Here is a 115,343-nt window from a genome sequence, read left to right on the forward strand (position 1 = left end):
TTGAACTATGTAGGCATCATGATTTGCAACACGATTTGTTATATACATTATGCTTCCGTCTGGTTTAAAGTTTATTCCTCTAACACCAGGTACATCTGTGGATAGTATTTTTTCTTTTTGAAATTCTAAAAAAGCAAAAGCATTAGAATAAAATAATGCTAAAAAGCTAAATACAAAAAATGATGTTTTGAGAATTTTTTTCACCTTAGCAGATTAATGAAATTAGGATAAATACAACCGTGTTGGTGCCCAAATCGAATTAAATTTGTTAGCTATAATATCATTTTAGAGTTTTCTCACATGTCGTGTTGACAACTGATCAAAATGGGTGGAAAAAACAACTTGTAAGACTTTAATAGAAATCATGATTAAAATTACAAATAAAACTAATGAAGAACAAATCTTCAAAATTATTAATGAAAATTTTAGTCAGTTAGCACCCTCATATTATTCGTTGGTAACTCATTGGTTTATTAATGCTTATAAAAATTTTAAAGGTATCGATAAGTATATAATTTTAATTTATCTGATTAATAAAGACTTTATTCACTATAGAAAAAATGGACTAATGGTTGATTATGATACGTTTTATAAGGATAAAACACTAGAAATTCCAAATATTAATATTTCAGATATTGCAAGAGACCTTCTTATACCTAAGGAAAATGTAAGAAGAAAAATATCTGAATTAGAGAAAAAAGGTATTATTAAAAGAGCAGGAAAAAAGATCTTTGTTGAAAGACCTGGCTTTATACAAACAAAAGCTAATATAACTTTAAAAGATTTTAGTAGTTTGGTTTCTACGTTTAGTGAAATTTTAAAAGATAAAAAAATAATTAAAGAACCTTTAAACACAGATCAAATTTCAAATTTAATTAAAGAAAATTTTTCTTTTTGTTGGTATCAATTTTACAAATTTTTATTCATATTTTCTAACCGTTGGAAAACAGATACTAAAACTCAGGATTTAGAAACAATATGTGTGGGATTAATTGTAATGATTAATACTGTTCAAAATAGGGGTTTCAAAGACAAGAATTTAGATAGACAAAAATATTTTAAAGCAGTTCAAAAATCTAATCACATTGGTATTAACGCATTTTCTATAGCTGATATTACGGGAATTCCAAGGGCTACCGTTGTAAGAAAATTACAATTTTTAATCGAAAACAAATTTTTAAATATTAGTGAAAAAAAACTTTATAACTTTGCTATGGGGACACAAACTAAACAATTTAAAGTGCTCACTAAATTACAAGATAAAAATATGAAAGCTTTAGGTAAATTTTTGTATAAGGTTTTTAATCAGATTAAAATAATAAACACTAATTAGATTTTCTTAAAATAAAAACAAAGATTACGGAGGTTGCCATCATTACTAATGCATAGGCAGCTGTGGGTACCATATAAATAATATTATCAAATAATTGAGTAGCAACAAAAACTGCTAGGGTTCCATTTTGCAAACCACATTCTAAAGAGATAGCTCTTTGTTGAGGTGTCCCTGATGCAAAAAATTTAGCAACATAAAATCCTATCACCATCATAGTTACATTTAATATTAAGGCTATTAAACCTGCTCGAGTTAAAAAGCTTACAATTTTATCCCACTCTTCAATATATATTGCAGCAAAAACAAGTAAAAATAATGCAATAGAAAATCTTTGAATAAACTTCAAATTTTTTATGACAAGGTCACCAGTAAAATGCCTGATAGTCATTCCAATTATTACTGGAACCGTAACTACAAAAAACATTTTTAAAGAAATGGATACCATTGTTATTTCTCTCTCAACATAGGTGATATCAAACAGATTAATTGAATTGATCACAATGAATGGCACTGTTACTATACTTAATAAGCTCATAACTGCTGTCAGTGATATTGATAGCGCTACATCACCCTCTGCAAATTTTGTAAGAACATTGGAGGTTACACCCCCTGGAGCAGCTGCAATTATCATTACTCCTAAGGCCATTTCAATCGGCACACCTAAGGTAATGATAAGTAGATAGGCAACGATTGGTAAAACAATTAACTGACAAATAAAACCAATAAAAAAATCTTTAGGGTTTTTTGCAACTCTTAAAAAGTCATCTACTGTTAAAGAAGCTCCTAGTCCAAGCATAATAATAGCTAGAGCGATTGGAGCGATGTTGGTTACTATTTCCATTAATTTAATTTAAAATTTCATGCATAGTTCCACCCATTTTGATCATTTGTCAACCCATTTTGGTCGGTTGTAAACAGGACAAGATAAATCCTAAAAAAAAACTACAAATATTAAAGTTAATTCGATTAAAGAACTAATAAAGATTTATTCTAAATACACTAAGATGCTTAAGAAATTATAAGATTTTTATCTTTTAAAAGATGGTGTTTAAAAAAAGCAAAAACTATCCAATTGATATTAAAGTAAGATCATCACTTAATTTTCCAGATTTAGAGCTGTCAATTATTTTTTTACTAATATCTGATAAGTGTTTCTTCGAATCTTTTGTGTAGTTATCTTCAATTATTTCAATTGAACCTTCAATACCTATTTCTTGTCCTTCAGCATTTAAACTTTCAGACAATCCATCTGTAAAAACATAAAATTTGTTTCCATTTAAAACTTGTTTATTAATTTTATAAATTGATTTATTTTTTTGGTGAATAACCCCCATCGGCGGCGCTTCACTATCAAAATTTTGGTATTTACCATTTTTGTCTCTAATGATAGCTGGTTGATGTCCCGCATTTACCCATGAAACTTCTTTGGTAATTAAATCATATTTTCCAAGAACACATGTCACAAACATGCCTGATGTTTTGGTGAGAAATAAATCGTTATTCATATGAAGCATCATTTCATCTGGATCTACCTGATCTCTTGACATGACTTCAAATAAAGTAGAGGCTTTTGCCATCACCATTCCAGCATGAACTCCCTTACCTGCTACATCTGCAATTATAAAATTAATACTATCATTATGGGGATAAAAACTAAAAAAATCACCTGAAACTTCTCTCGAAGCAATATTAATTCCTTGCACAGGATAATTTTGTAAATCTCTTTTTGGTAAAAAATTTTCTTGAACTTTTACAGCCAAATTTATTTCTTTGGAAATTCTACTTCGCCACTTTTCTTTTTCATTTTCGCTAACCTCAAGCTTGTTCATCAATTTATTATAATAAAGTCCTATTACCCCTCCTGCAGTGAAAGGATCTTGTGGGCCTCTAACAGAGAGATCTCCACTTTCAGACTGTTTTTCAAGGATTGAAATTAAATCATGTTCTACTGAAACTGCATTATGTTCAGCAATATTTAATCCTAATTCCTCTTGTAAAGGAGTTACTCTTAATGGATAAAAATAATTTAAAATTTTTAAAATAATATAAGATCCAAAAAATGCGAAAGCACCAATTGCTAATATTCCTATAACCTGGACTTCAATTTGCTCTAACCTTGTAAGTCCTGTTCCTAATTTTTCTAAATCACTGAACAAACCAACTGAAATAGTTCCCCATACACCTGCTCCTAAATGAACTGGCACTGCACCTACGACATCATCTATCTCATATTTGTTTAACAGTTCATTTATAAAAATTGCTACGATTGCACCAATAATACCAACAAAAATTGCCGTAACTGATGTCATTGAATTACAACCAGCTGTTATAGCAACCAATCCTGCAAGAGGACCTAATATTACATAAAATGGATCTGGTTTTTTAAATAATAAAAATGAAATACCTAGTCCAGTTAACAACCCAAAAGCAGCAGAAAGAAATGTATTTATCAATATTAATGGCACTGTTTCATCCATTGCTCCATTACTTCCGCCATTAAAACCAAACCAACCAAACCATAAAATTAAGGTTCCTAAAACGGCTAACGGAAAACTAGAGCCAGTAAATTTACCTTTATTAGACTCAGAATATTTACCAATTCTTGGCCCTAAAATTAATACAGCAGCAAGTGCAATCCATCCTCCAACAGAATGAACAATAGTGCTACCAGCAAAATCAACAAAACCAAGTTCTGTTAACCATCCAGTATTTTTAATTTCTCCCGTAACAGCCGATAACTGCATTACAGTATCATTCATATTATTTAGATAACTGGATGACCAAGCCCAATGACCAACAATTGGATAAATTATGCCAGTTGCAATTATCGTTATTATTAAATATCCATTAAATTTCATTCTTTCAGCCACAGCTCCAGAAACTATTGTTGCAGCAGTTGCAACAAACATGGCTTGGAACACAAAATATGTCATGTAATCAGCTTTTTCGGTTTTAAAGAAAAAAAGATCTGTTCCAAAAAAACCATTATAACTTGTCCCAAACATTAAGCCGAAACCAAAAATCCAAAAAACTACAACTGATAAACCAAAATCAGCAGCATTCTTAAGAGCAACGTTAATACTATTTTTGTGTCGTGAAAGACCAGTTTCCATACACATGAAACCAGCTTGCATGATGAAAACTAATATCGCACAATCAATAACCCAAAGAGTATCAACAAACGATTTTACAGATTCCAAACTAATACTTTCCATTTTCTATCAATTTATAAATATCATCTTTAAATTTATTTTAAAATTTATCAATTGTTAAAGATGCGATTAATTAGCTAAAATTAATAATAACTCTTAAAATTTCTTATTTACCAATTGCAATAATTGTTAAATCATCATCAAGAATATCATTATCTTTTTTAACGCCATCTTCCACAATTTCTTTTTTTAAACTTTTTAAACGAATTTCTTCTGTCGCACTTGTTAATTCTTTTTGTAATGAAGAGTTTGTGTGTTTTAGGATTAATTCTTTTACACCATCAATTCCTATTTCTTGTTTATTTTCATCCATACATTCTGAAAATCCATCAGTAAAACAGTAAATTCGTCCACCATTTAATTTAAAGCTTTCTAATTGATAAACACTTTCATCTTTATGCTTAATGACTGCCAAAGGCATTGAGCTTGAAGGATATTCTTTAAAATCTTTACCCACTTTTAATAAAGTTGGCTGATGTCCAGCATTTGCAATTTCAACTAAATCTGTTTTCAAATTATATCTTCCAACAATTGAAGTAATAAAGGTACCAACAGGATTAGTTTCTTTCAAATCATTATTCATCTCTAATAAAATTTCGTTAGGCTTAAATTTTTGCTTAGCGAAGATCTTAAATAAAGTAATAGCTTTTGCCATAACCATTCCTGCATTCACCCCTTTTCCTGAAACATCAGATAGGGTGAAATACACCTCATCATCATGAAGGTAAAAATCATAAAAATCTCCCGAGATTTCTCTTGCAGGAATATTTAATCCAAATATTGGATAGTTTTCTATATCTCTTTTTGGCATTAATCGTTGCTGAACATTCATTGCAAGTTTAATTTCTTTAGAAACTCTATTCTTCCATTTGTTTTTTTGCTTTTCACTTTGTTCCAATTTGTTCATTATGACATTATATTGCGTGCCAATAATTCCACTTTCAGTAAAAGGATCTTGTGGTGCGCGGCTTGAATAATTGTCTGATTTTGCTTGATTAGTTAATACCTCAAGTAATTCGTGCGTGTCCGTTGATGCATTGTGTTCTGAAATATTTAAACCAAGTTCTTCATGAATTTTACTTACTCTTAGAGGGAAAAATGAATTAATAGTTTTTAATATTAAATAAGAACCAATGAAACAAAAAGCACCAATTGAACTTATGCCAATTAGTTGAATATATATTTGTTCTAATCTTGTTTTTTCAACACCCATCAATTCAAAATTTGCAAACAAAGCAACTGCAATAGTTCCCCAAATTCCACATGCTAAGTGAACTGGTATTGCACTAACCACATCATCAATTTTAATTTTTTCAAGTAATACAATTGTTGAGCCTGAAATAATTCCACCAATACTTCCTATTATAATTGCATGAGTGGGATCAACATAAGCACAAGAAGCAGTTATTGAAACTAGTCCAGCAAGGGGACCCGTGATCATAAATAATGGCTCTGGTTTTTTTAAAACAATGATACCCATAACACTTGAGAAAATAAGTCCAAAGGATGCTGATAAAAAAGTATTAATTAAAATTAATGGAATTTTTAAATCCATTGCACCATTAGCACCTCCATTAAATCCAAACCAACCAAACCACAAAATTAAAGCACCTAAAGCTGCCATTGGTGTATTACTTCCTTGAAAAGATTTTTTTTTATCATCTTCTCTAAATCTTCCAGTACGGTTACCAACTACCAGTAATACTGATAAAGCAATCCATCCTCCTACAGAGTGTACAACGGATGCACCTGCAAAATCTAAATATCCTAATTGACCTAACCAACCAAATTTTTCAGCAGGATTTTCAAAATTAAATGCCCAAGACCAGTGACCTACAATTGGATAAAAGAGGCCAGAAACTAATAATGTAATAATTATATATGAGAAAAACTTTAATCTTTCTGCAACTGCACCTGAGATAATAGTTGCAGCTGTTGCAACAAACATTGCTTGGAAGACAAAATATGTTTGATAGCCTGCAACCTTAGTGGTGAAGAAAAAAAATTTGGTACCAAACAGTCCTGATACACTGGTTCCATACATTAATGCGAAACCAAACGCCCAAAAAACTACAACAGATATTCCAAAGTCTGAAACATTTTTAAGGGCAACGTTAATACTGTTCTTGTTCCGAGACAAACCAGTCTCTAAACACATAAAGCCTGCCTGCATTAAAAAAACAAGGATTGCACAAATTAAAAGCCAAAAGGTATCTAAATTTGCTTGTAAGATTGCATCTAAGCGAAATTCTAATGCATTTAAAGCTCCCTTATTAGTAAGCTCTAATTGATTTATGTTGGACTGCAGCTTATTGAGCAATATCTGAGTATCAGCTGCAGTCATAATTTTATTTTAATTAATCTACTAATTTTCTAGCTTCACCAGCATCAGTAATAATCTTATCAACACTTACTACTTTAATAACTTCAAAGCCTGTTCCAAGTATTGCTTTTTTATAATCTTCATTAGATAAATCAGATTTATCAGGGTAAGATGATACCGCAACACCTTCTGGCCATGAGACTTTAACAGTAGCAGATGGGCTAGCTGCTTGAAGTGCTTTAGTTACCATTTTTTGGCATTTAATACACATCATTCCATTTACTTGGGCAATTTGAGTTTGAGCTGCAAATAAATTGGTTGAAAATAAAACAAAACCTAAAAATAGTATATATTTTTTGAACATAGTTTTTCCTATTGTTAATTATAAGTCAAAGCTATCACGCATCAATTCATTTTAAAATTCGTCAATCGCCCAAAATGAGCCTTTTTGATTAAGATGAACTCAAATATCTATATTTCTTGAATAATTTATATATTATCTATGAATACTCATTGGATCAAAATAACAATCCATATGATCTATAGTTTCAAAAAAAATTTCATTTAACTCACTAGAATGAACCGTTGGACAAATTTTTTCTACATTTAATTCATTAATATAATCTTTTTTAAATTTTTTCATTGTTGAGGAGCCAGCATAAGATGCTGAAGCTTGTAAAATACTTCCAGAGTTAACTAGAGTTAAGCTTGGCCCAAGTGCTGCAGAATATGGACCGCAATTATTTAATAACGGTATAAGCAAGAATATTAAAATAATTTTTTTCACATCATCAATTTATGCAAGAATATTTAATTTGAAACTGTAAAACTATCCATTATGGGTGGTTAGCTAATTTTTTTAGCAATCATCGCCTCTAGTAAAATTGCCGTTACGACTAAGGATTAATTGGCAAGCTCCATCGATTTCTTTAGCAATTATATTAAAATTTGAAGAACCTATGCTTGCAACACAAATTTCATAACCCATATCTTTACCAATTTGATCTCCTCCACCAAACAAAATTGTTTCAATATCATTTGATGTTGATGAGGTAGGTGTGCAGCTATCATTATCCTGCGTGTAATAATTTCCACTATTTGAATATTCTTCTGTTTGAGCTAGTGATATTTGTAGCATCACATTTTTTGTAGATTTTTCTTTAGTGCCTGAAATATAACCGCTGTAAGTAATAACTCCTACAGAAGCTAAAATACCAATTATTGCTACCACAACTAAAAGCTCAACCAGGGAAAACCCTAGTGAGCTTTTAATTTTTATTTTTTTTGTTTCTTGCAATCGAGATGATTATTCTATTGCAACAGCATTAGTTAGTACGTCAACAGTTGCGTCGTCACCATACTGTGTTGAAACGGTAATAGTTCCAGCATCATCCCCTGTTATTGTTGTAACACCTTTTCCTGATGCTAGACATGTTGTACTACCATCTGAAGCCGTTGGCACAGTACTACCGTCTGTTACTCCTTTACAAACTGGCGTGTATGTGTTTTTAAAATCTGCTAGTGCAGCAACAGCACCACTCATGATTAAAGCTTCTGTTCTGCCTGAACATGTTAAATTTCCACTCATTGCAGTAGACTCAGTACCCATGTTACATTTTTGAATTTCAGCAGCTAAATATTTTGTTACTGCCCCTTGGTTTGATTTAGAAGCATTAATTTTTGCACTCTTAGTGTAACCATTGTAAGCAACAACACCTACCGCAGCTAAAATACCTATAATTGCTACAACAACTAGCAATTCAATAAGTGTAAAACCTTTATTATTTTTCATAATTTCCTCTGTTATTAGTTATTATTATTAAATTTATTATAATTATTGATGATGTAAACTAAAAATCTTATTATATTAAATAATAATCAAAGATAATTGACCATATTGGGTTTACTTGTTTCTTATTTTTGTTAATAGCTATAAATAGTAAATAAAATATGAAATATAAAGTTACAGATAATGAAAATGTAAGCACTGTTTTTCTTACTGGAGAAATAGATATGGATGTTGCAGATGAGGTAAGAGAAATTGTTTTTCCTTTAATTGATGCTGGAAAAGAAGTTCATTTAAATTTAAAAGATGTACCCTACATGGACTCTTCTGGTATATCGATAATTATAGAAAGCAATCAAAGAGCTCGAGAGAAAAATACTAAAGTTGAACTTAAAGAGGTTAGTCAACCTGTTGAAAAAGTTCTAGCAATGGCAAGAAAGTTTTTATGACATACAAAATTACAGAAGAAGACAATATAAGCACCATATTTTTAGATGGTGAAATAGACATGGATAAAACGGATGAAGTTAAGGGAGTTATCTTTCCTGTTATCGACTCTGGTAAAAATGTTGCTTTAAATCTAAGTAATGTTCAATACATGGATTCTTCTGGTATTTCAGTTTTAATAGAAAGTCATCAAAAAGCCCTTGAGAAGGGAACCAAGCTTGTCATTAAAGATGTGAGTAAATCTGTTTTAAAAGTAATCATGATGGCAAAGTTAGAACAAATTTTAAATTTGGAGTAAATAAATTATGAGTTTAGAAAACTTTAGTCATTCAGAAAAAAAAGATTTTTTAGTTAGCTCAGCAAGTTTGAAAGATGTCAGAGCTTTTTCTAGAGATGTTTTTGAAAAATTTAAAATTGATGAAGATTTAAGAGAAGAGTTAGTTTTAGCGATTGCTGAAGCTGCGCAAAATATAGTTAAACATGCATATAAAGATATGCCTGACACTCAAGATAAAATGGTTGTAAGAATATCTTGTAATGATGATGTTCTAGAGATTTCTTTCTTTGATAAAGGCAAACCAGTAGAAAAAAGCAAAGTTAAACATAGAGCGATCGATGATATTAAACCAGGTGGACTAGGAACATTTTTCATTCAACAAATTATGGATTCAATTAATTTTGAACCAGGAAAAGAACCCTGGATTAATAATTTAGTTTTAACTAAAAAATTAAAAAATTAGTTAATTAAAGCACCCACATTAAATATTGGTGAGTACATGGCTATCATTAAACCACCAATCATTACTCCCATGAAAACAATCATGATAGGTTCAATTAAAGCAGACATGTTATCGACTGTAGTATCAAATTCTTCTTCATAATAAGCAGATACTGAATTAAACATTTCATCTAATTGACCTGTTTGTTCTCCAACAGAAATTAATTGACTAAAAGTTGGTGGGAAGAGTGGTTCTTTTAAAAAAAGTTTTGTTAAGGTATCACCAGAGAACACACCTTTTTTTACACTCTCTAGTGCATCCGTTATCACATCATTATTACTAACTGATTTTGCAATTTCTAAACTCTCTAATAAATTTACACCAGCAGCACTTAAATTACCTAAAATCAATGCAATTCTTGCCAGTAGAGATTTTAAGATCATATCTCCAAAAATAGGTAATTTTAAAATTTGTTTATGCCATCTAAAACGAATTGCAGCATTTCTTTTTACAATAAAATTAAACCCGAAATATCCACCTATTCCACCAAACAGAATTACTTTTCCACCTGTACCACTTAAAAAATCACTCATTGCCATGATGGTTGCTGTTGCAGCGGGTAATTCTAAGCCCATTCCATCGTACATTTTTGCAAATACTGGAACTACTTTAATCAACATAAAAGCACTTACAGTAATCGCTACCGTAAACATGATCGCTGGATACATTAAAGCTCCCTTAATTTTTTTCTTAATCTTTTCTTTTTTCTCTAATGAATCTACTATTTTAAGTAAAAATACATCTAGCTTACCACTTGCTTCACCAGCTTTAATCAAGTTGACATAAATATTATCAAAATATTGAGGATATTTTTCAAAACATTTTGATAGGTTCACACCCCCTTCTAAACTTTTTCTAATATCTTCTATAATGTCTTTAAGAGCAGGACTTTCTAATTGGTCCCTTAACATTATTAAAACCTGCAAAATAGGTAAGCCCGCCTTAACCATGGTTGCAAATTGCTTTGAGAATATAAGAATTTCTTCTACTTTAACTTTTTTTTTACCAAAAAGAGATGAGCCACCTGATTTTTTTTTTGCTTCACCTTTTTTTTTCTTAGACTTAATTATGTTGGTGATTATTACTTTTTTTTCTTTTAATAAATGAGAAGCTTCATCAAGGTTGATTGCCTCAATATCTCCTTCTACATATTTACCTTCGGATATTCCTTTATAAGTAAAAGCTTCCATTTTTATTCGCTTGAAAGAATTCTCTCATACTCTCTAAAATTAAGCTCACCAGATGCAATCATTCTTCTACCCATATCTTGCATCGTTCTAAATCCTTCCTTAATAGCTATTTCTCTTAATTCAGGAGTGGTTGCTTGTTTTAAAATAGCTTCTTTAATTGGTTTTGATACCACTAAGATTTCATAAATACCTTGTCGACCTTTGTATCCTGAGTCACTACATTTTGCACAACCTTTACCTTTGATGGCTTTTACTTTTGAAGCGTCTTCATCACTAAACCCCATATCTTTAAGAACCTTAGGATTAACATCATCATCAGGCACTCTACAATCTTTACAATTTTTTCTAGCTAGTCTTTGGGCTACAACAAGTTGGCAGGCAGCACTTATTAAATAATCTGGTGTTCCCATGTTTTGTAATCTAGTAATAGTACTTGGGGCATCATTAGTGTGTAGAGTACTAAATACTAAGTGACCTGTAAGGGCAGCCTTTAATCCGATATCAACTGTTTCTTTATCCCTCATCTCACCAACTAGAATAATTTCAGGGTCTTGTCTTAAAAAAGATCTTAAAGCTTTAGCAAAAGTAAAACCGATATCATCTTTAATTTGTACTTGTCCTACACCATCTAATTCATATTCTACAGGATCTTCAGCTGTTAAAATATTTAAATGGGGCTTACTTACTTCTTTTAAAATACTATATAACGTTGTTGATTTCCCAGATCCTGTTGGTCCAGTTACCAAAATTAATCCCTGACTACCGTGAATTCCTTTTCTTAGACTTTCTAAATCTTGCTTTTCAAAATTTAATTGTTCAAGGGTAATATCTCCTGCATCTTTGTTAAGAATACGCATAACAATTCTCTCATTATTTGCAGTAGGTAAAATTGATAAACGTAAATCAACTACTTTATTGCCAATTTTAAAATTAATGGCTCCATCTTGTGGCAATCTTCTTTCTGCAATATCTAATTTACCCATAATTTTAAATCGAGTAACCACTGCTCCATAGTTGTCATGTAAAAACTGTCTATAGGTTTCTTGTTCTTGAAGCATACCGTCTAATCGGTATCTTACTCTTGAACTAAATCGGTAAGGCTCAATATGAATATCACTGACACCCATTTTAATTGCATCTGCTACCACTGCCGTACTAAATTTTATTACCTCTGACTCATTTTCAATTGCTTCAATATCTTCTTCTGGTTTATTGTCTAAAACTTCCCCTGCATCTCCTAAATCTGTTTCAAAAGTTTTTGTTTTTCTCCTATTCTCATTTCGAATTGACGCAATAGTTACTTCATCTGTTTCACTTGATAATCTTTCAATATATTCAGAAATATCACCTATTTTTGCAGCATGAAGTTCTATGTTTTTTTTTGTAATAGCTTTTAAATTTCGCATCAATCCCAATTTTGAACTATCTGGGATTGCCATGTGTAAAGTTTTTCCATCAATTTTAAATGGTGCTACAAAATTCATCTTAATATAGTTTGATGGTAAAACTGTTTTTACTTCTTCAGTAATTTCAACTGACTTTAGATCAATTATTTCTAGATTTTGTTCTTTAATTAATAAATCAATTATTTTTTTTTCATCAGTAAGCTTTAATTCAAATATTGCATCAATTTGAGATTTATTGTTTTCAGTGCTTACTTTTTTAATATCTATTAAATCTTTTCCAGAAATAATGTCATTATCAATTAAGACATTAACTAAATTAATTTCACTCTCTCTACTTATTTTAAACATTATAAAATTCTTGGAGCGATAAATACCAATAACTCGTTCATTGTATCAGAATTTGATTTTCCACTAAGTACTTTTCCTAGAATTGGTACTTTTGACGTTCCTGGAACACCTTGTCTATTATTCGCTACGTTATTTTTTTTAATACCACCAATTACAACTATATCCCCATCAGCTACTAATAATTTTGTATTTATCTCCATTTTATTTACACCTACTGATGCTGCATTTGCTCTATTTGGAGTATCATTGTTTACTTGAATTGAAAGCATAACGTTTCCATCACCTATGATATTAGGAGTAACTATCAGTTTTAATGATGCATCAACTGGTTTATCTTCCCCTTCTCCACCATCAATATAAATTGTTTCACCCTGATTAATACTTGCTTGTTGATTATCTAATGTAAATAATTTTGGATTAGATACTGTTTTTGATAAGCCTTGAGCTTCTAAAAAATCAAGTTCAAGTTTTAAAACAGCAGAACCTGTTTTTTTCAATATTCCAATTCCACTTGTTGCAGCAGCTGACCCAAAATTTACTAAATTATCTGTTCCAGCACCGCTTGTAAAAGCACCTGTTGAATCAGATAATGCAGCCCCTGAACCAGATGCAGCTCCTACACTACTACCTCCTTGTGTACCACCCATTCTTAAACTTTTTCTTGTATAAGCGGCTCCAAGTCTTTTTCCTAAACTTTGCTCAAATGTTGAAGTAGCTTCAACTATAAAAGCTTCTATTAAAACCTGTTTTGTTCTTTTATCAATTTCTCGAATAACTTTATCAACGATATCTAAATCTTTCTCTTTACCTCTAACAATAATTGATCTTGTGGTTGCTTCTTCCGTTACTTGTATTGGTATAAAATTTCCATTCGTTCCAACAGTTGTAAATAATTCTGTGATTGTGGCTTTAGCTTCTGATGGAGTTATATAATAAAGTCTAAAAATTTCTGAAATAATTGGTTCTACTGAATCTTCTAATTCAACTTTTTTCTTAACTGCTGAAGCTCTCGCTGATTTATAACCTTCTTGTGACGTTAGATTAGCAGGAGTAGAAACTCTAATAATATTACTTGCTACATCTATGTCTGCTGCATAATTTTTTAAATCTAATAATGCATTAAATGCTTTATCCCATGGAACATTATCTAACTCTGCACTTATTGATCCTGCCACATCGTCACCTACTAAAATATTAATTTGACCAACTTCAGACATTAATTTCATTGCTTCTTTAAAATCTAAAGCTTGAAATTTAAAAGAAACATTTTGTTTTAAAGATTTGAAATCTTCCGAAATTAATAAATAATTTCTCTCTTTAACAGATGATATTTGTTTCCTTTTTTTAAGCTTTACGACATCACCTTCAGCAGGAGTTGGTCCCATTTCTACACTTTTTTCAACCTCTAGTTTTCCAGTTTTCTTGATATCAGTTTTTATTAGTGGGGTGTCGTGTTTAAAAGAACCAGTGTTTTTAGCAAATTTTTCAGCACAACCTGTTAAAAAAATAAATAAAAAAGGTAAAATTAAAAATGATATTCTTTTTTTAAATTTCATAATTATTTTGTTCTTTCTGTAATTTTATTATTAAAATTTATCACTAAGAGAGAGTTTTCATTTTTTTCAAAAACTGCTTCTCTATTGTTAAGTCCAACTAATTTTACTCCAGGGCTTAATTCTTCAAACCTAGCTAAAGTAATTATATTTCCACTTGAATTAATTAAAGATACGAACCCATCATCATTTGCAGAGGTCATTATCCCAACTAATTTAAACTTATATAAGCTCATTTCATTTTGTGCCTCTTCTGGATTACTTGATAAAATTGTATTACCACCAGTTAATGAACTATCTCCAGCAAAAGGATCGTTTAATGGAAGAGGCTCTTCATCTTTAATTTCTGATGAAATATTCGATTGTGAATTTGCCTGTTTTTCTTTGATCTTTTTATTTATCTCTTTAGCTTTATCAATAATGTTTTGCTCTTTATCATGACTATCAGCCATGGAAACTTTTGATAGCAACATAAAAAACACTGAAATAATGATTATTTTAAAAAAATTCATTTGGTAACCCCACTATTGTTAACGTACCTTTTACTTTTATCGCTCCAGTTGTATTCCCTTTTACCACCTGAATAGACTCTTTGTCAAAGTTTAACATTTTGTTAGAAAGCGATAGAGCTCTTTTAAATTTTATGTAACCAATAAAATTACCATCAATTTCAAAATCAACAGGGATCAAATAATAGGCAATATTTGCAACATTTTTAACTTGGTTGTTTTTCTTTTTTTTCGTTTTTTTACCGTCTGCTTGGGCTAAGGCTTGTGCTTTTAATACTTCTTGAATTACCTTTTTTTCAATTCTAGTGATTACTAGATCATTTTGTCCGGCATATTCACTTAATGTTTGATAAAGACCCTCTACTTCAGCTTTAGAATGAAACAAGCTAGAGTATTTTTCATAATCAGGCTTAAGTTTTTTAATTCTTGCTCTCATTGAATAAATTTCAGAAGTAAATTTTGCAGTTTCTTGTATTTTCAAATTCATGTCGTCCAATTTAGCTTTTCTAGACTCAACCATTGGATTTAAAATTGCGTAATAAATTATTAAGAAAAAAACAATTGCACCAAAGATTATTCCTATTTTTATAAGAGTTTTTTTATCAGCTAATTTTGTAATCTGATCCTTGATATCAGACATGTTAATATTTTTTAAATCTATATCCATTGCTATATTTTACCTGTTTTAATTTTTACAAACACTCTAAAGCCTTTCATTGTAGCACCACCTGCTGTAGATTTTGGTAATCGCATTGATGATAAAGATGCTTGCTCAACCAATTTTTGATTTCCTAAATTTTCTATAAATTTCAATATATCTTGATCACTTGCAGCTATTCCTTGAATAGTTAATCTTCTAGATCCATTAAATTCAACTTGATCAAATTTTACACGGTTTGGAACACTTGAGGCTACTTGAGCTAAAATTCTATAAGTTAATTCTTTATTTGATTTAAGTGTTCTACTTAATTTTAAAGACGTATTAATTACACTAAGTTCTTTTGAAACTATTTTTTTCTGTTTAATAATTTTAGCATGATCTATTTTTACAGTTTCATATTGTTTTAATTTTTTATTATAGGAAGCAATATTCCAAAAAGATAAACCAAATAATACCACATAAATTGCAACTACAGCAGCAGTAATACCCTTGAATGCAAAACCTGAAATTGCTTTCATCTTCTTTTGCTTCATTACATTTGATCTATCTGGAAGAAGATTTATATTTTTAACTGCAGTAACAAATTTATAATAACCAAAGACATCAAGTTTTCTAAAGGCTAAGCCAACAGAAGTAGATAGATAAGATCTATTTAACTTATTATCTAAAATTTGTTGATACTGACTTGGAATTTTTAATCCTTCAGTAGGATCAAAAGTGTTAAATCCAACATTCATTAAAATTTTTCTAAAACTTCCTAAATATTCGTCTACATTTTTGATATCTGAAACAACTTTTATGTTTCGAATTCTCTTTTCATATTTAGTCTCAAAATCTTGAATTGCTTGCTTAACTTGAGTAACATATCTTCTAACTAATCCTTCTTTTTCTTCAGTATCTTGAGAATCTTGTAAAATTTTTCTATCTTGCCCTCTAATAAAAATATCAGTTATTATTGGGTTATTATTATAGAGGATCATTAAATAATTTTCATCTAATCCAAATTCTAAAACAGCAGTTAAATTGGCATCCTCAGTTTTATTTGTTATTTGATTAACTTGATCAACTGATGACTTTAAAGCAAAACATTTAACATCTATGATTACAGGATTTAAACCTGCATTTTTAATTATTGAAGTATAACTATTTATATCTGTTAATTTTGATGCAACGAATAAAATATCCATTGTATTTTCTTTATCATTTCTATTTATGACTTGATGAAAAATAGAATAATCTTCCAAACTATCTGTTAGTTGAACTAGGTTTTCCCACAATGAATTAGTTTCGATTGCTTTATTTAATTCATCTTCTTTCATTAAAGGTGCGGTGACTACTCTTATGATTGCACTAGTTACCGGAATAGCAATTGCTGCATTTGGTGAAGTTATTTTGTATTTTTGAATTGCTAATACTAATTCTTCTGAAAATTTATCCGCATTATCAATTGGAGTACTATCATCTGTAATGTCGACGGGGTGAATATGTAATTTTTCTAACACCCATTGATTAGCTTTGTTACTAGAAACTTGGACTATTCTTATTTCTTTATTTGCTAACTCAATACCAATTATTTCTTCGCCTTGAACACTAGATTTACCTAATTTGGATTTGAAAAAATTTTGTATTTTTGATTTATAATTTCCAACTTTAGAATTATTAAAAGATGATTTTTTTATATTTTTAGCAAAATCTGGTTTTTTAATTTTAATTTCCTTAATTTTTCCAAAAATATTTGATAATTTACTTTTTACCTGATCTTGGGTAGATATTTCTGAGTTTTCATTTAATGGAACACTTGAAGTTTGTGGTTGTGCTTCATTATTACTTTGATTGGTTGTTGAAATATCAATTTGTGAAGATTCACCCTCTTCTGGCTTAATATTTTCTTCAATTTTTAATTTTTTACTTTCTTCATGAACATCATCAAACCATTTTTCCAAAATTGGTATTGCATCATCTAAATTTGTTGTTCCAGAAGATGAAATTTTTTGTTTACCATCAATATAAAGTCTACCTACCCAGTTTCTTGATTTAAGTTCACCTTTATATTTATCTTGCCTTACATATATATGTAGTCTTCCATCTTTTTTATGAATTACCTCATGCTCTTTTTTTTGTTCCTCATTATTAGTATTTGATGCACTTACATTTTGCTCAACAGATTCATCTTGAGATTGTAAAGTTTCTGAATTTTCAGTTAAATTATCATTTTCATTGGATTTTTCTGATTCATTATTATCAGTTTCTTGAGGATTTAAAGTATCAGTTGAATCGTTTTCAGATTGGTTTTCCTGATCACTCTTTAAAGTCTCTTCATCATTATTAGTATTTGATGCACTTACATTTTGCTCAACAGATTCATCTTGAGATTGTAAAGTTTCTGAATTTTCAGTTAAATTATCATTTTCATTGGATTTTTCTGATTCATTATTATCAGTTTCTTGAGGATTTAAAGTATCAGTTGAATCGTTTTCAGATTGGTTTTCCTGATCACTCTTGAGAGTATCTTCCTCTTTATAATCAAATTTGTCTTTATTATCTTCGTCCATAAAACTTATAAATAAAAATTAATATTTAAATTGTTAATTGATTCTCTAACACAAAATTAATAAAATTCTAACACAAGATTATAATCATTATGTTCAAAATGGGTTGAATTTAATAAGAAACTATAAAATATTCAATTAAATCAACAGTTTATTAAAATCATTGAAAAAAATTAAATTTAAGATATTTTTTTCTAAATAATATTTTCTCTAACACATTTATCATAATTTTATCTTTTTATATTGTGTTAGAAATTTAATATTTTTTTCTATTTTTAAAAAATAAGTAAAATAGCTATTTTTTATTAAAACAACTTTTAATTGTTTTTTGTGTGAGAGAAAATTTTTTTTGTGTGAGAGAAAAATTTATTTGTGTTATAATTTTTTTAATTTTTTTTGTTTAGAATTATTCTAATATATTTTTTTTTCCTACATTAGAAATATTCCAAACTATTTTTTTTCTCTTTAGAAAGATTCTAATATATTTTTATTTTACTTTAGAAAGATTCTAATATATTTTTTGCAAATTTTAGAATTATTCTAATTTATAAAAAAAAAAAATTATTTTTTTTCTCTAACACAAAAATTTTATTCTAACACATTTAAAAAAAAAAAAAATTATTTCATTTTGTGTTAGAAAATTAACATAATATTCTTTTTTAAAAAAGTAAGCAAAATCAACGTTTTTAATATTATGAATATAAAACATAAAATGTGTTAGAGCTATATTTATTTTGTGTTATAATTATTAATATTATCATATTTTTAAAAAAGTCAATAAAATCAACATTTTTTATATTTTCAATAAATTTATTGATTTGTGTTAGAGATAATTTTAATTTTTATCCTATGTGTTAGAAATAATTTATATTTTTTATGCTGTGTGTTAGAGATAAATATGAATATTAACAAAAGCTCAAACAGCCTTACATCACTCATCCCTTTGGGATAATATATATAAATTTTAACATTGATCCATCAATTGTTGATTATTGCGGATGGCAATATTAGATTTTGATACAATTTATATTATGGTTAAAGCCTAAATCTGGGGACTAAACTCAAATTAACTAATTAAATCTGATTTGTGGCAAATTATGAGAGATTTCACTCTAAATTAGAGATTTGACTACCAGTATAGGATTTATAGCAAATTATGAGAGATTTCACTCTAAATTAGAGATTTGACTAGGATTGCAGGATTTATTTCTAATTATCAGATATTTGACCCAAAATTAGAATTATTACATGAAACTGGGGGTAATTACTCTTATTAACTGGAAACTATCCCATAAACATTTTTACTCTATCTTAAAGAGTGTAAATAAAAACATCTATCCATAATTATTAACCATCAACCGTTACAATTGTTAAATCATCCTTTTGTATTCGACCAGATTTAATTATATCCTCGATAATCTTGTTTAATCTTTCATGGTTTGGAATTTGTTGATACTTTTTTATATAATCTTTAAATCCTTCTGCCTCTAACATATTTCCTTTAGCATCTCTTATTTCCGTAATACCATCAGTAAAAATATACATTGAGCTGTTTGAAAAATTAATTTTAGTTTCTTTAAATTTAAACTTAGGAGCAATGCCTAAAGGAGGTCCTGCTTCTTCAAAATTAGAAAAGTTTCCATCTTTAGAATAAATTAACGGAGGTTCATGACCAGCGTTTGATAAAGTTAATTCTTTTTTGTTACTATCGTAAATTCCAACCAGCATTGTTACAAACATTCCTCTTGAAGTAGTTTCACAAATTTCTGTATTTAAAATATCTAAAAGACCTGCTGCAGAAAAATTTGTTTTACTTAAACATCTATAAAGACTAGATGCTTTAGACATTAGTAATGAAGATTTAATTCCTTTACCTGAAACATCTGCAACTCCAAATCCATAAACTCCATTGGATAATTCTGAAAAATTATAAAAGTCTCCAGAAACAACCTTGGCAGGAATATTTATTCCAGCAATAGGAAAATTTTCTTTAATGTTTTGAGATAGTAATGTTTTTTGAATCTCTCCAACAATTTCTATTTCTTTTTCTATTCTATTTTTAACAATCAAATCTTTTGCCATCTTAGCATTTCTAATTGCTAATGCAGCAGGACCAGATAAAGTTTCTAAAAGTTTTCTATCGCTTTCTTCAAAAAGTTTGTTGTCTGTTTTTTTATTTAAACAATGAATAACACCAATACATTCATCTGAAACAATTAATGGTGAACATAAAACAGAATAAGTTGTAAAATTTGTTTTATTATCTAAATCAAAATAAAATTCTGCAATTTCTCTTACATCCTTTCTAACATCTCCAACTCTTATACATTGTTTCATGAGTGCTGCTTTTCCCATGACACCTTGAGTAATTGGAATTTCAAAATCTTCTAGATATGCTTGGTGTTTTGATGCAATACATTGAAAGTTTTGCTTATCATTATCTATTAAAAAAATGTTAGCAGCTTGAGCATTAATTCTTTTAATAATTAGCTCTAATGAAGTTTGTAGTGTTTCTTTTAAATCAAGAGTTTTAGCAAACTCCTGGCTCATTTTTGTAACCAATTCTAAGTCTTTAACGCTCGTATTGTCGACTTTTATTGTTTCTGTTTTTTTAGCACCAAAAAACATGTTATTTATAAATTGATATTCATTAAATTTTTGATAGTTTTGAGACTGATGGAACTCATTATTCATAGTCCTAACTTCTACTTACACCTTACAGACGCAATGATGCTTGTACAATATTGCATTGATGGTTTCATAGAACTGTCCTCCAAAATTAAATTATAAGTTGTGTTATATCTTATAGCATTTATCTTTGGAAGTATATGGGGTAGCTTTAGTAACGTTTGTATCCATAGAATTCCTGACGATATAAGCGTTGTAACAGGAAGATCCCACTGTCCATCCTGTAAAACCCTAATTAAATGGCACGATAACATTCCATTATTTTCATATTTGTTTTTAAAAGCAAAATGCAGAGGTTGTTCGGCTAAAATTAATATTAAATATTTTTTAGTAGAATTAATATCAGCAATAAATTTTGTAGTAATTTTTCATTTCTTTGGAGTTTCATTAACTACTCTTCTTTTTTTTATTTTAAGCATCTGTTTTGTGATTATTTTTTTTATTGATTTAAAACATTTCATAATTCCAAATGAGTTAACATACCCTCTTATGATAATTGGTTTATTAAAATCATTTGATCCAAATTTAAATACCACTCTGTTTCCAAATTTAGTTAACTCTTTAATAGGTGGTTTGTTTGGTTACATAATCATTTGGTTAATAATTTTTATTTATAAAAAATTAAGAAACAAAGAAGGAATGGGTTTGGGTGATGCTAAATTACTTTCTGTAATTGGTTTTTGGTTTGGATGGGCTTCAATTCCTTTTGTAATATTTTTTTCATCTGTCATTGCACTTTTAAGTGTTGTCCCAGATATAATTAAAAATAAAAAAGATCTTTCGTCTCAAATTCCTTTTGGTCCTTATTTAATTATAGGAAACTTAGTTTTTCTTATTTTTAATGAACAGATAAGATTATTTTTGAACTAAGAATATAACCCAGAGTGGTCGATTAACCATTAGAATTATTTTTTAAATTAATATAGATCAGTGCGTATGAAAAAATTTCTTTCCATAATAACCATATTCGCTTTATCTTTTTATATATTGGTTGAATTTATAGGAGACAGATTAATTAAAAATATATTAGAAGATAATATTTCAAGTTCATTAAATAGAGAAGTATCAATTAAAAAATTAAGTATTGATTATTTAAGTGGTGAAGCTCGTGCAAATAACATTAAGATACTTAACAAAAAGTTTGATGGTAATTTAGCAGAAGTAGATTTTGTTAAAGTAAATTTAGATACATTCTCAATTTTTTCTAATGATATATTGATTAACGATGTTCAATTAAACAATATAAATTTAAATTATTATTTTAAATTTTCTGACAGAATTACTTCAGACAATCTAAGAAATCTTCAACAAGATCTTGAATTTAAAAATACCGACTCTCAATCAAGCAAATACTTTAATATCAAAAACCTAGATGCTAAAAATATTAATTTAGCCGTATTATCTTCTGATTTTGATTTTGAAAAAACCTTTTCAATTAATGATATGAATTTTAAAGATATTGGTAATACCAAGGATAGTAAAAACTACAAAGATATTTTAAAAAAAGTATTTAAAGACATGGTGGTTGATGTGCGAGAAAAAATAATGAGTAATAATTTATTAGAAGCTGTTAAAAATTTAGATATCAAACAAATAGAGGATAAAGTAAAAGACAAATTAAAGAACAAGCTGAAAGGTTTGATTAACTAAATGAATACTTTTTTATTTATCAACATTATTATTGCATCATTAAATATATTCATTTTAGTTTATGCATATTCCTTAAATTTTTTTCCAATCAAATGGAGAAAAAAAATAAAACAAGATTCAATTGTTGGTTTGGCAATTATATTTATAACTATGCTTGATATGTTTGTGTGGGTTATATATTCCTATTTTAGGTTGTTTTCAGCTTCTTAGATCCACTTGTGAGAGTGTTATAACTTGAATTAATATCCTGTATCTCTCCAACCACCTGTATTTGACAAGATCTCACCAGGAACAGCTATAACAGAATATAAAGTATCACTGTCTTCACTAGGCCCTGCAACGTTTGCGTAAAGTTTGTCACCAAATATTACTAATTCAGATAAAACCCCTTCTCTAATGAATGTACAGTTGCTTCCGTTAGCTTCTGCGCCTTTAACAAGTTTATGTGAATTATTAGTTCCACATTCATCATCTGCTACACAAATATATGCATTTCCAATATTACATCGATTTGATCCTGGAGGCGGTTCATAAACTGGAAAATATACTTGTCCTTTAAATAAAGTTGGTGGGGCAGATGCTTTTCTGTGTGAATTATTATCACCTTGTGTATCTAAATGGATTACCCAGGCACTTTCTGCAGAATCTGGGCAAAGACTAGCATCAGTATCTCCTGTAACATCTGAGCAAACAGTTGCATCATCAATCGATTTAGCATTATCAGCTCCTTGATGAGCTGTGGATGTAAAAGCTTGATCATCAAATGAAGGAATAGTCACTCCATTTAAATGTTTAAAATAAGGATAATCAAAATCTCTAATCCCATATAAAATATTATCCATATTTCTATCTATATCTCCAAGTTTATTAAAGTCTCCAGTACCACCAAACAACCAAAAATCTTTTGTGGTAACTCCTACACCTGCATCCATTGAGAAAAAAGTATATCTTTTATTGGTAGTACTTGCGTTTAATCTAAATAAGGTTGTTTGATCAAATAATTTAGCATCATTTTTTGTAGAGTCTGTTAAATTTATTTTAGTAATTTTTCCTTCTCTATCATTAATATAAACCATTGCCCCACGCCAAGGAATTCCAAATCCAGTATCAGGAGTGATCACAAGTGGGGACGTTGGAACCGCATTATTAATATTGCTACCGTTAGGTGTTTCAATTATATCATTTCCAAGAGCCACGCCTGATGGCGATGTATCAACAATTGTAATTGGTCCACCGTTTTGATCTCCACCGTAAAGTTTTCCTGGCTCATCCATATTGTCTAATTCAACCATAAACAAAGCAGAGCCCGCACATAAATTATTATTAGCCATTCCTGCACCCATAATTGCAACATATTTATCATTTGCTGGGTCTTCTCTCTCTGCTTCAATGTCTGATGGTAATCTTACAATTCTTGGTGTTGACCAAGTTTCACCTAATTTACTATAGTCAAAGAATGGATCAATTCCAGAAGATGATGTGCATGAGGTTTGAACAAATATATTTGTTGTTTCTCTTGTTTCATTTACACTTCCACCTGGATTATAAATTTTATCTTCATCAAAAGTAATTACAAATTGGCCATCGATCATTCTTGCATCTGAAAATTCTACTGGCAAAAATTCACCATCAACCATTTCTGAAACATTTATCATGTTTTCAGGTATGGATTGATTATTTGGGGTATTAAAAGATATATCACTAAAAGTGAAAGTTCTTCCTATGTAACAAGAAGCAGTTCCAGCAGTTTTAAATTCTCCAGTCACATCTGCATCAGACTGACATACAGCAATTGCATCTTGATTAGTAGTCGTCTCCGAGTCGATGGCTTCATCAGCAGTAACAGCTTCATTAAAATTTGATTGCGCTTTTAGGGCTTCATCTGAAGCAGATATTTCTGCAGAGCTTGAAAAATACTCTAATTCTCTAACTTCTCCTTCGTTGTCCATGATATATACAACATTATTAATATAATCATTATATACACTGAACATATGCATTGGTCCTAAACCATCTCTTACTAGTGGAGTGGTTACATCTAATACTGAAAAACCAGATCCACCTCTTCCAAACGGTTGGAATAATATGGTATGCCAACTAGCGGAACCTTCGACATCACCCTCTGGAGTTAAGCCTTTCATAAACACATCATGGACAACTGGAGAGCCGTCTACTCCAAACACTGCATTACTACCTCCCTTAAATCCATCAATTGCTCCATCAAGTCTGGAGTTAATTAATGTAGGTAATTTTCCAATTAAAAAGGGTGGTAAGAATGCCCATTCTTCATTTCCTGTTTCAGCAGAAAAAGCATGGAGTAATCCACTGTTAGAACCTGCATATAAAATATTTCTTCTACTTTGTTGTGAAGCTTTAAAGGCTTGATAATTATTTATAGTTCTAAAGTAAGCTTCTTGGTTATTATCAGTAAATTGGGTATTTCCATCTGGTGCGCCAATTTCAATTAATTGAGAATGATATATATCTCCAAGAACATGGCTTCTTAATTCTGTAGTGTCACAATCTCCATCATAATCAAAAAAATCTTGACCAGCTAAAAAACGTAGAATTCCATCTCGCTCATCATCTGTGGTATCATCTCCACCACATTTTGATGTTGAGGAATGATAATTTCTAAGAACATATCCTAGTCTTTCCATCTCAGGTTCTAAAGTTGGTGCAGTAGCCTCATTAACGTTATCCCAATTTCCTAAATAATCTAAACTTTGATCTGCAATGGGTGTCCATATATTTCTGCTATCAGCTGTACCAGGATCTGTAGGCCCGCCAGCTGCTTGCGTTCTTACTCGAGCTGCTGCATCCCAGTTTCCTGGTGCGTTAGGATCATGTTCAACTGTTCCATCTGCATTTAAAGTTTTCCTCAATATGGTTCCTTTCCACTCTCCAAATTGTTCATAAGCAAATTGCGCTTGGTATAATGAACCCCCTTGTTGAATGGTTGCTGTAATGGATGGTGCGGTAAATGCTAATCGCTCAGCTAAAATTTGTCTAATTTTCTGCTGAAGCTCAGTCTGAAGTTCCAGAGGTGTAGTGGCTACAATAGTTTGTTCACAATCTTCACCACCTGCTGCATCACATGAACCAACTAAAGCTAATTCATTAAATCTATTCATACCACTAGCTTTTATTCCATCTCCATAAGCAACCATCAAAGTTTTAATTCCTAATTCCTCTCTCATTCTCGTAAGTCTGCCTGCCGTACGCCCTTGAAAACTAGTTGAAGCAGTTCCTGTACCAGACATCTCACCATCACCAATAACAATTACATAATTTAACTGACAGTCAGAGTTTGGGTCATGAGGAGAAACTGGACCAAAAAAATAATCATGAGCAATCTGAGAAAATGCTTCAGAGTCTGTGCCCCACTCCACTCCTAATCTCTCAACAACAGGAATAGCGTTACCAGCACCCTCTGGACCAATTCCAACATTTAAACAAGAATTACCAGTACATATTCTGCTTTGACCAGCAGGATGATTGCCGGACCAACCTCCATAATAATTGCAAGAAGTACCACTACCATGGCAATATTTGCCACCTCTTCTACCAGTTTTTCCCTGACTACCTTCGCCAGCGTTCCAGTGACCAAAACCAAAATTAGCACCACTAGTTAAAGTACTATCTGTCAAAACGGCAATAATTGCTGCTTTTGCTCCGTCTAGTCTTGTTATTTTTGGCCCACCATATTGAATTTGCCAAGCTGTATTTCTATTTGCAGATGTAAAATTAGCTTCTGTTAATTCATCAACATAACTATTATGACTAAATAAAATTCTCCCACCAGATTTACTTATAGCAGTTAGTGCATTTGTAACTCTAACGCTATCAGCAGCTAAATTTCCAGCAGCTTGACCAGCGTTTGAAAGTGAACTAGCGGTTCCTAGACCGGTAATACGTGTACAAATGTTGTACCCAGCAGTCCATTGTACTCTTACAAGTTCTCTTCCGCTACCTCCTACAAAAAAAATATCATCGTCATTGCTAGATAACTCAAATTGTGTAATTTGGTTTATAGTTGAGTTACGGCTAGCACGACACTCCTTTTTTTCACCCCAGGCATATGAAATTACATTTTGTCCTCCAACATTTCTTGTTGCATATTCATAAAGATTCCCATCATCAGAAATATACATTCTTGTAGAGTCGCTATTTAATCTATAACGGTTTCCGTCATATATTCTGCCAAACACATCCGTTTGACCTTTACCTCTACCTGTAATTTCTTCGCAATCAGCTTGATTTAGATTACAGGTCATTTGAAAAGCATTTTTTCTACCCGATCTACCAAAAACTCCTACAATAATATGTCCTGCTGCATTAGCACTAATGTCCATACCGCGAATATGTTTTACACTATTTACCGTTAGTGCAAGTCTACATCTATATTGTGTATCAAGGGCAATAACTGCAACAGAAGAGGACCCATCATCAAATTGAACAGCAAATAAAAGATTTTCGTTACTGATATTAGTTCCTGGAACAGTTACTCCTGTTACATAGCGAGCTTCATGATATTTTCTAGTTGTAGAAATAAGATGATTAGTTGTTCTGGATCCATCCCTTAAACGGTAATCACATCGTTGATCAGTATTACTTCCTGCCCACCAAGTATCTCTTGTATAAGATCCGCCTGATTGATTGGTTCCAGTAAAGTTAATTCTCTCACCGGCAGAATTAAAAAGATATAATCCTCCCAGCGATTTATCGGCACTTGTTAAAACCCTATTTCCATTTCCATCGATTGCAGCAGAGCTTATAACAGGAATACCATCTCCTAATGTACGTCTCATACTAGCGGAGCTATCTAATAAAATTAAAATATTAGCTGGTACATCCCCTTCACCTGATCCAGGTGGCAATGGTTTTGCATAAGATGTTTGATTAAAATTAATAATTAAAATTAATAAACTAAATAATTTAAATAATATTTTCATAAATTAAAAAAACTTTATGACATTAGGTCCGAACAAAAATGAATCAAACTCTGGCTTTGTAATAATTAACATTTCATAAATTCCACTTGAATCACTAACTCTACCATAAATGACGTCATCACCAAAAGATGACAAAGATATAGCCCCTGTCCACTCTTCATCAAAATCTACTTCACTTTTGTACCCTAAATGTGTTTTTGCAAAGTCTATAATTTTGTTATTTTTTGCTTCACCCAAAGCACCTTCAATTTCAGTTCCAATGAGTTTTCCTTCTTTAATAAATACTTTTAAAACACTATTTTCTAATTGAGAATTTTCACATAAATTTAAACTGTCATATTCTTTAACGTAGGTAGCAGTTGGATCACCACCACCCGGAGGCTCGTCTAAATTATCATATTTTTCAATGATGCTTGAAACTGGGGTACCAATTTGTTCTTTTAAAAATTCACACGCCCCGCTCATGCTTAATGAACTGAAATATAAAAAAAGTGATAAAAATCCAATAAAGATATTTTTCATTATCATTAATAATAGCCCGTATTTTAAAAGATTGTAATTAAGATTGTAATTAAAGTAATGATTATGGTGTTCATTTTGTGTTTAACTAGATAAAATAATTAAAGTTTCTAAAGGAATTAAAATTTCAGGATCCTCAAATTCGCCTAATTCTGCGCCCTTAGGCATTAAATATCCACAACCATATATTCTATAAGCTGTTCCTTGTCTTTGAGCGTTAGTAGAGGTTTTTTTAAGACTAGCCCCCGCTCCTTTAAAGGTAGAGGAACCAACATTAATTGAAAAAAACTCATATCTATACCTTTTTAAATATTCTTTTTCTTTTTCTGCATCATCTGCCTCTAATCCTACATCACTTGGGGTATTTAAAATTGGCTCAATTAAACTTCCAAAATTTTGATTAGTAAAATGATCTGTAACTAAAGATAAATTTCCCCCACTATCATTTCTGATTAAATTTCTAAAACTTTTAAAACAAGGAGTTTCTACAGGAGTAAGAGTATTTCTAGGAGTATCTCTTCCATCTGTGTTTCTTGCAAAGCCATCAATTGCTGTGGCTGTAAGTTGCTCAATATAATTATTGTGAGCAGTGATCTCTGTAGGTGTAGATCCAACTGGTGGTGTGGTAATCGTACTCACTTCTGTCCAAGGTCCAATCATTCTATTAATTATTCTTTTCTCTGCTTCAATTAAGGCATGTTCAGCAACATAAAAAGTTTGTTGATATTGATCACTAGTATTATTGCTTTGATGATCCCCTGAAGAAATTACAATTAAAGCTCCACCCATCAACGACATTACTAATAACATCACAAGTGATAAAATTAGTGTAAATCCATTTTGATTATTTATTTTCATTAAAATATATCCTGTCCAACAATATTTCTTGTGTATACGGTCACCACTACATTATCTCTTAAGTTTCTATCTGAAAAAGATCTTATCGCTCTAGAAAATCCACTTAATTGTCTTTCATTTCCTGTCCTACTTTCAAATCTAAAGAAAGGCTTTTCAGAAATAAATGCGATCCTAATATCTACTGCTCTAATTTTATATAAATTTCCCCTCGAAGCTTCAGAATTTGTACTTGGGTAAGGACTTAAAACTTTTCCATTTTGATCTAATGCAATAAATTCCATATCTTCAACATAATCTCTTACTAATTCATTGTGATAACACTCGGAACAATCTGATACCCAACTTCCAGTTTCTTGACCAATATTTTGTTGCCAACTAATTTTGGATTTGTATATGCCGTATCTTGGATTTATAGGGCCATCAGCATTAGAACCATCTGATAATGGATTTGCAAAATAAGTTAGCTTATATCTTTTGTAAGGTTGAGTAGCATCATTTTGATTAAAATCATCATAAACAATATGAATTTTATCACAGCAAGTATCATCTAAGTTATGTTTTGGAGTTGGAGTAGCAATAGCATCACTTAGTGAATGTCCAAGTTCATTTGGAATTATCACAATTGGATCATGGCTATCTTTTACCGTAGTAGCACCACCAACAAATTCTAAATAACTTTCTACTGGAAAACCCAAATCATTATCACCTAAATAATATTTAAATCCTGCCATTCGTGTATCACGAATTAATAACTCGATTAAATCTCTAGAAGATCTGCTTACTTTAGCTTTTTCTAACACTTGAGTATAAGTTGAATTTACAATTGAATAAGTTGTATAAATTGCAGCCATCATTATCGATGACACCACCACACTAATTAAAATCTCAATTAATGTAAGACCAGCAATAGATTTTAAATTTTTTTTATTCATTGTTTAAGTTTATAGTCTGACTGAAAATATATAAATTTTCTTTTTTTACCTTCATTTAATTTCATCTCCACTCTACCAATGTACAAAGGCTCATCTGTTATAGAATCTAATTTATAATCACAAGCATCCCACTTACATATTTCAAATACTTGCAATTTTTTTTCTTCAGTTGTGCTTTTACATTTTAAAAATCTATTTTCTTCAAATATAGTATTCCACTTAGCTTGTTTATTTCGAGGAGCATCCACTTGTTGAGTTTCATAGATGTTTTGTTTATTCTCAACTGGTGTAGTGGTATTAGAACTGCTTCCACCACAGCTCAGATCTGCACTCCAACTATTGTCACTTAGATGCTTTGAAAATGTATTTAATGTGTCTCCATCTAGTGATGCGGTCCCATCAGTACTATAGATTATATTTTCATTATCAGAATTTACTCCATAGAAAGAATTTTTACTTCCAATGACGTCTTCTACTATCATCTCAGTTAAAAAATTTGCCTTAGTTCTATCTCCTGAATTATCTATTGATTGAACGGAAAAATTTGTCATTTGTAAAATTGAAACAAATCCAATTCCAATAATCACAACTGAGACAAGTGCTTCTATTAAAGAAAGTCCAGAAATATTATGTTTTTGTTTTTTCATCTTGTTATTGTTTAACCCAATCAGAATTTCTTGTATCCCATTTTTCAAGTATCACATTGCCAAATCTTGACCATTCAATAACATATAAATGATCATGCTCTGAAGCAGGTGTTCCATCGCTATCAACATCGCAACTTGATCGATCATTTGTTCTTCTGCAAATAAATAAAGTATTATCTATAGATCTTGCTACATCCCCCTCTTCAGGCAAGGATGATTGTAATTTACCTGCGCCACTGTACCATTTCTCATTTTTACTAAAACAAATAGCTCCGTCATCCCCTTCCCAAGAAGTTGCCATATTATCATAAGTAATTTGTCTTACTTCAACATTATCAGCACCTTGATCTGGATCATCATCCCAATATGCATCGTCTGTTATATTACATCGATCACCAATTTTTGCCCACCAGTCACTAGTTCCATCATTTAACAAACTTGCTAGTTTTTCTGGTTTCATTCCTTTTGATGTAACAATTAAATTTCTTTCTGCGCCATTCACTTCTTCTAATATATGTACTTGAACAAATGCATATTGACCTCTTTGAACTTGTGAATTTATTCCTTCGATTAAAGATTTTATGCTAAGTACTGCGCTTCTAGTCTCTCTATCTTTTCGCCATTCAGAAAAATTGGGATAACCTATGGCTGAGATGACGCCAATAAGTACAACGACAACAATTAATTCAAGGACGTTAAATCCTTTAATCTTCTCGTCCTGCACTCGCATCTATCTTACCTGCCTTAACTAATTCTTCTAATGATTTAGTCATAGTAATCATACCATCTCTCACAGAAGTTTGCATGATGCTAGGTATTTGATGAATTTTAGCCTCTCTAATTAAGTTTTGAATTGGAGGCGTACACTTCATCACTTCAAACGCTGCACAACGGCCTTGACCATCTTTTGTTTTAAGAAGTCTTTGAGTAACCACCATCTTTAAAGAAGAAGATATCTGTGCTCTTATTTGAGCTTGTTGCTCAGGTGGAAAAACGTCAATAATTCTATTGATGGTATTAGGAGCACCACTAGTGTGAAGTGTTCCAAAAACTAGGTGTCCTGTTTCAGCAGCAGTTAATGCAAGTGAAACTGTTTCTAAATCTCTCATCTCCCCAACTAGAATTACATCTGGGTCTTCTCTGAGTGCAGCTTTTAATGCACTAGAAAATGTTTTGGTTTGCTTTCCTACTTCTCGATGAGACACAATACTTTTTAAATCTTTATGAATAAATTCAACTGGATCTTCAACTGTAATAATATTTGAAGTTCTAGTTTTATTAATCTCATTTACAATTGCCGCAAGTGTTGTAGACTTACCAGACCCTGTTGGTCCAGTTACTAAAACTAATCCTTTATGCATATCGACAATATCATAAAGAACTTGGGGTAAATCAAATTGATCCATTTCAGGAATAACGCTCTCTACTCTTCTTAATACAGCAGCTGGTCCTTGAATAGTTTTATAAAAATTAGCTCTAAATCTTAATCCACTTAATGTAACTGATGAATCTAACTCATGAGTTTCACTAAACTTTTTCATTTCAGTTTCGTTACAATTAGTAGATATTAGATCTTGAAGATCTTGTTCTTTAACAACAATTTCTTGAATTTTGTGTATTTCTCCAGTTTGCCTAAACGCTAATGGCCAACCAGTTCTAATATGAAAATCTGAAATTTTTTTATTATTTTTTGCTAATTCTTCTAATTTTTCAAACATGATGAATTTTTACATACAAATATTAACAAAAACAATGTTTACTTAGTCATCTGTGTTCAAAATAAGTTTTTTCTTTTATTTGGAGGTAATGAAGCAATCAGAATGGGGACTAATAGATGTTATTGTTAATAATGAAAGAGTTTTAATTTAATTACAGAACTTTCCAATCTGTTTCAAAAGTAACATAGTTAACCTGAATGCATCGTCTTTCCTTAACTATTTTTTTCTTTTCCATACCATGCCAAGTGTTGGGCCCACTAGTAAACATGTAGCCATAGTTATTTTTGTAAGGAACTGTTTTAACTTTTTCTAATTTTTCATTATAAAAATCTGTTCCAAGATCTTCAGACTCGTTAGCATTATTTATAAAAATTAATCCAGACATCAGTTTTTCTTTGATATCGCAGTGGGGCTTTAACCAAAAACCCTCCCTATCACAAATAACTTCAACTCTAACATATGAGTTCGATAAATCTCTATCGATCATTTTTGAAATAGTTCCATGAACTTCCTTGGATTGAAGTTCTTTAATAAATTTTACTAAGTTTGGAAATTTTTTTTCATTTTCTTTTGTTACAAAACATCTAAATTTAATTGCCTCACCGCCCGAAGCTATTCCCTCTCTAAACTCTGCAGCACCACCATCAATTGCTCTGGTGCCATCATAATTAAGATTGTGCTTACTGACATCTGGAATATCAGCTTTAATAATTTCCTCAATGGCCCCGTCAGATAGTGCATTATTATATTCCCAGTGATCAAAAGGAAATTCATGTTTTTTTGCCTGATTTTGAATTGAATTTAAGAATGACATTAAGAATTAATTTTTTGTTTAATAATATTTGCTACTCTATTCGTTTCATCCAATTTTTGATAGTTCCAATTCTCTACTTCTTCACCTAAATTTCTAGTAATATTTAATTCTTTAAATAAATTTCTAAATCTTTGAAATCTTTTGTCATTTTTTTTAGGTGAAATATTAGCTACGTAGATTGGTTTTCCAGTTAAAGCAGCTTCTGATATCATGGAGCTAGAGTCACATGTTACTACAATTTTTTCTGAAATTGCTAAAGCTGATAGATAAGCTTTCTTATCAATAGTTTCAATAACTGTATGATTTTCACCAAAATAATCTTTTACATATTGAATTATATTTTTTGGTGTTCTCATTGAAGGGATCACAACTAGTTGAAAGTTGTTCTGTTTATTTAAGTTGTTTAAATTTTCAAAAATAGCTTTAATATTTTCTCTTGAATATTCATAATACTTTGTAGGACCACCCATTATTAAAGCCCAAATTTTTCTTTCATCTTTTTTTATAAATGAATTTAAATAATCTTTATTTTCATTTATTTCACTTTCAGTAAGGTAATGAATTGCACCTTTTGTACTGATAACATTTTGGCCTTCAATTCCATCATGTTCTGGTGCCACAATGAAATCAAAATTTTTAAAATTAACTTTTGGATTTTGAATATGAATATTAATAACTCTTTTATTAGAATTCTTTTTTAAATGAATAGATGGAATTACACTTTTTCTTCCACATGAAATGATTACATCAAAATCAGAAGATTCTACTTTTTTATAAACATTACTTGAAACTGGTGTTAGCTTTGGGGGAAATAATTTCCAAAAATTATTAAGTTCAATCTTCTCGTGTATAAAATCTAAATCTAGGGCCTTTGCTAAACCTTCTACTTGGCTGATCATGCCGTGCATACCCTCAGTCAATAATATCCCTTTTAATTTTGTCATTTATCCTTATATAACTTCTGCATGAGTGAAAATCCAATTAAACACACAAAAGTGTTAATAATAGGGTCAGGTCCAGCTGGCTATACAGCCGCTGTATATGCTGCCCGAGCAATGCTAAATCCTATTCTAGTTTATGGAGTTCAGCCTGGTGGGCAATTAACGACAACAACCGATGTAGAAAATTATCCTGGGTTTTCAGATGTAATTCAGGGTCCATGGTTAATGGATCAAATGAGAGATCAAGCAAAAGCAGTTGGAACAGATCTAATTGAAGATCATATTTCTTCAGTTAATTTAAAATCTACACCCTTTGAAGCTATTGGAGATAGTGGACAAAAATATACAGCTGACAGCATAATTATTTCAACTGGTGCTCAAGCAAGATGGTTAAACTTAGAATCAGAACAAGCTTATAGAGGCTTTGGAGTTTCAGCATGCGCAACATGTGATGGTTTTTTCTTTAAAGAAAAAGTTGTAGCAGTTGTTGGTGGTGGAAACGCTGCAGTTGAAGAGGCAATGTTTCTTACAAAATTTGCATCAAAAGTAAAATTAATTCATAGAAGAGATACTTTAAGAGCAGAAAAATTACTTCAGAAAAAATTAATGGAAAATAAAAAAATTGAAATAATTTGGGATAGTGCTGTTGAAGAGGTTATTGGGGATAGCGAACCTAAAAATGTTAAAGCTATTAAGATTAAAAATTTAAAAACTAATAAAATTGAAGAAATGAAAATAGATGGCTTATTTATTGCAATTGGTCACGACCCAGCAACAGCTTTATTTAAAGAACAGTTAGAAATGGATAAAGAAGGTTATTTATTGACCAAACCAGATTCAACAGAGACGAATATCCCTGGAGTTTATGCTGCGGGTGATGTTAAAGACAAAACGTTTAGACAAGCAGTTACAGCTGCTGGAATGGGTTGTATGGCTGCGCTTGAAGCTGAAAAATTTTTATCTCACTGATAAGAACCATTAAAACTTAATACAAACTAAAGGGAAACAAAATGACTGACAAAGTACTACTAACTGGAATAAGTGGCTGGATAGCAAAACATATAGCAATTGAATTATTAAATTCTGGATATGAAGTTTTAGGAACTGTTAGAAGTCAAAATTCATTAGATGAAACAAAGAAAACTCTAAGTGAATATATTTCAACAGATAAATTATCATTTGTTGAATTGGACCTATTAAAAGATGATGGTTGGGTTGAGGCTGCTAAAGATTGTAAATATATTATACATACTGCTTCTCCCTACCCTATGAAAAGTTCAAGAAATAGAGAAGCTTTAGTTCCAGCTGCTAAAGGTGGGGCGTTAAGAGTTTTAAATGCTGGTATAGAAGCTAATGTTGAAAAAATAATTCTTACTTCGTCAATAGTAGCAATGTTTAAAAAACCTAACAGAACAAACCCATATACTTTTGGGGAAAGTGATTGGACAGATACTGATTGGAGTGGGTCGAATGACTACACTATATCAAAGGCAAAAGCTGAACAAGCTGCATGGGAATTAATGGAAAGCAAAGGATTAAAAGATAAATTAACTGTAATTAATCCAGGAGGAGTTTTTGGTGATGCTTTAGATAAAAAAACAAACACTTCAACTAGCTATGTTGAACTTTTCCTTAAAGGAAAATATCCTATGGCGCCAAATTTTGGAATATTAATTTCTGATGTAAAAGATGTAGCAAGAGCTCATGTTTTATCTATAAAAAATCCCAAGGTTAATGGAAGACGATTGATTATTGGTTCAGAAGTAAAAAAAATGCTCGAAGTTTCTAAAATTATGGCTGAAGCATTTCCAAAGTATGCAAAAAAACTTCCAAAAAAAGAAATGCCAAATTTCGTGGTTAAATTGATCAGTTACTTAGATTCTTCTGTAAAGATTATGTTGCCTGATCTTGGAATTTTAATGCAGACAGACACTTCATATTCTGAAGATTTATTGGGTATGAAATTTAAACCTGCAAAAGAAAGTATTGTAGATGCTGGGAACTCAGTAATTAGACTTGGGTTAGTCTAAAGACCCTTCCAATATATATTTCAATATACGAAAGGCTTGTTTTTGATCTGATGCAACAGCAGCAGCTGAACCATCCACTTCTTTAAGAGCATGTTGATGATCGTCGTTATGAATAACAATCATAGATTTATTAAGTGCAGTAGCATAACCTGCATCAAAAGCTGCATTCCATTGCTTAAATTTTTCACCAAACTTAACAATAATTACATCACAATCTTGAATAGATTTTTTGGTTCGAATGGAGTTAATATTAGCGCCTTTTCTATCTTTCCAAAAATTTTTTTCTTCAGCTCCTAAGATTTCAACACCACAATTATCAGATGCCTCATGATCGGTGACGGGAAATGTAAATTTAATATCTAATTTCTCTTTTTCACAAAGTTGAGTAATTTCTTCTCGCCAATTACTATGAATTTCACCTGCTAAATATACGTTTAACATTAGTTTAAGCTTTTACAAAAAGTAGATATTTTTTCTAAAGCGTTTTTAAGATTTTCCATAGAGGTTGCATAAGATATTCTAAAAAAACCTTCTAAACCAAATGCAGAACCTTGAACAACTGCTACACCACTATTCTCTAATAAAGACTGAACAAAATCAGTATCTGTCTTAAGTTCTTTGCCACTTGTATCTTTTTTCCCCATTAATCCTTTGCAACTTGGAAAAACATAAAATGCTCCATCTGGATTTAAACATTCAATTCCATCAATTTCATTTAGTGCTTTAACAACAAAATTTCTTCTTTCTTGAAAAGATATTGCTCTTTCTTTTATAAAATCTTGAGTTCCATTTAATGCTTCAACAGCTGCAGCTTGACTAATTGAAGATGGATTTGTTGTTGATTGCGATTGTATTTTAGCAATTGCTTTAATAATTTCTTTAGGACCAGCCGCATACCCTATTCTCCAGCCAGTCATTGAGTAAGCTTTACTTACACCATTCATTGTTAGAACTCTTTCTTTCAAGCTATCAATTTGGGCAATGGTGAAAAATTTAAATCCTTCATATGTTACGTGCTCATAAATATCATCACTTAAAATATGAACATGAGGATGTTTTGCTAAAACATCTGCAATTCCTTTAATATCACCTTCAGTATAACAAGCACCCGTTGGGTTTGATGGTGAATTTAATATGATCCACTTTGTTTTTGGTGTTATAGATTTTTCTAATTCAGTTGGATTAATTTTAAACCCTTGTTTTTCATTACACTCTAAAATAATTGGAGTTCCACCCGCTAATAAAACCATGTCAGGATAAGAAACCCAATAAGGTGCAGGAACAATAACTTCATCCCCTTCATTTAGAGTTGCCATCATGGCATTATAAATTACATGTTTTCCACCAGCACCAACGGTGACTTGATCAGTTGTGTAGTCTAAATTATTTTCTCTTTTAAATTTTTTAACAATGGCATCTTTTAAAGCAGCAGTTCCATCAACGGCCGTATATTTAGTATCACCATCATTAATGGCTTTTATAGCCGCTTGTTTGATATTATCTGGAGTATCAAAATCAGGCTCACCTGCCCCAAGTCCTATTACATCTTTTCCAGCAGCTTTTAACTCTCTTGCCTTTTGAGTTACAGCAATAGTTGGCGATGGTTTAATCTTTTTTAAACTGTTTGATATAATGCTCATTGAAATATAATTTTATTCTAATAGTTTTATAGATAATGCAAAATACTTATCAAGATTTAATTACTGAAATCCAAAGTAAAAACCCAGAAATTCACCAGAAACTAGAAGGTGGACAAAAGTTTAAACTTGTAACAGATTTTAAACCCGCAGGTGATCAACCTGAGGCAATTAAACAATTAGTTAAGGGTGCAAATAAAGATGAGTTAAGCCAAGTTTTACTTGGTGTAACAGGTTCGGGTAAAACTTTTACAATGGCTCAAGTTATTGAACGAACTAATCGACCTGCTCTTATACTTGCTCCCAATAAAACATTAGCGGCTCAACTTTATGGAGAGATGAAATCATTTTTCCCAGAAAATGCTGTTGAATATTTTGTCTCTTACTATGATTACTACACACCAGAAGCATACGTTCCAAGATCTGATACCTATATTGAAAAAGAAGCATCTATTAATGAACAAATAGATCGAATGCGTCACTCAGCAACAAGGTCGCTACTAGAGAGAGATGATGTGATTATTGTATCCAGTGTTTCTTGTATTTATGGACTGGGTTCAGTTGAAGCTTACAGTAAAATGACTTTAAGTTTAAAGAAGGATTATGACTATAATAGAGAACAGTTAATAAAAACCTTAGTACACCTACAATATAAAAGAAATGATCAAAGTTTTTATAGAGGTACCTTTAGAGCACGAGGTGAATACATTGAAATATTCCCCTCACACCTTGAAGATAGAGCATGGAGATTAAGTTTATTTGGAGACAAATTAGAAAAGATTGAAGAATTTGATCCTTTAACAGGAGATCTATTAAAAGATTTAGATGTTATAAAAGTTTATGCGAATAGTCACTACATCACTCCAAAACCTACTATCGAACAAGCAGTAATAAAAATTAAAAGAGAGCTTGAGGTTACTCTTAAGAAATTTAAAGAACAAAATAAACTTCTTGAGGCTCAACGATTAGAAGAGAGAACAAAATTTGATTTAGAGATGATTGAGGCTACTGGTTCTTGTGCTGGTATTGAAAACTATTCTAGATTTTTATCAGGACGAAAACCTGGAGAGCCACCTCCTACTCTATTTGAATATTTTCCAGACAACACACTTATATTTGTAGATGAATGTCACGTTACTGTTCCACAATTAAATGGAATGTACAAAGGGGACAGATCAAGGAAAAGTAATCTTGCAGAATATGGTTTTAGACTACCCTCTTGTATGGATAACAGGCCACTTAAATTTGAAGAGTGGGACGCAATGAGAACGCAGACAGTTTTTGTATCAGCAACACCTGGTCCATGGGAGTTAGAACAGACTAAAGGTAAGTTCGTTGAACAAATAATAAGGCCTACTGGCTTAATTGATCCACCAGTTGAAATCAAACCAGCTAAAAACCAAGTCGATGACGTAATGCATGAGTGTAAGAAAACAATCGATAAAAATTTTAGAGTATTGATTACAACTTTAACTAAAAAAATGGCTGAAGACTTAACTGAATATTTTCACGAAAATGGTATTAGAGTTAGATATTTGCATTCTGACATTGATACACTTGAGAGAATAGAAATTATGAGAGATCTAAGACTAGGAGTTTTCGACGTCTTGGTTGGTATAAATCTTTTAAGAGAGGGGCTTGATATACCTGAGTGTGCATTAGTTGCAATTCTAGACGCTGATAAAGAGGGATTTCTAAGATCTGAAACATCACTAATCCAAACCATAGGAAGAGCAGCAAGAAATTTAGATGGTAGAGTCATTCTTTATGCTGACAAAGAAACTAAAAGTATAAAAAAAGCAATTCAAGAAACTGATAGAAGAAGAACAATTCAGGTAGCCTATAACAAAAAACATAACATTGATGCAACCTCAATTAAAAAAGAAATTAGCGATGTTTTAGAAAGTGTTTATGAAAAAGACTACCTAAAAGTTGGAACAGGTGACAATATTGGTGGCAATTTAAAGAAACATTTAAAACAATTAAATAAAAGAATGAAAGATGCTGCAACAAACCTTGAATTTGAAGAAGCTGCAAAAATTAGAGATGAAATAAGAAACCTTGAAGCGTCAGAGTTAGAAATTGTATTAAATCCAAAAGTAAAACACTATAATCAAGAAAATAGAGTGTATCCAAAAGGTAGATCAAAGATGGGCTTACCTGGTACAAGAGCACAAAAAGGTAAGAAAAAATGGAAGCAAACAAAATAATTATCACAGGAGCCGCAACAAGAATGGGCGCTGCTATTGCAAAGAAACTCTCAGGTCCAGGAGTTGAAATGGTTATTCATTACAATAGCTCTAAATCTGAAGCTGAAAAATTACAAAAAGAATTATCAAAAAATAAAACAAAAGTTTACTTGGTAAAAGGTAATCTTGCAAAAGAACAAGATTTAAAAAAAATTATAAAATTCTCAAAGTTAAAATTAAAATATTTTGATTGTTTAATTAATAATGCTTCATTATTTGAAAATGATAGTCTTAAAAATTTTTCTTCTAAAAGCTGGAACCAACATATTGATGTAAATTTAAAAGCACCCGCATATCTTACAAAAGAATTTTCAAAAAACGTTAAGGGTAAAAATAACAATATTATAAATATAATTGATCAAAGAGTTTTTAAGTTAACTCCCTTTTTCTTTTCTTATACTTTAAGTAAAACAGGGCTTTATACTCTAACAAAAACTAGCGCCATGGAATTAGCTCCAAATATAAGAGTTAATGGAATAGCTCCTGGTCCTACTATTAAAAATAAAAGACAAACTGACATGCATTTTAAAAAGCAGTACTTGGCAACTCCTTTAAAACAGCAGGTAAATGTACAGGATATATGTTCTGCTGTTGACTTTTTTATCAAAAACAGTTCAATTACAGGTCAAGTAATAGCAATAGATAGTGGACAAAGTTTAAACTGGCAAACACCAGATGTAATCGGAAAAGAATGAAAAAAACTAATTTAAATATTATTAAAATAGATAAAAATAAAAGTTTATTTAATTACGAAAAAAAAATTCTTATTAAAGAGTTAACTCTAGATTTAAAGCTTGGTTATTATGATTTTGAAAAAGAAAAAACTCAAAAAGTAAAATTTAGCTTAGAGATTGATTATGAAGATAGAAAACCAACAAATGACAAAGATATTAAATCAATTGTTAATTATGGTCAGGTTGTGAAATTAATTACAAAACTTGCAAAAAATAAACATTATAATTTTTTAGAAACACTTGCTGAAGATGTTTTTGATGTATTATTTAAAGACAAACGAATTGGAAAAATTATGCTTCAGATTGAAAAATTAGAAATTATAAAAGAGTGTGCCTCTGTTGGTATCCAAATTACCAAAAAAAGAAGTCATGAAGAGCTCTGAATTAGGTAAAGACGTAATTAGAAAAGAGCTCCCATTAATTCCTAAAAGCCCTGGAGTTTATCGAATGCTTGATCATAAAGATGTGATTTTGTATGTAGGTAAAGCAAAAAACCTACCCAATAGATTAAAAAGTTATGTAGCTGAAAAAAACCACATTATTAGAACAGCAAGAATGCTCTCTCAAACTTTTAAGCTAGAGATAACAACTACTGCCAATGAAAGTGAAGCTCTACTTTTAGAGGCTAATTTAATAAAAAAACATAAACCTAAATTCAATATATTGCTCAAGGATGACAAATCTTTTCCCTTTGTTTTCATCAGCAATAAAGACCAATGGGCACAAGTTACAAAACATAGAGGCAAAAAGGATAAAGAAGGATTTTACTTTGGACCGTTTGCTTCAGCAGGAACTGCAAATTGGACTATTAAGATGCTTCAAAAAATATTTCAAATTCGAGTTTGTGATGATAGCACGTTCAAGAATAGAAAAAGACCCTGCATTCTTTATCAGATAAAAAGATGTTCTGGTCCTTGTGTCGATTATATTGATAAAGAAGATTATAAAAAATCAGTAGATCAAGCAATTCAGTTTGTATCGGGTAAATCAAGAGATATACAAAAAAATCTATCTAAACAAATGGAGGAAGCTAGTGAAAAGCTAGATTTTGAAAGAGCTTCTATTTTTAGAGATAGAATTAAATCTTTAAATATAATTCAATCTTCACAAAGAATTAATGAAGCAAATTTAATTGATGCAGATGTAATTGCTGCATACAAAGAATCTGGTAAAACGTGTATTCAAGTATTTTTTTATAGGTCTAAACAAAATTGGGGCAACCAAGCTTATTTTCCAAAACATGATCCTGATCAAAGCTTATCTGAAATAATGTCTTCGTTCTTGATGCAGTTTTATGAAAATAAAAATGTTCCAAAATTAATAATCATTAATACAGAAATAGAAGACAAAAAATTAATTGAAGAAACTTTAAGCAAAAAAGAAAATAGTGCGATTTCTATTAATGTAGCAAAAAAAGGCACTAAAGCTAAAGTAATTGCTATGGCAGAAAAAAATGCCAAAGAGTCACTTAATAGAAAAATTTATGAAACAAATAATAATAAAAATTTATTTGAGGGTGTTGCTAAAAAATTTGATCTTAAAAATGGCCTAAACTTAGTTGAGGTTTATGATAATAGTCACATCTCAGGAACAAATAGTGTGGGTGCTATGATTACTTTTGGAAATGAAGGATTTGTTAAAAAAAGATATAGAAAATTTGATATTAAGACAAAAGGTAATGAACAAGACGATTTTGCAATGTTAAAAGAAGTACTTACGAGAAGATTTAAAAGAGCAATGTTAGAAAAAGGAAATTATTTAACTCTTCCTGATTTAATTTTAATTGATGGTGGTAAAGGTCAATATTCATCTGCCAAAGAAGTGTTAGATGAATTTGGTTTACATGATCTTCCTATGATAGCCATTGCTAAAGGTAAACTAAGAAATAGTGGAGATGAAACTTTTTTTTACAAAGGAAAATCATTTAAATTTGATAAGAATGACCCCACTCTATTTTTTATGCAGAGACTACGTGATGAAGCACATAGATTTGCTATCACCTCTCATAGAGCAAAAAGAGCAAAAGGAATTACAAAATCCTTGCTGGATCAAATTGATGGTATTGGATCGATTAGAAAAAGAGCACTATTGAACCATTTTGGCTCTGCTAGAGCAGTAGAATCTGCAAGTTTTGATGAAATTAAATCAGTTGAAGGTGTTGAGGAAAAAGTTGCAAAAAAGATATATAACTTTTTTCACGAATAATTATGCTTAAAAAAATTCCAAATATTTTAACAATAGGTAGGATAATAATTGTACCTTTTTTTGTTCTAGCATTTTATTTACCTGGTTTTTATGGTGATTTAACTGCATGCGTATTGTTTGTAATTGCTTCATTTACTGATTTTTTGGATGGAATGTTGGCGAGAATGATGGGTGAAGAGTCTAAGTTGGGTGAATTACTTGATCCTATAGCAGACAAAATTATTGTTGCTACTGCACTTATATTGCTTGTCATGAGTGGAACAATTAAACATTACGAGGTTATTGCAGCAATTATAATACTTACACGAGAAATACTAATTTCAGGCTTAAGAGAGTTTTTAGCTAGAGGACAAATTAAATTACCAGTAACTAACTTAGCAAAATTAAAAACTTTTTTACAAATGGTTGCTATAGCTCTTTTACTAACTGGTGAAACTGGTAATAAAATTTTAAATTTTCAAGATTATAATGCTCAAACTATTGGCATAATCCTGCTTTGGCTTTCTGCATTTTTAACTTTGTATACTGGTTATGAATATTTAAGAAAAGGCATTGACCATGCAATATCTGAAGATAACAAAAACTAAGCTGCTTTTCTTTTTCTAACTAATGCTTGGTAACTTTCATTTAAGTCAATTATAGTTTCGCAAACTTTAAACTTATTTTCAGCAATACATGAAACTGGCGTAACCTCTGCTGCCGTACCTGTTAAAAAACAGCCTACAAAATTTGATAATTCAGCTGGTGCAATTTTTCGTTCATTGACTTTTATTCCTTTAGATTTTGCAATTTCAATTACCGTTCTTCTTGTAATGCCGTCTAAAAAAGAATCTGGAATGGGTGTGTGAATTTCTCCATTTTTATCTTTAAAAAAAATGTTAGCACCTGTTGCTTCTGCAACATTTCCTTCATGATCAAGCATTAGAGAATCTGTATAGCCTTGTTGTTCAGCTTCATGTTTTGATAAAGTACAAATCATATATAATCCAGAAGCTTTCGTATCCCAAGGTATCGTATTTGGCGCAGGTCTTCTCCAATTTGATATATTCAATTTAATACCTTCTATTTTTAGTTTTGGATCAAAATATGAACCCCACTCCCAAGTTGCTATGGCAACATGAATTTTTGTTTGTTGAGCAGATATAGCCATCATCTCGCTACCTCTCCATATTGTTGGTCTAACATATCCATCTTTGACACCCTGAACTGAAATTATTTTTTTTGATGCTAAATTTATTTCTTCTTCAGTATAAGGAATTTTAATACCCATTCTTTTTGCAGAATAAAAAAGTCTAGATGTGTGTTCTTCTAATTTGAAAATTGAATTATCATAGACTCTTTCACCTTCAAAAACACAACTAGCATAGTGAAGGCCATGATTTAAAACATGAATTTTAGCATCAGCCCAATCAACGAGCTCGCCATTAAACCAAATTTTACCTGATCTTTTATCGTATGGTATCATGAATGAAATAATTTAAATTTTATCTAAAATTATCTTTGTATCTATAATATGTCAATATAACTTACCCATAATGAAAGAACTTTTATATTTAAAGGATACTCAGTTAAAGCAGCTGATTGAAAAGTTATTTACAAGTTACCGTGAGTCTTTTTCAGATGCCAAGAAAACATTAGATAAATACTCTATAGGTATAGCTCACCACAAAGTTTTACATCTTTTATCAATGTATAAAGGGATTACAATTTCTGATCTATTAAAGAAGTTAAAGGTTACCAAGCAGAGTTTAAATAGAGTTTTAAAAGATTTAATTAAACTTGATGTGGTTTTTTTTGAAAAAGACCAACAAGACACAAGAGTAAAACACATTTTTTTAAATGAAAAAGGAGAAAAAATTTTTGACGAAATATTTTCGATACAAAAAAAAAGAATTTATAATGCTCTTTTAAATTCAAGTTCAGATCAAGTCTTAAACTTTGACAATGTTTTAAAGAAAATAATTAATGAATGATTTTGTAGCCCATATTTTAGTTGTAGATGATGATGAGGGAATTAGATCCCTAATTAAACAATATTTAAATGAAAATAATTTTCTGGTTACTACATCAAATAGTGCAGAAAATGCAGAAGAAAAAATTTCAATAATTAAATTTGATTTAATCGTTTTGGATATAATGATGACAGGCAAAAGTGGGTTGGATTTTATCAAACAAAATAAATCTAAAATTGATACCCCTATAATTTTATTAACAGCTAAAGGAGAAGCTGAAAATAGAGTTGAAGGTTTAGAGATAGGCGCTGATGACTATTTACCAAAACCTTTTGAGCCAAAAGAACTTATTTTAAGAATAAAAAATATTTTAAATAAAACAAAAAGAAATGATGAAAAAAGAATTATAACCTTTGATAATATTAAAATTGATCTTAACAAACTTTTAATCATAAAAAATGATATTGAATATAAAATAAATAGTACTGAAAAAATTATATTAGAAAAAATGATTAACAATCCTGGCAAAACCTTTTCAAGAGAGGATATTGGCAAACTAACCGATCTTGATAAAGAAAGGTCAATAGATGTGATAATTACAAGACTTAGAAAAAAAATTGAAATGGACCCAAAAAATCCAAAATACTTACAAACTTTAAGAGGTGCTGGCTATGTTTTATGGATTGAATAATTTTGTAAAAAATTTACTACCGAAAAGATTATTTTATAGAGCTTTATTAATCGTAGCAGTTCCAATAATTGTTCTTCAAGTAGTCATATCGATTGTTTTTTTTGATAGTCTTTGGATTAAAACAAATAAAGGTATGACAAGAGCCTTAATCGGTGAGATGAAAACATTCATAACAGCTTACGATAATGGAAAATATAATAATAACGACCTTTCAGGCTTATTCTCAATTTATTTAGATCTTAATGTTCAATTTAAAAAAGATGATTTATTTGAAAAAGCTCAAAAAGAAAGATGGTTTAGTCCAATAGATAGAACACTTAGAAGAGAACTGAAATCTAATATGGGCACTCAAAATTTCTGGTTCGATACAACAAGTTATAAAGAGCTTATTCATATAAATATTAAACATAACGAGGGTTACTTTGAATTTTTTATTCCAAAAGACAGGGTTGCAAGCTCATCTGCTAGAATATTTGCGTTATGGATCACTATACCTGCTCTACTAATGATAACCATAGCTATACTATTTCTAAAAAATCAAACCAGACCAATTATAAACCTGGCTAAAGCTGCAGAAAGATTTGGTAAAGGAGAAAACATTGATGAGTACAGGCCATCAGGTGCCTTAGAGATCAGACAAGCAGGTTTGGAATTTGATAAAATGAGAAAAAGAATAATGAGACACCTCAATCAAAGATCTGAAATGTTATCTGGCATAAGCCATGATTTAAGAACACCCTTAACAAGACTAAAACTTCAGCTATCTTTTATGAAAGATAAAGATTTATCAAAAAAAATGTCTTTAGATATAGATGAAATGGAAAAAATGCTTAATGAATATCTGCAGTTTACAAGTTCATCTTATTTAGAAAAAGATGAAACCTTTGATATTTCAGAATTAATCGAAACTACAATAAATAATTATAATAATGATAAAATAACTAAAGAAATAATTCCAAGAATTTACATGAATGGAAGAAAAAATTTAATACAAAGATCTATAAATAATTTAATTGATAATTCAATTAAATATGCTGAAAATATAAATTTTCATCTATCAAAAAAAGATAGTAACATAATAATTACTATTGATGATGATGGAGTCGGTATTCCTAAAGAAGAGTTCGAGAATGTTTTCAAACCATTTTATAAAGTAGATAAAAGTAGAGGGGATTCTAAATCTAGTGTTGGTCTTGGATTGTCAATTACATCTGACATAATCAAATCCCATGGAGGAAATATTTTATTAGATAAATCTCCTTTAAACGGCCTTAGAGTTAAGATTTTTTTACCTTTGTAGATTTTTTATTTGGACTTTTTTTTTCAAATTTGTTGATTTTTTTTTCTAAATTTTCAACTCTTTTAATTAATATATCCATTTCTTCTTTGCTAGTTAATTTCATTTTAAAAATGATCTCTTCTCTTTTAGATCTTAAAACATTTATTATTTCAGAACTTAAATCTTTATAAGAAATTAGCCCTTGTTCAAATAGCTTTGTTAATTTATCAATTACAAATTTTGATTTTGTCATATATTCGCTTATAAAATTAATATACTTTATACGTAGTTTTTTAAAAATGTTTATTAATAATTTTGACCCAGTTGCGTTTCAAATATTTTCATTAGAAATCAGATGGTATTCTTTGGCTTATATTGTGGGTATTGCACTTGGTTGGCTGTATTGTAAAAAAAAATTAATAAAAGACTCTCATATTCTTCAGCTATTTGATGACTTTATAACCTATCTCATTATAGGTATGATTTTGGGAGGTCGGCTTGGTTATACTTTATTTTATAATCTAAAATATTATTTAGATAACCCTATAGAAATATTGATGGTTTGGAATGGAGGAATGTCATTTCATGGTGCTTTAATTGGAATTATAATTGCATCAATATTGTTCTCAAAAAAACACAATACAAATTCGTTTATATTTTTAGACTTGGTTGCCCTATCTGCTCCAATTGGAATCTTTTTTGGTAGAATTGCCAATTTTATAAACTCAGAGCTTTATGGAAGAGCTACAGACCTTCCTTGGTCAGTTCAATTTGTTCTAATAGATAATATCAAAAGGCACCCTTCACAATTATATGAGGCTTTTTTTGAGGGAATAATTCTTTTCTTTGTACTTGGGTATTTTTTTAAAAAAGATTATTTAAAAGTACCTGGAAAAATCTCTGCTTTATTCCTGATCTTTTATTCTCTATTTAGATTTTTTATAGAGTTTTTCAGATCTCCAGATCCACAAATCGGTTACTTAGTTTTAAATCTAACATTAGGTCAATTGATAAGTGTTCTTTTTTTTCTGACTGGGGTTTACCTTTTATCTTTAAAAAATGAAAATTAAGAATAATCAGTCGTTTACCCTAGATAAGTTTATAGAGGAGTCTCTTTATAATAAAACATCAGGCTACTACATGAAAAAAAATCCCTTTGGCAAAAAGGGTGATTTCATAACTTCACCCAACATATCTGTATTATTTTCAGAAATGATTGCAATTTGGGTGGTTTCATTTTGGCAAAATCTAGGTTGCCCTAAAAAATTTAATTTAATCGAATTAGGGGCCGGTAATGGTGAAATGATGAAAGTTTTAGTCAATACCTTTGAAAAATTTCAAATATTTAAAAATTCTTGTCACATTAAGATTTTAGAAAGAAGTAAATTGCTTCGAAAAAAACAAAAAATTAATATCAATAAAAAAAATATTCAATGGTTAAATGATTTAAGCGAATTAGATAATTCGCCATGTATTTTTTTGGCAAACGAATTTTTTGACGCCTTACCTATTAAACAATTCATAAAGAAAGAAAGAAAATGGTTTGAAAGACATGTCAGATTTTTTAACAATAAATTTGAGTATTTTGATGTTCCTTTTGATATGGAAAAATTTGTAAATAAAATTAAATTTAAAATTACAAAACAACAGAACTTTATTGAGTATTCACCACAATCAACCGAATACCTAGAAATTATCTTCAATAAGATTAAACGTAATAATGGTGGAATTTTAATAATAGATTATGCGTATACTGATAAAAAAATGAAAAATACCCTGCAAGCTGTATCGAAACATAAATATTGTGATGTACTAAAAGGGTTTGGTAATTCTGATATTACCTACAATTTAAGTTTTAGTTTATTAAATAGAATAGTTAAAGAATTAAGCTCACTTACCTCAATGAATACTACTCAAGGTGAATTTTTAACAAAACTTGGTATTCTTGAAAGAGCAGAAATATTGTCCAAGAAAATGTTATTTAGTGAAAAAGCTGATATTTATTTTAGAATAAAAAGACTTATAGATAAAAATCAAATGGGTGAATTGTTTAAAGTAATGCTAATAACAACACATAAAAATAAATTTAAATTGGGGTTTTAAACTGATTAAGTCAAAGAAACTCAGTAAATTTAAAAACTTACAGCATGCTTTCTTTAATAGAAAGGGTGGAAAATCTCTAGGTATTTTTAAGAGCTTAAATTGTGGCCCTGGGTCCTCAGACAATAAAAAAAATGTTTTAAAAAATCTTCAAATCGTTCAAAGGAAAATTAAAACTAAGCTTAAAAAAATTATTTTACTAAAGCAAATTCACAGCAATAAATTTCATTTTATAGATAAAAATCTAAAACTTAAAAATTATAATTTTGAAGGAGATGCGCTAGTCACAAATAAAAAGGAATTTCCTATAGCTATATTAACTGCAGATTGTGCTCCAATACTTGTTTATGATGAGAAAGAAAAGATGATTGCTGCAATCCATGCTGGCTGGAAGGGTGCTTTCAAAGGGATAATTAAAAGAACCTTAAATTTTATGATCAAAAAAGGATGTGATCCTAAAAATGTTACTGCAGTTATTGGTCCATGTATTTCAGTAAAAAATTATGAGGTAAAAAAAGATTTTATTAAAAAACTCATTAAAAAGGATGGAAAAAATAAAAAATTTTTTAAAAAAATTCAAAATAAAGATTTCTTTGATTTAAAGAAATACGTCCTTTCTCAATTAAAAGCCTTAAATATAAAGAAAATTGATATAATTAATAAGAATACATTTAATCCTAAAAATAATTTTTTTAGTGCACGAAGATCTATTAGCCGCAATGAGAATGATTATGGTAGAAATATTTCTGTAATTATGATTAATTCATAATATCTCATGAAATTATTAACTGGAAACAGCAATAAACCTCTAAGTAAAAATATTGCAAAATATTTAAAAACTAAGCTTGTAAACTCAAGTATAAAAAAGTTTTCTGATGGAGAAATTTATATAGAAATTAATGAAAATATTAGAGGTAATAGTATCTTTATAATTCAGTCTATTTCATCACCTGCAAACGACAACCTAATGGAATTACTACTTTGCATTGATGCTTTAAAAAGATCTTCAGCAAAAAATATTACTGCCGTCATTCCTTATTTTGGATATGCACGACAAGACAGAAAAGTAGTGCCTAGAACTTCTATTTCTGCAAAACTGGTTTCTAATTTAATTACTAAAGCAGGTGCTGACAGAGTTGTTACTGTAGACCTTCATGCAGGACAAATTCAGGGCTTTTTTGACATTCCTGTAGATAATTTATTTGCTACACCAATTTTTGCAAGACATGCTAAAAAAAATATTAAAAGTAAAAATATTATTTGTGTTGCACCAGACGTTGGTGGAACTGAAAGAGCGAGAGCACTTGGTAAAATTTTAAATGTGGAACTTGCTATTGTGGATAAAAGAAGACCTAAACCAGGACAATCCAAAGTTATGAATGTTATAGGAAATGTTAAAGGGAAAACCTGTATTATAGTTGATGATATAATTGATTCAGGTGGAACTATAGTAAACGCTGCGAAAGCTTTAAAGGATAGAGGCGCTAAAGAGGTTTATGTTTATATTACTCACGGAGTCTTAAGTGGAGAAGCAGTAGATAAAATTAAAAAATCAGTTATTAGAAAATTAGTAATAACGGATACAATTGATAATCACGATAAAATTAAAAATGTTAAAAATATAGAAGTTTTGCCTATTTCAGCACTTATGGGTGAGGCAATTAAAAGGATCTCTAACTCAACATCTGTATCCGATTTATTTAAATAATTATCTTGAGTTATTAAGAAACTTGGGCTAAAAGCCATCTTTTTATGAATTCACTTGATGCAAATACTAGAAATACTAAGTCAAAAGGAGATGTCCGTTCTCTTAGATCGGCTGGAAATATCCCTGGCATAATCTATGGGGGACCAGATCAAAATCAAAAAGTTACTGTATTAAAAAAAACATTAAAATCTTTAATAGATAAAGGAAGTTTCTTATCAAACATAATAACTCTTAATTTAGATGGCAAACCTCAAAATGTTTTACCAAGAGAAATTACTTATAACGTAATATCTGACGAGCCAACTCATATTGATTTTCTAAGAGTTGTACCAGGTGTAAAAATTAGAATAGAAGTGCCTGTGGTATTTATTAATCATGAAACTTCACCAGGCCTAAAAAGAGGTGGAGTACTAAACATTGTGAGAAGAAAAATAGAATTAAAATGTCCAAGTGAAAAAATTCCATCTGCAATAACTATTGATTTAGATGGGGTGGATATTGGGGAAAGTTTCAAAATATCTTCAGTAAAATTAGAAGAAGGTGTTACACCAACTATTATTGGAAGAGATTTTGTAATTGCAACTTTAGCAGCACCTACAGTGATGAAAGAGCCAGAAAAACCAGCTGAAGCTGAAGCAGAAGCAGCAGAAGATGGTAAAGAAGCAGCACCAGCAGCTGAGGGTGATAAAAAAGATGACGGCGAAAAAAAAGCCACTGAAGAAAAAAAATAATCAACTTATCATAGTGAAGACTCCTAGATACGATTTAAAAAAAATATGCTTTTATTTGTAGGCTTAGGAAATCCAACACCCGATAGCGAAAACAACAGACACAATATTGGTTTCAAATTAATTGATGCTCTTAATCAAAAGTTTGGTTTGTCTAAACAAAAACCAAAATTTAAAGGATTATTAACTACAGGTAATGTTGAGGATAAAAAGGTTTATGCAATAAAACCATTAACCTTTATGAATAATTCTGGAATTTGTATAAGGGAATTAATTGAATACTTCAAAATTGATGCTGAAGATGTGATTGTCTTCCATGATGACCTTGACCTTGAATTTGGAAAAGTGAAAGCAAAATTTGCAGGATCAAGTGCAGGACATAATGGAATTGAATCTATAGATAAATTTATTGGTAAAGATTATTCAAGAGTTAGAATAGGAATTGGAAGACCCAAAACTAAGGCTGATGTTGCAGATCATGTATTAAAAGATTTTGATGAAGATGAAATGATACAACTAGAAAAAATTACTAAAAATATTATTGATTCAATGGCTATATTAATTGATAAAAAATTAGATTTATTCTCAAGCACTGTAAATAATAAATAATGAGTTTTAAGTGTGGAATTGTTGGCTTACCTAATGTTGGTAAATCTACACTATTTAATGCACTTACAAATTCTAGTAAGGCACAAGCAGCAAACTTCCCTTTTTGTACGATAGAGCCAAATGTTGGTGTGGTTCCTGTGCCAGATGAAAGACTAGACAAATTGGTAGAAATATCAAAATCAAAAAAAAAAATTAATACTACTATTGAGTTTGTCGATATAGCCGGACTAGTAGCGGGCGCCTCTAAAGGTGAAGGCTTAGGAAATAAATTCTTATCTCATATAAGAGAAGTCGATGCAGTCATTCATATGATCAGATGTTTTGACTCTGATGATATTCAAAATGTGAACCCAACTGTTGATCCAATTAGAGATTTGGAAATTATTGAAACAGAAATGATGTTGGCTGACCTTGAGTCAATACAAAAAAGATTAGAAAAAAATAATAAGAAAAATGTAGATGAGGAGCAATTAAAAATATTAGAAATTGCTTCTGACTGCATAAATAATTCCAAAGATATTCAAATACTTTATGAACAATTTGATAAAAAATTAATAAGCCAAAGTGGTTTATTATCTTTAAAGCCTAAAATTTTTGTATGTAATGTTGATGAGGCAAGTGTTCAAAATGGAAATAAATACACTCAAGCATTTATTGATAAATATGGTGAAAAAAATACCTTAATAGTTTCAGCTGATATTGAGAACCAAATAAATCAATTAGAAAATGAAGAAAAAGAAAATTATATGGAGATGATTGGATTAAAAAGAACTGGTTTAAATATGTTAATTCAAAAAGGTTACAATATTTTAGAGCTAGACACTTATTTTACATCTGGGCCTGAAGAAACTAGAGCTTGGACTATCCAAAAAAATTGTACTGCACCAAAAGCAGCTGGTGAAATACACACTGATTTTGAAAAAGGTTTTATAAGAGCTGAAACAATTGCTTATGAAGACTTCATAGCTAATGATGGTTGGGTCAATTCAAAGACAAATGGAAAAATGAGACTTGAAGGAAAAGATTATATTGTCAAAGATGGTGATATATTAAACTTCAGATTCAATACGTGACCAAATTTTCTTCATACTAAAGTAAACTAGAATAGTTAAAATAATTAAATACAAGATAGCCTTAAAGCCCATCTTGTGTCTGCTTTCTAAATGAGGTTCAGCTGCCCACATTAAAAATGTTGTAACATCTTTTGCCATTTGCTCTTTAGATGCTGTAGTTCCATCACTATATTCTACCAAACCATCTGATAATGGTTCTGCCATCTTAATATTATTTCCATACATAAACTTGTTATAGTAAACACCATCATCAAGCGTTACACCACTCGGTGGATCTTCGTAACCAAGTAGCAATGAGTAAATATAATCAACCCCACCAGTTCTAGCTTTTGCTAGCACAGACATATCAGGAGGATAAGCTCCTCCATTTGCTGCTTGAGCTGCTTTAACATTTTCATAAGGCATGACAAATTTATCAGATAACTTAGCGGGTCTTACAAACATTTCTCCATCATTATTGGGTCCATCTGTAACTTCAAAACTTGCAGCTATTGCTTTAGCCTGCTCTTCTGTAAACTCTGGTCCACCTGGCTCAAATAAGTTTCTATAACTTACATATTTCATTGAATGGCACGATGCACAAACCTCAGTATAAACTTGATATCCTCTTTGAAGTGAACCTCTGTCAAATTTTCCAAATAATCCCTTAAAACTCCAATCTGTTTTTAAAAGATCGACTTTTTCTGCAGCATTAACTGTAAGAGTTCCTACTAATAAAAAAATAATTGAATAACTAATTTTTAAAATATTTTTCACTTAATTAATTTAAACTTTCTTTTTTTTTAACAGCTGATGCCATTGGCATCCCTCCAAGCACTGGTTCTGTAATACTTAAGGGTAATGGTATGGTTTTTTCTTTAAATCCTAATACCGGTAAGATTATTAAAAAGTGAATAAAGTAGTAAGCTGTGGCAACCCTGGCAATCAATAAGTAAAGCCCTTCAGCTGGCATCGCACCTACGTAACCTAGAACTAATACATCCACTACTAGTATCCAATAAAATTGTTTGTAAAGAGGTCTAAATACTGCTGATCTAATTTTTGAAGTATCCAACCAAGGCAGTGCAGCTAAAATTAAAATTGCCGATAGCATTGCAACTACTCCCATTAATTTATCAGGAACTGATCTTAGGATTGCATAAAATGGTAATAGATACCACTCTGGAACGATATGGGCTGGTGTTACCATTGGGTTTGCTTCTATATAATTATCTGCATGCCCTAAAATATTTGGTGAATAAAAAACAAAAAATGCAAATACAATCATAAACATTAATAGTGCAAAGCCATCCTTGATCACAATATATGGATGGAATGGTACTGTATCCTTAGAAGGTTTTTTAACATCAATCCCCACTGGGTTATTGTTTCCAGGAACATGAAGCGCCCAAATATGAAGAACGACTAAGCCCAAGATTAAAAATGGTATTAAGTAATGTAATGTGAAAAACCTTGTTAAAGTTGGGTTATCTACAGAATAACCTCCCCACAACCAATTAACTATTCCCTCACCCACTAAAGGTATGGCGCTAAAAAGATTTGTAATAACTGTTGCTCCCCAAAAACTCATCTGACCCCATGGTAAAACATATCCCATAAATGCTGCTGCCATCATTAAAAGGTAAATTATTATTCCAATAATCCAAATAATTTCTCTTGGAGATTTATATGATCCATAAAACAAAGATCTAAATATGTGAATATAAACTGCTAAGAAAAACATTGAAGCACCGTTTGCATGAATATATCTTATTAACCAACCATAGTTAACGTCCCGCATGATATGTTCAACACTTTCAAAAGCCATGTCAGCATGAGCAATGTAGTGCATAGCCAAAGTTAAACCGGTAACGATTTGTGTAATTAAACAAAAAGTTAAAATCCCACCAAATGTCCACCAATAATTTAAATTCTTAGGTGTTGGATAATCAGTTAAATGACTAGCGAGTGATAAAAGTGGAAGCCTGTCATTAAACCATTTTCCAAATTTTGAACTAGGAACGTACTCGTGATCACTCATAATTATTTATTATCCAATTTTAATAGTGTTGCTGTTAACAAATTCATATTTTGGAACTTCCATGTTTGTTGGAGCAGGACCTTTTCTAATTCTTCCAGAGATATCATAATGTGAACCATGACAAGGACAAAACCAACCATTGTAGTCTCCTTTATCATTTAAAGGGACACATCCTAAATGCGTACAGACACCTAACATAACTAACCATTCTGGATCTTTTGCTCTATCCTCATCTTTTTGAGGGTCTTTTAAATCTTCCATTTTAACAGCTCTTGCTTCAGCTACTTCCTCGGGTGTTCTTCTTTTAATAAAAACTGGTTTTCCTCTCCAGAGTACAGTGATTGTTTTTCCAGGTTGAACTGAACTTACATCAACTTCTGTGCTAGCTAATGCTTTAACAGATGCATCTGGGTTCATTTGATCAACAAGTGGCCAAACAACAGCTCCTACCCCAACAGCACCTACCGCATATGAGGCTGTAAATAAAAATTCTCTTCTTTCAGGTTTTTTTTCAGACATCTTTAATTTTTTGTATATTGTTATCTAATATATGATTTCATATAAGAAAAAAGTTTTTTTTCCACTGAAACAATGACACATAAAACATGAATTTGAGACCTAAAATAGCCTTATATGAACCTGATATTCCTCAAAATACAGCTGCTATTATCAGAACATGTGCATGTCTAGGGGCTGATTTAGAAATAATTGAACCATGTGGTTTTTTATTCAGCGATAAAAGATTTAAAAGAGTTGTGATGGATTATATGGATGAAAAAATGATAAGATTTTATCAAAGTTCAGATGAATTTTTTAAATCAAAAAAGAATGAGAGAGTAATATTATTAACAACTAAATCAGCAGATTCTTATACTGACTTCAAATTTGAGAGTAATGATACACTTTTATTTGGAAGAGAAAGTGCTGGCGTACCAGACCATGTTCATAATTTAATTAAGTATAGGTTAAAAATACCCATGATGGACAATAAAAGATCTTTAAATATAGCCTCTTCAGTTGCTATAATTCTTTCAGAAAATTTAAGGCAAACTAACTTTAATAAATAATGGACAAAGAAATTAAAAAAAAACTTGCTTCTAATTGGTTTAAGTTGCTGCAAAACACAATTTGTAATGACATTGAAAAACTAGAAGGTAAGAAATCTAAGTTTAAATCTAAAACTTGGAATAGAAGTGAAATTAAGGATGAAGGTGGTGGAGAGTTTAGAATTTTAAAAAATGGTAAGATTTTTGAAAAAGTTGGTGTAAATTTTTCAGAAGTGCATGGAAAGTTTTCAAAAAAAATGAGTAAAAAAATCCCAGGTGCCTCTAAAAATCCAAATTTTTGGGCATCAGGAATTTCTATTGTAATGCATATGAAAAATCCTCATGTTCCAGCAATTCATTTTAACACTAGATTTATCTACACAACACATGGATGGTTTGGTGGTGGTATGGACGTAACCCCTTGCATCCAAGATCTTAAAGAAAAAAGCTTCCTTCATACTGAATTAAAAAAAATGTGTGATCGACATGATAAAAAATTTTATAAAAAATATAAAAAGTGGTGTGATGAATATTTTTATTTACCCCATAGAAAAGAAACAAGGGGAATTGGTGGTATTTTTTTTGATTACAAAAAAAAAGATTGGGAGAAAGACTTTAAATTTGTAACAGATCTTGGAGTTACCTTTCAAATGTTATTTAACTCGATAATACAATTGAAACACAAAAAGAAATGGACTGTAAAACAAAAGGAGATACAATATATTAAAAGAGGTAGATATGCTGAGTTTAACTTACTATATGATAGAGGAACAAAATTTGGCCTACAAACAGGTGGTAATGTTGAGGCAATATTAATGTCTTTACCTCCAATAGCAAAATGGAATTAAAATGGATAAAGAACCAATAACAGCAGATGGTCTTGAAAGTTTAAAGGAAGAGTTAATTTTTTTAAAAGAAAAAAAAAGACCTCAAATAGTTGCTGCGATATCTGAAGCAAGATCTCATGGAGATCTGAAAGAGAATGCTGAATATCATGCTGCAAAAGAAGAACAATCTCATAACGAAGGAAGGATTACAGAAATAAATGATATTATTGCAAGAGCAAATGTTATTGATGTAACCAAAATGAGTAATGATGGCAAAGTCATCTTTGGCTCAACTGTAGATTTAGAAAATTTGGATACTGGAGAAAAAATTACCTATAAAATAGTTGGAAAAGACGAGGCTGACCTTCAAAAAAAACTGATATTTTTTCAATCACCTATAGGTAGAGGTTTAATTGGAAAAAACAAAAATGATTTAGTTGAAATTAAAACTCCCGCAGGTGTAAAAAACTTTGAAATTAAAGATGTAAAGTACGTTTAATTACTTACTATTTTTTGAAGTTCTTTATCTGAAATTTTAAAATCATTACTAGTCCAGACTTCTTCTATTGCTTTTAACTTCTGTCCCAGCTCCTTTCCCTCAGGAATTTTATATTTTTCCATCAAAGTACTAGCTTTAAATGGCATAACAGGCATTTCTTTTTTTTTAAAAATTTCAATCATTTTAATTAACTTATTGTCTACTTTTTTGGATTTAAAAATTTTAAAATAAAGAACATCTAATAATGCCTCCCTGCCATTAAAATAAAAAATTTTATTTAGATTTTTTTCTGAAAAGGTTTGGTTCGTATTTTTTTCTAAATTAAACTTATTTAAAAATATAAGTCTTTTTTGATCTTTTTTGGATAAATTAAATTTATAAATAAAGTAATCTACATTATCAGTTCCATCAATAATCATTAAAGATAATAAGAAAATAAAGTCCATTTCAAGAAAGTTTTTTTTTGCAAAACTATTCATTTTATTGAATAGAGAAATATTTTTTATTTGTGGAAAAATAAGATTTATAATCTCTAAACAATCCTTATCCTTAGTTAACTTTAGAAAACCATTTGATTTTAATAATTTTTGAAATTCATCTATTAATCTTTCTGAGGAAATACTTGAAACACCACTTAGGTTTTTTTTAATTGCTTTAATAACTTGTGGGTCATGACTATGCTTAGAATAACTAAGAAAAAATCTGACATATCTTAATACCCTTAAATAATCCTCTTTAATTCTGGTTTCTACATTTCCAATAAAATTAATTTTTCCTCTTTCTAAATCTTTTTTTCCATCAAATGGGTCAAATAAACTTCCTTCAATATCCGCGTAAATAGAATTGATAGTAAAATCTCTTCTAGAAGCATCTTCTTTCCAGCTATCAGAGAACTCTACTTTTGCATGTCGTCCATCTGTATCAATGTCTTTTCTCAATGATGTAATTTCAAACTTTATATCATTAATTAGCGCTGTAATTGTTCCATGTTCTATTCCACTCTCGTAATATTTTATGTCCTTTTTAGTAAGAGCCTCACAAACCTCTTTTGGATTTAAATTAACTGCTAAATCTATGTCATCATATGCTTCTTTATTAATAATCTTTCTTACACATCCACCTACATACCGGATTTCACTATTGCTAGAGTATGAATGAATTGCTTCAAATATTTTTGAAACCTCTGTTTCCTTTTTAATATTTTTGAAGCCTAAATTTATGTGATTAAGGTTTTGAGATCTAAAAAAAATTTTATCTAATAAGCTATTCATATATGGCTGGCCCACAAGGATTCGAACCTCGGATCTCTGTACCAAAAACAGATGTGATACCACTTCACCATGGGCCAATATTAGTTGCATATATCACAAAAAAAAAAAATTATATAGTTTTTGATTCAATACACCAGTGGTTATTAAATTTTCGTTTATATTGGCTGCATGCTTTTTTGCAGGCCTTTTTGGAATGAAAATAAGCCACTATTGAGGATCCTGATCCGGACATTCTAACAAATAGGGTGTTGGGTAAACCATTGAGGTAGGATTTAATTCTTTTAAGTTCTGGATATTTATTTAAGGCAACCTTTTCAAGATCATTGTCCAAATTTTTTAAATATTTTGCTTCAAATAGTTTCTGTTTAGGAGGGTTAAATTGAGGTTTAGAGAATGAATCAACTTTAGAATAAATATATTTTGTAGAACATCCAAAGTTAGGTTTCGCAACCAATATATGAAATTTAATTTTATTTTTGAATTTTTTAATATCTCCATTAGATAAAAGAATAGCAAGTGATGGCTTTATACCTAAAATCACATCTGATCCTATTTCATTACTTATTTTTTTTGAGTCATTTTTTTTTATTTTAATTAATTTTTTTTCAATAAAAAAATTTAATAGACTGGCAGCATTCATAGACCCACCTCCCATTCCGGCTTTTTGAGGTATATGTTTTATAACTTTAATTTCAAATTTTTTATTATTCAAAAGTTTTTTGTTATCTAAAATTTTTAACAATTTTGAAATAGTATTAATTTTACTGATGTTTTTAGAAAATCTTCCAATAAAATTGATTTTATGCTGTTTTGTATTGCTTTCTGTTATTGTAATTGAATCATGTAAATCGATAAAAGAAATTAAACTTTCGATATTATGAAGCTTTGATTTTTTTCCTGTAACGTTTAGAGCTAAATTTATCTTTGCATAAGACTTTATCTTAAAACTATTCATAATTTAGGAATTTTTTAATCCCTCTAATAATTTATTTTTAATAGTTTTTTTCATGGCATCTTCAGTCTCATCTAAATTTAAAACAGCTTGCCAAAAATATCTTGCTTGAATTTTTCTATCAAGCTGCCAAAGAATATCACCGTAATGATCATTAACTACTGGATCCTGAGGCATTAATTCAACTGCTCTTTTAAGAAAATTTTCTGCTTTTTCATATTCGTCAACTAAGTAATATGCCCAACCGATTGAATCAATAATGTATGGATCGTTACTTCTGGCTTCATAAGCTTTTTCAAGCATTTTAAGAGCAGTATCAATTTTATGCTCTCTTTCCAACCATGAGTAAGCTAAATAATTTAATACATAAGCATCATCTGGGTTGGCTTCTAGAGACTTTAATAAATCTTTATCTGCTTTTACATAATCTCCAGATCTCTCGTAACTTCCTCCACGCCTATATAATATTTCAGCGTATAAGTCAGAATTAGCGTTCATTTTTAAAAGTATTTGATCATAAAAATTTATTGCTTCAATATATTTTTTTGCATTTTTATGCATATTTGCAATATCAAATATAATTTTTTTATTTGGGTTTTTAATTTCTTTAAATTTTTCATTGATAAATTTTAGAGATGCTTCTTTATTATTTTTTTTTAAAATAATTTGAGACTCTTTTTTTAACTTAAACCAATAATAAAATTCATGCTTTTTATCAAATGCTTCAAGAGTTTTTAATGTATTGGAATAATCATCACTCAAATAATAATTTTCAGCTAATAAAGACAAATTGAAAATAAATTTAGGATTTAAATAGTTTGCTATATTTAAATAAAAATTTGATTTCTCATAATCATTCTGAGAGGAATAGAGATTTGCTATTAGAAAAAATAGTTCACTAACAATGTCATTCGAATTTGTACATGAAAAAATTTCTTGGAAATTATCTAAGTTTTTATCTTCTATCCATTTTTTACCTTGAGAAATTAATACTGATGAATTTAAATAATCAAAATTATTAGTAACTTTTTTTGCCTTATCGTAATTATCTTTCTTGATTAAATAACTGATCAAAAAAAATACATACCTTGAATAATCAGCATCGTTTTGTGAATTAATTAATGTATTAAAATATCTCTCTGTATCTTTATCATTTAAATAACATCTTTGAAAAACTTCGTTAATAAATGAAAAATTTCCAAACGTATTTTTTTGCTTTATTAATTTTTTTTCTTCAAAAACTGATAAATATTGCTTGAAGGTTTCTGCAATGATTAATGAAAGTCTATCATTGTTAATAAATTCATATGATCTATCAATATAAACTTTACTTTTTTTAAAGTTTTTTTTCTTTAAACTATCAACCGCCAGCAACAAATTAGCCTGAAAAAAGTCAGAGTTGTTTTTTGTTGAGTTCTGTTTAACTTGATTAATTGCTTTCTCAACTTTGCCATCATGTACTAAGGAAAATACATACCTCTCAAGATAGGCATCATGCTGTTTTATTAATATTTTTGATGAATTAAAAAATTTTAAAGCTTCTGTATTATCTAGATTTTCATAAGCTACAATTCCTGAAAAATAATTAGACAAATACCTTGCATTAAAATCATTTAAACTGGTATTTTTTGAGTATAATGGACTCTGATAAAGTATTAATATTAAAAAGAATTTAAAAAACTTTACCAACATTTGGCCATTCTATGTCTAAAAAAGTAATAAATCAAAAAACGAATTTTGACTCTGAGTTCTTAAACTCTACTGGATCTGACTTTATTTTTGATGAAAAACCAATCAATAGACTAAAAAATACTAGTAATGACTTAAAAAAAGATCTGAGTATTCAAAAAATAGATAAAGTTAAAGAGCTTGCGAATCTTAAAGAACAAATAAACTCAATTAGTGATTGTAACTTAAAGAATAATTCAAAAAAAATAATTTTAGGAGATGGAAATATTAATAGCCCTATAATGTTAATTGGTGAAGCTCCAGGCGTTGAAGAAGATAATGCCGGATTAACTTTTATGGGTGAGGTAGGAGATCTTTTAAAAAAAATGCTAATTGCAATAAATATTGAAAAACAAAATATTTATACAACATATGCTGTAAACTTTAGGCCCCCTGAAGATCGAAAGCCAAACTCTACAGAAATTAAAAGATATTCTCAATTTTTACAAAAACATATTTCAATAATAAATCCTAAAATAATAATTCTTATGGGTAGTACTGCTATGGAATCTTTAACGGGTTTAAATAGTAAAATTTCTATTGAAAGAGGAAAATGGAAAGAAGTAATTGTAAAGAATACAAGTTACAACGTTATCATAACTTTTAACCCCTCTTATCTTTTAAGAGCTCCTGAAAATAAAAAACATTCATGGGATGACTTAAAAAAGATTAAACAAAAAATCTTAGAACTAAACCTATCCGTTTAATGAAAATCTTAGCAGGTGTTGATGAAGTTGGTAGAGGAAGCTTAATCGGACCCGTTTATGCAGCAGCTGTCATATTAAATAATTCTATTGATAAAAAATTATTAAAAGATTCAAAAACTCTAACAAAAGACAAAAGAGAAGAGCTTGAAAAATATATTAAAAAAAATTCTATATGGGCTATAGGTCAGGCGTCGACTAAAGAAATTGAAAAAATTAATATATTGCATGCAAGTTTACTTGCAATGAAAAGAGCCATTCTTAAATTGAAGATAAAACCTTCACTTGTTTTAATTGATGGTAACAAACTACCTGATTTAAAAAACTATAAATTAGAATATGTAATTAAAGGAGATCAAAAAATTCCAAGCATTTCTGCTGCATCAATTATTGCAAAAGTCAGTAGAGATAAATTTATTACAAAACTTTCAAAAGAATTTAATAATTATGGATGGGATACAAACTCTGGTTATGGAACCAAAGAGCATTTAAAAGCAATTAAGCAATTTGGTATTACCAAATATCACCGTAAAACATTTTCACCTATTAGTGATCTTCTATAAATTATAATAATTACAACACAAGATCTGGTTGTTTAAGAAATAACAAACACAAATTGAATCCATTTAATTCAATCACAGGTTGACCGTGGAATCCGTTTGGAGTCTAATTGTTTTATAGAAAATGGAAAACAATTTTAAAAATAAGATTATTAATGGTGACAGCCTTGAAGAATTAAAAAAAATTCCAAGCGAAACATTTGATCTTGTTTTTGCTGATCCACCATACAATTTACAATTAAAAAATTCCCTTACAAGACCAGATAGAAGCAAAGTCAATGCTGTTAATGATAAATGGGATCATTTTGAAAGCTTTAAAAAGTATGACGAGTTTACAGTTGCTTGGCTTTCTGAATGTAAAAGAATATTAAAAAAAGATGGAGCTATATGGGTCATTGGAAGTTATCATAATATTTTTAGAGTAGGCACTGCAATACAAAACTTAGGTTTTTGGATTTTAAATGATGTTATCTGGAATAAGAATAACCCAATGCCTAATTTTAGAGGAACAAGATTTACTAATGCTCATGAAACTTTAATTTGGGCATCTAAAAGTGAGAAGTCAAAATATACTTTTAACTACCAATCTTTGAAATGTTTAAATGATGACCTTCAAATGAGATCTGATTGGAATTTACCTATTTGTAATGGCGCAGAAAGACTTAAGAAAAATGGTAAAAAAGTTCACTCTACTCAAAAACCTGAATCTTTATTGCATAGAGTTTTATTAGCATCATCAAATAAAGGAGACATGATTTTAGATCCATTCTTAGGGTCTGGAACAACTGCAACAGTTGCTAAAAAACTTGGTAGAAAATATTATGGTATAGAAAAAGAGAAAGTCTATTTTAAAGCAGCAGAAGAAAGGTTAAAAAATACAAAACCTTTGGAGGATAATTTCTTAGACACTTTAAAAAATAATAGATCTAAACCTAGAATACCTTTTGGATCACTGGTAGAGCTTGGAATAATAAAGCCTGGAACAAGTATTTTTGATCAAAAGAAAAAAATAGTTGCTAAGATTATGGCAGATGGAAGTATCAAACATAATCAAGCTGAAGGATCAATTCATAAGGTTGCTGCAACGATACTTGGCTCAGAAAGCTGTAATGGATGGACTTATTGGCATTGCACAGTAAATGGTGTTTCTGTGCCAATTGATAATTTAAGACAAAGATTAATTTCTAAAAATTAGTCTTTATAAATTTTACCAAGATAGCTGTTAATAAATTTTTCATTTTTAACTAATTTTTGCATTATTAAGTTTCTAATCCAAATTATTAATGGATTGGATAAATGAAAAGCAAAATAATTAAGTTTTGATTTCATATTAATCATCCTTACTCTTTTAATTCTTTCAGAGTTAAATTGAGTTTTTTCATTTTCTAAATTTTTATAAAGTTCATGAGCAACCTCTATTGATTGAGAGGCACCTTGAGCAAAAGTTGGGGGTAAAGCAAAAAAGGCATCTCCAATAATAAAGGTATCTTTATTTTTTGGTTCATTGACATCGGAACTCACAAATATTGGAAAACATTTAATACTTTTTAGATTGTTTATTGTTTCGGTGGGTACTTGCTTTGATATTTCAGACATAATAGATGCAGCAAAATCCTTGTTCTCAAATAAAGAATAATCAGACAACTCTTTAGTGCTAAGCTTTTTTCTAAAAATGGTAATAAAATTAAACTGTCCTTTACTATTAACTGGATAAAGAACTGAGTGTAAATTAGACCCTAAAAACAAAGATATATTATCTGGGTTAATGCCCTTAAGGGCATCCTGGTCAATTGTTGCTCTTAAGGCAATAGAGTTAAAATACTTTGGCTTAGTTTCTTTATTGGCAATTAATGATTTTGTTTTTGAAAAAGTTCCATCGGAGATAATTAAGTAATCACATTTAACAGATAAACCATCCTCAAAAGATACTTCTTTATTTTCAGCTTCTTCATTAATTTTTATAACTTTTTTATTATAATAGATAATATTTTCATGAAGCCCATCTTTTAAGAAATTAATCAAAGTAGATCGCTGTAAGGTCGTATATTTTCTATCCGTGCTGTTAAACATGGATATATCTAAATCACATATTTTCTTATTATTTTTTAAAGAATAGAAGTCTAGTTTATGGGGGTGAAATTTATCTTTTACACTAATTTTTTGAAAATTTATTTGATTTAATAGTTTAATACTATTCACTGAAAGTTGAATTCCGTATCCTTTTTCTAAGTTAACAGAACTATTTTTCTCATAAATTGTAATTTTATAATTTGAGTTTTGACTTAAAAGATTTGCAATATACAGACCTGAAATACCCGCCCCTATTATTGCTATATTTTTCATTAATTTTTTTTTAAATAGTTAAAAATTTTTTTAGTAAATGTGGGCAAAGTATAATCTTCAAGCTTAGAGCTATCAATCCAAGAAGAGTTAGAAATTGTACCCTTTAACTTGGAAAACTTGATTATTACATTCATATTCATATTTGATATCTTGAAGTTTAAAGCTTTTGCTAAATTATCAGGTTTAGATATTTGCTTCATGGGAAATATTTGTAAATTCTTTAAAAAATTAAATTTAGTATTTTTTATCAGTAAAAATTTATTATTCTTTTTATAAACTTCTAACAAATAAAATTTATCAATCTTTTTTTTTCTTTCTTTTATTGTTTCAAAATCTTTTTTTTTAAAAGACTTACAATTTTTAATTAAAGGGCATTGGTAACATAGGGGATTTTTAGGTCGACAAATCAATGCACCTAACTCCATTAGTGCTTGAGCATAATCACTTGCTCTAGTTGAATTACCTAATATTTTTTTACTCTTAACAAGATTATCTTTTGTAATTTCTTTAGGTAATTTTAAATTTAATAATCTTTTAATTACTCTTTCAATATTTCCATCTAAGGGAATAAATGGCTTGTTAAAGGCAATTGCCATTATTGCATTAGAAGTGTAGTCACCTATTCCAGGTAATAATTTTAATTCATCAATCGTGTTTGGTAACCTTCTGTTAAAATTTTTTTCTAATATTTGTGCAGTTTTTTTTAAGTTTTTTACTCTTGAATAATAACCAAGGCCCTCCCAATATTTTAAAAGCTTATGTTCCTTAATTTTTGATAGAGATTTAATATCTGGAATATCTTTTATAAAATTATTAAAGTATGGAATTACAGTTGCAACCTGCGTTTGCTGTAACATAAATTCACTCACTAACGTATAATATTCTCGCTTAACTTGTGATAGCTCTTTTCTCCATGGGAGTGATCTTTTATTATTATCGTACCAATAAAGAATTTTTTTTGTTAGTATGGATTTGGTCATATGCAATTTAAAAATAATACTAAGCAGAGGTTTAAAACTATTCAAGGCTTAAGGTCTTTTAAAGACACTTTGCCAAAAAACATTAAAAAAATAATCAAAAAAAAGGGTCATATATTTTCTGAAACACTTAATAACTGGAAGTACATAGTTGGAGATGATCTTTTTCAAATATGCTATCCCAAATCCTTTAAAAATTCGAATAAATTTGGAGTAAGCACTCTTCAAATAATGGTAAAGAGAGGACATGAGATTGATTTAGAGTATTCTAAAAAAATAATAATGGATAAAATGAATAGTTTTTTTGGCTATGCCGTTGTTGAGAAATTGAAATTCATAAGCTTTGATGACGCCCAAACAAAGTTCAAAAAATTAGACACTAATGAAAATCATGTGACAAATATTAAATATGCAGATAGGATAAATAGTATTAAGAATGATAAAATTAAAAAATCATTACTTGAATTAACAAAACTATTTAAACAACGATGAAAAAATTCACCTCAACATTATTTATAATATTTTTAATCTTCTCCACTAAAGCGCTTGCTGCAGATAATGAAATGGTCAAAAGAATTTCTGAAGGAAAAGAAAGTGCGAAAATAACAATAATTGCATACGAGTCATTGACTTGTGGTCACTGTGCAAATTTTCATAAAGATGTATTACCTGAACTTAAAAAGGACTTCATTGATAAAGGATTAGTAAAAATAGAATTTAGACATTTTCCATTAGATTTAGCAGCTTTTAATGCATCAAAAATTGCTCAGTGTAATAACGATGGTAATTCAAATATTTTGCATATTTTATACTCTGGGCAAAAAAAATGGGCTAGAGGAAAAACTCCAGAAGAAGCAACGGGTTATTTAAAAAAATTCTTAGAAAGTGAAAGTGTAAACTTAGATTTTGAAAAATGCTTAAGTGATAAAGCTATAGAAGATTTTGTTTTAAATGATCGAATCGATGGGGTAAAAAAATTTGAAGTTAATGCTACTCCTACGATAATAATTAATGATAAAAAGTTTGATAAAGCCCTAAATTATAAGAATTTAAAAAAATATCTGGAAAAACTGATATAAGTTAGTCCATGGAGTTTAAAAAAATCCAATTAAACGGATTTAAATCATTTGCTGAAAAAACAAATTTTCTTATAGAGCACGGCTTAACCGGCATCGTTGGTCCAAACGGTTGTGGGAAATCTAATATTGTGGAATCCTTAAGATGGGTTATGGGTGAAACCTCAGCTAAGAGTATGCGTGGTTCAGGTATGGAAGATGTTATCTTTAATGGCACATCTAATAAATCTTCTAAAAATATAGCAGAGGTTTCTATTAGTGTAGATAATGCAAGTCATGATGGTCCAATGCAATATAAAGATTTAGATCATATTGAAGTTAGAAGAAAGATTGAAAAAGATAAGGGTTCAAAATTTTATATAAATGACAAAGAAGTTAGAGCTAGAGACGCTCAAATGTTTTTTGCAGATTTATCTACGGGTGCTCATTCACCATCAATGATTAGTCAGGGACGAATTGGAGCTTTAGTAACTGCTAAGCCTACTGACAGGCGTGCAATCTTGGAGGAAGCAGCTAATATTTCAGGGTTACATGTGAGAAGACATGAGGCTGAACTTAGATTAAATGCTGCAGAGACAAACTTAAAAAGAGCTGATGAATTAAGAAGACAACAAGAAAAACAATTAGCAAACCTTCAGAAACAAGCTGAAGAGGCAACGAAATATAAACTTATATCTGAAGAAATAAAAAAAATTGAAGCGGGGCTATATTATTTAAAATTATTAGACATTGATAATGAGATTAGAATAGAAAATGAAATTAACAATGAAGCTGAAGGAGAGGTAAGTAACTTCAATCAACAGATTGCTCAATTTGAAAATTTAATTAAAACTGAAACAGATAAAGTTTCTCCCTTAAGAGAAAAAAATATAGAAAATCTATCCAAAATTCAAAGATTGAATTTAGAGCTACAAAATTTAGATGAAGAAAATGTTAGAACTCAAGATGAAATTGAAAATATTAAAAAATCCTTAAAAACTATCGAGGAAGATATAGACAGAGAAAAGGGGATTGTAATTGATGCTAACTCAAATGAAAGACGCCTAAAAGAAGAGAAAGCTGAATTAATAGAAATAGATTCTAAATATTTTGAAACAGAAAAATTATCAAACGAAGATCTTGAGAAGGCAAAAAACCTATTAAAAGATGAACAAAAATCTGTTGATGAAATTATTAATATTTTTGCTGATGGAAATATAAATATTGCTATTGGGCCAATTAAAAATGTTAAAAATACAATCACCAGAGCTAAAGAATTGATTAATAACAATGAAATTAATCAAGCGCTTACTTTACTTGATAGATGTCAAATTGAAATAGATGGTTTTTTAGATAATCTTGAAGATGAAGAGAGTAAGAAAAAGCTTTCTAATATTAATGAAAAAAATGAAAATATAAAATTATTGCAAGAAAAATATGCTGATAGTTTTAGTAAAAATCAATCAATAAAAAAAGAGTCTGTAAAAAGAAATGAAAGAATTAAAGCTATAGAATCAGAAGTTGAAAGTTGGAAAAACTTACTCTCTAATTCTGAAAAAATGGTAACAGAATTAACTGAAAGAAAAAATAAATTACTATCACAGTTAAATGAGCGTGATCAACAACCCAAAGCCCAAGCAGAAAGAAAAGGGCAAATTACTGAGGGTCTAAGAATTTCACAAAATGAAAAAATTGAAAATGAAAAAATAATTGAAGAAACAGATAAAAAGATAAACTCTTTAAGACTTGAGTTAAATGACGTTCAAGAAAGATCTATTCAAATCAGAGAAAGAAAAGCAAGCTCAGGAGCAACTGTCGAAGGTTTAAAAAAACGTAAAGAAGATCTGTTAGAAAGAGTTAGTTCTGAACTTAATCTTGAAGAAAATGATATTCTAGAAAATTCTAATTTAAATGGTGTTGAAGAGCTACCTGACTCTGTTGCACAAGAAGATGCTTTAGATAAAAAAAAAAATGAAAGAGAAAAATTGGGATCAGTTAACCTTAGAGCTGATGAAGAAACCAGTAAATATGAAATAGAAATTAAAAAGATGGAACAAGATAGAGAAGATCTTGTATCTGCTATTATAAAATTAAAAGAAAGTATTAATGAATTAAATCAAAAAGGAAGAGAAAGACTGTTAGAAGCTTTTGAAAAAGTTAATAGAAAATTTAATGAAGTTTATACAAAACTATTTAACGGTGGAAATGCAAAACTAGAGTTAGTAGATTCTGATGACCCACTTGAAGCTGGTTTAGAAATGCTGGTAAGTCCTCCTGGTAAAAGACTTCAGTCTATAACTTTATTATCTGGTGGTGAACAAGCTTTAACAGCCTTGTCTCTTATTTTTGCAGTGTTCCTTACTAACCCATCTCCAATCTGTGTTTTAGATGAGGTTGATGCTCCACTAGATGATGCTAACGTAACAAGATTTTGTGGACTTCTTGATGATTTAACTAAAATAACTGACACTAAATTTATTATCGTAACTCACCATGCTCTAACTATGTCAAAAATGAATAGACTTTATGGAGTTACAATGCCTGAAAAAGGTATTAGCCAACTTGTTGCTGTTGATTTACAAAAAGCAGAGAGCATGGTTGCTTAATAATTTGAATGCCAAAAGATAGCCTTAAAACTCGCTTGGAGATTGCAAAAAATAAGCTTTCTAAGAAAAATCTGTATAAAAATGAAGAGGCACCCTCTTCTATTGGAACTGCCTTTAAATTAAGTACAGAATTAGTGTCTGCAGTGGCAGTTGGGACAATTATAGGGTTTATTTTAGACAAGACCTTTGGTACTAAGCCCTGGTTAATATTAATATTTTTTTTTGTAGGTGTTGTTGCTGGAATTATAAACGTATTCAGATCTGCAAAAAATATGCAAAAATAGATTTAAAAAATTATGGCTACAAACCCGATGAACCAATTCGAAGTTTATAGAATTGGACCAGAAATTAAATTAGGCGCAATAGATATTTCTTTCACAAATGCAAGCTTGTTTATGGTGATTAGTTCTCTTGCAATCTTACTAATTTTTAATTTAGGGTCAAAAAAAAATTCTTTACTACCAAGCAAGATGCAACTTCTTTCTGAATTAAGTTATACTTTTGTTTCCAAAATGATTAGTGATACCGCAGGATCAAAAGCAAAACCCTACTTTGCGTTTATCTTCTCAATATTTATGTTTGTGCTATTTTGTAATATGTTTGGGATGATCCCTTATGCCTTTACAGTAACTAGCCATATCATTGTTACTTTTATCTTGGCTTCATTTATTTTTGTGGGTGTAACAATTATTGGCTTTATGAAACATGGATTAGGATATTTAAAACTATTTGTACCTAGCGGAGTACCTGCTGTACTATTACCACTAATAGTTGTTATAGAAATAATTTCTTACTTAAGTAGACCAGTTAGTCTTTCAGTTCGTTTATTTGCAAACATGATGGCTGGTCATACAATGATGAAAGTTTTCGGAGGCTTTGTAATAAGCCTTGGAATAGTTGGTGGATGGCTTCCACTGAGTTTTTCGGTTGCATTAACTGGCTTGGAAATACTAGTTGCTTTTCTTCAAGCATATGTTTTCGCAATCTTAACCTGCATCTACTTGAATGATGCATTAAATTTACACCATTAACTAACATAAGGAGGATATAATGGAATTAGAAGCAGCAAAAATGATCGGAGCAGGACTAGCAGCAATAGCTCTAGCGGGTGCCGGTGTTGGGATCGGAATTATCTTTGGTAATTACCTTTCTGGCGCGATGAGAAACCCATCTGCAGCTCAAAAACAATTTCCTAATCTTTTATTAGGTTTTGCTTTAGCTGAAGCAACTGGCCTATTTGGATTAGTTGTAGCGTTAATTATTTTATTTGCATTTTAAATTTAATGATTAAAAAAATATTTTTTCAGTCGATATTTTTAAGCTTCCTGTTTTTTATGGAAGCTTTTGCAGCTGAAAGCGGTGGAATGCCTCAATTAAATCCAGAGTTTTGGGTTTCTCAAATTTTTTGGTTAATTATTACTTTTGGGATTTTATATGTTGTTTTATCTAAACTTATACTTCCAAAAATAAGTGCCAATCTAGAAAATAGAAAATCTCAAATTTTAGAAAATATTGAGGCTGCGGAAAAGCAAAGAGAAGAAAGTGAACAAAAAATTGAAGAATACGAAAAGATAGTACAATCTAGCAAGAATGAAGCAAAAAACTATTTTAAACAAGCTAGAGAAAAAGTACTGAAAGATATTGGTGTAAAGAGGGAAATACTGGAAAAAGAGCTTGATGAAGAAGTTAATAAAGCTGAGATTGAGATAAAAACTTTTAGAGATAATGCACCAGAAAAAATCAAAAAAATTGCTGTAGAGACCTCTTCGGACTTACTGCAGGAACTAATAGGGGCTGAAGTTAACAGTAGTAGTATTTCTGCAATAGTAGAAGATCTTTCAAGAAAAAAAATGGATGAATATTATGGTAATTGATGCAACTTTTTGGGTAGCTATATCCTTTTTAATATTTATTGGAGCTTTAGTTTATTTAAAAATACCTCAAAAGATTAATGAACTTTTAAATAAGCTTATCCTTGATATTAAAAATGAAATAGATGAAAGTGAAAAACTAAGACAAGAGGCAAAGGTTTTATTAGATAATGCTCAAAATAAACTTGATACCGCACAAACTGTGAGCAATGATATTTTACAACAAGCCAAAAAAGATAGCGATCATCTTATAATCGAAATGAATGATAAATTTCATAAATCTTCAGAAATTAAAAAAAGCTTAGCAGAAAATAAAATTTCACAAATGAAAGAAGCTGCACTTAAAGAAATAAAAGATGTTTCAATTAAAATTGCTGTTGATTCTGTTAAAAAAATTATTAACACATCTGTTGATAAATCAAAACTTGATGGTCTTTTTGAAAAAAACCTTGAAGAAACAAAAATAGCTTTAAAAAAAATAAGCTCATAATTACCTTACAATTTTTTAAAAAAACTATAAATTAACCCAATGAAATCTATTGTCATTGGTTCTGGATTTGGTGGTATAGCTGCAGCATTAAGATTAAGAGCTAAAAATCATAAAGTAACTCTAATTGAAAAACATCCTGATTTAGGGGGAAGAGCCAGGGTATTTAAAAAAAATGGTTTTACTTTTGATGCTGGTCCAACAGTTATTACTGCACCCTATCTAATTGAAGAGCTTTTCACTTTATTTAATAAGAAGTCTCAGGATTATATAAAACTCACTCCCTTAAAAACTTGGTATAGATTTATTTATGAGGATGGAGGTGTATTTGATTATTCTGGAAATGAAGATCAAATGAAAAAACAAATTGAAAAAATAAATAAAGAAGATGTTAAAGGCTATGAACAACTTGTAAAATTTACAAAAAAAATATTTGATAAAGGCTTCACAGAACTGGCTGATGTGCCATTTGATAAACCCCTTGTGATGATGAAGCAATTACCTTCTTTACTAAAGCTTAAAAGCTATAAATCAGTTTATTCATTAGTTTCATCATATATAAAAAATGAAAAATTAAGACGTATGCTAAGTATGCATCCTCTTTTAGTTGGTGGAAACCCTTTTACAACAACTTCTATATATGGATTAATTCTATATCTAGAAAAAAAATGGGGTATTCATTACTCAATGGGTGGAACTGGTAACATAATTAATGGCTTAGAAAAATTAATGATTGAACAAGAAATTGAAGTGATCAAAGGACATGAGGTTACTAAGATAATTTCTGATAATGGGAAAATTAGTGGAGTAAAATTGGATAATCAGAAAGAAATGCTTTCGAATAATGTGATATGTAATGCTGATCCTCCTGCCGTATATGAAAAACTTCTAAGTCTAAATAAAACAAGCCCTCTATTTAAATGGAAACAAAATCGAATGCAGTATTCTATGGGTCTATTTGTTTACTATTTTGGAACAAAAAAAACATACCCAGATGTTGAACATCACACAATCAAATTTGGTGATAAATATAAAGAACACCTGAGTGATATTTTTGATAATAAAAAATTAAATGATGACATAAGCTATTACCTTCATAGACCATCAGCTACAGATAAATCAATGGCGCCTGAAGGAAATGATTGCTTTTATGTTCTTGTACCCGTCCCAAACAATCAATCCAAAATTGATTGGAAAATTGAAGGTGAAAAAATGAAGAATTTAGTAATAGATAAAATGGAAAAAGCATTACTACCAAATCTTAGAGAAAATATTATTGAAGATTTTTACTTAACGCCAGATTATTTTGAAAATGAATTGAATACCAAATTTGGATCAGGTTTTTCGATCCAGCCAAAATTTACTCAATCTGCATATTTTAGATTTCATAATAAATCAGAAATTTATGATGGATTATACTTTGTTGGAGCAGGAACGCACCCAGGTGCAGGAGTTCCAGGTGTGCTCTCTTCAGCAAAAGTTTTAGATAAAATATTATAATGTCAAAAAATAATTATTTATCTATTTATGCCAAATCTTTTAACTGGGCAGGTTTTTTTTTACCAAAAAATATTTATGAAAAATGCTCATCTCTTTATGATTTTTGCCGAACAATAGATGATATTGCTGATGATAAGAATGAACTAAATATTAAAAAGAAAAATTTATTAATTTTTAAGAATAATTTTATAAATAAAAATTTTGATAATTTGATAATAAAAAATATGTGGATCCTTATGGAAGAAAATAAAATTTCAATCAAGATTGTTGAAGATTTATTTGATGGTATTGAGTCTGATTTAAATGAAGTAGTTAAATTTAACAAAAAAAAAGAATTGTTAATATACTCTTATAGAGTTGCTGGTACTGTAGGCTTAATGATGGCAAAAATTTTAGGGGTACAAAATAAAAACTCCATGAAATCAGCAATAGATCTTGGTATTGCAATGCAATTAACAAATATTTCAAGAGATGTAATTGAGGATATGAATAATAATAGATTTTATATTAATCATGACTTCGAGACTATAAAGAATACATTAAGTATGGCTGATTTGTTCTACGAAAGCTCCTTTGCCTCTATAAAAGAAATTCCTTTTAGGTTTAGGTTTGCAATACTTGTTGCTAGAAGAATTTATAGAAAAATTGGTGCTAAAATTTTACAAAAAGAAAATATATACAATTACAATAGAAGCGGAAAAATCTATGTAGCTAATTTAGGTAAGTTGTACCAAACATTTCTATCTATATTAGACTTGATAAAACTCATATTTATAAATGAAAAAAACCACCTTAGAAATAAAGAGCATCTTTTAATCAATGAAGAAATAGATTTAAATGAAAGAATTTGATTATATCATAATTGGAGGTGGATGTGCAGGATTGTCACTTGCGTATGAGCTAGACCTTCATAACAAACTAAAAGATGCAACTTTAGCAATCATAGAGCCACGATTAGAATACAAAAGAGATAAGACTTGGTCTTATTGGAAGACCATAGATCATAACTTTCAAGATTGTGTTCAGAAAAGTTGGAATAATTTTTCAATAAATATACCTGGAAAAACAAAATTTTTAGAGTGCAACGGATTACCTTATGAAGCTATAGATAGTGGTTTATTTTATGAAAAAATAAATACACGATTAAAAAAAAATAAAAATATTAGCTTTTACAAAAATACTAATGAAATAGACCTAAATAGTGCTTTTATCTTTAATAGCGTTCCCCTACTGGATTCTAAAGAGGATAAGCTCTGGCAACATTTTAAAGGTATTGAGATTGAAACTAAAAAAAATGTATTTGATGATGAAATTTTTAATTTGATGGATTTTGATTGTGATCAACGTGATAGTGTTCATTTTTTTTACACATTGCCTTATACAAAAAATAAAGCTTTAATTGAAACTACATGGTTATCTAAGATAAAAAATGATTCTTTAAAAGATTATGATGAACAATTAAAAAATTATATAAGAAATCATCTTAATATTAGAGATTATAAGGTTACCTATAGCGAAGTAGGTGCAATCCCATTATTTCATCCCACAATTTCTAATGAAAGAAATAAAATGAACATTGGTACTGCTGGGGGAATGACTCGATTGAGTACTGGTTATACCTTTTTAAATATACAAGAGCACAGCAAATACATAAGAAAAAATATTCACACTATCAAAGAGAGTAAAAGATATGAAATTAATAAAAAATATAAATTTTTGGACAAAATATTTTTAAAAGTTCTTAATTACCATCCTGAAAAAATGGCAAATATATTTTTTGATATGTTTAACAATTCGCCTGAGACAATTATTAAATTTTTGTCTAATAAAAGTACTTTATTACAAGATTTATTTATAATACTTAAAATGCCTAAATGGCTTTTTATCAAAATATTTTTTAAAAATGATAAATAATCAAATTAAAAAAATTAATTTCTTTCATTCTATTATTTTTTTATTTTTTTCTACTTCACTTGCTCTTATTTTTGATCAATTTAAAAGTCTGTCTATATCTCCAATTATTTGTCTATTACTAATCCTATCAATTGGAATCTCACATGGTGCATTGGATAATCAAAAAGGTAAAAGGCTGATAAAATTATATAATATTAATAATATTTATTATTTTTACTTAATTTATTTAATAATTGCTGCTACTATAATTATTATTTGGCTGCTTGCGCCAACTTTATCACTGATTATTTTTTTAGTTGTTGCTGCCTATCATTTTGGTAAAGAAGATACAGAATTTCTAATAACTAAAAAATCTAACATAGATATAATTCTTTATTTTCTGAAAGGAATATTAATTATTATTGCACCCTTAATGTTTCATTTTGTTGAAACAATCAATATTTTTAAATTATTATTAATACAAAATGAAAGTTTTTATTTATTTTTAAATTTTATAGAAAATAATTATATAATTTCTTTTATTTTTTTAATCTCCTTACTCACAAATATTTATTTTTTTTTAAAAGATTTTAAACTAGTTAACTTATTAATATTTTTTGACTTCACTTCAATTTTAATTTTAAATTACTTCTTTACACCTTTGGTCGCCTTCACATTATATTTTTGCTTTTTGCATTCTTTTAGGCACTCTCTCTCATTAATTACTGAATTAGATAAATATAATTTTAAAAATGGGCTATTAATTTTTATCAAAAAAGCTGCGCCCTTGACGATTTTGACTGCTATTTTCTATTTGTTAAGCTTATATTATCTTTCAAATCACTACCTAGTAAACGAGGCAATATATAAAGTTATATTTATTGGTTTGGCGTCCTTAACCTTTCCACATATATTGCTTGAATACTTTCTAGAAAAAAATGAAAAATAAAGAAATTAAAATATTATTATCAGCACCACGTGGCTTTTGCGCTGGTGTTGAGCGAGCTATAGAAATTGTCAAAAAAAGTATTACAAAATATGGAGCTCCAGTTTATGTGCGTCATGAAATAGTCCATAACAAACATGTTGTGGATAGTCTTAAGGCAATTGGTGCAATATTTGTAGAAGAACTTGATGAGATTAAAGATAAAAGTAGGCCAGTAATATTTTCCGCTCATGGTGTTCCAAAGTCAGTACCACAACAAGCAAATGGCTATAAAATGGAATATATAGATGCTACTTGTCCACTTGTATCCAAAGTACATAGAGAAGCAGAAAATCTTTATAAAGCTGGATACCATATTGTCCTTATAGGACATATTAATCATCCCGAAGTTATAGGAACTATGGGGCAATTGCCTGAAGGCTCAATTGATTTAATTCAGGATGAGCATGATGTTGAGACTTATGAACTAGATGATAATAAAAAAATTGCTTATGTTACCCAGACAACACTCTCAGTTGATGACACAAAAAATATAATTAAAGCTTTAAAAAAAAAGTTTCCTAAAATTAAAGAACCATTTAAAGAGGATATTTGTTACGCAACTACTAATCGTCAATCTGCTGTAAAAAATATAGCTAAAAAATGTGACATGTTTTTTGTTTTAGGAAGCAGAAATTCTTCAAATTCTGTGCGCCTAGTTGAGGTAGCTGAACAATCAGGGTGTCCTCATTCTGAATTGATACACTCCGATAGTGAAATTCCATTTGAAAAATTAGAAAATTGTAAAGTTATTGGTATTTCCTCTGGAGCTTCTGCACCAGAAATTTTAGTTGAAAACTTTATTAACGAAATTAAAAGTAAATTTAAAGTAAAAATTGAAACAGTTGAGATCATAAAAGAAAACATTGTATTTAAAGTTCCAGGAAAATTGAATTAAATGGCTGTATACACGAAGTTAATTAAAAAAGATATTTCATCATTAATTAACAATTATCAAATTAATAAAATAGAAAAATTCCAAGGTATAAAAAAAGGAATTGAAAATACAAATTATTTATTAAAAACAAAACAGAATAAATTTATTTTAACAATTTTTGAAAAGCGGGTTAAAAAAAAGGATCTACCTTTTTTTATGAATTTAATGGAGAAGTTAAATCATAAAAAAATTATTTGTCCTAAACCTTTAAGAACTAAAAAAGGAACACATATAACCAATATTAAAACAAAATCAGCCTGTATTGTAACTTTTTTAGAAGGCAAAGATAAAACAATCCTTAACAATAAAAACTGTTTTGATGTGGGAAAAAATATTGCAAAATTTCATAAAGTTACTACAAAATTAAAATTATATAGGCAAAATTCTATGTCAATACATAGACTTAATGGTTTGTTGAAAACTATAAAATTTAAATCTAATCAAATTACACCTAATCTTAAAAACACGCTCAACCTGTGTCTAAAAGATATCAAAAATAAATGGCCCAAAAATCTACCTCAAGGAATTATTCATGGTGATCTTTTTATAGATAATATTTTTTTTAATAAAAATAAATTTTCAGGTTTTATTGATTTTTATTTTTCATCTAATGACTATTTGATATATGAAATTGCAATCTGCATTAATGCTTTATGTTTCGATAAAAAAAAAAATAAGTTTGTAATGAATAGTAGTAAGATTAAAAACTTAATTAATGGATATGAAAGTATAAGAACTTTATCTAAAAAAGAAAAAGATGCACTAAATGTAATGTGTAGAGGCGCTGCGTTACGATATCTTTTAACAAGGATATATGATTATTTTAACACTCCAAAAACTGCTTTGATTAAAATAAAAGACCCTATTGAATATCTACAAAAATTAATTATTCACAATAATCTTGGTCACTATAAAGATTATTATAAGTAATGATTAAAATTTATACAGATGGATCATGTTTAAATAACCCCGGTAATGGTGGTTGGGCTGCAATTATAAACCAAAATGGTGAAGTCAAAGAAATTAGTGGGAGCGTAAAAGACACTACTAATAATAAAATGGAATTGATGGCTCCTATTATGGCTCTAAAACAAATTAAACAAAATGATCAAATTGAAATCTATACCGACTCACAATATGTAAGATTAGGAATTACTGAATGGGTGCATAAATGGATAAAAAATAATTGGCAAACTTCAAAGAAAGAACCTGTTAAGAATAAAGAACTTTGGATACAACTATACGAGCTAACAAATCAATTTGAAATAAAATGGATTTGGGTTAAAGCACATGCAGGTAATGCCCTAAATGAAGAAGTAGATTTACTCGCAAAAAAAGCTGCTGAATTAAACTAATGATAGAAAATTTTGTGCTGCTGAAATTTCACAAGCACCAGCGTCTTCCTCTTCTTGTAATTTAATAACTTTAAGATTATCAATTAACATTGTGTATCTATTAGATCTAATTCCCAATCCTCTGGCACTTTTATCTACATCTGCACCTATTGCTTTTGTAAATTCTAAGAAAGGATCTGCCATCATTATAATTTTATTTTCTACATTTTGGCTTTTCCCCCAAGAGTCCATTACAAACGGATCATTTACAGAAATACAGACGATGTGATCTATGCCTTTTTCTTTATATTTTTCATAGTTATTTACGTATCCAGGCAAGTGTTTAGCTGAACAAACGGATGTATATGCTCCTGGTAAACCAAAAAGAACAATTTTTTTATCCTTATAAAATTCATGCGTATTTTTTTTAGTAGGATTACCATCTTCCATAATAAAAAATTCTGAATTTGGTATGTTATCGTTCTCTTTTAATTTCATTGTAATTTTTCCTTAATATATTTTTGAGTTTCATTTATATTATTTGAAATTATATCATAATTTTCTTTTTCATTCATTATATATTGTAATTCATTTGGAAGACTTGACTTGATACCAATTGATTTGTCAATTGCGTCTGGAAACTTACAGGGGTGTGCTGTTGCTAAAACAATATTGTTACCTTCTATGTTAATTTTTTTTAATGCACCAAAGCCTATTGCACTGTGGGGGTCTAATATAACATTATATCTATTATGAACATCTTTAATAATATTTAAAACTTCAGTTTCACTCATATTTTCTGAAAGAAAATCTTTACTAATTTTTTGTAATTTATCTTTTGGAATAATATATTTTCCCTCTTCTTTAATTTTTTTCATAACATTGCCAGTTTCAACATCATTAAAATCATTTAAATCATAAATTAATCTTTCAAAATTACTTGCAATTTGAATATCCATACTTGGCGAATTTGTTTCAATCACTGTTTCAGCTTCATATTTTCCATTTGTGATTGCTCTATGCAAAATATCATTTTGATTTGTTGCTACTATAAGTTTATTTATTGGTAGACCCATTTTTTTAGAAAGATAACCAGCATAAACATCGCCAAAATTACCAGTTGGAACTGAAAAATTAACAAGCCTGTCATCCCGTATTTGAAAATATGTATAAAAATAATAAACAGCTTGTGCAATAATTCTTGCCCAATTTATTGAATTTACACCAGACATGTTTATTGAATTAGAGAATTCTTTATCTGCAAACATTGCCTTAACTAAATTTTGACAATCATCAAAATTACCATTTATAGCAATATTAAATACATTTTTTTCTTTAACTGTAGACATTATTTTTCTCTGAACCTGTGAAACTTTATTGTGTGGGTGTAGAACAAATATATTTATATTCTCTTTACCCTTAATTGCATCTATAGCAGCAGCACCAGTATCTCCTGATGTTGCAACTATAATATTAATTTGTTTACTATTTTTACTTAGATAATATTCATAAAAATTACCAAGTAACTGCATTGCTATATCCTTAAAAGCAAGTGTTGGACCATGAAATAATTCTAAAATCTTAGCATCACCAATTTTTATCAAATCTACGACGTTATCTTTTCGAAATGAAGAATATGACTTGTCTACAATTAATGACAGCTCTGCTTCTGTCATGAAATCACCAATAAATGGGAAAATTATTTTTTTTGCTAAGTCTTGATAGCTTAAATTACTTAAAGAGTTTAATTCTTCAGTAGTGTATTTTTTTATTTTTTTTGGGATAAATAGACCACCATCATCTGCTAGTCCTTTGATAAATACCTCCTCAAAACTGTACTCTTTTGAGTTATCTCTAGTGCTTATATATTTCATCTAATAATTTTTTTTTCTCAAATATAAATATATTAAAAGAATTGAAATCGCTAACGAAAACCAAGTTAATGCATATTTTTTATGATTATTTGAAATATTTGCTGTAATTGATTTTGGTTTAGGAAATTCATTATTTCCAGAAAGATAAATTACATAAGGAGAAAAATTTTTACCTGTGAATTTAAAAATATCATCTCTATCTAATGTAAACCAGTAATTTTCAGATAGATCGTTTTCAGGCTTAAATATATTGGGTTTGATTTGTTTTCTCAAAACTCCATTAATATAGTTTTCATCTATTACGTTTATAGTTTCATCTTCTTTTTTATTAAATGGTATCCAGCCTCTATTTAATAAATAGTTATTATTGCCAACTTTTAATGGGTTAATAACTTCAAAGCCCGGTTTCCCTTTTTCATTTAAGTTATAAAGATAAATTTGTTTTTCAAAATCAATTGATCCTCTAGTTTTAACTCTAAGATAATTTTTATGTTTACTGTTTGATAAATTGACAGGTATGTCTTTCAGAGATGTCTCTATTTGATTAATTAATTCTAATTTCCAATTAAGTCTAATAATTTGCCAACTCCCTAATGCTAGAAAGACAGAAATGAAGAAAAATACAAAAATAGAAAATAAAAATTTATATCTCAAGAGCTAAAAATTAACTTCCCCAAATATAAATGGCAGCAAATAAAAATAGCCACACAACATCTACAAAGTGCCAATACCAAGCAGCTGCTTCAAATCCAAAGTGATGCTTTTCAGTAAAGTGACCTTTTCTTGCTCTCATTAAACATACCGCTAAAAATATAGTACCAATGATAACGTGAAAACCATGAAAGCCTGTTGCCATATAAAATACTGAGCCATATATATTTCCTGCAAAATCAAAAGTTGCATGCTGATATTCATAAACTTGCAGTAGTGAAAAAGAAAAACCAAGTATCACTGTTAGAACTAGTCCTTGAATAAAGCTTTTTCTATCACCTTCTAACAATGCGTGGTGTGACCATGTTACTGTCGTTCCTGATAATAATAAAATTAATGTATTGATTAGTGGGATATCCCATGGATCAAAAGTTACAATATCTTTGGGTGGCCATATTCCTCCTATTGCTAAAGATGGAAATAAACTTGCATCAAAATAAGCCCAAAACCATGCAACAAAGAACATAACTTCTGAAGCAATGAACAATGTCATTCCATATCTGTGGTGAATTTGTACTACTGGTGTGTGATGACCTTGGTGCTCTGCTTCGATAACAACATCTCTAAACCACATGTATGTTCCATATAATAGTAGTGCTAATCCCAAATACATTCCCCAAGAAACTTCGCTATGTAGATAATAAACTGAACCTATTGCTAAAATTAAGCATGAAAATGAAACGTAGATAGGCCATGGACTTGGGTCTACTAAATGATAGTCATGTTTTTTTTCTGCGGACATTTTTATAATTTTGATTGGTTATAGTAATCTGATGAAAAAAAAGTATAGGACATAGTTACATCTTTAATATTTTTAGTATTGGGATCATTTACCATTTCTGGATCCAAATAAAAAGTCATAATATAAGTGGCCTTTTCGCCTGCTTTTAAGGCCTGTTTTTCAAAACAAAAACATCCCAATTTGCTATAATATTTACCAAATGATGATGGGGAAACATTGAAAGATGCAACTCCATAAGTCGTTTCATTGCCATAGTTTTCAACTTCAAATTCGATTCGGTTCACTTGACCAATTTTAACATCCATAACATTTGTTTTTGCTTTAAAATTCCAAGGAAGTTTATTTACATTTGTATCAAAACGAACGCTAACTTTTTGGTTTAAAATTATATCTGGCGCTTCTCTTGATATTTGTGTTGTTCCACCAAACCCAGTTACTCTACAAAATAAATCATACAAGGGTACTGCAGCAAATGAGAGTCCTAACATTAAAAAAAATATTCCAGCTAAAAGAATTGGAGTTAAGGTTTTATTTTTCACTATATTGATCTATCAAAAACACCCGTATTATAAAGTGTAAAAAAAAACAGAAATATCATAAATCCTATTATTGCTACTGCTGTTAAAATATTTTTTCGCTTAGTTTTTTTGTCTGGTATCATCATAATATCTTATCTATCAAAAAAATAACGAATATCAAAAACAAATATAAAATTGAATATCCAAATATTGTTTTTGCTTTCTTGGGGTTAAATTTATTTATTTTAAACTTATAAAGCTCAAAACATAAAATGTTATAATACAATGTAAGCATTAGGGCTGGTACTAGAAATACTAATCCAACAAAATCTATTGCGTAGGGTAAAATAACCATTGGCAACATTAATAATGAATAAACTAAAATATTTATTTTAGTGCTCTCTATCCCATTAGTTAATGGAAGCATTGGAATTTTTGCCTTTTTATAATCATCTGATTTATAAAGACTTAACGCCCAAAAATGCGATGGTGTCCAAAAAAATATAATCAGAAAAAAGGTTATTGGCTCAAGAGATAATGAGTTAGTTGCTATAGTCCATCCAATTACTGGCGGTAATGCTCCTGCAGCACCTCCAATGACAATGTTTTGTGGAGTTTTTCTCTTTAACCAGATTGTATAAACAAAAACATAAAATAAAATTGTAAACAGCAGTAATACTGCTGAAATTGTATTAGCAAAATAATCTAATGCGATTACTGAAAAAAATGAAAGTGATGTTCCAAAAATTAAGGCTTGGTTTTTATTAACCTTTCCCATTGGAATTGGTCTCAAGCAAGTTCTTGTCATTAATGCATCAAGATCAGATTCGTACCACATATTTAGAGCACCAGCGGCTCCTGCACCAATTGATACTAAAAGAATTGCAATCATTGCATCTTTTGTAGAAACTGTAGAAGGCGCCATTAACAAACCCACAGCACACGTGAAGATTACCAAAGACATTACCCTTGGTTTCATTAGCTTGAATAATTCAGAAAAATTAAACACATTCACTTGGTTTAAATTTCTATTTTTTAATTTAGAGTTAATCATCAATATTTAATATAGAAAAAGCTGTAACTTTATTAACTAGATACTTTTTCAGCACCATCTGGATCTTCAAATTTTGGTAATTCCTCAAAAGTATGAAAATTTGGTGGTGATGGTACAGTCCATTCTAGAGTTGTAGCTCCTTCTCCCCAAGGGTTCTGAGCTGCAGCTTTTTTCTTAGAAAAAGAATAAATTAAGTTAGCAAAAAATACTAGTAAGCCAGCAACCGCTATGTATGAGCCGATTGACGAAACATAATTCCATCCAGCAAATGCATCAGGGTAATCAGCATATCTTCTTGGCATTCCAGCTAAACCTAAAAAATGTTGAGGGAAAAATACTAAGTTCACTCCAATAAATGTTAACCAAAAATGTAATTGTCCCATCCATTCTGAATACTCATACCCAGACATTTTACCAAACCAATAATAAAATCCTGCAAAGATTGCAAATACTGCACCTAAAGATAATACATAATGAAAGTGAGCAACTACATAATAAGTATCATGCATTGCAGTATCAACACCTGCATTTGCAAGAACAACACCTGTTACACCACCTACTGTAAATAAAAATATAAAACCTAATGCCCACATCATGGGAGTTTTAAATGAAATTGATCCACCCCACATTGTTGCAATCCATGAAAATATTTTAATCCCTGTTGGGACCGCAATAATCATTGTTGCAGCTAAAAAATATGCTTTAGTGTCTGTACTTAAACCTACCGTATACATGTGGTGAGCCCAAACAACAAACCCAACAACCCCAATTGAAACCATCGCATAAGCCATTCCTAAATATCCAAATACAGGTTTCTTAGAAAATGTTGAAACGATATGACTGATCATTCCAAAGCCAGGTAAAATTAAAATATAAACTTCAGGGTGACCAAAGAACCAAAATAAGTGTTGGTATAAAACTGGATCTCCTCCAGTTTGAGCATCAAAAAATGCTGTTCCAAAATTTCTATCTGTTAAAAGCATTGTGATAGCACCAGCTAAAACAGGTAGTGATAGTAATAATAAAAATGCTGTAACTAAAACAGACCAAGCAAATAAAGGCATTTTATGCAAAGTCATGCCTGGCGTTCTCATATTTAAAATTGTTGTAATAAAGTTAACTGCTCCTAAAATTGAAGAAGCTCCAGCTAAGTGTAAGCTTAAAATAGCAAAATCCATAGCAGGTCCTGGTTGTCCAGCTTTTGACGATAAAGGTGGATATAAAGTCCATCCTCCACCAACACCTTGCTGACCTGGAGGGCCATCTACAAATATTGAAAGTAATAGTAAAATAAATGAAGCTGGTAATAACCAAAATGAAATATTATTCATTCTTGGAAAAGCCATATCAGGTGCACCGATCATAATTGGGACAAACCAATTACCAAATCCACCAATCATTGCGGGCATTACCATAAAGAAAATCATTATTAATCCATGGCCTGTAACCAAAACATTATATAAGTGATAGTTGCCACCTAAAATTCCATCACCAGGATGCATCAATTCAATTCTCATTAATACTGAAAAAGCTGTACCAATAATTCCTGCAACAATTGCAAAAATTAAATACATTGTACCAATGTCTTTGTGGTTAGTTGAGTAAGCCCAACGTTTCCAACCTGTTGGTGTGTGATGATCGTCGTGTGATGCTGTTTTTGTGTACATTTTTATTTACTCGCTAGTTTTTTATATTCATTTTCTGCAATTGGCTCTTTTGCAAATTTCATTTTAGCCTCTGCTAACCATATTGCATATTCTTCATCTGTCACAACTTTTACTGTGATAGGCATAAAAGCATGCTCAATTCCACAAAGTTCAGAACATTGACCATAGTACGTTCCAACTTTTTCAGCTTTAAACCAAGTTTCGTTTATTCTTCCAGGAACTGCGTCTCTCTTAACTCCAAATGATGGTAATGCCCAAGCATGCAATACATCATTAGCTGTTATTAAAACTTTAACCACTTTATTAACTGGAACAATAACTTCATTATCAACAGTTAGTAATCTTGGTTGGTTTTCTTTTAATTCAGCTTCTTTAATCATATACGACTCAAAAATAATATTTTCATCAGGATACTCGTAGCCCCAGTACCACTGGTAACCAACAGCTTTAATTGTTAGGTCAGCTTTTGGAATAGTATCTTGTTTATACAAAATTTTAAAAGATGGAACGGCCATCACTATTAAAATCAAACATGGAATCAGTGTCCACAAAACCTCTACAGCAACATTGTGAGTAGTTTTTGATGGGTTAGGATTTTTTGACGCTCTAAATCTTATACAAACATAAATCATAAGAAATAAAACAAAAACACTAATAGCAATAATTACAGGAAGGAGAATGTTGTTATGAAAACTAACAATCTCAGTCATACTTTGAGAGGCAGAATCTTGAAAGCCTAGCTGCCAGTTTTTAGGCTGATCCGCCCAGGCGCTAGTTATTAACATTGTAGTTATAATTGTTATTAAAAATTTTTTCATTTGTTACACACTATATAAAGTGTCTTTTAAAAAATTACACTTTAGTTTTCGCGACAAAATATCAATTAATTAGGTAATTAACAATTGATAAGGCTGAAATTACAGCAGTTTCTGATCTAAGTATATTTTCGTTTATTTTAATTGGCTGAACCCCTTTAAAGGCAAGAATCTCCCCCCTTTCTTCTTCAGAAAAATCTCCCTCTGGACCAATAATTACACAAGTTGGATTATGAGCTAATTTATTAAAATCTAATTTTTTATTTTCAGAATTTAAATCTGTGAATATTAAGTCCATCTTTTCATGATTTAAAAAACTTTTTAATGATTGGGGATCTTCAATAAGCGGAACATTAATACGATTAGATTGCTCAGCAGCTTCTATGATTACTTTTTCTAATCTTTCTTTATTTATTTTTCTAACAATTGTTCTATCAAATATTATTGGTAAAAATTTTGTAACACCAAGCTCTGTTGCTTTTTGAATCATAAAATTAAAATAATTTGATTTAATGGGTGAAAAAGCTAACCACAAATCTTTTACATTTTCTTTTTGTCTTAATTGTTTTGTAATATTAAATTCAACTATACTTTTTGAAATAGTTAAAATTTTTGCTTCCCACTCTCCACTGTTATTAAATAAAGAAAAAACCTCGCCCACTTTGATTCTCATTACTTTATTCACATAGTGAGATTGAGATTTATCAAGCTTAGCAGTTAAATTAAGTGATAAACTTTCTTTAAAAAATAATCTAATATTACTCATTAATGTTAAGTTAATTTATGAAAAATATTAAAGCAATAATTTTTGATGCATATGGCACTTTATTTGATGTCAATTCAGCAGCAGAAAAATGTAAAGATAAAATTGGTGATAAGTGGGAAGGTTTTGCAAATTACTGGCGAACTACTCAATTAGAATACACTTGGCTCAGAAGTCTAATGAATAGACATAAAGACTTTTGGCAGGTGACAGAAGATAGTTTGGATAAATCTATGAAGGCTTACGAAATAGATTTATCAATGAAAAATGAATTATTAAATCTTTATAAGGTGCTCTCACCTTTTCCTGAAGTACCTGAAATTTTAAAAAGATTAAAAGAAAAAAATTATAAATTAGGTATTCTTTCAAATGGAACACCCTCACTTCTTGATGAATTAGTTAAGAGTAATAATTTAGATAATATATTTGATGATATTTTTTCAATTGAAGAAGTTGGAATTTATAAACCAGACTCAAAAGTTTATGACATGCCAATTAAAAAATACAAAATACAAAAAGAAGAAGTCGCATTTTTAAGTGCTAATACTTGGGATGTTTCTGGTGGTGGAAATTATGGTTACAATTCTATTTGGGTAAACAGAAATAATAATATTTTTGATAACCTTGATTATAAACCTGAAGATGAGGTTAAGAACTTAAAACAATTGCTTGATATTATCTAATTCTATTTTCTTCAAAATTCTTATTTAGTTTTACTGAAATAGTTCGAGTATTTCTTTTATTCCACTCTGAAAAGGATCTTAAGATAGGCATAACCGAAAGCCCAAATTCTGTAAGTGAATACTCAACTTTTGGGGGCATTATTCGAATTACTTTTCTATTAATTATTCCATCTCCTTCTAGTTCCTTAAGCTGCTTGGATAACATTTGTTGTGTAATGGTTTTTAATCCTTTTTTGAGCTCACCAAATCTAATTTTTTTACTTTGCAGCAAACTAAACAAAATTCTAATTTTCCATTTACCTCCAAGAAAGTAAACGGCTCTTTCAGCTGGACAATCTATTAAATTTTTCATGGTATGTTTTTGTATACTAGTATGTTTACTTTGCGTTATTGCTTTATTAATACCAAAGCACTAAATAGAAGTCAAATAAATTGAAAGGATCAATATGACTAAAGGACAAAACGCAGGTAACGGACCAATTGCAGTAGATGTAGAGAAAGATAAATCTTACTACTGGTGTTCATGTGGAAAGAGTTCAAAGCAACCATTTTGTGATGGATCTCATCAAGGTTCAGAATTCACTCCTCTGGCTTACAAAGCAGAAGAAACAAAAAAAGTATTTTTTTGTGCTTGTAAACAAACTAACAACCAGCCTCTTTGCGATGGTTCACACAGTAAGTAATGATTAAAGCAAGTAAAAGAACTAAAAATATGAACAATATCTTAGATCTGACTGGTAGAATACTTATCTCTCTAATTTTTTTGTTAAGTGGAATTAATAAAATTGGAAACTATGAAGGAACAGTTGGTTGGATGGAGTCTTTAGGTGTGCCTGGCATTTTTTTAATACCAGCTATCATACTTGAGATAGGTGCACCGATATTAATTATGATTGGATATAAAGTAAAAGTTTCAGCAGCTTTATTAAGTATATTTTGTATCGCCACAGCGGTTATTTTTCATAATAATCTTTCTGATCAAATGCAGTTTATATCTTTTATGAAAAATATTGCTCTTGCTGGGGGTTTTTTATTCTTAGTTGTTAATGAAACAAAAGATTTCAGTCTAGATAAAAAATTAAATAATCGTTAATTAACTAAATATATAAGTGTCTTGATGCTTTAAATTAAGACACTTATAAAAATTACATATTATTTTAAGATTTAATTTATTAGAGTAAGGGTATTAATGGACAAGCCAACTATAGCAGATAACAAACCTAAAAAAGTAGAACTAGTACAAAATGAAGAATACATGTTTTGTACTTGTGGAAAATCTAAAAACCAACCATTTTGTGATTGGTCTCATGCTGGTACTTCATTTGAGCCTATAAATTTTAAAGCTGAAGAAACTGGTGATGCTTATCTTTGTATGTGTAAACATAGTAGTACCAAACCTTATTGTGACGGTACGCATAAAAATTTTACCTCTGATCAAATTAATAAATCAGAAGAAGTTTCAGGCACTAATGAAACAAAGAGTACAGAAGAAGAGCCACATCTTGCATACATTCATGAGCTTGCAAAAAATGGCTTAACAAAACTTGGTCATCATGGAGAAATGGGAGCAATGGGTGTTCCCTCAAAAGACTTGCCAAAGTGGGAAGATATTCAAATACTTACAGCCCAACTAGCAAAAAAACCTCTTCTAGATAATGATAAAGTTGAGACAGATATAATTATAGGTAAAAACTCAAATAAACCTCTAACGTTAAAGATTCCAATTTTTGTATCTGACATGAGCTTTGGTGCGCTATCAGAGGAGGCAAAAATTGCTCTAGCAAAAGGTGCTGAGGGAGCTGGTACAGGAATTTGCTCCGGAGAAGGTGGAATGCTTTTAGAAGAGCAAAAAAATAATTCAAAGTATTTTTATGAACTTGCTTCTGCTAAATTTGGTTATTCAGAAGATAAGTTAAAAAATATTCAAGCTTTTCATTTTAAAGGTGGTCAAGCTGCAAAAACTGGAACAGGTGGACATTTACCAGGGAACAAAGTTAAAGGTAAAATATCTGAGGTAAGACAAATTCCAGAAGGTGAAGATGCTATCTCCCCTTCTACTTTCAAAGACCTGACAACAGTTGATGATTTTTTAAAATTCTCAAACAGAGTTAGAGAGTTAACTGGTGGTATTCCAATAGGATTTAAATTATCTGCTCAACATATAGAAGATGACATTGAATTTGCCGTAAGTGCTAGTGCTGATTATATTATTCTTGATGGGCGTGGTGGTGGAACTGGGGCTGCTCCTTTAATATTTAGAGATAATATTTCTGTTCCCACAATTCCAGCCTTAGCAAGAGCTAGAAATTATTTAGATAAAAAAGGTTATGACCATGTATCATTAATTGTAACAGGTGGATTAAGAACTTCTGCAGATTTTGTAAAAGCACTTGCTCTTGGAGCAGATGGTATTGCAATCTCTAACTCAGCCATGCAAGCAATAGGATGCGTTGGTGCTAGAATGTGTAATACAAATAATTGCCCCGCTGGTATTGCCACTCAAAGACCAGAACTTAGAAAAAAATTAAATATTGACGAATCTTCTGCAAGATTAACTAGATTTTTTAATGCATCTGTAGATCTAATGAAGATATTAGCAAGAGCATGCGGACATGATCATCTTAATAAACTTTCTATAAATGATTTAACAACTTGGAAGAAGGAAATGAGCGAACTATCTGGTGTGTCATTTGGTGGAATTATAAATAATAAGCAAAACAATAAATAGAGGATAGAAATGAGTAATATTGAAGTAGAAAAAATTATAGAACCAGTTGCAGCGTCAGATGGTGCTGGTGTTAAATTAAAAAGAAGTATTGGCACTCACCTTATTGATTACCACGATCCCTTTTTAATGTTGGATGAATTTGGTTCTGAAAATAAAGATGATTACATTGGTGGTTTCCCTCCTCATCCTCACAGAGGAATTGAAACAGTAACATATATGCTTGCTGGCGACTTTGAACATAAAGACAGTACAGGTGGCGAAGGAATAATGACTGCTGGAGATGTTCAGTGGATGAAAACTGGAAGTGGTATCATTCATTCAGAAATGCCTGCAATGAAAGAAGGTAAGCTTCATGGATTTCAATTATGGGTAAACATGCCTGCTAAATTGAAAATGACTAAACCTGAATATATTTATATTGATGCAGATAAAATGAGCACTCATAAAGATGATGATAAAACTGTCAAAGTGATTGCTGGAAAATTTCAAGATGCAGAAGGACCTGTTAAAGGTCACAATGTTGAACCTGTTTATTTTGATGTAGAGCTTGAAAAAGGAAAAGAATTTAATTTTGATCTTCCCTCAACTCACAATTCATTAATATATTTAGTTGAGGGTGAAATTAAAGTTGGCAATCAAGATCATGATGCCGTTAAAGATTCTACTTTAATTATTCTAACTAGAGGTGAAAAATTAAAAGTATCTAGCTTAACTAAAGCCAAGTTTTTATTGATATCTGGAAAGCCAATTGGTGAGCCTATTGCTAGAGGGGGTCCATTTGTAATGAATACTAAAGCAGAGATCTTGCAAGCAGTTCAAGATTATCATAATGATACATTTGTAAAATAATGAAAACTATTAAAATAGAAAGATTTGGTGGTCCTGAAGTCTTAGAAGTTAAAGATATTGAAATTGGTAAACCAGGTCCAAAAGAAGTTGTGATAAAAAATTTATCAATTGGACTTAACTATATTGACGTTTATCACCGAACAGGTTTGTATCCTATTCCTCTTCCAAGTGGAATTGGCCTAGAGGCATGTGGAATAATTGAAGAAGTTGGTTCAGAAGTTGATCTGTTTAAAGTTGGAGATAGAGTGGCTCACTCTTCAATGCCAATTGGAAGTTATTCAGAAAAACAATTGTTTCCTCAAGAAAAATTAGTTTTAGTTCCAGAGGGTATCTCTGATGAAATAGCATCTTGTATTATGCTTAAAGGGATTACTGCTGAATATTTATTACACAGAGCTTATCCAATTAAAAAAGGTGACAAAGTATTATACCACGCAGCAGCTGGTGGTGTTGGCCAAATATTATGCCAGTGGGCTAATGCATTAGGAGCTGAAGTTATTGGAACTGTTGGCTCTAAAGAAAAAGAAGCTATTGCTAAAAAAAATGGTTGTCATCATGTAATAAATTATACTGATACAAACTTTGTTGAAGAGGTGGAAAAAATTGCAGGTAAAAATGGAGTTGATGTTGTCTATGATGGTGTTGGTATTAAAACATTCGATGGATCAATTGAAACCTTAAAGGTTAGAGGTATGATGGTCGCTTTTGGTAACGCATCAGGTTACGTTGATACGATAGATGTTAAAAAACATATTAATGCAAAAGGATTATTTTTTACTCGTCCTTCTATTGCACATTATACAATGACAAGGGAAGAATTAGTTGAGTCAGCTAAAAAAGTTTTTGATGCAATTTTGTCTGGAAAATTTAAAGTTGAAATTTCAAAAAAATACTCACTTGATGATGCTAAAAAAGCTCATGAAGAATTAGAAGCAAGACTATTAACCGGTCCTGCAGTTATTATTCCTAATTAATCTAAATTAACATCCATATCAGACATATGCAATTTTAATGCATTTGTTGATACTTGAATTTCTCTCATAAAAACAACAATTGAAATCATCATCGATAAACAACAAGATCCAAAGATTAATCTTGCAGCAAAAATTTCATTCAAATAAAGGGCAAACACAGTCAACATATTAAATAAGAAACCAAATGCAGCAAACATAATAGTCCATTTTAAAAGAACAATTCTTCCACTTAAATTTATAAACTGTTTTTTCCACTCAGGAGGAATATGATTTTCATACACATGTTCATCATGAAGCTGCCTAATAAGCTTGCTCAAAGAATGAAATCTGTTGCTATATACGCTCATCAATAAAGGAATGGCCGGAAACATCAATGCTGTAACTGTGTAATCTATATTCATACGAATCAGTTTGATTATGAAACTAGCCTTTGTTATTTACAAGTAAATTATTATGAAACAATTAAATCTCTTTATTGAACTAACAAGATTGAAGAGACCTATTGGCTATATGTTATTATTTTGGCCTTGTGCATGGGGACTAACTCTTGCTTATGATTTCTCAAAAAACTTAAATGATTATTTTTTTTACTTATTATTATTTTTTTTAGGATCAGTTCTAATGCGTTCTGCAGGATGCGTTGTAAATGATATCTCTGACAAAGAATTTGATAAAAAAGTTTCAAGAACAAAAAATAGACCTATTGCGTCTAATCAAGTTTCCATAAAATTAGGAATATTTTATACTTTGATTTTATGTCTACTTGCGCTTTTGGTTTTAATTAACTTTAATAACTTAACAATCTTACTTGCACTTGGGTCTATGCCTCTAGCCTTCACTTACCCTTTAATGAAAAGATTTACTTATTGGCCTCAATTATTTTTAGGAATAACATTTAATTATGGTCTAATTTTAGGATGGACTGCAATTCAGGGTGAAATAAATGCTGTTGCTATTATTTTTTACTTTGGAGCCATATTTTGGACACTAGGATACGACACAATTTATGGGTTTCAAGATATTAAAGATGACGAAATTATAGGTGTAAAATCAACTTCAATAAAATTCAAAAATAAACCAAAAAATTTTGTATCCACATGTTATGTTTTTCTAATTTTTTCTATTTTAATTGTGGGCTATATGATGAATTATAATTACTTTTTTTATGCAAGCTTGTTAATAACAATTGCCCACTTATTTTTTTACCAAATTAAATCTTTTAACCCAAAAAGCCCATCTATGTGCTTAAAAGTTTTTAAAAGTAATAATTTAGTTGGTCTTCTCATTTTTTGTAATATTTTAATCGGTAAATTTTAATGAATAATTCAGAGATTTATAAAAGACTTTATAAAGATTACTCAAAAAAATATATTAATAAAATATTAATATCAGTTTTTTTTGGAGTTCTTGTTGCAGCAAGCACTTCTGCTATAGCTTGGCTTTTGGATCCTGCTATTAAAAAAATATTTGTTGAAAAAGACCAATCTTTAATAATTGTAATTCCTCTATTAATAATTGTAGCGTTTACAATTAAAGGTTTTGCACTCTATTTTGCAAAAGCAATTATGATTAAAGTTGCAGAAGAAATTAAAAAAATTCTCCAATCACAAATGGTAAAATCTCTAATTAAAGCAGATACTCAATTAATTGATCAAAAACATTCTGGAAAATTCATCTCAAACCTAACATATGATGTAACTCATATTACAACATTGCTTAGTACTGCTGTTTTAAATTTATTTAAGGATAGCTTAACTCTATTTGGGTTGTTATTTGTGATGTTTTATCAGAACTGGAAATTATCATTGATTGCAATAATAATGATTCCTATTGCTGGTTTAGCTTCAAAAACTCTTGGTAAAAGAATGGGGAAAGTCGTTACAGAGGCTCAAGAAAAATCAGGTTTTTTAAACACACACTTAATTGAATTATTTAAAAACCACAAATTAGTAAAAATATTTCAAAGAGAAGAATATGAAAGCAAAAGGACTGACGAACATTTGGACCAATTAAAAGATAAAAATATAAAAATAAATACAGTATATGTTAGAATGTCTCCAATCATGGAAACCTTAACAGGAATAATGATCGCAATTTTAATATTCTATTCAGGAAAATTGGCTCTTAAGAGTGAAATTGAAATAGGTAATTTTTTTTCTTTTCTAGCAGCAATGATGCTCGCTTATCAGCCAGTTAGAGCTTTATCAACAATCAATATAACTTTAAAACAAGGGTTATCAGCAGCCAATAGAATTCTACCTATTATTGATCATAAAAATACAATTATAGATCTCGACGATTCTAAGGATTTAAATATCACCGATGCATCCATTAAATTTAATAAATTAAACTTTAAATACAATTCTAATGAAGAAAATGTCTTAAAGAATATTAATATTGATATAGCCGGTGGTAAAATGACATCTTTAGTTGGACACAGTGGTTCCGGAAAATCAACAATTTTAAACTTAATACCAAGATTTTATGATGCACAATCAGGAGATATCTTGATTGATAATCAATCTATATACAAAGTAAAAATTAAATCTCTAAGAGATAAAATATCCCTTGTAAGTCAAGATACAACTTTGTTTGATGATACGATAAAAAATAATATCAAATATGCAAAAGATAATGTCTCTGATGAAGAGGTAATTTCAGCAGCAAAATTTTCTTATGCGAATGAATTTATAGAACAATTGCCCAACAAGTATGAAACTATAATAGGTGAAAATGGAATTAGGCTATCCGGGGGGGAGAAGCAAAGGTTATCAATTGCGAGAGCCATGATCAAGAAAAGTCCAATAATTCTCTTAGATGAAGCAACTTCATCATTAGATTCTGAAACTGAAAGTAAAATTCAAGATGCCTTAAAAATATTAACTAAAGATAAGACAACCATTGTAATAGCCCATAGACTGTCAACAATTTTAAGCTCTGATCAAATTTACATTATTGACTCTGGAAATGTTGTTGCGAACGGTAAACATGATGAATTATTAAATAATTCAGAACTTTATAAAAATTTCTATGAGAAGCAAATTCGTAAAGAATAATGTTTTTTTTATATCAAATAATAATTACCCTTACTCTAATATTCTCTCCATTAATTATATTTTTTAGAATTTTAAAAAAAAAAGAAGATAAAAAAAGATATAAAGAAAAATTTTGCTTTCCATCAAAAAAACGTATTAGTGGTAATTTAATTTGGTTTCATGGATCAAGTGTGGGTGAACTTTTAAGTATTTTACCTCTAGTTCAAGAGCTTGAAAAAAATAAGTCTATAAACCAAATTTTAATAACTACTTCAACTTTGAGTTCTGCTCAAATATTTAAAAAATTTAATTTTAAAAAAACTGTTCATCAATTTTTTCCAATAGACTCGATATTCTTTTCTTATAAATTTTTGAATTACTGGAAGCCAACTATTGCAATATTTATTGAGTCTGAGATTTGGCCTAGCATCTTTAAGATTATTAATAAAAAAAAAATTCCATTAACACTTCTTAATGCAAGAATTACAAAAAAGACTTTTGATAAATGGAGGGGTGTAAAAAAATTTTCAAACTCAGTATTTCAAAATATTTCAATTGCCTACCCTCAAAATGAAGAAACATTTAATTATCTTAAAAAATTAAACGTCTCAAAAGTAAAAAAAATAGGAAATCTTAAGTTTTTCAATAATCAACAATCTAAATTTACTAAACTAGACAAAATTTTTTTAAAAAATATAAATCCTAAAAAAGTTTGGTGTGCTTCAAGCACACATCCAGGTGAAGAAATCATTTGTGCAAATACTCACATAAAACTAAAGAAAAAATATAAAAATTTATTAACAATAATAATACCAAGACATATTCATCGTGTTAGTAAAATAGTTGATGAAATTAAAGGTTTAGATTTGAATATAGTTTTACACAGTTCAAAACCAAAAAAATTAAATAATACAGACATTTATTTGGTGGACACATATGGTGAGACAAAGAAATTTTATCAATCTTCTAATATAGTTTTTATGGGTAAATCAATATCGGGAAATGGTGGTCAAAACCCTCTTGAACCTACCAACTTAGGTTCTACTGTTTTGTATGGGCCACACGTAGATAACTTTAAAGATACCTACAAATTACTCAATAAACTAAAGATTGCTTATAAAGTTAATGGAGTAAAAAGCTTAACTCAATCAATAGACAAATTAATTACTAATCCCAATAACAAAAAAAACTATTTAAAAATTGCAAAAATAGGAAAAAAAATACTTAATGAAACTAAAGATGAGATAAATAGTTTATTTAATAATGAAATTAAAAAAACCTAAATTCTGGGATCATAAAAAACCATCCTTTTTTTCATATCTACTATTACCTTTTTCAATAATTTTAGGCTTAATCACTAAAATAAAATCAAAACCTAAATTTTCTAATTCAAAAATTAAAACAATCTGTGTTGGAAACATCTATATTGGGGGAACAGGCAAGACATCACTGGCCATCAAGATAAAAGAAATTTTAGATAAAAATAATATCAGAGCTTGTTTTATTAAAAAATTTTATCCCAATCAAACTGATGAGCAAAAACTACTTAGTAAAAACGGAGTTTTGTTTAGCAATTTGAAAAGAATTACTGCACTTAATGAAGCCATTTCAGAAGGTTTTGAAGTTGCTATCTTTGATGATGGACTACAAGATAGCACTATCAAATATGACTTAGAAATTGTTTGTTTTAATAATCTAAATTGGATCGGAAATGGACTTACACTACCATCAGGACCTTTAAGAGAAAATATTAATAATCTGAAATCTTATGAAAATGTTTTTTTAAATGGAAATGAAGAAAGTCTAATTGCCATCAAAGAACAAATTAAAAGAATTAACCCAAATATTAATATTAATTCTGGAAAATATATACCGTTAAACATAGATGAATTTGATAAAGATCAAAATTACTTGGTTTTTTCTGGTATTGGTAATCACAAAACTTTTGTAGAGATGTTAAAAAATAATAAATTAAAAATTGTAAGTGATTTAGAATATCCAGATCATTACCAGTATTCAAAAAAAGATTTTGATGAAATAATAATCAATGCAAAAAAATTCAACGCACATATTATAACTACTGAAAAAGATTATTTAAGGCTAGAAAACTTAAATAAAAATGAAATTTTTTATGTTAAATCAAGTCTTGATATATCAGATGAGAAAAATCTCACAAACAAACTAATTAAATTAAATGAAAAAAATTAAATATTTTTTTGAATTTTTAATTATATCTTCTCTTTTTATTATTTATAAATTTTTAGGATTAAAAATTTCATCTCACTTCAGTGGAAAATTATTTGAAACATTTGGTCCAATTTTCAGATCAAAAAACCTCATTAAAACTAATATTCAAAGAGCTATTCCTAAAATTAATACCTCAAAAATTAAGAGTATTACAAAAGATATGTGGAATAATTATGGAAGGACATTGTCTGAATATATGTTTCTTAAAGGTTTTAGAAATGATCAATTTAGATCAAATATTAATATTACAGGTAAAGAAATTCTTCAAAAAATAAAGTTTGAAAAAACCCCAGTAATTTTTGTTTCTGGTCATTTTAGTAATTTTGAATTAATGGCGATGGAAATTGAAAAATCTGGTGTAAATCTATCAGCAATATATCGACCATTAAACAATATTTTCTTAAATATATTAATGGAAAGAATTAGAAAAAAATATATTTGCAAAAATCAAATTAAAAAAGGAACTAGTGGAGTTAGAGAATTATTAAAATTATATAAAAAAGGCTACTCTATAGCCTTAATGATTGATCAGAGAGTCTCTCAAGGAATAAAATCTAAATTCTTTAATCAAGAAGCATTCACCACAACAATTCCCGCACAATTTATAAAAAAATTTAATTGTAAAGTAGTACCAATTTCTATTAAGAGGCATAATGGTGTAAATTTTAATATTAAAGTTGAAAAACCTATTGAGTTTTCAAAAAACTCCTCTACTGAAAAAATTACTAGAGAGCTAAACATTTGGCTGGAGAAAACAATTTTAAAAAATCCAGGGGAATGGATATGGTCTCATGATAGATGGAAGTAAGAATTTAGTGTGTCTCTTTTTTTTTATGAGCTTCTACATATGAAAAATATGGTTCTTGAAGCTCAACATTCCAATAATTAAGATTTTCTAAACTAATTGATTTTCCTGATACAGCACAAACGACATGATCACCATTTTCAATAATTTCAAAGTTATTTGGTAAATATTTTAATTTTGCTAATTTTTTATTCATTTTTAGTTTATATACATCTATATGAAAGTTGGAATAATTGGAAGTGGTGGAAGAGAGCACGCTCTATGTCTGTCCATCAAAAAATCACCTAGAGTTAACAAGATATACTGCTTTCCTGGTAATGCAGGAACTTCTGATATAGCTGAGAATATTGAAATTGATTTATCAGACTTTAACAAGATTAAAGAATTTTCAATCAAAAATGAAATTAGTTTATTAATTGTTGGACCAGAAAAACCATTAGTTGATGGAATAGTGGATTTCTTTAAAGATACTGAAATAAGTATTTTTGGTCCTGATAAAATTTCTTCTCAGTTAGAAGGATCAAAAATATTTACAAAAAAAATATGTGAAAAGCACAATATACCAACTGCTAAATTTGGTATTTTTGAAAATGCCAATGATGCAATATCTTTTTTAGATAAAACTCAGTTTCCACTTGTTGTCAAAGCTGATGGTCTTGCATCTGGAAAAGGTGTTTATATTTGTGAAAATAAAGATGATGCAAATTTAGCAATAAAAGAAGTTTTTGATGGAAAGTTTGGATTAGCAAAAAATATATTAATTGAGGAATTTCTTGTTGGTGAAGAAATGAGCTATTTTATTATAAGTGATGGTAAAGAAATCAAGGGTTTTGAAACTGCACAAGATCATAAAAGAGTTCTAGAAGGTGATAAAGGAGCGAATACAGGCGGAATGGGTGCTTATTCACCTTCAAGACTACTCAATCAACCTTTGGAAGAAAAAATATTAAATAAAATAATCAAACCTACCATTAACGCTCTAGAAGAAATGGGATCTAATTATAAAGGATTCTTATACGCTGGCTTAATGATAGTTAAAGATGAACCTTATTTGATTGAATACAATGTACGAATGGGAGATCCAGAGTGTCAGACTATTTTACCAAAATTAAAAACAGATTTATTTGAAATTATCAATGCGTGCTGCAATGAAAACCTAAAAGATATAAATTTAGAGTGGCATGAAAAAAAAAGTCTATGTATTGTTTTATGTTCAAAGGGCTACCCAGATAAATATAATAATCAAATTTTAATAGATAATATTGGAAATCTAAAGCTTGATGAGGATGATTATTTTTTTCACGCTGGTACAAAAAAAATAAACGATCAGGTTTATTCAAATGGTGGAAGAGTAATTAATTTTGTTAGTCTGTCATCAAATTTTAAAAATAGTAGAGATAAAGCAATAAATTTAATTAAAAACCTAAATTGGAAAGATGGTTTCTATAGAAAAGATATTGGTCATAAGGTGATTGATGAATGAGAATTATTTCAGGAAATTTTAAAGGCAAAAAAATTCTTCTACCTAAAGATAAACTAACAAGACCTCTCAAAGATTTAACAAAAGAGTCAATTTTTAATATATTAAAACATTCTAAATTATTAAATGTAGAGTTAGAAAATTCTAATATTTTAGATTTATTTTCAGGTGTTGGATCATTTGGTCTCGAATGTTTATCAAGAGGAGCTAGAAATATTACCTTCTTGGAGAGTTACACAGAAGTATTAAATATTTTAAAAAAAAATATAGATAATTTAAATCAACAAAATCAAACAAAAATAATTGAAAAAGATATTTTTTCTGAAAATACACTTAAACTATTAAATGACAAATTTGATATTATTTTTATGGACCCTCCCTATAAGGAAAAAAAATTACCTTTTCTGCTGAATGCAATAACTAAATTAGAATTGCTTAACACAGATGGCATCATAATTATTCACAGACATAAAAAAGAAGATGACGACCTACCAAAGGAATTCAACCTAATTCTAGAAAAAAATTATGGTATTTCAAAAATTATATTTGGAAATGTTTTAACTTAATATTTTTTTTGTTTCTATTTTTATCAACTCAACAGAAGGTTGATCAAATGGATTAACATTTAAAGCTCGACCAAGTAAAATAGTCTCTAATATAAAGAAACAGAACAATTCACCTAGAGACTGTTCATTTCTTTTTAAAATTCTAAAGCTTCTAAAAGGTATTTTTTTTGAAATAAAAACTTTCTCTGTAGCAATCATTTGAGATTGTTTTATTTTTTCTATTGATAAGTTTTTTAAAAACTTATGAGTATTTAAAACACTATCATTCTTAATTTTTATATTTCTATTTTCTATAACATTAAAAAATGTATAAAAATATTTATTTGGGCCGTCTAGATAAAGCTGCATTAAACTATGATTATCTTTTGGCATTGAAGAAACAACAGGTAATAATCCAAGTGATTTTTTTCCTAAACTTTCAGCTATTAGTTGCTGATACCATTTAAATAAATTTTCAGATAGCTCGTCATAATTTAAAATTATAGATGTCTGCTTTCCACTCTTAATTAAGTTTAACGTAGTTGACACGTTGCTTACTAAATTATTAATAAAATTTTTATTTTTAATAAGATTATTAAATTGTTTAAATTTTTTTTCATTTAAATTCATTAATTCTGCAGGTAACATTCCAACTTCTGACAACACAGAATACCTGCCTCCTACGTAATTTTTATGCTCAAATATTTCTGCCTTTAGTTTTGATGCTAAGTTAGTTAGATAGCTATTTTTTGACTCAGTAATAATAATATTTTTTTCTTTTTTGGTAATTAATGCATTGGCATTCGCTATTGTCTCCAATGTATTTCCTGATTTAGAAATAATTAAATTTAAATTTATATTTTTATTATTAAAATAATCTGCATTGCTGTTTAAATTATTTACAAAAGTAATTTTTTTTTTTATTTTAGGTTTTAAAAAATCATAAATAGCTTCAGAGCCAAGAACAGATCCACCCATACCAATTATTCTTAAATTTGATAATTTTTTATATTTTTTAATTATTTTTTTTGAATAGCTATATTTATATGTGGGTTTTAAAGTTTCAAACAATGCTGGCTGATTTTTTAGTAGTTTTAAAAAATCTTTTTTTATTATTTTGGAACTTTTAATATTTAAAAAATTTTTAAATATCATTTACTAACTATCAGATTTATTGAATTTATCTTTTAGTCTTTTAAAAAAACCTTTTTTTTTTGGTTTTTCATTTTCTTCTATAGCTTCATCTAAATTTATTTCTGTAGTTTCTATTAAATTAACTTTTTTTTCATTAATCTTTTTAATAATAGATTGCTCAATAGAATTTTTTGCATCATCACTTTTTTCACTTGTGCTTATAGAAGAGCTTTGATTTATTATATCTTCAATATCTGATGTATCTTTTTTATCTGATATTATGTTTTCTTCAGGTTCCTTTCCAGGTTCTGGCAACTCTCCAAAGCTAGGGGGTAGTACTAATGGTGACTTTTTTTCAACCAAAAATTCGTCACTTCCTTTTTTTTTGCTTCCTCCCAATCCTTCAGCAATTGTGCCACAAGAGTTTAAAAAGAGAATTATTAAAAAAGAAGCTATTAATGGATTAGTTTTTTTCATTTGTTTTTTTATTATTAAAGAAAAGTTCTACTAAAATAAGGCAAAAAACTCCAATGGTAATAAATATGTCAGCTACATTAAAAACAAACCAATGAAAGCCATAAAAATGTAAATCAATAAAATCTGGAACGGCTGTATAAACTATCCTGTCATAAAAGTTCCCAAAAGCGCCACCTGCAATTAAAGCAAAAAAGTAACGCTGAATATTATCATTTTTTAACATCATAAATATAATAGCAATAATGATAAGACCAATTAAGATTGTAATAGAATTATAAATAACACTTCCATCTATAGAAAATAATCCAAAAGCTATTCCTTTGTTCCAGATTAAAAATAAGTTTAAAAAAGGAGTGATATAAATATCAACCGAGGTTTCTACTTCTGCAAGTTTTAAGATATATAGCTTTGTTGTACGATCAAATATAAAAACTACTAATATAATTACTAAATTTAAATAAAAGTTTTTTAAGTTAATTTTGTTCATCAACCTTTTTAGTTAATCTGAATGTCTCTCACATTTAACTTTATTGATCTTCCAACAAACTGGGCATTTATTTCCTTCGGCTTTAATCGTTTTAATAATTATTTCATCAGTGTTTGATTGATGAACTAAAGCAGAGGATGTGATGCATATTTCTGAAAAATCTACATTTTTTGAAATTTCGAATAATGATTTATTTAGATTAATAATTAGACTAGCTTCTAAGCTTGATCCTATTTCTTTGCTAGCTCTTTTTGCTTCAATACTTATATTACAGATATCTCTAATTTTTTTTAACTCTATCCATTTCTTATGCAGTTCTTCATCTTGAAAAGACTCTGGATATTTCATGAATTGTTCAAGATGAATACTTTTTTGCTCTTTGTTTATCAGGGTAAAAATTTCTTCGGTTGTAAATGAAAGTATTGGTGCAAACCATTTAACCAAAGATTCTAAAATAATATTTAAAACTACTATACTACTCTTTCTTCTATCAGAATTTTTTGAGTCACAATATAAAGCGTCTTTCCTAATATCAAAATAAAATGAAGATAGGTCTACTGTGCAAAAATTTAAAAGCTCTTTATAAAGATTGTGAAAATCATAAGATTTAAAATAATTTTTAAAATTATTATTTAGCTCATACACTCTATGAAGCATATATCTCTCTAGCTCTGGCAATTGTTTAATGTCTAGACTTTCCAAATCAATTTTTTGGAAATCATCATTTAAGTTACCTAGCAAATATCTAAATGTATTTCTAATTTTTCTATATGAATCAGCGTGTTGTTCTAAAATAGAATAATCAATTCTTAAATCCTCAGCATAATTAGATGATGCAACCCATATTCTTAAAATATCTGCACCATACTTTTTTAAAATATCCTCAGGTGCAATTACGTTTCCTACAGATTTTGACATTTTCAGACCTTTGCCATCCACAACAAATCCATGTGATAATATCGATTCATAAGGCGCTCTCCCTCTTGTTCCACAAGATTCTAAAAGTGACGAATGGAACCATCCTCTATGCTGATCTGAGCCTTCTAAATACATTGATGCTGGCCATTGAAGATCTTCTCTTTTTTCCAAAACAAATGCATGAGTGCAACCGCTATCAAACCAAACTTCAACAATATCACTTATTTTTTCGTAATCTTCTGCTTTATATTTATCCCCTAAAAATCTTTGAGGACTGTCAGAAAACCAACAATCAGAACCTTCTTTTTCATAAATGCTCGCAATATTCTCATTTACATTATCATCTACTAAAATTTCTTTAGTAGTTTTATGAACAAATATTGGAAGTGGAACTCCCCAAACTCTTTGTCTTGAAACACACCAATCTGGCCTTGTTTCAATCATTGCTTTTATTCTTTCTCTGCCTTTGTCTGGATAAAATTTAGTATCATCAAGAGCTTTTAACGCTTTTTTTCTCAAGCCATGACTTTCCATTGAAATAAACCATTGCGGAGTTGCTCTATGAACAAGAGGTGCTTTTGATCTCCATGAATGTGGATATGAATGAACTAGCTCTCCATTAGATAATAATTTTTTTTGTTCTTTTAATTTTTCAATAACAATTGGATTAGCTTTAAAAATATGAGTTCCCTCAAATAAAGGAAGGTTTTTAGTGTATTTACCATCACCATCTACTGTCTCTATGGCTTTTATCCCATACTTTAAACAAAGATTAAAATCATCAGGACCATGACTGGGTGCACAATGAACAATACCTGTTCCCTGTTCTGTTGTAACAAATCTTGCTTCAAGCATTGGTATATCATAATCATAACCTAGCTCTAAGAAAGGGTGACTACAAATTGTATCTTTAAAATCCTTACCCTTAAATTTTTTTATTTCTTTATAACTTTTGATTTCACAATCTTTGATTACAGATTCTAGTAGAGCTTCCGCAACAACTATTTTTTTATTCTTAAAATCTCCTTCATCACCTAATTCAATTATTAAATAATCTAAGGCTTCATTATAAGCTAGAGCTTTGTTTGCAGGTATAGTCCATGGTGTGGTTGTCCATATAATAACATCTGTATTTTCTAATTCTTTTATATTTGTTTTCTTAACTGGGAATGCTGTATAAATTGTATCTGATTTATGATCTTGATACTCAACCTCAGCATCTGCTAAAGCTGTTTTTTCTACAGTTGACCAAAGAACAGGTTTAAAACCTCTATAAAGACTTCCTTCTTTTAAAAATTTTCCTAATTCTCTTACGATTTGAGCTTCTGCTTCAAAGCTCATTGTTGCGTAATGATTTTCCCAATCTCCAACAACACCTAATCGTTTAAATTGTGTTTTGTGAACTTCAATCCATTTTTCAGCAAACTCTCTACACTCTTTTCTAAATTCTGTTATTGGAACTTCATTTTTATTTTTTTTATTTTTTTTATATTGCTCTTCGATTTTCCACTCAATCGGTAAACCATGACAATCCCATCCTGGAACATATACAGAATCTTTACCATCCATTTGGTGAAATTTAACAATGATATCTTTCAAAATCTTATTTAAAGCAGTGCCCATGTGAATATTACCATTCGCATATGGTGGGCCATCGTGAAGTATGAACTTCTCTTTTCCCTTATTAGATTTTCTCAACTCCTTATAAAGGTCAATCTTTTTCCAATATTCTAAAATTTCAGGTTCTTTGTTCTGTAAATTTGCTTTCATGGAGAAAGCTGTTTTAGGTAAATTTATATTTTCTTTGCTCATGTTAACTTTTTTTAGCGACTTTTAAGTCACTTTGAATTTGTTTTTTTAATTGATCAACGTTTTTGAATTTTTTCTCTTTTCTTATAAATTTTGTGAACTCTACTGATAAATACTTATTATAAAGATTTCCAGAAAAATTAAAAATATGAACTTCTAATAAAATTTTTTTTTGATTAAAAGTTGGTCTATAACCAAGATTAGCAATAGCTTTTAGTGATTTATTGGAGTTTTTTTGTTTTACTTTAACGGCATACACTCCAGGCATTGCAATCACATAATCTTTAATATCAATATTGCAGGTTGGAAAACCAATTTTTTTTCCTTGCTGTCTTCCCTTTTGAACAATTCCTTCAATTGACCAATTTCGACTTAATAACTTATTAGTTTTCTTCAACTGTCCTTTTTCTAGAAGAGAGCGGATATATGTTGAAGAGATAACTTTTTTATTTAAAATTAGTGGTTGTGGTTTTACTATTTTGTAATGATATCTTCCTTCATTTTTTATTAACTGCCTAACATCTCCCTCTCTTTTGTTGCCAAATCTAAAGTTATTGCTAACAAATATGTATTGAGCTTCTAATTTTTTTGATAAAATTTCTTTAATAAAAAAATCAGACTTAATTGCAGAAAATTTTTTATCAAATTTTTTAGTAATTATAAAATCGACCCCTAAATGATCTAAAATTATTTTTTTTTGATTTATATTTGAAATTCTAAAGTTTTTAAAATTTTTATTAAAAAACATTTTAGGCATTGGCTCAAATGTTAAAACACCAATTTTTAGGTTAAATTTTTTTTTATAAGTATTTGCTAATTTAAATAATTTTTGATGACCTAAATGAACGCCATCAAAATTTCCAATCAAGATAATTGATTTTTTATGATTGTTTGAAATATTAAAATCTTTATACAGCTTCATATTTTACCATTTTAATTCTGTTTGAATAAAGTTTACAACAACTTCATATTTTTTTGAAATTACATCGATTCCTTCTTTTTTAATTTCATCTTTATGAACACCATTTGATATAATTAATGAATTAAAATTTAAAAGATTAGCTCCCTTAATATCTGTATTTAAATTATCACCAATAGATAAAACTCTTTTTCCTTCATTATTAATTGCTTGATTATAAACTTCAGGAAAAGGTTTTCCAAAATAAATAACCTCTCCACCCATTTTTTCAAAAACAAGAGCTACAGACCCTGCACATAATTCTCTTTTTTCACCTCTATCAACAATTAAATCTGGATTAGTGCATATCATTTTCTTATCCATATGATCATTGAATAACTCTTTATAATATTTTAAATCCTCACCTTGCTCTTCAAATAATCCTGTACAGAGTAAGTATGAGCTTTCTTTAATGTTATTAGTCTTATTTTTTTTAAAATCTAAAAATAAATCAAAATCTCTTGGTGGTCCCACATGGTAAAACTTTTCTTCTAGAGAATTTTTTTTTAAATAATTCAGTGCCGCTTCTCCTGAGGAATAAACTTTTTCTCTAATTTCTTTATTCATCCCCATTTTTTCTAAAAAATTGTTTACTATTTTATTAGGTCTTGGCGCATTAGTTAAAAGAACATAGTCTTTGTTTGCTTTGGTAATTTCTTCTAAGGCTTCGATTGCATTTTTATGAAGAGTTATCCCATTATGAACAACACCCCATAAATCGATATAAAAAATATCATAATTCTCTACAATCGACCTTAATCCATCCTTATCTAAATTCTTAGTCATTATGGGAGGTATAACTTATAAAAAACACAATTTCTCTGGTTTTTTGCCTTACATATTTTTTTTAACATCTCTTGAAATAGTAAACCTAATAGCTATATGAGTCGCATAATAAAAGGAGAATTTATGAAATTTAAACCGTTACACGATAGAGTTTTAATAGAAGTTTTAGACAGTAGTGAAAAAACTGCTGGAGGAATAATTATCCCCGATACAGCTCAAGAAAAGCCTCAAGAAGGTAAAGTTATTGCTGTTGGTGGTGGTGCAAAAACTGAAGATGGAAAACTAATTCCAATGGATGTGAAAGTTGGAGACAAAGTTCTTTTTGGCAAATGGTCAGGAACTGAAATCAAAATAGATGGCAAAGAATACAGCATAATGAAAGAGTCTGACATTATGGGTATTTCTGGCAAATAATTTAATTTAAAGGAGAAAATAAAATGGCAAAAGTTGTAAAATTCGACTCTGAAGCAAGAGCAGCAATGATAAGAGGTGTTGATATCCTTGCTAACACAGTAAAAGTTACTCTTGGACCAAAAGGTAGAAATGTTGTTATCGACAAATCTTATGGTGCACCAAGAATTACTAAAGATGGTGTTTCTGTTGCAAAAGAAATTGATCTTGAAGATAAATTTGAAAACATGGGTGCTCAAATGGTTAAGGAAGTTGCTAGCAAAACAAATGAGGAAGCTGGTGATGGAACAACTACAGCAACTATTTTAGCACAAGCAATTGTTAAAGAAGGTGTAAAATATGTAACAGCTGGCATGAACCCTATGGATGTCAAAAGAGGAATAGATGCAGCAGTAGAACATGTTAAAGCGAGCTTAATTGCTTCAGCAAAAAAAGTTAAAGATACTGATGAGATTGCTCAAGTTGGAACTATTTCAGCTAATGGTGATAAAGAAATTGGTAACATGATTGCAAAAGCTATGCAAAAAGTTGGCAATGAAGGTGTTATCACTGTTGAAGAAGCTAAGGGAGTAGAAACTGAGTTAGACGTTGTTGAAGGTATGCAGTTTGATAGAGGTTATTTATCACCATACTTTATTACTAACGCTGATAAAATGACTACAGAGTTAGAAAACCCTTTCATCTTATTGCATGAAAAGAAATTAACTAACTTACAACCAATGGTTCCACTTTTAGAAGCTGTTGTACAAGCTGGTAGACCACTAATGATTATTTCTGAAGATGTTGAGGGCGAAGCTCTTGCAACTCTTGTAGTAAATAAACTTAGAGGTGGTTTAAAAGTTGTTGCAGTTAAAGCTCCAGGTTTTGGTGATAGAAGAAAATCAATGCTTGATGATATTGCAATTTTAACAGGCGGTCAGGTTATCTCTGAAGATATTGGTGTTAAACTTGAAAACGTTAAACTTACTGATCTTGGATCTTGTAAGAGAGTTAAAGTTGATAAAGATAACAGCACAATCATTAGCGGCAATGGTAAGAAATCTGAAATTGAAGCTAGATGTGCTCAAATCAAACAACAAGTAGGTGAAACAACTTCTGACTATGATAGAGAAAAACTTCAAGAAAGACTGGCAAAACTTGCTGGTGGAGTTGCTGTAATCAAAGTTGGTGGTGCAACTGAAGTAGAAGTTAAAGAAAGAAAAGATAGAGTTGAAGATGCTCTTAATGCAACTAGAGCTGCTGCTGAAGAAGGAATAGTAGTTGGTGGTGGTTGTGCTCTTTTATACGCTTCACAAAGTCTTGACACACTTAAAGTTAAAGGAGACGATCAAAAAGCTGGCGTTGCATTAGTTGCTAAAGCTTTACAGGCTCCTATTAGACAAATAACTTTAAATGCTGGAGTTGATGGTTCAGTTGTAGTTGGAAAACTACTTGAACAAAATAAAAAGAATATGGGTTACGATGCTCAGAACGAAGAATACGTTGATATGTTTGCGAAAGGTATCATCGATCCTGTTAAAGTTGTAAGAACAGCTTTGCAAGATGCAGCTTCGATTGCTGGATTACTTGTAACTACTGAAGCCATGATTGCTGACAAACCAGACGACAAAGATTCTGGTGCTGGTGGAATGTCTGGTGGAATGCCTGGTGGAATGGGCGGCATGGGTGGCATGGGCGGAATGGGCATGTAATCCCAATCTTTTCAAAAAGAAATTCAAAGGCCATCTTTTTAGGTGGCCTTTTTTTTTATTAAGCTGTTATAAGATTAAGATATGTCAAAAAGATACAGTGGAAAATCATTTAAAGATTCAAGTACTGCTAAAAAACCAAAATTAAGCCTGAAAGAAAAAAGAAAAAATAAAAAAGAGAAATCTAAAAAATCTTAGACTTTAGCTCTTTTTTGACTGTGTTTTTTGAAGGTAAAGCTTTTAGGTCTATCACTTCTGCTTTTAAACTTCTTCTTTCCATCAAAACTAGAGTTTTTTTTCTCTTCACTAGTTGATGAACTTTCAGATGTTTTTTTTCCAAAGTATTTTGGATTATTTGTGAATCCTGTTGGTTTCGAGTTATCCTTTTTTGTAAAACTAGATTTTCCTTTGTACCCGAAACTTTTTTTCTCTCCATCTCTTGATGATCGATCAGGTCTTCCATAACTAGAGGGTTTTGATTTATCTCCAAAACTAGATTTTCCTTTGTACCCGAAACTTTTTTTCTCTCCATCTCTTGATGATCGATCAGGTCTTCCATAACTAGAGGGTTTTGATTTATCTCCAAAACTAGATTTTCCTTTGTACCCGAAACTTTTTTTCTCTCCATCTCTTGATGATCGATCAGGTCTTCCATAACTAGAGGGTTTTGATTTATCTCCAAAACTAGATTTTCCTTTGTACCCGAAACTTTTTTTCTCTCCATCTCTTGATGATCGATCAGGTCTTCCTTTACCGAATGATTTTTTTTCATCTCTGAATTTTCTTTTTTTATTGTAAGGAGCTTTTCCTCTTTTTCCTCCTCTTGAGTCTCCTCTTGCGCCACGAGGTGCAGGTTTAAAGTTTGGATCAATTAATTTACTAATTTCATTCCACATCGATCTATCATCTGGGGTAAGAAAAGTTAAAGCAGAACCTTCTGTTCCTGCTCTAGCAGTTCTTCCAATTCTGTGGACGTAATCTTCTGGTACTTGTGGAAGATCAAAATTAATTACATGTTGAATTAAAGGAATATCTAAACCTCTTGCAGCAACATCTGTTGCAATTAATATTCTCTTAAGGCCTTTTCTAAATGAGGTAATTACACGATCTCTTTTACTTTGACGAAGATCTCCATGAATAGCATCCGCTGAATGACCCTCTTCTTTAAGACGCTTAACCATTTTATCAGCACCTCTTTTAGTTTTAACAAAAACTAATATTGATCCTTTTCTTGCTATAAATTGGTCTACTAGTTGATCGTATTTATTCTCTTTAAAAACTTGAAGAGTTTCTTGTTTAATTTTTGCAATAGGTACTGATGTTGACCCTGTTGAAATTCTTTGAGGCTCATTTAGATATCTCTCAGAAATTCTAACAATATTCTGAGGTAGTGTTGCAGAAAATAATAAAGTTTGATGATCTTTTGGAACAAATTTTAAAATTAATTCTATTTGAGGGGTAAAACCCATATCTAACATTCTGTCAGTTTCATCTAGTACTAGGTATTTAGTGGCTGATAGATTTAAACTTTTTCTTTTTAAGTGGTCATTAATTCTTCCAGGAGTTCCAACTATTATTCTTGATCTATTACCTAGTTGTCTAAGTTGTTTTTGCATTGCCTCTCCACCAATAAGTAAGGCAGTTTTAATGTTAATTTTATCACTAATAATGCTTTTAATTGCAGCCATTACTTGAGTTGCAAGCTCTCTAGTTGGACACATAACTAATGCAAATGCATTTTTATCTAATATTAATTTATTTATTAGAGGAATGCTGAATGCCAATGTTTTTCCAGTTCCTGTTTGAGCTGTTCCTAAAATATCTTTTCCCTCTAAAGCAACAGGAATTGCCATCGCCTGAATTGGAGTCGGTTTCGTAAACTTCATTTTTTCCAATGAATTCTTTAACGAATCTTCTATTTTTAGTAATTTAAAGTTTTCCATTTAGGTATTTAGATTTTTTAAAATTTAAGGAGATATGCTCTTAATCCTTTAATACGTCTAATTTATATAGGGATATCTATACGTTTTTATAACAATCACAAGAAGTGAATTTTTAGAATAATTAATTTAAGTAAGTAAATATTGATTTTTTTTAAGTTTTCAATTGACTCAATTAATGTATAAGAGCGTCAAATTATGAGTAACAATATTCGAAACATCACAATTATCGCTCACGTTGACCATGGTAAAACAACTATGATTGACAATCTAATGAAGCAAAGTGGTTCATTTAGAGAAAATGAAGTTGTAGATGAAAGATTGATGGACTCTGGGGAGTTGGAAAAAGAAAGAGGAATTACTATTCTAGCTAAACCTGCTTCTATTGATTGGCAAGGTACTAGAGTTAATATTATTGATACACCAGGTCACAGAGATTTTGCAGCTGAAGTAGAACGTGTTTTAAGTATGGCTGATGGTGCTTTATTATTAATTGATTCTGCTGAAGGTGTAATGCCACAAACAAAATTCGTGTTAGCAAAAGCTCTTAAGCAAGGTTTAAAGCCCATTGTTGTAATTAACAAACTGGATAAAGCTGATCAAAGAGCTAATGAAGTTTTAGATGAAACATTTGACTTATTTGTAAGTTTAGATGCAAACGAAGAACAGTTAGATTTTCCAGTTATGTATGCAAGTGGCAGATCTGGATGGGCAGATAAAGAAGTAGATGGACCAAGAGAAAATTTACACCCATTATTAGATTTAATTATAGAACATGTTAAGCCAGCAGATCTTGATAAAACTAAACCTTTCGCAATGCTATCTACTTTATTATACGCAGATAGTTTCTTAGGTAGAAGTTTAGTTGGAAAAATATCTCAAGGAACAGCAAAAGCTAACCAAGCTATTAAAGCAATAAATCTTAAAGGTGAGAAAGTTGATGAAGGTAGATTAACTAAAATTTTTAGATACGAAGGAACTAAAAAAGTACCCATTGAAGTTGGTGAAGCAGGAGATATTGTTGTAATTGCAGGTTTAGAAAAAGCTAATGTAGCAGATACAATTTGTGATCTTGAAGTAAACGATCCACTTCCAGCAACTCCAATAGATCCTCCAACAATGTCTATTACTATAAGTGTGAATAGTTCACCTTTAGCTGGGACAGAAGGTAAAAAATTAACAAGTACTCAAATCAGAGATAGACTGGTTACTGAAGCACAAAATAATGTTGGAATTTCTTTTTCTCAAAATGCAAACGTAGATGCTTTTGTAATTAGTGGTCGTGGTGAGCTAATGCTTGAAATTCTACTGACACAAATGAGACGTGAAGGTTTTGAAATGACTGTAAGTCCTCCAAAAGTTTTGTACCAAAAAGATGATAATGGTAACAGACTAGAACCAATTGAAGAGATTACTGTTGATGTAGATGAAGAGTTTTCATCAAAGATTATTGACTCAATGAATAGAAGAAAAGGTAAATTACTTGATCTTAAAGATACAGGAAAAGATAAAAAAAGATTAATCTTTCATGCACCAACAAGAGGCTTGATGGGATACACAAGTAGATTTTTAACTTTAACAAAAGGAACTGGTGTAATTAATAGAATCTTCCATGGTTATGGAAAATTTGAAGGTGAAATGGATGGCAGAAAAAATGGTGCTTTAATTTCAATGGCAAACGGAAAAGCTGTTGCATTTGCAATATTTAACTTGCAGGCAAGAGGTGAAATGTTTGTAACTCATAATGATCCCGTTTATGAAGGAATGATTGTCGGATTAGCCCCAAAACCAGGTGATATGATTATTAATGTCATGAAAGGTAAGCAGTTAACGAATATGAGAACTCAAGGAACTGATGAAAATGTTGTACTTACACCAGTAAGACAAATGTCAATTGCTGAACAATTAAGTATGCTAAATACTGATGAAGCTTTGGAGATTACTCCAAAATCTCTTAGATTAAGAAAAGCTATTCTAAATCCTAATGACAGAAAAAAGAATGAGAAATCTGGAACGCCTCTTTAATTAAAAGTTTTTCCAACAAGATATAATCCTAAAGCAACCGAAGGTCCTATTCCAAAAGCAAATAATAAAGTTCCAATTCCAACTGTTCCACCTAAATACCACCCAATAGACATCACTGTTATTTCAAGAAAAGCTCTTACAGTTGCAATGGGTAAGTTAGTTTTTTTTTGTAAACCAACCATTAGTCCATCTCTTGGTCCTGCACCTAGGTTTGCAACAAGATAAATCCCCCCACCAAGACCAACCGTAAGTACAGCAATTGTTGCTAAAATTAATTGATTTAAATAATTTTCGGGGGTTGGTATAAATTTTATGCAGACATCGATCATTAAACCAATAATTATTGCATTTAAAATTGTTCCAATTCCAGGTTTTTGTTTAAGTGGCAACCAAAGAAACAAAACTCCAATACTAATTAATACTGTTATTATTCCAATTGAAAGATCAACATTCAATGCAATACCTTGTGCAAGAATAGACCAAGGGGAAGCCCCCGCAAAAGAAACTATTAATAATCCCTCACCTAGACCAAATAAAACTAATCCAAGACACAAAAAAAAGAAAGTTGAAATTTTTGGTTTAAGATTTAATGGTTTTTCAGAACTCCAATATACTTTAGGAATATCTTTAATTTTCAAGAACATATTTTCAATAAATTACTTCTTTTAAAACTAAAGTCTATTATTGTTACTCCTTTATGAAAAAATTTTTTATTATAATATTTTTCTTAGCATATTCACTCAGCTCTAATGCTCATATGGCGCATTATAATAAATTTAATAAAATTGAAATGGAGATTTTAAAAGATGGTGAAGTTATTGGTTATAATTATTATTTTTTTAAAAAGGATGGAGATAAGACAATAGTTACAAATCAAATTAAATTTACAGTGAAATTATTTGGTGCAACAATTTTTGAAGTTGAAGGGTTTGGAGAAGAAAAGTATGTTAAAGATCAATTAATTTCTTTTAATTCTAAAACACTTCAAAATGATAAAAAAAAATATGTAAATTTAGAATTTAATAAACAAACAAATAAATTTGATATTCAGGGTTCTTCCTATAGTGGTATAGCATCAATAAATAACGTAGTTGGAAACTGGTGGAGCCATAAAATTTTACAAACTGATAGTCAAATTAGTCCAATATCAGGTAGCATCAAAGAACAAGTAGTAACCTTTGTTGCTAAAGAAAAAATCGAACTCTACGGTAAAACTTATGACGTGGATCATTTTAAATTAACCTCAAAAGACATGTCTTTACCAAAAGATAAAAGACTTAATTTTGATATATGGTTTGATAAAAAAAATTCATTAATTTTAAAGGTTGCTTATTCTAGATTAGGAAATTGGGAATATAAGGTTAAAAAGTTTGAATAAAACTATTTATTTATTTTATTAAAAAGATCTTGAGCACTTATCCATCCCGACTCTAGTCTAGGTCCAACAAACCAATCCGCACAAACTCCTAGGTTTAAGGAAGAATTCCAATAACTTTTAATTCTCAAAGGTTTTGAGTTAGATGAATATTTCCAGCCATGGTTTAATGAAAATAAAACTTTGGTTTTTTTGATACCTGTAAGTTTAAAAAACTGCTCAATCATAATCTTTGTGTTTAATTTTTTATTTTCTCGATTTTTATCAATTTTTTTATTTGCCCATGAGTAAGTGCTCTGCAAAGTCCAAAGATCATTTTTACTTTTAAATCTCATTTTACTATTTTCGTTGCCAGCCCAACCTAAAATTTTATCATTAAAAAAATAACTGCTAACATTAAGTTTACTTTTTTTTGTTGCCATCATGACTGTTATATTTGCATCCATTTTTATTTTTTGATTAATAAATGAATGTTTAATATATTTTTTTGAAAGTTTTTTTAATTGAGGAAATGGACAGGTTAATATCAATGATTTATATAATTTTTTTGACCCATCAGAAAAATATATTTCCCAAACTTTATTTTTATTAAAAATTTTAATTACTTCACTATTAAAATTGCAGTTGATATCTTTTAATAGATATTTGCTGATTGCGTTGTTACCTTTTTTTCCAATTATTTTAGTATGTTTTTTGTCTTCTTGCTTATCAGTATTTAAAAATAAATGTTTTCCTGGCCATTTCTTAACAATTTTTTTTAAAATTAAACTTTTTATAAATTTTTTAAATTGAATACTTTTTGGTGAAATATACTGAACACCATGATCAAAGCTTTCATTCTTATTAAGCTTTTTATTAGACGATCTTCCCCCAACTCCTCTCGCTTTGTCATAAACATCTAATGAATATTTTTTATTAAGAATATTGGCAATTGTTGCGCCAGAAATACCTGAGCCAATAATACAGAAATCCTTCATTTACCCGCAACTACCATGCCTTCTATTAACATCGTAGGAGCATTGGTAGAATATTTAAACTCAAGATCATCAGCCAAAGTAATGTTTTTGAATATATCTTTAAAATTTCCAGCAATAGTTATTTCACTTACTGGATATTTAAATACTCCATTTTCAACCATAAACCCAGTGGCACCCACAGAATAATCTCCTGTAACTAAATTGCTTCCATGACCGATTGTTTCTGTAATATATAAAGTTCTTTGATTTAATTTTAATAAGTCTTTGTAAGAAATGGAACCTTTTTCAAAATATAAATTACTTGTTCCACCACTTCTACCATTTGACTTAAGATTTAATTTTTTTCCATTATAGGTATCTACTAAATAATGTTTTAAAACACCTTGATCTACCAACTTTAATTCATCAGTTTTCACTCCTTCAGAGTCAAAATACCTTGACCCTAATCCTTTAACTATAT

Annotated in this window: 119 protein-coding genes and 1 tRNA gene (2 of these 120 cut by a window edge); 61 read left to right on the plus strand and 59 right to left on the minus strand. The window is 29.6% G+C overall.

Annotated elements, in window-relative coordinates; translation table 11 throughout:
• Positions 1-204, minus strand: the 5' end (the start) of a protein-coding gene (locus SAR11_RS00240) for an autotransporter outer membrane beta-barrel domain-containing protein (protein ID WP_011281437.1). Its footprint begins 1,971 nt before the window's first position; 204 of the gene's 2,175 nt are visible here — the first part of the coding sequence; it begins with the start codon at positions 202-204; its stop codon lies off the left edge, out of view.
• Between the two features lie 160 nt (positions 205-364).
• Between SAR11_RS00240 and SAR11_RS00245 the strand changes: the two genes are divergently transcribed.
• Complete coding sequence (locus tag SAR11_RS00245) at positions 365-1,333, plus strand: MarR family transcriptional regulator (RefSeq protein WP_011281438.1); 969 nt, start codon at positions 365-367, stop codon at positions 1,331-1,333.
• On the opposite strand, the gene SAR11_RS00250 is transcribed toward SAR11_RS00245, so the two are convergent.
• From SAR11_RS00250 to SAR11_RS00280, 7 genes are all read right to left on the minus strand, one after another.
• On the minus strand, positions 1,326-2,174 hold the full coding sequence (locus SAR11_RS00250) for a bile acid:sodium symporter family protein (protein ID WP_011281439.1): 849 nt from the start codon (positions 2,172-2,174) through the stop codon (positions 1,326-1,328). The two genes, SAR11_RS00245 and SAR11_RS00250, sit on opposite strands and share 8 nt — an antisense overlap.
• Before the next feature lie 223 nt (positions 2,175-2,397).
• Positions 2,398-4,548, minus strand: a complete 2,151-nt coding sequence (gene amt, locus SAR11_RS00255; RefSeq protein ID WP_027307135.1) for an ammonium transporter — start codon at positions 4,546-4,548, stop codon at positions 2,398-2,400.
• Between the two features lie 103 nt (positions 4,549-4,651).
• On the minus strand, positions 4,652-6,889 hold the full coding sequence (amt, locus tag SAR11_RS00260; RefSeq protein WP_011281441.1) for an ammonium transporter: 2,238 nt from the start codon (positions 6,887-6,889) through the stop codon (positions 4,652-4,654).
• 13 nt (positions 6,890-6,902) lie between these two features.
• A complete protein-coding gene (locus SAR11_RS00265) occupies positions 6,903-7,232 on the minus strand; it encodes a heavy-metal-associated domain-containing protein (protein ID WP_011281442.1) in 330 nt (109 codons plus the stop codon).
• A gap of 132 nt (positions 7,233-7,364) precedes the next feature.
• Complete coding sequence (locus SAR11_RS00270) at positions 7,365-7,655, minus strand: hypothetical protein (RefSeq protein ID WP_011281443.1); 291 nt, start codon at positions 7,653-7,655, stop codon at positions 7,365-7,367.
• Between the two features lie 72 nt (positions 7,656-7,727).
• Complete coding sequence (locus tag SAR11_RS07130; protein WP_011281444.1) at positions 7,728-8,165, minus strand: type IV pilin protein; 438 nt, start codon at positions 8,163-8,165, stop codon at positions 7,728-7,730.
• A gap of 9 nt (positions 8,166-8,174) precedes the next feature.
• A complete protein-coding gene (locus tag SAR11_RS00280; RefSeq protein ID WP_011281445.1) occupies positions 8,175-8,660 on the minus strand; it encodes a prepilin-type N-terminal cleavage/methylation domain-containing protein in 486 nt (161 codons plus the stop codon).
• A gap of 158 nt (positions 8,661-8,818) precedes the next feature.
• Between SAR11_RS00280 and SAR11_RS00285 the strand changes: the two genes are divergently transcribed.
• The 3 genes from SAR11_RS00285 to SAR11_RS00295 are packed head-to-tail and all read left to right on the plus strand — an operon-like array spanning position 8,819 to position 9,841.
• Positions 8,819-9,103 (plus strand): STAS domain-containing protein, encoded by a 285-nt coding sequence (locus SAR11_RS00285; RefSeq protein WP_006997853.1) that lies wholly within the window; start codon positions 8,819-8,821, stop codon positions 9,101-9,103.
• On the plus strand, positions 9,100-9,399 hold the full coding sequence (locus tag SAR11_RS00290; RefSeq protein ID WP_006997852.1) for an STAS domain-containing protein: 300 nt from the start codon (positions 9,100-9,102) through the stop codon (positions 9,397-9,399). Before SAR11_RS00285 ends, SAR11_RS00290 begins: the two co-directional genes overlap by 4 nt.
• Positions 9,400-9,406: 7 nt before the next feature.
• Positions 9,407-9,841, plus strand: coding sequence for an ATP-binding protein (locus SAR11_RS00295; RefSeq protein ID WP_006997851.1), 435 nt, complete (start codon positions 9,407-9,409; stop codon positions 9,839-9,841).
• Here SAR11_RS00295 and SAR11_RS00300 read toward each other — a convergent pair.
• From SAR11_RS00300 to SAR11_RS00330, 7 genes are all read right to left on the minus strand, one after another.
• Positions 9,838-11,070 (minus strand): type II secretion system F family protein, encoded by a 1,233-nt coding sequence (locus SAR11_RS00300; protein ID WP_006997850.1) that lies wholly within the window; start codon positions 11,068-11,070, stop codon positions 9,838-9,840. The genes SAR11_RS00295 and SAR11_RS00300 overlap by 4 nt on opposite strands.
• 2 nt (positions 11,071-11,072) lie before the next feature.
• The gene (locus tag SAR11_RS00305) at positions 11,073-12,824 is read right to left on the minus strand and encodes a GspE/PulE family protein (protein WP_006997849.1); all 1,752 of its coding nucleotides are present in this window, start codon (positions 12,822-12,824) and stop codon (positions 11,073-11,075) included.
• Positions 12,824-14,380 carry a secretin N-terminal domain-containing protein gene (locus SAR11_RS00310; protein WP_011281446.1) on the minus strand — a complete coding sequence of 519 codons (1,557 nt, stop codon included), beginning with the start codon at positions 14,378-14,380 and terminating at the stop codon, positions 12,824-12,826. The genes SAR11_RS00305 and SAR11_RS00310 overlap by 1 nt, the downstream gene beginning before the upstream one ends.
• Before the next feature lie 2 nt (positions 14,381-14,382).
• Positions 14,383-14,889 (minus strand): hypothetical protein, encoded by a 507-nt coding sequence (locus SAR11_RS00315; protein WP_006997847.1) that lies wholly within the window; start codon positions 14,887-14,889, stop codon positions 14,383-14,385.
• A complete protein-coding gene (locus SAR11_RS00320; protein ID WP_006997846.1) occupies positions 14,876-15,553 on the minus strand; it encodes a hypothetical protein in 678 nt (225 codons plus the stop codon). Before SAR11_RS00320 ends, SAR11_RS00315 begins: the two co-directional genes overlap by 14 nt.
• A 2-nt stretch (positions 15,554-15,555) precedes the next feature.
• The gene (gene pilM, locus SAR11_RS00325; RefSeq protein WP_011281447.1) at positions 15,556-18,099 is read right to left on the minus strand and encodes a pilus assembly protein PilM; all 2,544 of its coding nucleotides are present in this window, start codon (positions 18,097-18,099) and stop codon (positions 15,556-15,558) included.
• 1,344 nt (positions 18,100-19,443) lie between these two features.
• A complete protein-coding gene (locus SAR11_RS00330) occupies positions 19,444-20,790 on the minus strand; it encodes a GAF domain-containing SpoIIE family protein phosphatase (RefSeq protein WP_011281448.1) in 1,347 nt (448 codons plus the stop codon).
• 99 nt (positions 20,791-20,889) lie between these two features.
• On the opposite strand from SAR11_RS00330, the gene SAR11_RS00335 reads away from it, so the two are divergent.
• Both SAR11_RS00335 and SAR11_RS00340 read left to right on the plus strand, forming a co-directional pair.
• Positions 20,890-21,654 (plus strand): prepilin peptidase, encoded by a 765-nt coding sequence (locus SAR11_RS00335; RefSeq protein WP_011281449.1) that lies wholly within the window; start codon positions 20,890-20,892, stop codon positions 21,652-21,654.
• Positions 21,655-21,720: 66 nt separating this feature from the next.
• A complete protein-coding gene (locus tag SAR11_RS00340; protein ID WP_041185764.1) occupies positions 21,721-22,434 on the plus strand; it encodes a hypothetical protein in 714 nt (237 codons plus the stop codon).
• 239 nt (positions 22,435-22,673) lie between these two features.
• Here SAR11_RS00340 and SAR11_RS00350 read toward each other — a convergent pair whose 3' ends face one another.
• The 9 genes from SAR11_RS00350 to SAR11_RS00390 all read right to left on the minus strand — a co-directional run bounded on the left by SAR11_RS00350 (position 22,674) and on the right by SAR11_RS00390 (position 33,821).
• A complete protein-coding gene (locus SAR11_RS00350) occupies positions 22,674-27,389 on the minus strand; it encodes a PilC/PilY family type IV pilus protein (protein WP_041185765.1) in 4,716 nt (1,571 codons plus the stop codon).
• A 3-nt stretch (positions 27,390-27,392) separates the two neighbouring features.
• Entirely contained in the window at positions 27,393-27,911 is a 519-nt protein-coding gene (locus SAR11_RS00355) for a hypothetical protein (protein WP_027307144.1), read from the minus strand.
• An 81-nt stretch (positions 27,912-27,992) separates the two neighbouring features.
• On the minus strand, positions 27,993-28,766 hold the full coding sequence (locus SAR11_RS00360; RefSeq protein ID WP_027307145.1) for a pilus assembly PilX family protein: 774 nt from the start codon (positions 28,764-28,766) through the stop codon (positions 27,993-27,995).
• On the minus strand, positions 28,766-29,698 hold the full coding sequence (locus tag SAR11_RS00365) for a PilW family protein (protein ID WP_027307146.1): 933 nt from the start codon (positions 29,696-29,698) through the stop codon (positions 28,766-28,768). Before SAR11_RS00365 ends, SAR11_RS00360 begins: the two co-directional genes overlap by 1 nt.
• Positions 29,695-30,345, minus strand: coding sequence for a prepilin-type N-terminal cleavage/methylation domain-containing protein (locus SAR11_RS00370; protein ID WP_011281455.1), 651 nt, complete (start codon positions 30,343-30,345; stop codon positions 29,695-29,697). Before SAR11_RS00370 ends, SAR11_RS00365 begins: the two co-directional genes overlap by 4 nt.
• A gap of 4 nt (positions 30,346-30,349) precedes the next feature.
• Positions 30,350-31,075 carry a prepilin-type N-terminal cleavage/methylation domain-containing protein gene (locus tag SAR11_RS00375; RefSeq protein WP_011281456.1) on the minus strand — a complete coding sequence of 242 codons (726 nt, stop codon included), beginning with the start codon at positions 31,073-31,075 and terminating at the stop codon, positions 30,350-30,352.
• The gene (locus SAR11_RS00380; protein ID WP_006997834.1) at positions 31,050-32,063 is read right to left on the minus strand and encodes a type IV pilus twitching motility protein PilT; all 1,014 of its coding nucleotides are present in this window, start codon (positions 32,061-32,063) and stop codon (positions 31,050-31,052) included. The genes SAR11_RS00375 and SAR11_RS00380 overlap by 26 nt, the downstream gene beginning before the upstream one ends.
• A gap of 151 nt (positions 32,064-32,214) precedes the next feature.
• Positions 32,215-32,877: a hypothetical protein gene (locus tag SAR11_RS00385; RefSeq protein ID WP_006997832.1), complete on the minus strand. Its 663-nt coding sequence runs from the start codon at positions 32,875-32,877 to the stop codon at positions 32,215-32,217.
• On the minus strand, positions 32,877-33,821 hold the full coding sequence (locus tag SAR11_RS00390; RefSeq protein ID WP_006997831.1) for a mitochondrial fission ELM1 family protein: 945 nt from the start codon (positions 33,819-33,821) through the stop codon (positions 32,877-32,879). Before SAR11_RS00390 ends, SAR11_RS00385 begins: the two co-directional genes overlap by 1 nt.
• Positions 33,822-33,842: 21 nt before the next feature.
• Here SAR11_RS00390 and trxB point away from each other — a divergent pair, with 21 nt between their 5' ends.
• Positions 33,843-34,787 carry a thioredoxin-disulfide reductase gene (gene trxB / locus SAR11_RS00395; RefSeq protein WP_011281457.1) on the plus strand — a complete coding sequence of 315 codons (945 nt, stop codon included), beginning with the start codon at positions 33,843-33,845 and terminating at the stop codon, positions 34,785-34,787.
• A 41-nt stretch (positions 34,788-34,828) separates the two neighbouring features.
• Positions 34,829-35,848: an NAD-dependent epimerase/dehydratase family protein gene (locus SAR11_RS00400; protein WP_011281458.1), complete on the plus strand. Its 1,020-nt coding sequence runs from the start codon at positions 34,829-34,831 to the stop codon at positions 35,846-35,848.
• Here the strand turns inward: SAR11_RS00400 and SAR11_RS00405 are convergent.
• Together SAR11_RS00405 and SAR11_RS00410 are read right to left on the minus strand one after the other, a co-directional pair.
• Positions 35,840-36,289: a YtoQ family protein gene (locus SAR11_RS00405; RefSeq protein ID WP_011281459.1), complete on the minus strand. Its 450-nt coding sequence runs from the start codon at positions 36,287-36,289 to the stop codon at positions 35,840-35,842. The two genes, SAR11_RS00400 and SAR11_RS00405, sit on opposite strands and share 9 nt — an antisense overlap.
• Positions 36,289-37,488, minus strand: a complete 1,200-nt coding sequence (locus tag SAR11_RS00410; protein WP_011281460.1) for a pyridoxal phosphate-dependent aminotransferase — start codon at positions 37,486-37,488, stop codon at positions 36,289-36,291. Before SAR11_RS00410 ends, SAR11_RS00405 begins: the two co-directional genes overlap by 1 nt.
• Before the next feature lie 35 nt (positions 37,489-37,523).
• Between SAR11_RS00410 and uvrB the strand changes: the two genes are divergently transcribed.
• From uvrB to pgsA, 5 genes are read left to right on the plus strand one after another with little or no spacing between them, the layout of a single operon-like run.
• The gene (gene uvrB / locus SAR11_RS00415) at positions 37,524-39,695 is read left to right on the plus strand and encodes an excinuclease ABC subunit UvrB (RefSeq protein WP_011281461.1); all 2,172 of its coding nucleotides are present in this window, start codon (positions 37,524-37,526) and stop codon (positions 39,693-39,695) included.
• A complete protein-coding gene (locus tag SAR11_RS00420) occupies positions 39,677-40,429 on the plus strand; it encodes an SDR family oxidoreductase (protein ID WP_011281462.1) in 753 nt (250 codons plus the stop codon). Before uvrB ends, SAR11_RS00420 begins: the two co-directional genes overlap by 19 nt.
• On the plus strand, positions 40,426-40,851 hold the full coding sequence (locus tag SAR11_RS00425; protein ID WP_011281463.1) for a dihydroneopterin aldolase: 426 nt from the start codon (positions 40,426-40,428) through the stop codon (positions 40,849-40,851). Before SAR11_RS00420 ends, SAR11_RS00425 begins: the two co-directional genes overlap by 4 nt.
• Positions 40,838-42,673, plus strand: a complete 1,836-nt coding sequence (gene uvrC / locus SAR11_RS00430; RefSeq protein WP_006997824.1) for an excinuclease ABC subunit UvrC — start codon at positions 40,838-40,840, stop codon at positions 42,671-42,673. Before SAR11_RS00425 ends, uvrC begins: the two co-directional genes overlap by 14 nt.
• Positions 42,674-42,675: 2 nt before the next feature.
• Entirely contained in the window at positions 42,676-43,260 is a 585-nt protein-coding gene (pgsA, locus tag SAR11_RS00435) for a CDP-diacylglycerol--glycerol-3-phosphate 3-phosphatidyltransferase (protein WP_006997823.1), read from the plus strand.
• Here pgsA and SAR11_RS00440 read toward each other — a convergent pair.
• Positions 43,257-44,138: a branched-chain amino acid aminotransferase gene (locus tag SAR11_RS00440; RefSeq protein WP_006997822.1), complete on the minus strand. Its 882-nt coding sequence runs from the start codon at positions 44,136-44,138 to the stop codon at positions 43,257-43,259. The two genes, pgsA and SAR11_RS00440, sit on opposite strands and share 4 nt — an antisense overlap.
• Positions 44,139-44,208: 70 nt before the next feature.
• Between SAR11_RS00440 and SAR11_RS00445 the strand changes: the two genes are divergently transcribed.
• From SAR11_RS00445 to SAR11_RS00455, 3 genes are read left to right on the plus strand one after another with little or no spacing between them, the layout of a single operon-like run.
• Positions 44,209-44,646, plus strand: a complete 438-nt coding sequence (locus SAR11_RS00445) for a MarR family winged helix-turn-helix transcriptional regulator (RefSeq protein WP_006997821.1) — start codon at positions 44,209-44,211, stop codon at positions 44,644-44,646.
• Entirely contained in the window at positions 44,639-45,316 is a 678-nt protein-coding gene (locus SAR11_RS00450; RefSeq protein ID WP_006997820.1) for a response regulator, read from the plus strand. The genes SAR11_RS00445 and SAR11_RS00450 overlap by 8 nt, the downstream gene beginning before the upstream one ends.
• Entirely contained in the window at positions 45,297-46,616 is a 1,320-nt protein-coding gene (locus tag SAR11_RS00455; RefSeq protein ID WP_011281464.1) for an ATP-binding protein, read from the plus strand. The genes SAR11_RS00450 and SAR11_RS00455 overlap by 20 nt, the downstream gene beginning before the upstream one ends.
• On the opposite strand, the gene SAR11_RS00460 is transcribed toward SAR11_RS00455, so the two are convergent.
• Positions 46,594-46,848 (minus strand): hypothetical protein, encoded by a 255-nt coding sequence (locus SAR11_RS00460; protein ID WP_006997818.1) that lies wholly within the window; start codon positions 46,846-46,848, stop codon positions 46,594-46,596. The two genes, SAR11_RS00455 and SAR11_RS00460, sit on opposite strands and share 23 nt — an antisense overlap.
• A 46-nt stretch (positions 46,849-46,894) precedes the next feature.
• Here SAR11_RS00460 and lgt point away from each other — a divergent pair, with 46 nt between their 5' ends.
• From lgt to ychF, 7 genes are read left to right on the plus strand one after another with little or no spacing between them, the layout of a single operon-like run.
• On the plus strand, positions 46,895-47,665 hold the full coding sequence (lgt, locus tag SAR11_RS00465; protein WP_006997817.1) for a prolipoprotein diacylglyceryl transferase: 771 nt from the start codon (positions 46,895-46,897) through the stop codon (positions 47,663-47,665).
• Positions 47,655-48,698 carry an SAM-dependent methyltransferase gene (locus SAR11_RS00470; protein WP_011281465.1) on the plus strand — a complete coding sequence of 348 codons (1,044 nt, stop codon included), beginning with the start codon at positions 47,655-47,657 and terminating at the stop codon, positions 48,696-48,698. The genes lgt and SAR11_RS00470 overlap by 11 nt, the downstream gene beginning before the upstream one ends.
• Before the next feature lie 4 nt (positions 48,699-48,702).
• On the plus strand, positions 48,703-49,464 hold the full coding sequence (gene pgeF, locus SAR11_RS06895; RefSeq protein ID WP_267878655.1) for a peptidoglycan editing factor PgeF: 762 nt from the start codon (positions 48,703-48,705) through the stop codon (positions 49,462-49,464).
• Between the two features lie 6 nt (positions 49,465-49,470).
• Positions 49,471-50,403, plus strand: coding sequence for a ribose-phosphate pyrophosphokinase (locus SAR11_RS00480; protein WP_006997814.1), 933 nt, complete (start codon positions 49,471-49,473; stop codon positions 50,401-50,403).
• Between the two features lie 44 nt (positions 50,404-50,447).
• Complete coding sequence (locus tag SAR11_RS00485; protein WP_011281467.1) at positions 50,448-51,134, plus strand: 50S ribosomal protein L25/general stress protein Ctc; 687 nt, start codon at positions 50,448-50,450, stop codon at positions 51,132-51,134.
• A gap of 45 nt (positions 51,135-51,179) precedes the next feature.
• The gene (gene pth / locus SAR11_RS00490) at positions 51,180-51,740 is read left to right on the plus strand and encodes an aminoacyl-tRNA hydrolase (protein ID WP_011281468.1); all 561 of its coding nucleotides are present in this window, start codon (positions 51,180-51,182) and stop codon (positions 51,738-51,740) included.
• Positions 51,740-52,813, plus strand: coding sequence for a redox-regulated ATPase YchF (ychF, locus tag SAR11_RS00495; RefSeq protein ID WP_006997811.1), 1,074 nt, complete (start codon positions 51,740-51,742; stop codon positions 52,811-52,813). Before pth ends, ychF begins: the two co-directional genes overlap by 1 nt.
• On the opposite strand, the gene SAR11_RS00500 is transcribed toward ychF, so the two are convergent.
• From SAR11_RS00500 to petA, 3 genes are read right to left on the minus strand one after another with little or no spacing between them, the layout of a single operon-like run.
• Positions 52,790-53,569, minus strand: coding sequence for a cytochrome c1 (locus SAR11_RS00500; protein ID WP_011281469.1), 780 nt, complete (start codon positions 53,567-53,569; stop codon positions 52,790-52,792). The genes ychF and SAR11_RS00500 overlap by 24 nt on opposite strands.
• Before the next feature lie 4 nt (positions 53,570-53,573).
• Positions 53,574-54,833, minus strand: a complete 1,260-nt coding sequence (locus SAR11_RS00505; RefSeq protein ID WP_011281470.1) for a cytochrome b — start codon at positions 54,831-54,833, stop codon at positions 53,574-53,576.
• A 9-nt stretch (positions 54,834-54,842) separates the two neighbouring features.
• Positions 54,843-55,352 (minus strand): ubiquinol-cytochrome c reductase iron-sulfur subunit, encoded by a 510-nt coding sequence (gene petA / locus SAR11_RS00510; protein WP_011281471.1) that lies wholly within the window; start codon positions 55,350-55,352, stop codon positions 54,843-54,845.
• 86 nt (positions 55,353-55,438) lie between these two features.
• On the opposite strand from petA, the gene SAR11_RS00515 reads away from it, so the two are divergent.
• Genes SAR11_RS00515 through greA form a run of 3 tightly spaced genes read left to right on the plus strand, consistent with a single transcriptional unit; the run spans position 55,439 to position 57,205 of the window.
• Positions 55,439-55,900 (plus strand): tRNA (cytidine(34)-2'-O)-methyltransferase, encoded by a 462-nt coding sequence (locus SAR11_RS00515; protein WP_006997807.1) that lies wholly within the window; start codon positions 55,439-55,441, stop codon positions 55,898-55,900.
• The gene (gene hemF, locus SAR11_RS00520) at positions 55,900-56,727 is read left to right on the plus strand and encodes an oxygen-dependent coproporphyrinogen oxidase (protein WP_006997806.1); all 828 of its coding nucleotides are present in this window, start codon (positions 55,900-55,902) and stop codon (positions 56,725-56,727) included. The genes SAR11_RS00515 and hemF overlap by 1 nt, the downstream gene beginning before the upstream one ends.
• A gap of 1 nt (position 56,728) precedes the next feature.
• The gene (greA, locus tag SAR11_RS00525; RefSeq protein ID WP_006997805.1) at positions 56,729-57,205 is read left to right on the plus strand and encodes a transcription elongation factor GreA; all 477 of its coding nucleotides are present in this window, start codon (positions 56,729-56,731) and stop codon (positions 57,203-57,205) included.
• Here the strand turns inward: greA and SAR11_RS00530 are convergent.
• The 4 genes from SAR11_RS00530 to SAR11_RS00545 form a co-directional block, all read right to left on the minus strand.
• The gene (locus tag SAR11_RS00530; RefSeq protein ID WP_011281472.1) at positions 57,202-58,476 is read right to left on the minus strand and encodes a CCA tRNA nucleotidyltransferase; all 1,275 of its coding nucleotides are present in this window, start codon (positions 58,474-58,476) and stop codon (positions 57,202-57,204) included. The genes greA and SAR11_RS00530 overlap by 4 nt on opposite strands.
• Positions 58,477-58,479: 3 nt before the next feature.
• Positions 58,480-58,553: transfer RNA gene (locus SAR11_RS00535), tRNA-Gln, on the minus strand.
• Positions 58,554-58,585: 32 nt separating this feature from the next.
• Complete coding sequence (locus tag SAR11_RS00540; protein ID WP_011281473.1) at positions 58,586-59,431, minus strand: 4-(cytidine 5'-diphospho)-2-C-methyl-D-erythritol kinase; 846 nt, start codon at positions 59,429-59,431, stop codon at positions 58,586-58,588.
• 3 nt (positions 59,432-59,434) lie between these two features.
• Positions 59,435-61,120, minus strand: a complete 1,686-nt coding sequence (locus tag SAR11_RS00545; RefSeq protein ID WP_011281474.1) for a tetratricopeptide repeat protein — start codon at positions 61,118-61,120, stop codon at positions 59,435-59,437.
• Between the two features lie 11 nt (positions 61,121-61,131).
• Here SAR11_RS00545 and SAR11_RS00550 point away from each other — a divergent pair, with 11 nt between their 5' ends.
• From SAR11_RS00550 to SAR11_RS00560, 3 genes are all read left to right on the plus strand, one after another.
• Complete coding sequence (locus tag SAR11_RS00550) at positions 61,132-61,863, plus strand: uracil-DNA glycosylase (RefSeq protein ID WP_011281475.1); 732 nt, start codon at positions 61,132-61,134, stop codon at positions 61,861-61,863.
• Entirely contained in the window at positions 61,863-62,423 is a 561-nt protein-coding gene (locus tag SAR11_RS00555) for a ribonuclease HII (protein ID WP_011281476.1), read from the plus strand. The genes SAR11_RS00550 and SAR11_RS00555 overlap by 1 nt, the downstream gene beginning before the upstream one ends.
• 121 nt (positions 62,424-62,544) lie before the next feature.
• Positions 62,545-63,615, plus strand: a complete 1,071-nt coding sequence (locus SAR11_RS00560) for a site-specific DNA-methyltransferase (RefSeq protein ID WP_011281477.1) — start codon at positions 62,545-62,547, stop codon at positions 63,613-63,615.
• Here SAR11_RS00560 and SAR11_RS00565 read toward each other — a convergent pair.
• Positions 63,612-64,763, minus strand: a complete 1,152-nt coding sequence (locus tag SAR11_RS00565; protein WP_011281478.1) for an FAD-dependent monooxygenase — start codon at positions 64,761-64,763, stop codon at positions 63,612-63,614. The genes SAR11_RS00560 and SAR11_RS00565 overlap by 4 nt on opposite strands.
• Complete coding sequence (locus SAR11_RS00570; protein ID WP_011281479.1) at positions 64,763-65,743, minus strand: A/G-specific adenine glycosylase; 981 nt, start codon at positions 65,741-65,743, stop codon at positions 64,763-64,765. The genes SAR11_RS00565 and SAR11_RS00570 overlap by 1 nt, the downstream gene beginning before the upstream one ends.
• Here SAR11_RS00570 and SAR11_RS00575 point away from each other — a divergent pair, their 5' ends adjacent.
• From SAR11_RS00575 to rnhA, 15 genes are read left to right on the plus strand one after another with little or no spacing between them, the layout of a single operon-like run.
• The gene (locus tag SAR11_RS00575; RefSeq protein WP_011281480.1) at positions 65,744-66,232 is read left to right on the plus strand and encodes a DUF721 domain-containing protein; all 489 of its coding nucleotides are present in this window, start codon (positions 65,744-65,746) and stop codon (positions 66,230-66,232) included.
• Positions 66,229-66,819 carry a thioredoxin domain-containing protein gene (locus SAR11_RS00580; protein ID WP_041185766.1) on the plus strand — a complete coding sequence of 197 codons (591 nt, stop codon included), beginning with the start codon at positions 66,229-66,231 and terminating at the stop codon, positions 66,817-66,819. The genes SAR11_RS00575 and SAR11_RS00580 overlap by 4 nt, the downstream gene beginning before the upstream one ends.
• Before the next feature lie 8 nt (positions 66,820-66,827).
• The gene (locus tag SAR11_RS00585; RefSeq protein WP_011281482.1) at positions 66,828-69,401 is read left to right on the plus strand and encodes a chromosome segregation SMC family protein; all 2,574 of its coding nucleotides are present in this window, start codon (positions 66,828-66,830) and stop codon (positions 69,399-69,401) included.
• 8 nt (positions 69,402-69,409) lie between these two features.
• Positions 69,410-69,685 (plus strand): AtpZ/AtpI family protein, encoded by a 276-nt coding sequence (locus SAR11_RS00590; RefSeq protein ID WP_006997793.1) that lies wholly within the window; start codon positions 69,410-69,412, stop codon positions 69,683-69,685.
• Positions 69,686-69,697: 12 nt separating this feature from the next.
• The gene (locus SAR11_RS00595; RefSeq protein WP_006997792.1) at positions 69,698-70,432 is read left to right on the plus strand and encodes a F0F1 ATP synthase subunit A; all 735 of its coding nucleotides are present in this window, start codon (positions 69,698-69,700) and stop codon (positions 70,430-70,432) included.
• Positions 70,433-70,451: 19 nt separating this feature from the next.
• Positions 70,452-70,679, plus strand: a complete 228-nt coding sequence (locus SAR11_RS00600) for a F0F1 ATP synthase subunit C (protein ID WP_006997791.1) — start codon at positions 70,452-70,454, stop codon at positions 70,677-70,679.
• A gap of 5 nt (positions 70,680-70,684) precedes the next feature.
• Positions 70,685-71,275, plus strand: coding sequence for a F0F1 ATP synthase subunit B (locus tag SAR11_RS00605; protein ID WP_236608320.1), 591 nt, complete (start codon positions 70,685-70,687; stop codon positions 71,273-71,275).
• Positions 71,256-71,762 (plus strand): ATPase, encoded by a 507-nt coding sequence (locus SAR11_RS00610; RefSeq protein ID WP_006997789.1) that lies wholly within the window; start codon positions 71,256-71,258, stop codon positions 71,760-71,762. Before SAR11_RS00605 ends, SAR11_RS00610 begins: the two co-directional genes overlap by 20 nt.
• Before the next feature lie 39 nt (positions 71,763-71,801).
• Positions 71,802-73,259 carry a phytoene desaturase family protein gene (gene crtI / locus SAR11_RS00615; protein ID WP_011281485.1) on the plus strand — a complete coding sequence of 486 codons (1,458 nt, stop codon included), beginning with the start codon at positions 71,802-71,804 and terminating at the stop codon, positions 73,257-73,259.
• A complete protein-coding gene (locus SAR11_RS00620; RefSeq protein WP_011281486.1) occupies positions 73,259-74,110 on the plus strand; it encodes a phytoene/squalene synthase family protein in 852 nt (283 codons plus the stop codon). Before crtI ends, SAR11_RS00620 begins: the two co-directional genes overlap by 1 nt.
• Positions 74,097-75,173, plus strand: a complete 1,077-nt coding sequence (locus SAR11_RS00625; RefSeq protein WP_041185767.1) for a lycopene cyclase family protein — start codon at positions 74,097-74,099, stop codon at positions 75,171-75,173. The genes SAR11_RS00620 and SAR11_RS00625 overlap by 14 nt, the downstream gene beginning before the upstream one ends.
• Positions 75,163-76,101 (plus strand): Brp/Blh family beta-carotene 15,15'-dioxygenase, encoded by a 939-nt coding sequence (locus SAR11_RS00630; protein WP_011281488.1) that lies wholly within the window; start codon positions 75,163-75,165, stop codon positions 76,099-76,101. The genes SAR11_RS00625 and SAR11_RS00630 overlap by 11 nt, the downstream gene beginning before the upstream one ends.
• Complete coding sequence (ispH, locus tag SAR11_RS00635) at positions 76,091-77,035, plus strand: 4-hydroxy-3-methylbut-2-enyl diphosphate reductase (RefSeq protein ID WP_011281489.1); 945 nt, start codon at positions 76,091-76,093, stop codon at positions 77,033-77,035. Before SAR11_RS00630 ends, ispH begins: the two co-directional genes overlap by 11 nt.
• Positions 77,036-78,004 (plus strand): homoserine kinase, encoded by a 969-nt coding sequence (locus tag SAR11_RS00640; protein WP_011281490.1) that lies wholly within the window; start codon positions 77,036-77,038, stop codon positions 78,002-78,004.
• A complete protein-coding gene (rnhA, locus tag SAR11_RS00645) occupies positions 78,004-78,429 on the plus strand; it encodes a ribonuclease HI (protein ID WP_011281491.1) in 426 nt (141 codons plus the stop codon). Before SAR11_RS00640 ends, rnhA begins: the two co-directional genes overlap by 1 nt.
• Here the strand turns inward: rnhA and SAR11_RS00650 are convergent.
• From SAR11_RS00650 to SAR11_RS00695, 9 genes are all read right to left on the minus strand, one after another.
• Positions 78,421-78,906 carry a peroxiredoxin gene (locus SAR11_RS00650; protein WP_006997781.1) on the minus strand — a complete coding sequence of 162 codons (486 nt, stop codon included), beginning with the start codon at positions 78,904-78,906 and terminating at the stop codon, positions 78,421-78,423. The genes rnhA and SAR11_RS00650 overlap by 9 nt on opposite strands.
• The gene (thrC, locus tag SAR11_RS00655; RefSeq protein WP_006997780.1) at positions 78,903-80,282 is read right to left on the minus strand and encodes a threonine synthase; all 1,380 of its coding nucleotides are present in this window, start codon (positions 80,280-80,282) and stop codon (positions 78,903-78,905) included. The genes SAR11_RS00650 and thrC overlap by 4 nt, the downstream gene beginning before the upstream one ends.
• On the minus strand, positions 80,283-80,936 hold the full coding sequence (locus SAR11_RS00660) for an SURF1 family protein (RefSeq protein ID WP_011281492.1): 654 nt from the start codon (positions 80,934-80,936) through the stop codon (positions 80,283-80,285).
• Between the two features lie 10 nt (positions 80,937-80,946).
• The gene (locus SAR11_RS00665; RefSeq protein ID WP_011281493.1) at positions 80,947-81,735 is read right to left on the minus strand and encodes a cytochrome c oxidase subunit 3; all 789 of its coding nucleotides are present in this window, start codon (positions 81,733-81,735) and stop codon (positions 80,947-80,949) included.
• A gap of 2 nt (positions 81,736-81,737) precedes the next feature.
• The gene (locus SAR11_RS00670; RefSeq protein WP_011281494.1) at positions 81,738-82,274 is read right to left on the minus strand and encodes a cytochrome c oxidase assembly protein; all 537 of its coding nucleotides are present in this window, start codon (positions 82,272-82,274) and stop codon (positions 81,738-81,740) included.
• 121 nt (positions 82,275-82,395) lie between these two features.
• A complete protein-coding gene (cyoE, locus tag SAR11_RS00680) occupies positions 82,396-83,307 on the minus strand; it encodes a heme o synthase (protein ID WP_011281495.1) in 912 nt (303 codons plus the stop codon).
• A 32-nt stretch (positions 83,308-83,339) separates the two neighbouring features.
• Positions 83,340-84,974: a cytochrome c oxidase subunit I gene (gene ctaD / locus SAR11_RS00685; protein WP_011281496.1), complete on the minus strand. Its 1,635-nt coding sequence runs from the start codon at positions 84,972-84,974 to the stop codon at positions 83,340-83,342.
• A gap of 2 nt (positions 84,975-84,976) precedes the next feature.
• Positions 84,977-85,792: a cytochrome c oxidase subunit II gene (coxB, locus tag SAR11_RS00690; protein ID WP_011281497.1), complete on the minus strand. Its 816-nt coding sequence runs from the start codon at positions 85,790-85,792 to the stop codon at positions 84,977-84,979.
• Between the two features lie 61 nt (positions 85,793-85,853).
• Positions 85,854-86,555 carry an RsmE family RNA methyltransferase gene (locus SAR11_RS00695; RefSeq protein WP_011281498.1) on the minus strand — a complete coding sequence of 234 codons (702 nt, stop codon included), beginning with the start codon at positions 86,553-86,555 and terminating at the stop codon, positions 85,854-85,856.
• Positions 86,556-86,572: 17 nt separating this feature from the next.
• On the opposite strand from SAR11_RS00695, the gene SAR11_RS00700 reads away from it, so the two are divergent.
• The gene (locus tag SAR11_RS00700; protein ID WP_011281499.1) at positions 86,573-87,235 is read left to right on the plus strand and encodes a haloacid dehalogenase type II; all 663 of its coding nucleotides are present in this window, start codon (positions 86,573-86,575) and stop codon (positions 87,233-87,235) included.
• Here the strand turns inward: SAR11_RS00700 and SAR11_RS00705 are convergent.
• Positions 87,228-87,587, minus strand: a complete 360-nt coding sequence (locus SAR11_RS00705) for a winged helix-turn-helix transcriptional regulator (RefSeq protein ID WP_006997770.1) — start codon at positions 87,585-87,587, stop codon at positions 87,228-87,230. The genes SAR11_RS00700 and SAR11_RS00705 overlap by 8 nt on opposite strands.
• A gap of 94 nt (positions 87,588-87,681) precedes the next feature.
• Between SAR11_RS00705 and SAR11_RS00710 the strand changes: the two genes are divergently transcribed.
• From SAR11_RS00710 to SAR11_RS00730, 5 genes are all read left to right on the plus strand, one after another.
• A complete protein-coding gene (locus SAR11_RS00710) occupies positions 87,682-87,918 on the plus strand; it encodes a CDGSH iron-sulfur domain-containing protein (RefSeq protein WP_006997769.1) in 237 nt (78 codons plus the stop codon).
• Positions 87,918-88,328, plus strand: a complete 411-nt coding sequence (locus SAR11_RS00715) for a DoxX family protein (RefSeq protein WP_018413556.1) — start codon at positions 87,918-87,920, stop codon at positions 88,326-88,328. The genes SAR11_RS00710 and SAR11_RS00715 overlap by 1 nt, the downstream gene beginning before the upstream one ends.
• Before the next feature lie 96 nt (positions 88,329-88,424).
• Entirely contained in the window at positions 88,425-89,963 is a 1,539-nt protein-coding gene (locus SAR11_RS00720; RefSeq protein WP_011281501.1) for a glutamate synthase-related protein, read from the plus strand.
• 9 nt (positions 89,964-89,972) lie between these two features.
• Complete coding sequence (locus tag SAR11_RS00725; protein ID WP_006997766.1) at positions 89,973-90,812, plus strand: pirin family protein; 840 nt, start codon at positions 89,973-89,975, stop codon at positions 90,810-90,812.
• Positions 90,812-91,786, plus strand: a complete 975-nt coding sequence (locus SAR11_RS00730) for a quinone oxidoreductase family protein (protein WP_006997765.1) — start codon at positions 90,812-90,814, stop codon at positions 91,784-91,786. The genes SAR11_RS00725 and SAR11_RS00730 overlap by 1 nt, the downstream gene beginning before the upstream one ends.
• On the opposite strand, the gene SAR11_RS00735 is transcribed toward SAR11_RS00730, so the two are convergent.
• Positions 91,783-92,187 (minus strand): DUF2721 domain-containing protein, encoded by a 405-nt coding sequence (locus SAR11_RS00735; protein WP_011281502.1) that lies wholly within the window; start codon positions 92,185-92,187, stop codon positions 91,783-91,785. The genes SAR11_RS00730 and SAR11_RS00735 overlap by 4 nt on opposite strands.
• 52 nt (positions 92,188-92,239) lie before the next feature.
• Between SAR11_RS00735 and ubiA the strand changes: the two genes are divergently transcribed.
• Genes ubiA through SAR11_RS00760 form a run of 5 tightly spaced genes read left to right on the plus strand, consistent with a single transcriptional unit; the run spans position 92,240 to position 97,876 of the window.
• Entirely contained in the window at positions 92,240-93,103 is an 864-nt protein-coding gene (gene ubiA, locus SAR11_RS00740) for a 4-hydroxybenzoate octaprenyltransferase (RefSeq protein WP_011281503.1), read from the plus strand.
• Positions 93,103-94,842 (plus strand): ABC transporter ATP-binding protein, encoded by a 1,740-nt coding sequence (locus tag SAR11_RS00745; RefSeq protein ID WP_011281504.1) that lies wholly within the window; start codon positions 93,103-93,105, stop codon positions 94,840-94,842. Before ubiA ends, SAR11_RS00745 begins: the two co-directional genes overlap by 1 nt.
• Complete coding sequence (locus SAR11_RS00750; protein WP_006997761.1) at positions 94,842-96,104, plus strand: 3-deoxy-D-manno-octulosonic acid transferase; 1,263 nt, start codon at positions 94,842-94,844, stop codon at positions 96,102-96,104. The genes SAR11_RS00745 and SAR11_RS00750 overlap by 1 nt, the downstream gene beginning before the upstream one ends.
• Entirely contained in the window at positions 96,085-97,029 is a 945-nt protein-coding gene (lpxK, locus tag SAR11_RS00755; RefSeq protein ID WP_011281505.1) for a tetraacyldisaccharide 4'-kinase, read from the plus strand. The genes SAR11_RS00750 and lpxK overlap by 20 nt, the downstream gene beginning before the upstream one ends.
• Positions 97,016-97,876, plus strand: coding sequence for a lysophospholipid acyltransferase family protein (locus SAR11_RS00760; RefSeq protein ID WP_006997759.1), 861 nt, complete (start codon positions 97,016-97,018; stop codon positions 97,874-97,876). The genes lpxK and SAR11_RS00760 overlap by 14 nt, the downstream gene beginning before the upstream one ends.
• A gap of 4 nt (positions 97,877-97,880) precedes the next feature.
• Here the strand turns inward: SAR11_RS00760 and SAR11_RS00765 are convergent, their stop codons facing one another.
• Complete coding sequence (locus tag SAR11_RS00765; protein ID WP_006997758.1) at positions 97,881-98,069, minus strand: DUF2093 domain-containing protein; 189 nt, start codon at positions 98,067-98,069, stop codon at positions 97,881-97,883.
• Positions 98,070-98,090: 21 nt separating this feature from the next.
• Between SAR11_RS00765 and purD the strand changes: the two genes are divergently transcribed.
• Positions 98,091-99,356, plus strand: a complete 1,266-nt coding sequence (purD, locus tag SAR11_RS00770) for a phosphoribosylamine--glycine ligase (protein ID WP_006997757.1) — start codon at positions 98,091-98,093, stop codon at positions 99,354-99,356.
• Positions 99,353-99,919: a 16S rRNA (guanine(966)-N(2))-methyltransferase RsmD gene (rsmD, locus tag SAR11_RS00775; RefSeq protein WP_006997756.1), complete on the plus strand. Its 567-nt coding sequence runs from the start codon at positions 99,353-99,355 to the stop codon at positions 99,917-99,919. Before purD ends, rsmD begins: the two co-directional genes overlap by 4 nt.
• Here the strand turns inward: rsmD and SAR11_RS00780 are convergent.
• From SAR11_RS00780 to SAR11_RS00805, 6 genes are read right to left on the minus strand one after another with little or no spacing between them, the layout of a single operon-like run.
• Positions 99,911-101,053 (minus strand): glucose-6-phosphate isomerase, encoded by a 1,143-nt coding sequence (locus SAR11_RS00780; RefSeq protein ID WP_006997755.1) that lies wholly within the window; start codon positions 101,051-101,053, stop codon positions 99,911-99,913. The two genes, rsmD and SAR11_RS00780, sit on opposite strands and share 9 nt — an antisense overlap.
• A gap of 3 nt (positions 101,054-101,056) precedes the next feature.
• Positions 101,057-101,509, minus strand: coding sequence for a DUF3035 domain-containing protein (locus tag SAR11_RS00785; protein ID WP_018413569.1), 453 nt, complete (start codon positions 101,507-101,509; stop codon positions 101,057-101,059).
• The gene (gene lspA, locus SAR11_RS00790; RefSeq protein WP_011281507.1) at positions 101,496-101,996 is read right to left on the minus strand and encodes a signal peptidase II; all 501 of its coding nucleotides are present in this window, start codon (positions 101,994-101,996) and stop codon (positions 101,496-101,498) included. The genes SAR11_RS00785 and lspA overlap by 14 nt, the downstream gene beginning before the upstream one ends.
• Before the next feature lie 12 nt (positions 101,997-102,008).
• Positions 102,009-104,726, minus strand: a complete 2,718-nt coding sequence (ileS, locus tag SAR11_RS00795; protein WP_006997752.1) for an isoleucine--tRNA ligase — start codon at positions 104,724-104,726, stop codon at positions 102,009-102,011.
• A gap of 1 nt (position 104,727) precedes the next feature.
• Positions 104,728-105,645: a riboflavin biosynthesis protein RibF gene (gene ribF, locus SAR11_RS00800; RefSeq protein WP_011281508.1), complete on the minus strand. Its 918-nt coding sequence runs from the start codon at positions 105,643-105,645 to the stop codon at positions 104,728-104,730.
• A gap of 3 nt (positions 105,646-105,648) precedes the next feature.
• Positions 105,649-106,467, minus strand: coding sequence for a TIGR01459 family HAD-type hydrolase (locus SAR11_RS00805; protein WP_011281509.1), 819 nt, complete (start codon positions 106,465-106,467; stop codon positions 105,649-105,651).
• A gap of 123 nt (positions 106,468-106,590) precedes the next feature.
• Between SAR11_RS00805 and groES the strand changes: the two genes are divergently transcribed.
• Positions 106,591-106,881 (plus strand): co-chaperone GroES, encoded by a 291-nt coding sequence (gene groES / locus SAR11_RS00810; protein ID WP_006997749.1) that lies wholly within the window; start codon positions 106,591-106,593, stop codon positions 106,879-106,881.
• A gap of 23 nt (positions 106,882-106,904) precedes the next feature.
• The gene (groL, locus tag SAR11_RS00815; protein ID WP_011281510.1) at positions 106,905-108,569 is read left to right on the plus strand and encodes a chaperonin GroEL; all 1,665 of its coding nucleotides are present in this window, start codon (positions 106,905-106,907) and stop codon (positions 108,567-108,569) included.
• 191 nt (positions 108,570-108,760) lie between these two features.
• Here groL and SAR11_RS00820 read toward each other — a convergent pair whose 3' ends face one another.
• A complete protein-coding gene (locus SAR11_RS00820; protein WP_011281511.1) occupies positions 108,761-110,509 on the minus strand; it encodes a DEAD/DEAH box helicase in 1,749 nt (582 codons plus the stop codon).
• 195 nt (positions 110,510-110,704) lie between these two features.
• On the opposite strand from SAR11_RS00820, the gene typA reads away from it, so the two are divergent.
• Positions 110,705-112,531 (plus strand): translational GTPase TypA, encoded by a 1,827-nt coding sequence (typA, locus tag SAR11_RS00825; RefSeq protein ID WP_011281512.1) that lies wholly within the window; start codon positions 110,705-110,707, stop codon positions 112,529-112,531.
• Here typA and SAR11_RS00830 read toward each other — a convergent pair.
• On the minus strand, positions 112,528-113,175 hold the full coding sequence (locus SAR11_RS00830) for a YczE/YyaS/YitT family protein (RefSeq protein ID WP_011281513.1): 648 nt from the start codon (positions 113,173-113,175) through the stop codon (positions 112,528-112,530). The genes typA and SAR11_RS00830 overlap by 4 nt on opposite strands.
• Before the next feature lie 53 nt (positions 113,176-113,228).
• Between SAR11_RS00830 and SAR11_RS00835 the strand changes: the two genes are divergently transcribed.
• Complete coding sequence (locus SAR11_RS00835; protein ID WP_011281514.1) at positions 113,229-113,909, plus strand: DUF6134 family protein; 681 nt, start codon at positions 113,229-113,231, stop codon at positions 113,907-113,909.
• Between the two features lie 2 nt (positions 113,910-113,911).
• Here SAR11_RS00835 and SAR11_RS00840 read toward each other — a convergent pair whose 3' ends face one another.
• Together SAR11_RS00840 and SAR11_RS00845 are read right to left on the minus strand one after the other, a co-directional pair.
• Positions 113,912-114,883, minus strand: coding sequence for an NAD(P)/FAD-dependent oxidoreductase (locus SAR11_RS00840; RefSeq protein WP_011281515.1), 972 nt, complete (start codon positions 114,881-114,883; stop codon positions 113,912-113,914).
• A protein-coding gene (locus SAR11_RS00845) for a TldD/PmbA family protein (protein ID WP_011281516.1) crosses the window boundary here: on the minus strand, positions 114,880-115,343 show its 3' end. It continues 856 nt past the right edge of the window; only the last 464 of its 1,320 coding nucleotides appear in the window; its start codon lies beyond the right edge, outside the window; it ends in the stop codon at positions 114,880-114,882. Before SAR11_RS00845 ends, SAR11_RS00840 begins: the two co-directional genes overlap by 4 nt.

The organism is Candidatus Pelagibacter ubique HTCC1062, from assembly GCF_000012345.1.
Classification (GTDB): domain Bacteria; phylum Pseudomonadota; class Alphaproteobacteria; order Pelagibacterales; family Pelagibacteraceae; genus Pelagibacter; species Pelagibacter ubiqueversans.

Bases quoted from the DNA above. Each gene is read 5' to 3' on its own strand.
- ychF (WP_006997811.1), top strand. From the start codon at position 51,740: ATGAGTTTTAAGTGTGGAATTGTTGGCTTACCTAATGTTGGTAAATCT.
- SAR11_RS00820 (WP_011281511.1), bottom strand. From the start codon at position 110,509: ATGGAAAACTTTAAATTACTAAAAATAGAAGATTCGTTAAAGAATTCA.
- SAR11_RS00550 (WP_011281475.1), top strand. From the start codon at position 61,132: ATGTCTAAAAAAGTAATAAATCAAAAAACGAATTTTGACTCTGAGTTC.
- SAR11_RS00470 (WP_011281465.1), top strand. From the start codon at position 47,655: ATGAAAATTAAGAATAATCAGTCGTTTACCCTAGATAAGTTTATAGAG.
- uvrB (WP_011281461.1), top strand. From the start codon at position 37,524: ATGCAAAATACTTATCAAGATTTAATTACTGAAATCCAAAGTAAAAAC.
- SAR11_RS00485 (WP_011281467.1), top strand. From the start codon at position 50,448: ATGAATTCACTTGATGCAAATACTAGAAATACTAAGTCAAAAGGAGAT.
- ubiA (WP_011281503.1), top strand. From the start codon at position 92,240: ATGAAACAATTAAATCTCTTTATTGAACTAACAAGATTGAAGAGACCT.
- SAR11_RS00480 (WP_006997814.1), top strand. From the start codon at position 49,471: ATGAAATTATTAACTGGAAACAGCAATAAACCTCTAAGTAAAAATATT.
- SAR11_RS00300 (WP_006997850.1), bottom strand. From the start codon at position 11,070: ATGGAAGCTTTTACTTATAAAGGAATATCCGAAGGTAAATATGTAGAA.
- SAR11_RS00830 (WP_011281513.1), bottom strand. From the start codon at position 113,175: ATGTTCTTGAAAATTAAAGATATTCCTAAAGTATATTGGAGTTCTGAA.
- SAR11_RS00750 (WP_006997761.1), top strand. From the start codon at position 94,842: ATGTTTTTTTTATATCAAATAATAATTACCCTTACTCTAATATTCTCT.
- purD (WP_006997757.1), top strand. From the start codon at position 98,091: ATGAAAGTTGGAATAATTGGAAGTGGTGGAAGAGAGCACGCTCTATGT.
- SAR11_RS00385 (WP_006997832.1), bottom strand. From the start codon at position 32,877: ATGTCATTCTTAAATTCAATTCAAAATCAGGCAAAAAAACATGAATTT.
- SAR11_RS00530 (WP_011281472.1), bottom strand. From the start codon at position 58,476: ATGAATAGCTTATTAGATAAAATTTTTTTTAGATCTCAAAACCTTAAT.
- SAR11_RS00280 (WP_011281445.1), bottom strand. From the start codon at position 8,660: ATGAAAAATAATAAAGGTTTTACACTTATTGAATTGCTAGTTGTTGTA.
- SAR11_RS00315 (WP_006997847.1), bottom strand. From the start codon at position 14,889: ATGAATTTTTTTAAAATAATCATTATTTCAGTGTTTTTTATGTTGCTA.
- greA (WP_006997805.1), top strand. From the start codon at position 56,729: ATGGATAAAGAACCAATAACAGCAGATGGTCTTGAAAGTTTAAAGGAA.
- SAR11_RS00310 (WP_011281446.1), bottom strand. From the start codon at position 14,380: ATGAAATTTAAAAAAAGAATATCATTTTTAATTTTACCTTTTTTATTT.
- lgt (WP_006997817.1), top strand. From the start codon at position 46,895: ATGTTTATTAATAATTTTGACCCAGTTGCGTTTCAAATATTTTCATTA.
- SAR11_RS00715 (WP_018413556.1), top strand. From the start codon at position 87,918: ATGATTAAAGCAAGTAAAAGAACTAAAAATATGAACAATATCTTAGAT.
- SAR11_RS00455 (WP_011281464.1), top strand. From the start codon at position 45,297: ATGTTTTATGGATTGAATAATTTTGTAAAAAATTTACTACCGAAAAGA.
- ispH (WP_011281489.1), top strand. From the start codon at position 76,091: ATGAAAAATAAAGAAATTAAAATATTATTATCAGCACCACGTGGCTTT.
- SAR11_RS00650 (WP_006997781.1), bottom strand. From the start codon at position 78,906: ATGAAATTAAAAGAGAACGATAACATACCAAATTCAGAATTTTTTATT.
- pgsA (WP_006997823.1), top strand. From the start codon at position 42,676: ATGCTTAAAAAAATTCCAAATATTTTAACAATAGGTAGGATAATAATT.
- SAR11_RS00580 (WP_041185766.1), top strand. From the start codon at position 66,229: ATGAAAAAATTCACCTCAACATTATTTATAATATTTTTAATCTTCTCC.
- SAR11_RS00370 (WP_011281455.1), bottom strand. From the start codon at position 30,345: ATGAAAAAACAAAAACATAATATTTCTGGACTTTCTTTAATAGAAGCA.
- ileS (WP_006997752.1), bottom strand. From the start codon at position 104,726: ATGAGCAAAGAAAATATAAATTTACCTAAAACAGCTTTCTCCATGAAA.
- rsmD (WP_006997756.1), top strand. From the start codon at position 99,353: ATGAGAATTATTTCAGGAAATTTTAAAGGCAAAAAAATTCTTCTACCT.
- SAR11_RS00610 (WP_006997789.1), top strand. From the start codon at position 71,256: ATGAATATTATGGTAATTGATGCAACTTTTTGGGTAGCTATATCCTTT.
- SAR11_RS00410 (WP_011281460.1), bottom strand. From the start codon at position 37,488: ATGAGCATTATATCAAACAGTTTAAAAAAGATTAAACCATCGCCAACT.
- SAR11_RS00295 (WP_006997851.1), top strand. From the start codon at position 9,407: ATGAGTTTAGAAAACTTTAGTCATTCAGAAAAAAAAGATTTTTTAGTT.
- SAR11_RS00400 (WP_011281458.1), top strand. From the start codon at position 34,829: ATGACTGACAAAGTACTACTAACTGGAATAAGTGGCTGGATAGCAAAA.
- SAR11_RS00705 (WP_006997770.1), bottom strand. From the start codon at position 87,587: ATGAAAAATTTAATAGATTGTCCAGCTGAAAGAGCCGTTTACTTTCTT.
- SAR11_RS00390 (WP_006997831.1), bottom strand. From the start codon at position 33,821: ATGACAAAATTAAAAGGGATATTATTGACTGAGGGTATGCACGGCATG.
- trxB (WP_011281457.1), top strand. From the start codon at position 33,843: ATGAGTGAAAATCCAATTAAACACACAAAAGTGTTAATAATAGGGTCA.
- SAR11_RS00745 (WP_011281504.1), top strand. From the start codon at position 93,103: ATGAATAATTCAGAGATTTATAAAAGACTTTATAAAGATTACTCAAAA.
- SAR11_RS00340 (WP_041185764.1), top strand. From the start codon at position 21,721: ATGAAAAAATTTCTTTCCATAATAACCATATTCGCTTTATCTTTTTAT.
- SAR11_RS00605 (WP_236608320.1), top strand. From the start codon at position 70,685: ATGATTAAAAAAATATTTTTTCAGTCGATATTTTTAAGCTTCCTGTTT.
- SAR11_RS00440 (WP_006997822.1), bottom strand. From the start codon at position 44,138: ATGATACCATACGATAAAAGATCAGGTAAAATTTGGTTTAATGGCGAG.
- SAR11_RS00290 (WP_006997852.1), top strand. From the start codon at position 9,100: ATGACATACAAAATTACAGAAGAAGACAATATAAGCACCATATTTTTA.
- SAR11_RS00585 (WP_011281482.1), top strand. From the start codon at position 66,828: ATGGAGTTTAAAAAAATCCAATTAAACGGATTTAAATCATTTGCTGAA.
- SAR11_RS00840 (WP_011281515.1), bottom strand. From the start codon at position 114,883: ATGAAGGATTTCTGTATTATTGGCTCAGGTATTTCTGGCGCAACAATT.
- pth (WP_011281468.1), top strand. From the start codon at position 51,180: ATGCTTTTATTTGTAGGCTTAGGAAATCCAACACCCGATAGCGAAAAC.
- SAR11_RS00805 (WP_011281509.1), bottom strand. From the start codon at position 106,467: ATGACTAAGAATTTAGATAAGGATGGATTAAGGTCGATTGTAGAGAAT.
- SAR11_RS00700 (WP_011281499.1), top strand. From the start codon at position 86,573: ATGAAAAATATTAAAGCAATAATTTTTGATGCATATGGCACTTTATTT.
- SAR11_RS00640 (WP_011281490.1), top strand. From the start codon at position 77,036: ATGGCTGTATACACGAAGTTAATTAAAAAAGATATTTCATCATTAATT.
- SAR11_RS00450 (WP_006997820.1), top strand. From the start codon at position 44,639: ATGAATGATTTTGTAGCCCATATTTTAGTTGTAGATGATGATGAGGGA.
- groES (WP_006997749.1), top strand. From the start codon at position 106,591: ATGAAATTTAAACCGTTACACGATAGAGTTTTAATAGAAGTTTTAGAC.
- SAR11_RS00555 (WP_011281476.1), top strand. From the start codon at position 61,863: ATGAAAATCTTAGCAGGTGTTGATGAAGTTGGTAGAGGAAGCTTAATC.
- SAR11_RS00785 (WP_018413569.1), bottom strand. From the start codon at position 101,509: ATGAAAAAAACTAATCCATTAATAGCTTCTTTTTTAATAATTCTCTTT.
- SAR11_RS00575 (WP_011281480.1), top strand. From the start codon at position 65,744: ATGCAATTTAAAAATAATACTAAGCAGAGGTTTAAAACTATTCAAGGC.
- SAR11_RS00425 (WP_011281463.1), top strand. From the start codon at position 40,426: ATGAAAAAAACTAATTTAAATATTATTAAAATAGATAAAAATAAAAGT.
- lpxK (WP_011281505.1), top strand. From the start codon at position 96,085: ATGAAATTAAAAAAACCTAAATTCTGGGATCATAAAAAACCATCCTTT.
- SAR11_RS00380 (WP_006997834.1), bottom strand. From the start codon at position 32,063: ATGTTTGAAAAATTAGAAGAATTAGCAAAAAATAATAAAAAAATTTCA.
- SAR11_RS00760 (WP_006997759.1), top strand. From the start codon at position 97,016: ATGAAAAAAATTAAATATTTTTTTGAATTTTTAATTATATCTTCTCTT.
- SAR11_RS00355 (WP_027307144.1), bottom strand. From the start codon at position 27,911: ATGAAAAATATCTTTATTGGATTTTTATCACTTTTTTTATATTTCAGT.
- SAR11_RS00460 (WP_006997818.1), bottom strand. From the start codon at position 46,848: ATGACAAAATCAAAATTTGTAATTGATAAATTAACAAAGCTATTTGAA.
- SAR11_RS00360 (WP_027307145.1), bottom strand. From the start codon at position 28,766: ATGAAAATAAATAATCAAAATGGATTTACACTAATTTTATCACTTGTG.
- SAR11_RS00595 (WP_006997792.1), top strand. From the start codon at position 69,698: ATGGCTACAAACCCGATGAACCAATTCGAAGTTTATAGAATTGGACCA.
- SAR11_RS00420 (WP_011281462.1), top strand. From the start codon at position 39,677: ATGGAAGCAAACAAAATAATTATCACAGGAGCCGCAACAAGAATGGGC.
- SAR11_RS00590 (WP_006997793.1), top strand. From the start codon at position 69,410: ATGCCAAAAGATAGCCTTAAAACTCGCTTGGAGATTGCAAAAAATAAG.
- amt (WP_027307135.1), bottom strand. From the start codon at position 4,548: ATGGAAAGTATTAGTTTGGAATCTGTAAAATCGTTTGTTGATACTCTT.
- SAR11_RS00365 (WP_027307146.1), bottom strand. From the start codon at position 29,698: ATGAATAAAAAAAATTTAAAATCTATTGCTGGTCTTACATTAATTGAG.
- typA (WP_011281512.1), top strand. From the start codon at position 110,705: ATGAGTAACAATATTCGAAACATCACAATTATCGCTCACGTTGACCAT.
- SAR11_RS00730 (WP_006997765.1), top strand. From the start codon at position 90,812: ATGAAAACTATTAAAATAGAAAGATTTGGTGGTCCTGAAGTCTTAGAA.
- uvrC (WP_006997824.1), top strand. From the start codon at position 40,838: ATGAAGAGCTCTGAATTAGGTAAAGACGTAATTAGAAAAGAGCTCCCA.
- SAR11_RS00540 (WP_011281473.1), bottom strand. From the start codon at position 59,431: ATGAATAGTTTTAAGATAAAGTCTTATGCAAAGATAAATTTAGCTCTA.
- crtI (WP_011281485.1), top strand. From the start codon at position 71,802: ATGAAATCTATTGTCATTGGTTCTGGATTTGGTGGTATAGCTGCAGCA.
- SAR11_RS00350 (WP_041185765.1), bottom strand. From the start codon at position 27,389: ATGAAAATATTATTTAAATTATTTAGTTTATTAATTTTAATTATTAAT.
- hemF (WP_006997806.1), top strand. From the start codon at position 55,900: ATGGACAAAGAAATTAAAAAAAAACTTGCTTCTAATTGGTTTAAGTTG.
- SAR11_RS00710 (WP_006997769.1), top strand. From the start codon at position 87,682: ATGACTAAAGGACAAAACGCAGGTAACGGACCAATTGCAGTAGATGTA.
- cyoE (WP_011281495.1), bottom strand. From the start codon at position 83,307: ATGATTAACTCTAAATTAAAAAATAGAAATTTAAACCAAGTGAATGTG.
- SAR11_RS00265 (WP_011281442.1), bottom strand. From the start codon at position 7,232: ATGTTCAAAAAATATATACTATTTTTAGGTTTTGTTTTATTTTCAACC.
- SAR11_RS00285 (WP_006997853.1), top strand. From the start codon at position 8,819: ATGAAATATAAAGTTACAGATAATGAAAATGTAAGCACTGTTTTTCTT.
- coxB (WP_011281497.1), bottom strand. From the start codon at position 85,792: ATGAAAAAATTTTTAATAACAATTATAACTACAATGTTAATAACTAGC.
- SAR11_RS00515 (WP_006997807.1), top strand. From the start codon at position 55,439: ATGAATTTGAGACCTAAAATAGCCTTATATGAACCTGATATTCCTCAA.
- SAR11_RS00245 (WP_011281438.1), top strand. From the start codon at position 365: ATGATTAAAATTACAAATAAAACTAATGAAGAACAAATCTTCAAAATT.
- SAR11_RS00445 (WP_006997821.1), top strand. From the start codon at position 44,209: ATGAAAGAACTTTTATATTTAAAGGATACTCAGTTAAAGCAGCTGATT.
- SAR11_RS00375 (WP_011281456.1), bottom strand. From the start codon at position 31,075: ATGCGAGTGCAGGACGAGAAGATTAAAGGATTTAACGTCCTTGAATTA.
- SAR11_RS00560 (WP_011281477.1), top strand. From the start codon at position 62,545: ATGGAAAACAATTTTAAAAATAAGATTATTAATGGTGACAGCCTTGAA.
- SAR11_RS00625 (WP_041185767.1), top strand. From the start codon at position 74,097: ATGAAAGAATTTGATTATATCATAATTGGAGGTGGATGTGCAGGATTG.
- SAR11_RS00545 (WP_011281474.1), bottom strand. From the start codon at position 61,120: ATGTTGGTAAAGTTTTTTAAATTCTTTTTAATATTAATACTTTATCAG.
- SAR11_RS00720 (WP_011281501.1), top strand. From the start codon at position 88,425: ATGGACAAGCCAACTATAGCAGATAACAAACCTAAAAAAGTAGAACTA.
- SAR11_RS00780 (WP_006997755.1), bottom strand. From the start codon at position 101,053: ATGATATTTAAAAATTTTTTAAATATTAAAAGTTCCAAAATAATAAAA.
- SAR11_RS00505 (WP_011281470.1), bottom strand. From the start codon at position 54,833: ATGAGTGATCACGAGTACGTTCCTAGTTCAAAATTTGGAAAATGGTTT.
- SAR11_RS00735 (WP_011281502.1), bottom strand. From the start codon at position 92,187: ATGAATATAGATTACACAGTTACAGCATTGATGTTTCCGGCCATTCCT.
- SAR11_RS00725 (WP_006997766.1), top strand. From the start codon at position 89,973: ATGAGTAATATTGAAGTAGAAAAAATTATAGAACCAGTTGCAGCGTCA.
- amt (WP_011281441.1), bottom strand. From the start codon at position 6,889: ATGACTGCAGCTGATACTCAGATATTGCTCAATAAGCTGCAGTCCAAC.
- groL (WP_011281510.1), top strand. From the start codon at position 106,905: ATGGCAAAAGTTGTAAAATTCGACTCTGAAGCAAGAGCAGCAATGATA.
- pilM (WP_011281447.1), bottom strand. From the start codon at position 18,099: ATGGACGAAGATAATAAAGACAAATTTGATTATAAAGAGGAAGATACT.
- thrC (WP_006997780.1), bottom strand. From the start codon at position 80,282: ATGAAATATATAAGCACTAGAGATAACTCAAAAGAGTACAGTTTTGAG.
- ribF (WP_011281508.1), bottom strand. From the start codon at position 105,645: ATGAAGCTGTATAAAGATTTTAATATTTCAAACAATCATAAAAAATCA.
- ctaD (WP_011281496.1), bottom strand. From the start codon at position 84,974: ATGTACACAAAAACAGCATCACACGACGATCATCACACACCAACAGGT.
- SAR11_RS00405 (WP_011281459.1), bottom strand. From the start codon at position 36,289: ATGTTAAACGTATATTTAGCAGGTGAAATTCATAGTAATTGGCGAGAA.
- SAR11_RS00665 (WP_011281493.1), bottom strand. From the start codon at position 81,735: ATGTCCGCAGAAAAAAAACATGACTATCATTTAGTAGACCCAAGTCCA.
- SAR11_RS00570 (WP_011281479.1), bottom strand. From the start codon at position 65,743: ATGACCAAATCCATACTAACAAAAAAAATTCTTTATTGGTACGATAAT.
- SAR11_RS00835 (WP_011281514.1), top strand. From the start codon at position 113,229: ATGAAAAAATTTTTTATTATAATATTTTTCTTAGCATATTCACTCAGC.
- lspA (WP_011281507.1), bottom strand. From the start codon at position 101,996: ATGAACAAAATTAACTTAAAAAACTTTTATTTAAATTTAGTAATTATA.
- rnhA (WP_011281491.1), top strand. From the start codon at position 78,004: ATGATTAAAATTTATACAGATGGATCATGTTTAAATAACCCCGGTAAT.
- SAR11_RS00320 (WP_006997846.1), bottom strand. From the start codon at position 15,553: ATGGATATAGATTTAAAAAATATTAACATGTCTGATATCAAGGATCAG.
- SAR11_RS00305 (WP_006997849.1), bottom strand. From the start codon at position 12,824: ATGTTTAAAATAAGTAGAGAGAGTGAAATTAATTTAGTTAATGTCTTA.
- SAR11_RS00630 (WP_011281488.1), top strand. From the start codon at position 75,163: ATGATAAATAATCAAATTAAAAAAATTAATTTCTTTCATTCTATTATT.
- SAR11_RS00565 (WP_011281478.1), bottom strand. From the start codon at position 64,763: ATGAAAAATATAGCAATAATAGGGGCGGGTATTTCAGGTCTGTATATT.
- SAR11_RS00600 (WP_006997791.1), top strand. From the start codon at position 70,452: ATGGAATTAGAAGCAGCAAAAATGATCGGAGCAGGACTAGCAGCAATA.
- SAR11_RS00250 (WP_011281439.1), bottom strand. From the start codon at position 2,174: ATGGAAATAGTAACCAACATCGCTCCAATCGCTCTAGCTATTATTATG.
- petA (WP_011281471.1), bottom strand. From the start codon at position 55,352: ATGTCTGAAAAAAAACCTGAAAGAAGAGAATTTTTATTTACAGCCTCA.
- SAR11_RS00620 (WP_011281486.1), top strand. From the start codon at position 73,259: ATGTCAAAAAATAATTATTTATCTATTTATGCCAAATCTTTTAACTGG.
- SAR11_RS00695 (WP_011281498.1), bottom strand. From the start codon at position 86,555: ATGAGTAATATTAGATTATTTTTTAAAGAAAGTTTATCACTTAATTTA.
- SAR11_RS00330 (WP_011281448.1), bottom strand. From the start codon at position 20,790: ATGAATAATGAGTTCCATCAGTCTCAAAACTATCAAAAATTTAATGAA.
- SAR11_RS00765 (WP_006997758.1), bottom strand. From the start codon at position 98,069: ATGAATAAAAAATTAGCAAAATTAAAATATTTACCAAATAACTTTGAA.